Here is a 114,968-nt window from a genome sequence, read left to right as displayed (position 1 = left end):
CTGGCCAACAGCAAAGCAATAGTCTGCGGCCAATGCCATGCGGTGGTGGACATCTCGCAGGGCGTGGGCGCCGACCTGGCACATTATGCGCAAGCGAATGGGCGCGAGCCGCAGATTGCCCTGGGCTCCGTCGGCCGCTTGGCGGTCAGCGGCGGCGCCGCCCTGCCCTGGCAGGTGGTCGGCTATCAGGAACGTTGCGACCTGCCCGTGGCGGGCAGCGACGACGAGCAGACCTTCTGGCGCGAATACCTGCTCTTCAACAAGACCGAGGGCTTCGCCTTCCTGGTTGACACCGAGGAAGGCTGGAGTTTGGTGCGGCCGCTGACCGGTGCGCCGCAAGGCAGCGGAGACAAGGTCGAATGGCAGGGCAAGAGCTTCAAGAAACGCTGGAGCTATCGAGCCAAGGTTACTTATGTGCTGGGCGAGTTTTACTGGCAGGTCGACCGCGAGCAGCAGGCCTTGGTGAGCGACTACGAAGGAGCGCAGGGCAACTCCGGCGCCCTGCTCAGCCGCGAACAAACCGCGGACGAAGTGACATGGAGTTTCGGGCGCAAGCTCGATGCCAGTGAAGTTGCCAAGGCCTTCAAGTTGGACGGCGCCCCTGGCGAAGCGCTGACGCGCGATGTTGCCAGCCTGAGCGGCAGCAACCCGCGCTTTGTTCGCAATTTCATCCTCGGTCTGTTCGCTCTGTTTTTCCTCTTCATGCTGGTGAAGTCCTGCAGCAGCCAGAGCGATGACTGCCAAGCCTATAAAGACAATTTCGGAGAAGCCAGCAGCGAGTACGCGCAGTGCAAGCGCAGCGGCGGCCCGCGCATCTACCCCGGTGGCGGCAGTTACAGCGGCGGCTCTTACGGCGGCTCGGGCAGTGGCGGCGGAGGCCACAAATGAACGCTGCAAACGAATTTATGCATTCAAGGAGATCGTTATGAATGGATTTGAATGGCTGCGCCCGGCCGTCGTGCTGGGTTCGATCTTGTATGCCGTCATCGGCGTGCTAGTGTTCTGGATCAGCTTTGTCATCATCGACAAATTGACGCCCTACAAACTCTGGGAAGAAATCGTCGAGCAGAAGAACTTGGCACTGGCCATCGTGGTGGCGTCCATGTGCATCTCGATCGGGCTGATCGTGGCCGCCGCGATTCACGGCTGAAGGCGAATGCGTGCGACGAGTGAAGTGGGGCTGGACGCGAAAAAGGATGCCGGCTCGCCGTTTGGAGCCCTCAATCGACCATTCAAGGACAGATTCCGAGCGGCGGGGCGAGGCGCAATAGGCAGATCAAGGCCCAGCACCTAAAGTGCCAACGACTCTTGTTGTATTTTTTGTTCTGCAAGATCTCGGCCACCGCGCGAAGCGGTCTTCTTCAGGAATAGCGCGGCATGTCTCACCTTACTACCGCCAACACTCGGCCGACGCCCAAGACCTGGCAGGGTCTGCTGCGCCTGACCCTGGGCTCGGCCTTGTTCTGGGCCTTGGCGGCCAGCGTGCTGTTCATCGCTGCGCCGGGCGTGGACAGTTGGGGCCGGCTGCTCGTATTCAGTGAATGTGTCGGCATGGGCATCGTGGGCACTGCGATGCTGCTCAGGACCTCGCGCTGGTTTCCAAACATCGGATCTACGTTGGGCTGGGCACTGACCGGCATCATCGCCATCCCGGCGGGCTATGTGGCCGGCCATGTGCTGGCACTCGTGATGCTTGGCGAGCCCTTTCGAGTCATGAGTCCGGGCCAGGACAGACTGCTGCCCATCGTCTTCACGCTGCTGATTGCCGGCTTCGGCCTGCACTACTTTGCCAGCCGCGAGCGCCTCGCGAACGAGGCCGCAGCGCGCTCCGAAGCCCAGCGTCTGGCGACCGAGTTCGAGCTGCGCCTGCTGCGCGCCCAGTTGGAGCCGCATATGCTGTTCAACACGCTGGCCAACCTGCGCTCCCTGGTCAGCGAAGATTCGCGGCAGGCCGAGTTCATGATCGACCAACTGATTACTTACCTGCGCAGCGCGCTGGCGGCCTCCCGAACGGAACTCAGCAGCTTGCGGGATGAATTCGCGCAATTGCGCGCCTACCTGGACATCATGTCGGTGCGCATGGGGCCGCGCCTGAGCTACCGGCTCGATCTGCCCAGCGGTCTCGAGCAGATGGCCTTGCCGCCAATGCTGCTGCAACCCTTGGTCGAGAACGCCATCAAGCATGGGCTCGAACCCAAGGTCGGCGCGGGGTGCATCGAGGTGCGCGCGCGGCGTGTCGACCTTGGGCTGGAAGCGGGGGTTGTGGCGGGGGTCGAGATTTCGGTGACCGACACCGGCCTGGGCCTATCAGCCGAAGGCGCGGCCAGGGCGCTGGCGCAGGGGCCCAACGCCAGCTATGGCTTGCAGCATGTGCGGGAACGCCTGCTTGCCGCCTACGGGCCACGCGCCAGCTTGACACTGATGCCTCAAACACCGACCGGCCTTTGTGCCAGCGTAAGGATTCCCCAATGAATACAGAAGCTAGGCCAAGTGCCCTCATCGCCGAAGATGAGCCGGTACTCGCCAGAACCTTGTCGCGTTTACTGGCCGAGGTCTGGCCCGAACTGCGAGTGATCGCCGTTGCCGAGGATGGGCTCTCCGCCATTGAGCTGGCACTCGAACAAGCGCCCGACATCATGTTTCTCGACATCAAGATGCCCGGCAAGACCGGTCTGGAAGTGGCGGAGGTGGTCGCCGACGATTGGCCGGGCGACAAGGCGGAACCGCTGTTTGTCTTCGTCACGGCCTATGACGAATTTGCCATCGCCGCGTTCGAGCACTCGGCGGTCGACTATTTGCTCAAGCCGGTCACCGCCGAGCGCTTGAGGTCTAGCGTTGAGCGACTCAAACGCCGGCTCGGTGAGCGTGCCGAGTCGCCCGCTACGGGTGAAATGGGCGCTTTGATGCAAAAGGTACAGACACTGTCCGCGTCCGCAGAGGAAATGGAAGAGAAAGAAGCACCGGAGCGGATCAAGGTTATTCGAGCGGGCGTCGGCAACACCGTCCGGATGATTCCGGTCGCCGAGGTCATTTGTTTCGAGGCCACCGAAAAATATGTGAATGTCGTCACCGCGACCGGCGAGGCGCTGGTGCGCATGAGCCTGCGTGAGCTCACGGCCAGAATAGACACCAGCGATTTCAAGCAAGTGCACCGCAGCGTGCTCGTCAACTTCAACTGCATCCTCAGCGCGACGCGCGACGAAATCGGGCATTACAGCTTGACGCTGCGCGGGCTGCAGCGCCCCATCAAGGTCAGCCGCGCGTTTAGCTACCTGTTCCGGCCGATGTAGAGCCGCTGCTCGCGCCAGAAATGACCCAGCTTGGGCCCCACTCGAATGGCGCTACTCGTCAAAAGGTGCTTGCTGAATCAGAGTTAGGAAACCCAGGCGACGCACATACAAGCCCATGCGCGAGTTCGGCGTTGCCTGCGCCTGCATCTGCATGCAGGCGCAAAACGATTGCTTGAAACCCAGGCGTGGGTGCCGGCCCAGCACACCCGCCTGCAGCGCTGCCGGCAGCTCATGGCTGCGCTGCCCGACCACATCGAAGGCAGCACCGGCCTGCAAGAGATGCGCCTCCACACCTTGCTCGATGCCGACCTCAAGATTGGGATGCAGGGTGATCGCTTGCGCCACGCAATCCAGCTGCGCCGGGGACGCGCCGGCACGCTGAAGAATGCTGCGAGCCGCAAGAGCGCTGCGCAGCGTAAAGCATTGATCGGCCGGCTGGGCAGCATGGGGAGTCAGACCAAGGTCGTGCAACATGCAAGCCGCAAAGAAGAGGTTTTTGTCGTATTCCAGATTACCATCAAGCGCCAGCAAGGTGCCCCAGGCATAGGTCCGCCAGCCATGGTTGCTCAACCACTGCGGCTGCAGCTCTTGTGCGGCGGTTGAGGCGGCAAAGGCGAGCGCATCCCAAGGCTGCTCGATGTAATCGAGGGCGCCCAAGCCCAGCCGGTCGAGCAGCTTGAGCGCAGCGGGAGTCTCGCCTGCCCGCGCCGCTTTATGCAGGCGCGCCCGCTTGCCGATTGCCGCCAGGGTCAGTCGCCAGCGCTCATTGAGCGTCAACATACCGCCGCGCCGGGTCCAGTCCAGAGTACCGATGCCCATCAGATTTCTTCAGTTTTTGGGGCAGGCGCAAGCCGGGCCACATGGGCATTGCGGACCGCAGGCGCAGGTCTGTGGCGCGGTGCTGGGCTGCTGGCAACCGCAGCGGCAGGCAGAGCCAGGGCAAGTCGCACAGCGGCAAGGGCTTTGATTTGTATCGTTCATGATTTGCTTCCTTTGGGTGAATCGAAGACGGGATGTCTTCGATGACTGGACTTTCGCTGCGATGGCTCCATGCCAACAGCTATTTGAGACGGGCTGTTGGCGGCAATGCCGGAACGGTTGCGCTTGGCGACCGAATGGTTTTGGCAAGCAAGCCCCGCAGCGGGCCAAGCCATATTGGCACCGGGCGGTCGGGCGCCTTGACCACTCAAGCGCCAATCAGCACCAGTCAGGGACGGCGCGGAACGGCTGATCACAAGTCGCTATCGCCAGCCAGCGGCACCGACGAAAGTCCAGCTCGGTGCCAGGCATTTCGCCTTCGCCGCTTGCCCTCACACCTTTTGGAGACCTCACCATGTACCGCATCATTTCCAAGCTCTCGCTGCTCGCTGCCTTCGGCATCGCCGCTTGCGCGGCTCCCCCGGACGATCTGAATCTCGCACTGACTCGCCCAACGGCCGAAGGCAAATTCATCGTCGCGCTGCAGCCGCCCGCCAAGGCGGCAGCGATCAATCAGATCCATACCTGGCAAATCAAACTGACAACAGCAGACGGCCGGCCAATCACGCATGCGGAGATTGCGGTGGACGGCGGCATGCCGCAGCATGGCCACGGTCTGCCCACTCGCCCGCAGGTCACGCGAGAGTTGGCTGACGGTATCTATTTGCTGGAAGGCATGAAGTTCAGCATGAGCGGCTGGTGGGAAATCAAGCTGGCCATCCACAGTGAAGGAGGCGGCGCCGACCAGGTGAGCTTCAACACCATCGTCGCGACGCCCGCGGCAGCGCGCTAACTGACGCTCTTCAAGCACCGAGGAAGCCTCATGCGCAAAGCCATTTCAACAAGCCTCGTACTCGGCCCGCTGCTTCTCGTCGCAGCCTCGCTGCTGAGCGGATTCAGTGCCGGACCCCAGCATCAAGCCCTCAGCGTGCGGGCACCGTGGAGCCCAGCGGAGCTCGACCTGTTGGCCTCTCTGCAGCTCAAAAATTTGCCACCCACGCCGGCAGATTCGTCGAATGCGGTGGAGGGTTCGCCCGCAGCCATTGAGCTGGGCCGGCGCCTCTTCAATGATGTTCGCTTCAGCCAGAACCAGGCGGTGTCATGCGCCAGCTGCCACGACGCGAACAAGCAATTCCAGGACGGACTGCCACTTGGGCGCGGTGTCGGCCTCGGCGCAAGGCGGGCGATGCCAATTGTCGGCAGCGCGCACAGCCCCTGGTTGTTCTGGGACGGCCGCAAAGACAGCCTCTGGTCGCAGGCGCTGGGCCCGCTGGAAGACGCCGTCGAACATGGCGGTAACCGCAGCCGCTACGCCCATCTGCTGCAAGCCCATTACCGCGCCGACTATGAGGCGATCTTCAAGCCCATGCCCGATCTGAGCGCCTTGCCGCAAGACGCCGGGCCGCTGGGAATGCCGGCCGAACAAGCCGCCTGGCGGCGGATGGACGGCAAAGCGCAAGCCGAGGTCAGCCGCGTTTTCGCCAATATGGGCAAGGCGATTGCGGCCTACGAAAAGACGCTGATCCACGGCGAATCGCGCTTTGATCGCTACGTTGTCGGCAACTTGCTGGGGGACGCAAGCGCCCAGCAAGACCTGACAGCGCAAGAGATCCAGGGCCTGCGCATATTCATCGGCAAGGGGCAATGCGTGAGCTGCCACAACGGCCCGCTATTCACCGACCAGCATTTCCACAACACGGCGGTGCCACAACGCGACCCCAGCCGGCCCGACCATGGCCGCGCAAGTGCGCTGGCCAAGGTGCAGCAAGATGAGTTCAATTGCCTCGGCCGCTTCAGTGACGCCGCGCCGGAGCAATGCCAGGAGCTGCGTTTCATGGTCAGCACCGACCCGGCCTTGGACGGCGCGTTCAAGACACCGAGCTTGCGCAATGTGAGCTTGCGGCCTCCCTATATGCATGCAGGCCAATTCAAGACCATCGCGGAGGTCATCAATCACTATGTGAAGGCGCCGGCCGCCGTCATCGGGCGGTCGGAACTGAGCAGCGCCGCCAAGGGCCGCGCCGGAACACCAAGCGAGCGCCAGCCGATCCAGCTGAACGAGCAAGAGATCAAGGACTTGGCGGACTTTCTCGCGACGCTGTCGGGCCCGATTCTTGACGCCCCAAAAAGATAAGTGCCCGCAAGCTCATTGGCTACCAACTGGAGAACAAGCTATGGAATTTTTCGTGGGCATCGCCCTTGCGCTAGCTGTCTGCGGCGGCGCCCATCTGCTGGCCATGGACCGAGACCGAGTGTTCTACCCGGCGATGATGATCGTCATCGCCACCTATTACGTCTTGTTCGCGGTGATTGATGGCGACAAGCAAGTGCTGCTGTCCGAGCTCGCCATTTCGGCCGTATTCACGGTCGTCGCCTTGCTCGGCTTCAAGCGCAATTTGTGGCTGCTTGTCGCCGCACTTGCCGGGCACGGCGTGATGGACTTCTTTCATCACAAGCTGGTTCACAACAGCGGTGTGCCGCAGGGCTGGCCAGGGTTCTGTCTGACCTTTGATGTGACAGCCGCGATATTCGTCGCTTGCATCTTGACGTCTCGTGCCGAAGGTCTTTTAGCGGCCGAGTCGGTTCCACTGACAAATCAAGCGCGGCCAACAAGCCCCGGTCACCGACCTTGAGTGCGGCGCAGGCAAGCAAAGCTCGCTGCACGACAAGCGCAGGGAAGAGGTCGACGAGCAGAAGAATGTAGCCAATCAGCAGCTTCGGCTAAGCTCGCCCTCATGTCACCTTCCGCCCCATCCAGCAACTCAGAAATCGACGCAAGCCGCATCTCCCTGCCCGAGTTGCTGCTGCTCGCCAGCGTCTTCGTCATCGCCGCCTGCGGTCTGGTCTATGAGCTGACGGCCGGTGCGCTGGCCAGTTACCTGCTCGGTGACTCGGTCCTGCAGTTCTCCACCATCATCGGCACTTATCTGTTTGCGATGGGGCTGGGCTCCTGGCTGAGCCGCTATCTGAGGCGCCAGTTGGTCGCGCAGTTTCTGAAAATCGAGTTGCTGGTGGGCTTGGTGGGCGGGTTGATGCCGGCCGCGCTTTTTCTTGCCCACAGTCTCTTGCCGCCGGGCCAGCTGGCGGCCTTTCGAGTGCTGCTTTACGGCCTGGTGCTGCTGGTCGGCGCCTTGGTCGGGCTGGAAATTCCGCTGGTCATGCGCATTCTCAAAAAGCAGTTCAGTAAGCGCTATGAGCTGGGCGATCTGGTCTCGCAGGTGCTGACATTTGACTACCTTGGCGCCCTGGTCGTGGCCTTGGCCTTCCCGCTGCTGCTGGTGCCCCATCTGGGTCTGGTGCGCACGGGCCTGTTCTTCGGGCTTTTGAATGTACTGGTGGCGATCTGGGCGCTGTGGCTATTTCGCTCACAACTGCGGGCCTGGCGCGGCCATGCCTTGGCCTGCGCCGCCAGCTTCGGCCTGCTATTGGCGGCGATGCTGGGCGCCGACCGACTGACGAGCTGGGCCGAGGACCGTTTCTACGGCGAGCACATCCTGCTGCGCGAGAGTTCGGACTATCAGCGCGTCGTCGTCACCCAGGGCAATGCGGGCGTGCGTCTGTTCCTGAACGGCAATCTGCAATTCCATTCCAAGGACGAATACCGCTATCACGAGGCCTTGGTGCATCCGGCGATGGCCGGCCATGGCGCGCCGAAAAATGTTTTGATCTTGGGCGGCGGCGACGGCATGGCGGTGCGGGAGGTATTGCGTTACCCGAGCGTGCAAAGCGTCACCCTGGTCGAGCTGGACCCGCATATGACGCGGCTGTTCTCGACCCTGCCCCTGCTGCGCCAGCTCAACGGCGACGCGCTGCTTTCGCCGAAGCTGAAGATCGTCAACGCCGATGCTTTCGGCTGGCTGGAGCAGCAGGCCGGGCATTTTGATGTGATCGTGATCGACTTCCCCGACCCCAGCAATTTCGCGCTGGGCAAGCTCTACACGACGAGCTTCTATCAGCTGATTGACCAGCATCTGACGGCCGGCGGCTACGCGGTGGTGCAGACCACCTCGCCCTTGATCGCCAGGCGCAGCTTCTGGACCGTGGTCAGCACGCTGGAGGCAGTCGGCCTGACGACGACCCCCTACCACGCCCATGTGCCCAGCTTTGGCGAATGGGGCTTTGTGCTGGCCGGCCGGCGCCCCTGGGCGCCGCCGCGCGCGCTGCCCGCCGGGCTGAAGTTTCTGGACCTGGCCGGCCTGCCCGCGCTGATGAATTTTCCGCCCGATATGGCGCGCCTGCCGACCGAGGTGAACCGCCTGTCGAACCAGCAACTGGTGCATGAGTTCGAGGCGGAATGGGGCAAGGTGCATTGAGTGCGGCGGCGTGAATTATTGATGGGCAGCGCTTCGCTGCTGCTGGCGGGCTGTGAGGCACCCCTTGCAGAAACGGCGGGCGGCTGGGTCGGTGGCGCCCATGCCGAACGCGGCCACCGCCTGCGCGCTGAGCCACCAAAGGCAGGCGATGGCCCGCTGCGACGAACCCAGGTGCTGATCATCGGGGCGGGGGTGTCAGGTCTTGCCTGCGCAAGAGGTTTGAGCCAGGCCGGCATAGCCGACTTCGCGCTCCTGGAGTTGGAGGACGAGGTCGGAGGCAATAGTCGCGCTCACAAAATGGGCGGCATGGTCTGCCCGACCGGCGCGCATTACCTCCCTCTGCCCGGCCCGCATTCGCACGAGGTGTACCAACTGCTTGAAGAGTTGGGGCTGGTGCGGCAGCGACTCGGCCGCCCGGTCTGGGACGAGCGCCACCTCTGCCACAGCCCGCAGGAGCGGCTGTTTTTTGACGCTGCCTGGCATGACGGTTTGCTGCCACCGGCGCAGACCGCCTCGGCACAAGCACAACAGCGCTTGTTCGAACGCGCCGTCGAGGCCGCGCAGGCGCAGTTGGGCTTCGCCATGCCGACGCGCCGCGCACCTTGGACGCCGGGCCATGCCGCCTTGGACGGCCAAAGCTTTGCCGCCTGGTTGACAAGTCAAGGGCTGAGCGACCCGCATCTGCGCTGGTATCTGGACTACTGCTGCCGGGATGACTATGGCGCCGGCCTACAAGATGTGTCGGCCTGGGCGGGGCTGCATTACTTTGCCAGCCGCCACGGCTTTCATCCGGCAGGCTCGAGCGCCGAGCGCGAAGCGGTGCTGACCTGGCCGCAGGGCAACGCGTTTTTGACCGACGCGATCGCGGCCCCGGTGACGGCGCAGATCCACCGCGGCCGCAGCGTCTTGAGGGTGGAGTCGGGCAAACATCAGGTTGAGCTCCTGGTCTGGAACGAAGCGAGGCAGAGCGCCGAGCGCTGGCAGGCCGAGCAGCTGGTGCTGGCCACACCGCTTTTCATCGCCAACAAGCTGCTGGGCCAAGGCCTCGCGCCACTGAAGGCCGCCGCCGAACAAATGCGTTATGCCCCCTGGCTGGTCGCCAATCTGCAGCTGAAAGGCCCGCTCTTGCAGCGCAGCGGCGCGCCGCCTGCCTGGGACAATGTGATCTACGCCAGCCAGGGCTTGGGCTATGTCGATGCGATGCACCAGAGCCTCAAACCGCAGGCCGGTGCGACCGTGCTGAGCGCCTACTGGGCGCTGCCTCAAGCACGGCGCGGCGAGCTGCTTCGACAAGACTGGCGGCATTGGCTGAGGCAGATATTGGCCGACTTGATGCCGGTTCACCCCGATCTGCTTGGCCAGATCGAGCGCGCCGATCTGGTGCGCTGGGGCCACGCGATGAGCATCCCTGTGCCGGGGCTGCGTGGCTCGGCGGCGCTCAGCGCGCTTCAGCAGCCACAAGGCCGGTTGCATTTCGCGCACAGCGATCTGGCCGGCTACTCGGTGTTTGAGGAGGCTTATACGCAGGGCTTCGACTTGGCCTCAAAGCTGGCGGCCCGCCTCGGCCGCCGTTAGAGATCACCCATTTCACCGCAAAGCCATCGCTGCGGCCTGCAAATACTGCGGATCACCATAGACCGCCATTTCTTCTCGGCAGGCATGCACCAGCTTGATGACATGGTCGTCTTCGGCTTGGGTTGCGGCGTCGGCGAGCTCGGCCCAGTTCAAGCCATTTTTGGGCTCCGGAGTGTCTCGCCATTGCACACGCCCGGCCATATAGGCGGCGACAAAGGCCTGAGTCAGAATGGCCTGCACCTGTATTTGAAAGTTCGGCTCGGCCGGTATCCAGGGTGCCAACACACGCACAGCGCGCAGGCCGGTGATCATGTGCAGCACGGTGAAATTGGCGCTGTGCAAGTAATAGTCCAAGGCCAGGCTCGCCAGCTCCGCCACGCGAGCCAGCAAGGTCGGCGCCGCGGCAGGCGCGGCCCACACTAACTCGGCATACACAGGCCTGGCGCTGGCCTCCATCATGCGCAGAAAAATCAAGGGCGCCTCACTGCGCCAGGTGGATGCGCCCGCCACCAAGCGCTCGGACCAAGCAGGCAAGTTCAAGGACTCAACACCGCTTTGCACGGCTGGCGCCGGCAACTGCTGCCAACGACTGGCCCAATAGGCCAAGGCCGCCACCAACTCGGGGCCGTGCCCACCCTCCACCGCATGGGCCAGCCGGATCGCGCCATGAAAAGCGACCGCCGATATGCCCGGCAACAAATCGGGCAAAACCCGGCGCAGCAATGCGTCACGCCCTTCAGCCGCCAAGGCCAACTCAAAGTAGCTGCGCAGGGCGCTGTAAGCCGACCAGTCGCCACGCAAGCTCAGCCAGTCCTCAGGGGCCGCTACCGCAGACGGTGCCACCATGCCTTCGAATCGACGGCTATAGCTATTGAAGAAGGCGGCCATGCGCGCCTCGTCGGCACCCAGGCTGTGCAAGGCATGCAAGGCCATGGGCAGATGGCTGCTGAGTTGGTCGCCGTACTCGAGCGGGAATTGCCGCAGATTGAGTTCCAGCCAAGGGGCCAATGCGGAGATGTTTGCTTGTGCGTGGGTCATGATGCGCTTGATTAAGGTAGCAAGGCCTCTATACTGAAAGTTCAAGTGAACTTGAAGTCAAGCGATTTTTTCGAACCATGTCCAACAAGCCAGACTCCACATCAAAAGCCACATCAAAGAGCGCATCAAAGACGGCAGCGGCCGAGACCCGGCTGACGATCGGCGACTTGGTCAAACGCAGTGGCGTGGCCGCCAGTGCGCTGCGCTTTTATGAAGAGCAGGGGCTGCTGAGCAGCCAGCGCAGCGCAAGTGAAAGCAAACAAGGCGGCCGGCGCCACTATGCGCGAGGCGACTTGCGCCGACTGGCTTTTATTCGCGCGGCGCAAACGGTCGGTTTGAGCCTGGAGCAGATTCGCGCCGCCTTGGCCGAATTGCCCGAGGGGCGCACGCCGACCCCGGCCGACTGGCAGCGCCTGTCGACGTCCTGGCGCCCAATCCTGGACCAGCGCATTGCAGAGTTGACTAGGCTGCGCGACACCTTGAGCTCATGCATTGGCTGCGGCTGCTTGTCGCTGAGCAAATGCGCGCTCTACAACCCCGCAGACGCGGCCGGCAAGGCCGGCGCGGGCGCGCGCTACTTGATCGGCGACAGCGCGGCGAAGGTGATGGCCGAGGCCGCTAAATCTGCGCCAGCCCGCCGCGCTGCAGCGCCTGCTGCTGCACCTGTTCGGGTGCGAAAGCGCTGATCAGGCGCGCCATCAAGGCCTGCGCACGGGAACTATTGTCCTGGCCCATATTGCAGACATAGACATCCAGCGTCACGCCACCCAGTTCGGGCCAGGTGTGAACGGCCAGATGCGACTCGGCCAAGAGCACGACGCCGGTGATGCCGGACTGCGTTTCGCCCGGCGCAGGAACGAAGCGGTGAAACAACTCGGCCACCGCGCCCAAGCCGGCCTGCGCCACCGCTGCCACGCAGATTGCTTGCAGCGCGGCGGGATCGAGCATCTCCGGCAGATCGGCGCGAACACCGCTCAAATCGGCGCACAGGTGCAGGCCTTGCATGGCGCGAGAACGGGCTCAGCCGCCAGTCACGGGTGGGAAGAAGGCCACCTCGGCGCCATCGCCAATGACGGCATCTTCGGCACATAACTGCTGATTCACCGCACAGCGAACCGCGCGGCCACGGGCCAGCAATTCCGCATGCGCGTCCGAGCGGGCCAGCAGCAAGTCACGCAGCCCGGCCACCGTCGTGCCGGCCGGCAAGGTCAAGGCCTCGTTGGCACCCAGGCGCTCGCGCAAGGACGCAAAGAATTTCAGACGAATGGTGATGGTGCTCATGTCAGCAATTCGCTCATCGGCAAGTAAGGCAGCATTTGCCCGCGCTGGAAGCAATGACCGGCCGGGACATCAAGCAAGCCGTCGGCCCACACGGCCGAGGTCAGCACGCCCGAGCTTTGGTTCGGGAACAGGTCCAGTCCGCCGGCCTCGTTCAAGCGCACGCGCAGAAATTCGCGCCGACGGTCGGCCTTGGGCCAGTCGAAATCGGCGCGCAACATGAAGCCGCGCGGCTGCAACTTGCTCGCCCCTTGCAGCCGCAAGATCACCGGCCGCACCAAGAGCGCAAAGGTCACGAAGCTGGACACCGGATTGCCGGGCAGGCCGATGAACCAGGCCTTGTCCGCCACACGGCCAAAGGCCAAAGGCTTGCCCGGCTTGATCGCGATCTGCCACAGATCCAAGCTGCCTTCGGCCTGCACGGCCGGGCGCAAATGGTCTTCTTCGCCGACCGAGACGCCGCCCGAGGTGATGATCAAATCTGCTTGAGCCGCCGCTTCGCGCAGCGCCGCCCGGGTGGCGTCGAGCTTGTCGGGCACGATGCCCAGATCGATCACCTCGCAGCCCAGGCCTTGCAGCATCGCCCGCAGCGTGAAGCGGTTCGAGTTGTAGATCGCTCCAGGCTTGAGCGGCTCGCCCGGCATCACCAACTCGTCGCCGGTCGAAAACAGCGCCACACGTGGCCGGCGCGCAACCGTCAGCTGCGCCGCGCCGACCGAGGCGGCCAGGCCCAAGGCCGCCGCATCCAGCCGGCAGCCCGCGGCCAGCACGGTGGCGCCCTGCTCCACATCCTCGCCACGGCGGCGAATCCATTGGCCCGCCTGCACCTCGGCATTGACGCGCACGCTGCCCAAACCCTCGCCGGCCACCGCCTCGCACTGCTCTTGCATGATGACCGCATCGGCGCCGATGGGAATCTGCGCGCCGGTAAAAATGCGTGCCGCCGTGCCCGCTTGGTGGACCGCGCCGACCACGCCGGCCGGCACCCGCTGAGCGACCGGCAGCACGCTGCCCGCCGCCTGCACGTCGGCCGCACGGAGCGCATAGCCGTCCATGCTGCTGTTGTCGGCCGGCGGCACATAGATCAGGGACACCACGGCCTCGGCCAGCACGCGGCCGAGCGCATCGGCGGTGGGCAAGGTCTCGCTCAAGCCCAGCGGCTGCACCGTGGACAGCAGGCGCTGCAGCGCTTCGTCAAGGCTCTGCAGGGCGGGCCGCTTCGTTGTCGCTTCAGACATGAGTTTCAATGAAGGCCTTGACCGCTTGGGCGTCCACCGGCAGCACCGACACGCGCTTGGGCAGCGACTCGATGTTTTCCAAACCGGCCGGACGCGGCGGGGTCAGGTTCAGCGCCTCCTCGATCGTCGCGGCGAACTTGACCGGCAGAGCGGTCTCCAGAACCAGCATGGTGACGCCGGGCTGACGGTTTTCGAGCGCAACCTTGAGGCCGTCGGCGGTATGGGTGTCGACCATCACGCCGTATTTTTCGAAGGTCGCGCGAATCGTCGCCAAACGGTCGGCATGCGTGCTGCTGCCGGAGACGAAGCCATAAGGCTGAATCTGCGCATGCTCGCTAGCACTGATCTCGAAACGCCCAGCGCTGGCGATGGCGTCATCGAATAGCGATTTGACACGCGCTCCATCACGCCCCAGCAGGTCAAACACAAAGCGCTCGAAATTGCTGGCCTTGGAAATATCCATCGAAGGGCTGGAGGTCTCATGCGTGTCGGCCGCGCCGCGCACGCGGTAGACGCCGGTGCGGAAGAACTCGTCCAGCACATCGTTCTCGTTCGTCGCGACGACCAGATTCGCAATCGGCAGCCCCATCATGCGCGCGACATGGCCGGCGCAGACATTGCCGAAATTGCCGGACGGGACGGTGAAGCTGACCTTCTCGTCGTTCGACTTCGTGGCTTGAAAATAGCCGGCGAAGTAATAGACAACCTGAGCGAGCAGACGCGCCCAGTTGATCGAGTTGACGGTGCCGATCTTGTATTTGCGTTTGAAGTCCAGATCGTTGGACACCGCCTTGACGATGTCCTGGCAATCATCGAACACGCCTTCGATGGCGATGTTGTGGATGTTGGCGTCTTGCAGGCTGAACATCTGCGCTTGCTGGAACGGGCTCATGCGGCCATGCGGGCTGAGCATGAAAACGTTCACGCCGGCCTTGCCGCGCATTGCATATTCGGCCGCGCTGCCGGTGTCACCGGAAGTGGCGCCCAAGATGTTGAGCGTCTCACCGCGGCGCTTCAGCTCATATTCGAACAGCTGGCCCAGCAACTGCATCGCCATGTCCTTGAAGGCCAGGGTCGGGCCATTGGACAAGGCCTGCAGCGCCAAGCCCGGCTCCAGGACCTTCAGCGGGGTGATTTCGGGCGTGCCGAAGACCTCGGCCGTGTAGGTGCGCTGCGCAATCGCACGCAGATCCTCGGCCGGGATGTCGTCGATATAGAGCGACAGGATCTCGAAGGCCAGATCGGCGTAGTTCAAGCCCCGCCACTTGCTCAGCGTCGCTGCGTCGATCTGCGGATAGCTGACGGGCAGATAGAGGCCACCGTCGGGCGCCAGGCCTTCGAGCAGGATTTCGCAAAAGGCCCGTTCGGTCCTGTCACCACGGGTACTGATATACCTCATGCCAACTCTTCCTTGCGCAGCCGCACGATGGGCGCCAACACCGTCGGCAGGCCTTGCATACGGGCCAGCGCGCGGTTCATCCGCCCTTCCACCGTCTCATGGGTCAGGATGATCAGATCGGTCTGACGCTCACCCTCAGCGGACTCGCGTTGCAGCACCGCATCGATCGAGATATCGCTTTCGGCCAGGATGGCGGTGATGCTGGACAGCACGCCGGCCTCATCGGCCACGCGCAGGCGCAGGTAGAAACTGGTCACCACCTCTTCCATCGCGAGCACCGGCGTGTCGCTCATCGCGTCGGGCTGGAAGGCCAGATGCGGCACGCGGTGGTCCGGGTCGGCGGTGTGCAAACGGGTGATGTCGACCAGATCGGCGATCACGGCGGAAGCGGTCGGCTCGGCGCCTGCGCCCTTGCCGTAGTAAAGCGTCGTGCCGACCGCGTCGCCCTGCACGACGACGGCGTTCATCGCGCCCTCGACATTGGCGATCAGGCGCGCCATCGGCACCAGGGTCGGATGCACGCGCAGCTCGATACCATTCTCGCGCCGGCGCGTCAGGCCCAGCAGCTTGATGCGGTAGCCGAGTTGCTCGGCGTACTTGATGTCGACCGCCTGCAACTGGGTGATGCCCTCGACATGGGCCTTGTCAAACTGCACCGGGCTGCCGAATGCGATCGCGCTCATCAGGCTGATCTTGTGCGCGGCGTCAACGCCTTCGATGTCAAAGGTCGGGTCGGCCTCGGCATAACCCAAACGCTGCGCTTCCTTCAGCACCACAGCAAAGTCCAGACCCTTGCTGCGCATTTCGGACAGGATGAAGTTGGTCGTGCCGTTGATGATGCCGGCGATCCACTCGATGCGATTGGCCGTCAGGCCTTCGCGCAAGGCCTTGATGATGGGAATGCCGCCGGCCACGGCCGCTTCAAAAGCCACCATCACGCCCTTGGCCCGCGCGGCCGCAAAAATCTCGGTGCCATGCACGGCCAGCAAGGCCTTGTTGGCGGTGACCACATGCTTGCCGGCGTCAATCGCCTCCAGCACCAGGGTTCTGGCGACACCGTAGCCGCCGATCAACTCGACGACGATATCGATCTCGGGGTTGGCAATGATGGCGCGCGCATCGCTGACGACGGTCACGTCGGGTCCGACGACGCAGCGGGCACGCTCGACGTCGAGGTCAGCAACCATCGTGATCTCGATGTCCCGGCCGGCGCGGCCGCGAATTTCTTGGCTGTTGCGGCGCAGCACATTGAAAGTGCCGCTGCCTACGGTGCCAATGCCCAGCAGGCCAACTTTGATCGCTTTCATGGGGATTCTTTCTGGTCTTCGCTAAAAAACAATCAGGGCCGGCGATTAACGCCCGGCCCGCTTGCGGTAATGCGTGAGGAAACGCTCGATCCGCCCGACCGCGTCCCGGAGGTCATCGGAGTTGGGCAAAAACACGAGCCGGAAATGATCGGGGGCTGTCCAGTTGAAGCCCGTCCCTTGCACGATCAATACCTTTTCCTCGGCCAGCAGTTCATAGGCGAACTGCCGGTCATCCTCGATCGGATAGATCTTCGGGTCCAGGCGGGGGAACATATACAAAGCCGCTTTCGGCTTGACCACGCTGACGCCAGGAATCTGCGTCAACAAGTCATAGGCCAAGTCACGCTGACGGCATAAGCGGCCGCTGGGCGCGACCAAATCATTGATGCTTTGGTAGCCGCCCAAGGCGGTCTGAATCGCCAACTGGCCCGGCGTATTGGCGCACAAGCGCATCGAGGCCAGCATATTCAAGCCGGTGATGTAGTCCTGCGCATGGCGCTTCTCGCCCGACACCACCATCCAGCCGGCGCGGTAACCGCAGGCCCGGTAATTTTTGGACAAGCCGTTGAAGGTCAGGCACAGCACATCGTCGGCGAGTGCCGCGATGCTGGTGTGGGTGTTGCCATCGAACAGCGTCTTGTCGTAGATCTCATCGGCCATGATGATCAGCTGATGCTGGCGGGCGACTTCAACGATTTGCTGCAAGACGCTGTCGGGATACAGCGCGCCGGTCGGGTTGTTCGGGTTGATGACGACGATGGCCCGCGTGTTGGGCGTGATCTTGCGCTTGATGTCCTCGATATCGGGCATCCAGTCGCTTTGTTCGTCGCAAACATAGTGCACCGGCGTGCCGCCGGACAAGGCCACGGCCGCCGTGTAGAGCGGGTAGTCGGGCGCGGGCAGCAAGACCTCATCGCCGGTATCCAGCAAGGCATTCAGCGCCATCACGATCAATTCGGAGGCGCCGTTGCCGAGATAGACGTCGTCAATGGTGACGCCGGCGATCTTCTTTTCCTGGCAGTAATGGACCACCGCCTTCCGCGGCGCGAACAAGCCTTTGGAGTCGGTGTAGCCGGCCGCAGCGGGCAGGTTGCGGATCATGTCCTGCACGATCTCGTCGGGCGGCTCGATGCCGAAGGCGGCGATATTGCCGATGTTCAGCTTGATGATCTTGTGCCCTTCTTCCTCCATCTGCCGGGCCTTGTCGAGCACGGGGCCGCGGATGTCATAGCAGACATTGGCCAACTTTCGGGACTTGAGCGTGGGCTTCAACAAGACGTGAACTCCTCAGAAATGGCGGCGAAACAAGGCATGGGCAGCTGGGTGAAGCGAGTCGGCGCGAGAAATGCTGCGCCGCAAAACATACAATTTAATCACAGGCTGGCAAGCCGGCAGCCAGCGGCGGCGCACGCCGCACCGAAACTCGCCGTAACTTGCCCTCCCTTCAACGCCCAGCCCAAGCTCTAGCAGTCAATATGAAATTTCAACTCGATGAACCGCAAGGCGGCAACAGCATTTCGAAGCACGATGGCCGGTCGGTCTGGGTGAACGGCGAGGCCTACGGTTCCAGCTTGCTGGTGCCCTGGCGAGGTGAGGTGCAAGCGTGGGCTTTGAGCCGCTTCGATGAGCTGAGCGGGTCACATTTCGAGCAAATACTGAGCTTGAAGCCCGAGCTGGTGATTTTCGGCAGCGGCGCGCGCATCAGGTTTGCCAAACCGGCGCTGTATCAAAGCCTGATACAGGCCAGAATTGGCGTCGAAACCATGGATCTGGCCGCAGCCTGCCGCACCTACAACGTGTTGGCGAGCGAAGGGCGCAACGTTTTGGCAGCCCTTTTGATCGAGGTTTGAAAGCCCGGCAGGCCTCGTTTCGCCCCTTGCGGCCCCTTGCGGCCTCTTGCGGCTCTAGAGCGCGCATCGACCTCGGAAGCGCTCCCCCTAGGGTACCAAAGCAGTCTCGCCCGACGGTCATGCCGAACAACGTATAATCAACGGCTATGCCTACTCGGGCGCATCATACATACAACGCCACATGACGCCAGCGCTCAACAAACCCCTCCCGGAAATTGAAGCCCTTGCCACGGGAGGCGTGAAGTTCACACCGCACACCTATTTGGGTCACGCCGTGGTGCTGTTCTTCTATCCCAAGGACAACACACCGGGTTGTACCACCGAGGCCATGCAATTCCGTGATCGCTACAAGGATTTCGTGAAATCCGGCACGGTAGTGCTGGGTGTGTCCCGCGACAACATGGCCTCGCATGACAAGTTCAAGCAGACCCTGGAGCTGCCTTTCGAGTTGATTGCCGACACCGAAGAGAAGCTTTGCCATATGTTCGGCGTGGTCAAGAACAAGATCATGTACGGCAAAAAGGTCAAGGGCATTGAGCGCTCTACCTTCTTGATCGACGCCAGCGGCGTGTTGCGAGCCGAATGGCGCGGCATCAAGGTGGCCGGCCATGTGGACGAAGTCCTCAAGGAAGTGGGCAACCTGAAGAAGGAAATTGCCTGAGCCTTTCGGCTCCAGCATCAGAACCAAGCCAAACCGGCCCGCGCTATTGAAGCCCGGCCGGTTTTTTTCTGCCCGCAAGCGATCTTTGATGTCACTGCAGTTTGTGCATAATGGGCTCATGCCCGAGAGCCGCAAAGCCAAACCCAAAAGCCGTACAGCTGTCTGTGCGGCTTTTGTTTTTTCGCATGCCAGGTTTTATACCCTCCCGACCACCGACTCCCTCAACGCAGACTGACAACCACCATGCCACTGCCCAAGCCCCCGACCAAACGAGCAAGCCGTCTAGAGTCTTCCGCCTTTGAGGCCAATTTGGCAGTCAGCAAGTCCGATGCGCCTCGCAAGCAGCCGCCATCCGCAGCCAAGCCTGCCTTGACGGCGGCCGCGATGCCGGCGGCGACCCAAGCCGCGCCGGCAGCTGTGACTGCAGCGTCCCCCGCCCCTAGCTCGAAGCCAAGCGGCAAAGGCTTGGCCGCCGTGCCCACAAGCCCGGACGTGCAAACGACTTTTGCCCCACCAAGGGCGACCGGCGCCAAGCCTCGCGCGACCGCAGATCAGGCGGCCAAGGCCGGCCCCGCCCTTGGCTCTCAGCCCAAAGCCGCCAAGTCGAAAAAGACCGCGGCCGCTGCGCCCAAGCTGTTTGTGCTGGACACCAATGTGCTGATGCATGACCCGATGTGCTTGTTCAGGTTTGAGGAACACGACATCTATCTGCCCATGATCACGCTGGAGGAAATGGACGGGCACAAAAAAGGCATGACCGAGGTGGCGCGCAATGTGCGCCAGGTCAGCCGCGAGCTCGACAACCTGGCCGGCGGACTCAAGAGCAGCGGCCTGGAGGAGATGGCCAAGGGCCTGCCGCTGAACCACACCGGCCACCGCGAGGCCGGCGGCAAGCTGTTCTTCCAGACTCAGCTGGTCGACGCCCCGCTGCCGCCGGGCCTGCCGCAAGGCAAGGCCGACAACCAGATCCTTGCCGTGGTGACGGCGCTGAAGCTGAAGGAGCCGGGCCGCGAGGTCGTGCTGGTGTCCAAAGACATCAATATGCGCATCAAGGCGCGCGCCTTGGGCCTGCCGACCGAGGACTACCGCAACGACAAGACGCTGGAAGATTCCGACCTGCTCTACACCGGTGTGCAGGCGCTGCCGGCCGACTTCTGGGAGCGCCACGGCAAGACGATGGAGAGCTGGAGCCAGGGCGGTATCACCTTCTACCGCATCAGCGGGCCGCTGGTGCCTTCGCTGCTGGTCAACGAGTTGGTCTATCTGGAGGCACCCGGTGCCGCCCCTCTGTATGCCAAGGTGCTGGAGATCACCGGCAAGACCGCCGTGCTGCGCACGCTGAAGGACTATGGCAACCAGAAGCACAAGGTCTGGGGCGTCACGGCGCGCAACCGCGAGCAGAACTTCGCGCTCAATCTGCTGATGGACCCCGATTGCGACTTCGTCACGCTGACCGGCACGGCCGGCACCGGCAAGACCTTGATGACCTTGGCGGCCGGCCTGTCCCAAGTGCTGGACGAGCGCCGCTATTCCGAGATCATAGTCACCCGCGTGACCGTGCCGGTGGGTGAAGACATCGGTTTCCTGCCCGGCACCGAGGAGGAGAAGATGAGCCCCTGGATGGGTGCGCTGGATGACAATATGGAGGTACTGGGCCGGGGCGACAACGCGGCCGGCGAGTGGGGCCGCGCCGCCACCAATGACTTGGTGCGCAGCAAGATCAAGATCAAGAGCATGAACTTCATGCGCGGCCGCACCTTCTTGAACAAATACGTGATCATCGATGAGGCGCAAAACCTGACCCCCAAGCAGATGAAGACGCTGATCACGCGGGCCGGCCCCGGCACCAAGATCGTCTGCCTGGGCAATTTGGCGCAGATCGACACGCCCTATCTGACCGAAGGCAGCTCGGGCCTGACCTATGCCGTTGACCGTTTCAAGGGCTGGGCCCACAGCGGTCATGTGACGCTGGCACGCGGCGAGCGCTCAAGACTGGCGGACTTCGCCTCCGAAGTGCTCTGACACAGGAGCCTGCTCGGACTAGTTCTCAAGGGCGACCCAGCGGTCGCCCTTCTTACTTTTCAGATTCGACAATGAGCTTCTATATCTCCGACCTTGACGGCACCTTGCTGGACCAGCAGGGTCGACTGGCGCCCAGTACCCGAACGGGCCTGCTGCAGCTTTTGGACGAAGGCCTGACCTTCACCGTGGCGAGTGCGCGCCATGTCTCATCGATCCGGCAAATCCTCGGCGACTTGCCGCTGCGCCTGCCCGTTATTTCATCGAATGGTGCCTACATCAGCGAGATGGCGACGGGCCGGCACGAACTGGTGCATTCGATCGACCCGGCCTTGGCACGGGCCGTTTTCGCGCTGATCCGCCAGCATGGTCTGATGCCCTTCATCTCGACCCATGGCCCCAAGGGCGATCAACTCTTCTACCAATCGGTGCACAACGAGGCGCAGCAGGCCTTTGTCGACGAGCGCCTGCGCAATGCCGACCCGCGCCTGCGACGCAGCACCCGCCTGCAAGACGAGTTGACCGATCCGGCCGTGACCTTTGTGGTGGTAGAGCGCGAGGCGCCGCTGGCGGCGCTGCAAGCGGCGATCGACGAGCTCTGCGGCGACGCGGTGGAAACTCATCTGGCCGAGGATCTCTACAAACCCGGCTGGCCCTGGCTGACCGTCCACGACCGGCGCGCCACCAAGGACCAGGCGATCAAGACGGTGGCCGAGCGCTATGGTCTGGCCGAGCGCGAGGTGGTGGTGTTCGGCGACCATGTCAACGACATCAAGATGCTGCGCGCCGCACACCGCGGCATCGCCGTAGCGAACGCTATTGCAGCGGTCAAAGACGAGGCCCATCAGGTGATCGGGCCCCATCACGAGGACGCGGTGCTGCGCTTTATCGACGCCGACTGGAAGCGCTGAGCGTCAAGCTCTGTTCAGCAGGCCACCCAACAAGCCGGCCAAGTCACCCAGACCACCCGCACCGGTCGCCGGCACTTCGCCATGCGGCGTCAGCATGTCGATGATCTGCGGCAGCATCTGGCTCAGTTGCGAGCCGGCCTCGGCATGCGAGACACCGGCCTGGCCAGCCAGTTGCGCCATCAAATCGCCGCCCAGGGCCGAGCTGAGTTGATCGCCGGAGACCGGCTGATTGGCGCCCTTGGACACCCAGGACTGCACTTGCTCACCCAGGCCCGCGCCTTCCAGTTGCTTCAACAAACCGCCCAAGCCCCCTTGTGCCGAGCCATTGGCCAACAGGCCCGAGACGATGCCGACCCAGTCCGGGCCACTGCCGCCGGCGCCACCATGGCCGGGGCCCGCCAAACCTTGAGTCACCGCACCGATCAAAGAATCCATCAAACCCATTTTTCGCTCCCAGATTCAAAACCACGATGCCATTCATCGCGCGCCGATTGTCTATGCAGATCCGTAGTCCCATGTGACAAAGAGTTAGCTTCTGACAAAGTTTTCCCCATGCTCACCAAAGCGCCGCGCATCTCACACGAATCCGGGATTACCCTGAGATTGCGGTAAAATGCCCGGCGCCACACCCGACTTAGCTCGGGCTTTCCCTTGTTTTTCATTGCTTACGCGCCCGACTGCTTGACACCCGCAACAGCCCCCGCCTAAGCTGCGCGCCGAACACCATGCTCGACGCCAGCCTCTGCCAAACCTCCCCGTCAAAGAAGAAATCGACCCTGTGCCGCCTGAGTGCCGGCGGGGTTGGCTTGGTCTTGTGCGTCGCTATGGCAGCTCAGGCGCAAAGCACCCCGCCACCGGGCATGGTCACCGGGGCCTGGGGCTTCAGCCAATTGCAAGCCAACGTCTTGCCTCAAACCGTTCAACTGCCGGTCATTGCGCCCGCTGTCGCGGCGGCTGCTTCGAGTGCTGCCGCGCCACCCCCAGCCAGCACTACGCCCCAGAACTCAGCGGCCGACCCGGTCAGTCGGTTTTTACAGGAACGGGGCTTCTTGGCGCCAGGCTCATCGGAGCCCGGGCGATTGCTGGACCAGGTGCGCGACGCCGCCTCTGGCCTAGTGATTGCTTCGATGAACTTCCTGGGCGTGCGCTACACGCGCGGCGGATCATCGGTGGAAAGCGGCTTTGATTGCAGCGGCTTCACCCGCCATATTTTCGAATCCAGCGTCGGCATGATCTTGCCGCGCCGCGCCGATGAGCAGGCCAAGATGTCCAATCTGCTGACCGTCAAGCGCGACGAACTCAAGCCCGGCGACCTGGTGTTCTTTAACACCATGAAGCGCACCTTCTCGCATGTCGGCATCTATGTCGGCGAAGGCAAATTCATTCATTCACCCCGTGTCGGCGGCGCCGTGCGGGTAGAAGACATGCGTGAAGCCTATTGGTCCAAGCGCTTCACTGGCGCGCGCCGGGCCGACCTCAAGGGCGGCGCCGACGGCTCGCGCTGACTAACTATTCAGTTCGTTGAGCGCATTTCTAAGGCCGTAGAAAATCCCGCTCCACCCAGGCTTGGGCGCTGCCCTCGGTCAGCTTGAAGCCGGCGCTGACCTTCACCTGTGCCAAGGCCTCGCCATCGGCATTTTTGGCAGTCAGCGTGGCATAAGGGTTATCTTCATCGGGCACGATGTCCAAGAGCACCGTCAAGCGGCCCTTCTCGCTGTCGATTTTGAGGCTTTTGTGCAGTTGCGCATGCAGCTGCTGCTCATGCCGGCGCAAGACCTCGGAGGCAGTTTTCACCAGCGTGTGAAAAGCCGGCGCCGACAAAGGCTTTGGGTTCTTTTTGTCACGCCCCATGGTCCAGGGCCCGACCAGCGCCGGCTCGGCCTCGCCGGCCAGGGTCATCGCCACCGCCCAGCCCTCATCGTCTTCGTTCTTGATGACCTGGGCGGTCCAGCGCTCATCGCGCCAGAGCAGATCGCCCTGGGTCCATGTGTCTTCGGCGTTCAGCGCCATCTCTACCAACTGTGTATTCATACAGCGACGATATCACGCCAGCTTCGCCACCAGGGTCAGGATGTCATAACTGGCCACCATTTCGCCGCGCTGGTTCATCACCTGCACATCCCAGGCGACCACGCCTTGTGGCGGCTGGTCCGGGCGATTGCCGCGGTCGATGCGGCGCTTGCAGGTCAGCCGCGCCTGGATGGTATCGCCGATTGCGACCGGGTTGACGAAGCGCAGCGTGTCGAGGCCGTAGTTGGCCAAGACCGGGCCCGGTGCCGGCGACACGAACAGGCCGGCCGCCGCCGACAGCACGAAATAGCCATGCGCAATGCGCTGGCCAAACTGCGTGTCCTTGGCGGCGATCGCGTCAAAGTGCATATAGAAATAGTCGCCCGAGACGCCGCCAAAGTTGACGATATCGGCCTCGCTGACGGTGCGCCGGTGGGTCAGCAGCGAGTCGCCAATCTGGATCTCTTCAAAGTGCTTGCGGAAGGGGTGAACCGCGTGTTCCTGCACCTTGCCGCCGCGCTGGTATTCGCCGGTGATGGCAGTCAGCATGGTCGGGCTGCCCTGCACCGCACAGCGCTGCAAATAATGCTTGATGGCGCGCGAACCGCCCAACTCCTCGCCGCCTCCGGCGCGGCCCGGCCCGCCGTGTTTGAGCTGCGGCATCGGCGAGCCGTGGCCGGTTGACTCCTTGGCCGAATCGCGGTCCAGCACCAGGATGCGGCCATGGAAGGCTCCGGCGAAATAGACCGTTTGGGCGGCGATGGCCGGCGTCTTGGTGACCACCGACGCCACCAGGCTGCCGCGTCCTTTGGCGGCCAGGCTCAGGGCCTGATCCAGCTCCTCGTAAGGCATCAAGGTCGAGACCGGACCAAACGCTTCCAGATTGTGGACCGCGTCATTGGCGAAACCGTCGCGGCAAAGCAGCAGCGTCGGTGCGAAGAAGCAGCCTTCGCTAACGCCCTCACCGATCGGCGCAAAGCCGTCACGCTCGCCGAAGATGATTTCATTGCCGGCGCTCAGCGCCGCCAGACGCTCGGCCACATCGGCCTGCTGTGCCTTCGAGGCCAGCGCGCCCATGCGCACCCCTTCGACCGCCGGGTCACCGACCTTGATCTTGGCCAGCCGTTCGCGCAAGCTTGATGCGACCGCATCGATATGGCGGGCCGGCACGATCGCACGCCGAATGGCCGTGCATTTCTGCCCCGCCTTGGCCGTCATCTCTTTTGCGACCTCCTTGACGAACAGATCGAACTCCGGATCACCGGCCTCGACATCGGGCGCCAGAATTGCGCAATTCAGGCTGTCGGCCTCGGCATTGAAGGGAATCGAGCGGCGCACCAGATTGGCGTTCACACGCAGCATGGCGGCGGTGTCTGCCGAGCCGGTGAAGGTGACCACATCGGTCTCCTCCAGGCGATCGAGCAGATCGCCGGAGCTGCCAATGATCAGCTGCAAAGCGCCGGCCGGCAGCAGGCCGCTGGCATGAATCAAGCGCACGCAAGCTTCGGCCACAAAAGAGGTCGCGGTGGCGGGCTTGACGATGCAAGGCATACCGGCCAGAAAACTCGGCGCGAATTTCTCCAACATGCCCCACATCGGGAAATTGAAGGCATTGATGTGCACGGCCACACCGCGCTTGGGCACCAGCACATGGGAGCCGATGAACTGCCCTTCCTTGCTCAAAGGAATCGCGGGACCTTCATGCAACACATTGCTGGACGGCAGCTCGCGCCGGCCGATGCTGGCATAGGCAAACAAGGTGCCGATGCCGCCCTCGATGTCGATCCAGTTGTCGCTGCGCGTGCCGCCGGTATGGGCCGACATCGCGTAAAGCGACTCCTTGTGCTCCATCAGATAAGTGGCCAAGGCCTTCAGGCAGGCGGCGCGCTGCTGGAAGTCGAACTTCAGCAGCGAGGGCAAGGCCTGCGTCCGGGCGAAGGCCAGGCTCTCGGCGAAGTCGATCTCGTCGGCATGGGTCGAGGCCACGGCGCGGCCGTTGATGGCGCTGTGCAGGCTGCGCGCCGCTTCGGTGCCGACCCAGCGGTTGGCGATCAGGCTTTGAAGAACAGGGGTTTGGGTGCTCATAATTGTCTCGATATATTTTGCAAATAGCGTCAAGCCTTGACGGCATTGATGCCGCCAAAGAACAGATCGGCGACCATAGGCGCCACCGCTTCATAACTCAAATCGCCATCTGGCTTGAGCCAGGTAAAGGTCCAGTTGATCATGCCGAACAAGAGCATGGTCAAGGGCTTGTGCAGCTTGGCCGCGCTCAACTCCGGCCGCATCGCCGCCACCGCGTCGGCAAAGGCGGCGACCACACGGCGCTCGATTTCCAGCAAGCGGGCGCGGTCATCGTCGTTCAAGAACTTGACGTCCTCGGTCAAGACCCGGTGTTCGTTTTGCGCCTCGCCATAGGCCTGCACAAAGCGCGCGATCAGGCTACGCAGCAAGGCCTCAGGGCTCAAGCTTTGCTCGCGCGCCTGCGCTTGCACCTCGGTGACCAGGGTCTCCAGCCATTGCACATGGGTCTCGCAGATCTGCATCAGCAGCTCATGCTTATCAAGCACATAGTGGTAGAGCGTCGGCTTGGAGACGGCGCAGGCCTCGGCCACCGCATTCATCGAGGTGCCGGGGTAGCCCTGGTTCGCAAACAGGCGCGCCGCGTTGCGCAAAATTTCATCGCGCTGATTCTCAAAACCGGGGGCGCGTCCACGAGCCATGGCTGCTCAGTCCTCAGCGTTCATCGAAGGAAATCACCAGGCGCGCCGTCTTGGCATGGGCTTGGCAGCTGAGGATGAATCCCGCTGCCACCTCGGCCTTGTCGAGCGCAAAGTTCTTGTCCATGCGCACCTCGCCCTCCAGCAGCTTGCAGCGGCAGGTCGAGCAGACCCCGCTCTTGCAGGAAAACGGCATATCCATGCCGGCGCGCGCGGCCGCGTCGAGCAGGCTGGCGTCGGTCTTGGCAAACTCGATCTCTCTGCTGATGCCGTCACGAATCACCGTCACGCGGGCGCTGTCGGCATCACCGGCCATGACCTTGTGCGGGGCCGGCCGGCCGGTTTGCATCTCAAGCGTGCCGAAGCGCTCGACGTGGATCCGCGCCTCGGGCAAGCCGGCCTCCTTCAGCGCGGCCTCGGCCGCTTCATTCATCTCGAAGGGGCCGCAAACAAAGACATGGTCGATGCTCTTGGCCGGCAGCAAGGCCTGCATGAAATCGCCCAACTTGGCGGCGTCGATGCGCCCGGCCTGCAGCGGCGAATCGACATGTTCGCGCGAGAACACATGGTGCAGCGAGAGCCGCGTCATATAGCGGTTCTTGAGATCCTCGATCTCCTCCTTGAACATCGTCGAGGCCTGCGAGCGGTTGCCATAGATCAGCGTGAAGCGGGCCTGCGGTTCACGCGCCAGCAGCGTCTTCATCAGGGACAGAATCGGCGTGATGCCCGAGCCGGCGGCAATGCCGACATAGTGGCGCGCTTCAGCCGGGGCCGTTGCGACATTGCCAAAGCGGCCCTGCGGCGGATAGCTTTCGATCACCGCGCCCGGCTGCAACTGCTGGTTGACCCAGGTCGAGAACGCACCGCCCTCAACCCGGCGCACCGCCACACGCAACTCGCCGTCATCGACCGCAGAGCAGATCGAATAGCTGCGGCGCAGATCCTGGCCATTGATCTGCTGGCGCAGGGTCAGGTATTGCCCGGCATTGAATTTGAAGGACTCGCGCAGCGCCGCCGGCACGTCAAACGAGACCACGACCGCTTCGTCGGTATCGGGCGTTATGGCGCGTACCGTCAGGGGATGAAAATGCAAGCTGCTCATGGCCGCGCTCTCTTCTAAATGGGTTTGAAATGTTCGAACGGCTCTTGGCAAGCCAGGCAGCGGTATAGCGCTTTGCAGGCGGTGGAGCCGAAGGCCGAAAGCTTCTCGGTGTGTTCACTGCCGCAACGCGGGCAGGCCAGCTTATTCAAGGACGCACGGTGCACCAGCCGAATCGGCTGAGCCTCGGCCGACAAGACCCGCCCGGGTGGGGCGATGCCATAGGCGCGCAGCTTCTCGCGGCCGGCCTCGCTGATCCAGTCGGTCGTCCAGGCCGGTGCGCGCTGCAGGGTGATTTGAATCTCGCCGAAGGCGGCCAGCGCGGCGCGCACATCGTCTTGAATCAGCTCGGTGGCCGGGCAGCCGGAATAGGTCGGCGTCAGCACCACCTCCAGCCCGCCCGCCGTTTCATGCAGGCCGCGCACGATGCCCAATTCGCAGAGCGAAATCACCGGCACCTCGGGGTCGGGGATCTGGCTGAGGACTTCCCAAGCGGCGGCCAAGCGCCCGCAGGGGCTGGGCTGCAAACTCACCATTTACCCCCGGGGTAGGCGCGTTGCAAATACTGCAATTCGGCCAGCAAATGGCCCATATGCTCGCTATGCACGCCGCGTCGGCCGGCCGACACATAGGCACTTGGCTTGGGGTGAGCCAAGCCGGCGTCGGTCAAGACCTCGTTCAGATGGGCGGTCCATTCGGGCCGCAACTCGGCCCAGGACGGGCCCAGGCCAGAGGCTACCGCAGCGGCATCGACCGCATCGGCATCGAACAGCTCATTGAACAGCGGCCAGCACAGGGCTAATGCGGCAGACGTACGGGATGCTGACTCTTCGGTGCCATCACCCAGGCGCACGAGCCAATCGGCCGCATGCTGCTGGTGGTAGGCGCTCTCTTTGACCGCCTTGGCGGCGATCGCGGCCAATTCCGGGTCGGTCGAGCTTTGCAGGCGCCTCCATAGCAGCAGCAGCCAAGTCGCCACCGCGAAGTTGCGCACCTGCGTGAAGGCAAAGTCGCCGCGCGGCAATTCCATCAGCACCGGGTTCAGGTACTGGCGCTCCTCGCGCAGAAACGCCAGCTGATCTTCGTCATGGCCCTGCCCGTCCAGATGAGCAGCATGGGTCAGCAAGGCGCGTGCTTGGCCAAGCAGGTCCAAGGCCATATTGGCCAGGGCCAGATCTTCTTCGAGGATGGGCGCATGGCCGCACCACTCGCCCAGGCGCTGGGCCAGGATCAGGCAGCTGTCGCCGATGCGCAGCAGGTATTGGACTTGCGGACTGGTGCCGACTTGAATGGAGGCTTGGCTCATGGTTTGGGCTCCCGCCGGGCCGCCCCAAGGGAGGCCAGCGCCCCCTCGGGGGGCAGAGAACGAAGTGAACGTGGGGGCTTCATGTCTTTACATATGGTTGATGGCATCGGGCAACTCATAGAAGGTTGGGTGGCGGTACACCTTGTCTTCCATCGGGTCGAAGTACATGCCCTTCTCGCCCGGGTCCGAGGCAACGATTTGGTTCGACAACACCACCCAGATGCTCGTGCCTTCTTGGCGCCTGGTGTAGACCTCGCGGGCCATCTGCACCGCCATCTTGGCGTCGGCCGCGTGCAGGCTGCCGCAATGCTTGTGGTCCAGCCCCGCCTTGCTGCGCACAAAGACTTCCCACAGCGGCCATTCGTTTTCGCTACTCATGCTGCTTGCTCCTTCTTGATCGTTTGTTTACGGGCATGGGCGAGTGCGGCTTCGCGCACCCAGGCACCGTCGTCCCAGGCCTTGACGCGGGCGGCTAAGCGCTCGCGGTTGCAAGGCCCGTCACCGCCGACGACGCGCCAGAACTCGGCCCAGTCGATGGCGCCAAAGTCGTATTCGCCGCGTGCTTCGTTCCACTTCAGATCGGGGTCGGGCAGCGTGATGCCGAGCAATTCGGCCTGCGGCACCGTCGCGTCGACAAACTTCTGGCGCAACTGATCATTGGTGATGCGCTTGATGCCCCAACGGATCGACTGCTCGGAGTTCGGCGAGTCCTTGTCGGCCGGGCCGAACATCATCAGCGACGGCCACCACCAACGGTTGACCGCGTCCTGCACCATCGATTTTTGCGCGGCATTGCCCTCGCGCATCATCACCAGCAGCGATTCATAACCCTGACGTTGGTGGAAGCTTTCTTCCCGGCAGACGCGGATCATCGCCCGCGCATAGGGCGCGTAGGAGCAGCGGCACAGCGGCACCTGGTTCATGATGGCCGCGCCGTCGACCAACCAGCCGACCACGCCGATATCGGCCCAGCTGGTGGTCGGGTAATTGAAGATCGAGCTGTACTTGGCCTTGCCCGAATGCAGCGCATCAAGCATCTGGTCGCGGCTGGTGCCCAGCGTTTCGGCGGCCGAATAGAGATAGAGGCCGTGGCCGCCTTCGTCTTGCACCTTGGCCAGCAGAATCGCCTTGCGCTTGAGCGTCGGCGCGCGGCTGATCCAGTTGCCCTCGGGCAGCATGCCGACGATTTCGGAATGCGCATGCTGGCTGATCTGGCGCACCAGCGTCTTGCGGTAATGCTCGGGCATCCAGTCCTTGGCCTCGATGAAATCGCCCGCATCGATGCGGGCCTCGAACGCCGCCTCGCGCGCAACATCTTCCGGGCTCTTGACCTTGGCGGCCGCGTCCTGCGGGCCGACACTCATTGCTTGGGTATACATACTTGCTTCCTTGATTAAGGCTCAGCCCTCGGGCTCGCTGGGGCCGTGCAGCGCCACCACCGGCTTGCCCTTGATGCGGTAGGAGCGCCCCCTGAACACGGCAATCAACTCATCCGCCTGATTGGTGATGGTGATGTCGTAAACGCCGGTGCGGCCGGCCAGCGAGGTTTCCTTGGCGACCGCCTTGAGCCGGTCACCCAGCCTTGAAGGTGCCACGATATCGATCGAAAAACCCGAGGCCACGGTCAGCTCGTTATAGGAGTTACAGGCAAAGGCGAAGGTCGAGTCGGCCAGCGCCGTCACCATGCCGCCATGGCAGATGTCGAAGCCGTTGAGCATGTGCTCAGTCACCGTCATCGCCAGCGTCGCCGAGCCGGGGCCGATGGCCAGCACATCCATGCCCAGCGCCTTGCTGGCTCGGTCATTGGCAAACATGCCGTCGCGCACGGCTTCGGCAATCTCTTGTGAGGTCATGAAAAAATCTCCCGGCTCAACGGTCGCTGAACTTGGGCGCGCGCTTTTGCAAAAAGGCCGCAGCGCCCTCTTGATAGTCGTCGGCAAAGCCGAGCCGGCTTTGCAGCGCCGCCTCCAGCTTCAAGGCATCTTCAAACTCCAGCCGGCCCGCCGCGTCAAAGGCGCCGCGCGTTTCGGCCATCGCCCGCACCGGCATCTGGCTCAATCGCTGCGCGAGCGCTTGTGCGGTGACGGCCAAATCCTCGTCCGGCACGCAGCGGTAAATCAAGCCCATCGCCTGCGCCTCGGCGGCCGGCAGCTTCTCGCCCAACAAGGCCAGTTGCATGGCACGGGCGCGACCCACCAAGCGCGGCAGCAGCCAGGTGCCACCGCAATCGGGGATCAAGCCGATCTTGGAGAAAGCCTGAATAAAGTTGGCCGACGCCCCGGCGATGACCAGATCACAGCCCAGCGCCAAATTCGCGCCGGCCCCCGCTGCCACGCCGTTGACGGCGGCGATGACGGGAATCGGCATGCTGCGCACACGCAGCGCCAGCGGGATGTAATAGGCATCAAGGAGATGGCCGATGTCCTTGGGCGCCTCGCCCGGCTGCAGATTCGGATTGACCAGCGGGTCGGACAAGTCCTGACCGGCACAAAAACCCCGCCCGGCGCCGGTAATGACCACGCAGCGCACGCCGGCATCCAGGGCGGCGGCATCCAGGCCGGCGCGCAACTGCGCCAGCATCGAAGACGTGAAGGCATTCAAAGCGGCCGGCCGGTTGAGGGTCAGCGTGCGCACCGCACCGTCTTGGCTAATCTCGATCAAAGCTTCATTCATGGCGGGCCTCAGCAGTCAAAGAAAGCAGGTTCTGGAGCGACGGAAATACCCGAAAACACTCTTGACCGACCGGTCGGTAGATCGTAAGGTGGACATTGATTTAGCGCAAGTCGGCCGAGCCTGGTAAAAACCCTAGCCCCCCGACCCCCAACCGATTCAAAAGGATTCATCCGATGCCCTGCTATGCCATCGACGGCGTGATCCCCGTCGTCCACCCGAGCGCCTATGTGCACCCGACCGCCGTGCTGATTGGCGATGTGATCGTCGGCCCGGGCTGCTATATCGGCCCCTTGGCCAGCTTGCGCGGCGACTTTGGCCGCATCGTCTTGCATGCCGGCGCGAATGTGCAGGACAGCTGTGTGATGCATGGCTTCCCGGCCTCGGAGACGGTCGTTGAGGCCAATGGCCATATCGGCCACGGCGCAGTGCTGCACGGCTGCGTGGTGCGCCACGACGCCTTGGTCGGCATGAATGCGGTGGTGATGGACGAGGCCGAGGTGGGCGCCTACAGCATCGTCGCCGCCTGCGCCTTTGTGCGCGCCGGCATGAAACTGCCCGAAAGATCCTTGATCGCCGGTCTGCCCGCCAAGGTCATGCGGCCCTTGAGCGAGGACGAGATCAAGTGGAAGCTGGCCGGCACGCAAACCTATCAAGACCTGACCCTGCGCTGCCTGGCTTCGTTGCAAGAGGTTCAACCCCTGGCCGAGCTTGAGCAAGGGCGACCAACTTTACCCAGCCAGAGCCACAAAACCTTGGCGGCCAGCAAATAGCATTGCCAATCGGCTCACGCCCCCGGCAGCACCCGCACCGCCGCCGCCAAGGTTGCCACCAAGGCCGGCGGCAAGGTCCAGGGCCGTGCGCGCGGCAAGGCGTAATCACTGGCTGCCGAGCAAGCCGCCGAGGCTGCGGCAACAGCCCACCGCAGATGCTGCTCGGGTGCGGCGTTCGGCTCGTGTATCAAGCTGAACAGCAGCCCCGCCGTCGACGCGTCGCCAAGTCCACGGGTGGGCCCGTCGATCAAGGACTCGAGCTGCGGTGGCGCCGCATGCCATTCACCGGCACCACAGTACAAGGTCGCACCGAGAGTCCCACGGGTCAGCAACAAGGTCGCACCCGGATTCCAGGCGCTGATTTGGGCCAGACCCGAGTGATAGTCGGCGCTGCGGAACAGGCCGAGGAGATCGTCGGTCGAAACCTTGATGACATCGGCCAGGCTGCACATGCGCTTCAAACTGTCGTCATAACGCGAATCCATGACGGAGCGAAAACCGGGGGCGTAACTGATCTTCTTGCCCTCGGCCTTGAGCCCTTCGGCCAAGGCCTCGAGCCGTTGCGCCAGCGGTGGGCGCACCAAACCGAGGCCGCCGAAATGAGCCCAACGCAGCGCCTTGACCCAACCGGCAGGCAAACTCTCGGGGCGAAAGTGCAAATCTGCACTGTCCGCGCCGATGAAGAAACCATCGGGCGCTTCTTCCTCATCGATGAAGTTCAGCAGTGGCGGCCTAGGCAGTTGCTGCAGAAAGCGCAGATCCAGATTCGCGTCGGTGCAGGCTCGCCAAATTTCCTGCCCGAAAAGATCCGAGCTGATGGCGCCCGCATAGGCACTGAGCTCGCCCAAACTGGACATCGCCATCGCCACCTGCCAGGGCGAACCCGCGCAAGCGCTGCGCCACGAGGAGTCCGCATCTCTGACGAGATCAATGCGCACTTCTCCGAAGGCTACGAATCGCGCTAGGTCGGGGTGGAGCATTTGCATCGCATGTGGCATGCCCGCATTCAAACAGCCTGTGTCATTTAGGGCAATCCCCCAGGGTGGTGAGATACCAATCGGGGTGATCACCGAGCCCGCAGAATTAGCCGGTATTCACCGTCCAGTTCCGGCGTTTGCTTTGATCCGCAGCGTCGAACGCCGCGCTCAAGGGCAAAGTGCGGCGCATTTCCGGCGACCAGATACAACCCGGCTTCTCTACAGTTATCGAACAAGATAAACAAAGCTTTAGCTGCATTTTCGGAATTTTCGGAACTTGCAAGGCTGACGGGATTTATCTTGATTTCGGAGTTAAAGATGTCGTTCATATCAAGCTTGCCGCCGGGGCAAATTGCCCTGCTGTCACCGCAGGCGATTGCTTCCCTCACCAGCAATGACTGGCGAGAGTTCAGCGCCAGCCAGATGGCCGCTTTGACGGCAATTCAGGTTTCGTCCATCTCGATGGGCGGTTGGATGAGCATTGCCCCCGAACAAATCATCTCCGTTAGTGTTGAAGCCGTGGCTGGCATCAATGGCCGTGCGATGCCCCTCGTACCGGTCAACTTGCTCGGTGCGCTGCATGACGATCAAATTGCTGCACTCAGCGCCAACGCACTGCACGCATTGACGAGCGCACAAGCGCCCGCCCTGAAGCCCGAATGGCTAGACGCCTTGGTTGCGCCCCAGATTCAAGCCATCTCGAATGTGGCTTTGACGGCCATCGGCACCGGTCAGATTGAGGGCCTGCACGCAGACACAGTGCGAGGCTTTTCTGAAGGTCAGATCCGCATCCTGAAGACCCAGCAGATTGCCGCCTTTGCCGACGAAGGCCTGGGCGCTCTCGCTTCGAATCAGCTGCGCGCATTGACCAGCACACAGGTGCAAGCACTGAGCACCACACAATTGGACGTACTCAGCAACGAACAACTCGATGGTCTAACCAGTAGTCAGTTCCGGGTGCTGAGTACACAGCAGTTCAATGCGCTGGAAGCCTCCGATCTACAAAGCCTGGAGACCGCACAGCTGCGAGGGCTAAGCAGCCGGCATATCTCGCAACTCGATGCGACTGAACTGGCCAGCCTCAGTGAGGCACAGATTTCCTCTTTCAGTTCGGCCCAGGCCGCCGGCTTGAATAGCTTGGCTCTGGCCGGTTTGGACGACTCACAACTGCATGCCCTTTCAAGCTCGGCCCTGGCCGGCTTTGGCAGCGCGTCCTTGCAAGCACTCAGCCCGGAACAAATCGCCGCACTCGATCCCGCTCAACTCAGAGGCCTCAGTAGCGCGGCCCTGCGGGGGTTGTCCGACCTTGCCCAGGCCGCCCTCAATACCGAACAAATTGCGGCCTTAAGCTCCAGCCAGCTGAACGCCTTCAGTGTGCATCAATTGCAGCATTTGAATGAGGAGCAAATTGCGGCCCTGAGCACCGCTGCCTTGCGCGGGCTGGCCGGCTCCGGCATCGCCGCCTTGACCGAACCGCAACTCGACGCTCTGTTGCCTGAACAAGTGCGGGCATTCAGCACCCAAGCCATACGTGCGCTGCAGACGACACAACTGAACCAGCTCGACTCGGACCAACTGAGCGCTCTAACGAGTGTGCAAATCGCCGCGCTGAGCAGCACGCAACTGGCGGGCTTGGATGCTGACATTGTTGGCGCATTGACAAGCAGCCAGCTGATAGCGCTGAGCTCTAGCCAGTTCGGCCGCCTGGGGGACGAGGCCATTGCCGAGCTAACGGCGGAGCAGGTCGGTCTGCTCAGCAGCAAACAGTTGCGAGGCCTGAACAGCGCGCAATTCAGTCTATTGAGCAGTAGCGACGTAGCGGCTTTATCGGTCAGCACTTTGCACAGCCTGAGCAGCAGACAACTGGCGGGAATGAGCTCGGATGACTTTGAAGCACTGAGCTCAAAGCAATTTCAATCCATCAGCGCAGGTCAACTGCAAGGCTTGGGCGAGAGTTTGATCCCCAAGCTTGGCCTTGAGCAGATCGGTGCCATCAGCTCCGCGCAACTGGGCGGACTCAGTGCCGCCCAGTTGCGCCAGCTCAGCATCGAGCAAATCATGGTGCTGAGCACCAGCGCCATCAGCGGTCTCGGCGCCGCCAGCGCCAGCGCCCTGAGCAGCAGCCAAGTGGCCGCTTTGGATGCAAATCAATTTCACGCTCTCTCCGGCGCGGCCATCAACGCACTGACCACTGGCTTGATCGTGGGGTTAACGCCGGCGCAATTAGCGACCCTTTCCCCGGCACAGATTGCATTGCTAGGTACGGCACAAATCGCTGCACTGGGATCTATTCAAATCGACGCGCTGAGTGCGTCTCAGGTCGCGGCATTGACGGCAAACCAGTTCAGCCGACTTAACGCCGAGGCCATTGCCTCGCTCAATGCTGATCAATTGGCCTCTATCGGCGCGCGCCAATTTGCCGGCGCTACACCGGCGCAAATCAGTTCACTGAGCGCAGAGCAATTTCGCTTCATCAGCTCAAGCGCCCTCGGCGCTCTGAACAATAGCCAGGTCGCTGCCTTGAGCACGGACGACATCGCTGCCCTGAGCGGCGGACAGCTCGCTGGCCTAGGCCCGGCCCAGTTGCGAGCCCTACCTGACGCCGTATTGGCTTCGCTGAGCATTGACCAGATGGGAGGTTTGAGCGCCACCCAGGCCGCCGGTCTACAGGCCCAACAGATCAAGGCCCTCCTCCCCGATCAGCTGGCCGCCCTTAGCAATGCGGCCCTGCGCGCCTTGGGCGCCGGTGCGGCAATGGCCTTGAGCGCCGAACAGATCAAGGCCCTTGAGCCCGAGCAAATTGCCTCCCTCTCAAAGCTCGCACTAAGCAGCCTTACCCCCAATCAGTTGCAGGTTCTGAATGTCGATCAATGGGCCGCTCTTGGGCCCGCCAATATAGCCTCGCTGACATTGACGCAAATCGCTTCGCTGGGCGCCACGCAGGCGTCGATGTTGACGACTGTCGAGTTGACTGCACTCAGCCCCAGCCAGTTCAATCGCCTCAGCACCGCCGCCATGCAGGGCATGAGCTCCGATCAGATTGAATCTCTGGGCAGCCGCCAACTGGTGGCCATGAGCGGGGCACAGCTACAAGCGCTTTCGCATCTACAGCTGCAAGCCTTGAGTCCCTCGGCCATAGGCAGCTTGTCGCTTGACGCGGTCAAGGTGCTCAGCCTGGATGCCTTGACCCCAAGCCAAATTGCCGGTCTCCGGGCGGTGCAAATCCAGTCGCTAGGCGATGCTGTCATCGCCACCCTCAGCGGCGCACAAGTGGGTGGATTTATCGGACAACAAGTGGCCGGGCTAACGGCCCATCAAATCGGCCTCCTTACGCCCGACCAAATCGCGGCCATTAGCACTGCAGCCCTAAGCTCGCTGTCGGCCAAGGCGGCAGAGGCGATGTCTGCGGCACAATTGGCTTCGTTGACGCCTGCGCAAATGCAAGTATTGGGCACCCAAGCGGCACATGCTTGGTCAAACGCCCAATGGGCTGGCATCGACAGCGCCCAGATGGGCTCGCTCAATACGGCGGCTATCGCCGTCCTTACCACCGCCCAATTCAATAGTTTGGCGCCAGACGCCGTACTGGCATTGGGCTCGCAGCAAGTGCTCAGCCTCTCAAGCGCAGCATTGCGCAGCCTGGGCACCAACCACCTCAACATGCTCAGCGATGAACAATGGGGCGAACTCGGTTCGCGCCAGCTGAGCACCCTGTCGACGGCCCAAGTTACCCACCTGAGCGTCGGCCAAGCCTCAGCATTGGATGCTGCCTCCTTGAGTGGTTTCAGCACCCAACAATGGCGTGCGATGGGTACGCAGCAGCTGCAAGGTCTGGAAACAGATGCGCTGCGCGCACTCAGCGGCAACGCTTTGATCAGCTTCTCGCAGACCCAGATTCAATCACTGTCCACGCTGCAAATTCAAGCGCTGTCGAACAAGGCGCTGCATCAACTCGACAGCGCCCAGATGCAGGAATTCAACAGCACGCAGATTCAAGCCTTGGGCAGCGGGCAGATTGGCGCTTTGGCCGCTACCGTCTGGCCATCGCTGAGCGCAGCCCTTCCCTTGCTCAGTACCGCTCAAATAGCCGGCCTGACAAGCAGTCAGATTCAGGCCTTCAGCAGCTCTGACATTCTGGCGCTCAGCACGGCACAAGTAGCGGCCCTCAATGCCGCAACCATCCCTGCCCTGTCGACCTCGTCCATCAAACTGCTGAGCGCGGCCCACCTCGGCGCGCTGGCGACGGAGCAGGTGCAAGCCCTGACCAGCTCGGAACTGGGTGTGATGAACACCACCCAGCTGGATGCCTTCTCAAGCCAGCAGGTCTATGCGCTGCAGCCCACGGCCATTGCCGCATTGAACAGTGATCAATTGACGGCGCTGGTGATGTATGACCTTGCCGCCGTCAGCACGGCCACATTCGCCAGCCTGAGCAGCAGCGCCATCGCCCAGATCACCGCGCAAGCAAGACCCGAAATCAGCACCGCGCAATTGGCGGTCTTGACCGCCACTCAAGCCCCCGGACTCAGCACCGCCGAGTTGGCCAGCCTGAACACGGGCCAGATGGAAGCGCTGTCGGTCGCGGCCCTGCAAAACCTCAGCGGCGCCCAATTCGCGGCCTTCAGCAGTACGCAATTGCTGGCCATGACGAGCGCGCAGGTCGGCACATTGAACAAGAACGAGTTGCCGCTGCTGGGCCTGGACACCATGCAGGCGCTCAATCCCGGCCAGGTCCAAGCGCTAAGCGCCGCACAGCTTGTTCTGCTGAGCAGCAGTCAACTGCAAGCGATCAACCCCGATAGCCTTCGCGCCTTGAGCACCGCGGCCTTGGATGCGATCAGCGCCGACAACTTCGGCGCCTTGCGGCCGACTCAAATCGCCGCCCTGAGTGACGGCCAAATCGGCGCGCTCGATGCCGCCCAGTTGCACGCGATGTCGGCGCAGGCCTTGCAGGCATTCAACGTGGGTCAACTCAACCTGCTGACTACCCAGCAACTGCAAGGTCTGAGCGGCACTCAGGTCAATGCCTTTAGCCCGCAGCAATTGGTGGCCTTGAGTCCCGCCGCGATTGGCTCGTTGAGCCTGGAACAGCTGCAAGGGCTAGGCGCGACTCATATGGGCGAATTGACGCCGGCACAGTTAGGGGCCATCGCCCCATTCAGACTGAGTGAGCTCTCCACCACATCGATTGCGGCCTTGAGCGCCGAGCAGTTGGGCGGCCTGAGCGCGACCCAAGTGCTGTCGCTCAAGCACGCGCAGCTCGATACGCTGACCGCGGCCCAAATGTCAGGGCTCAGTACGGCTGCGCTGCACGCGATGGCCCCCAGCCAGATCGCCGAGTTCCGTCCGGAGCAGCTGGCCGCCTTGACGGCGCCACAGTTCATCAGCCTGAGCCCGGCCGATGTGGCGCAGCTCAGCAGCCAACATATCGCCGCGCTGGAGCCGCTGCAATGGAAGGCCATGTTGCCGGCCCAGGTGTCGGCCTTGAGTGCCGGCCACATCGAGGCGCTTGGGGCCAATCACTTGGCGCTCTTCGTGCCCGCACAAATCGCCGCGCTCGGCACGGCGGCCGTGGCGGCGCTCTCCGGTGCGCAGCTGAATGCCTTGCCAACCCTGGATGTGGCGGCATTCACCAAGACCCAAATTGCCGCCATGAGCACGCAAGAGCTCGCCACCATGGACATGGCCCATGTGGCCGCCTTCACCGGTACGCAGCGCGAAGCGATGACGCCGGCCCAGTTGGCCGTGTTGGCCGCCGCCTCGCCGCTGATGCTGGATCTGAGCGGCATCGGCGTTGGTGAAGCGGCCGGTGTCCATACGCTGGGTGTTGAAAACGGCGTAACTTTTGATATCAACGCCACCGGCCACGCCTCGCAGATCGGCTGGGCCGCTGCCGGCAACGGCATGCTGGCGCTGGACCGCAATGGCAATGGCCAGATCGACAACGGCGCAGAACTGTTCGGCACGGCGACCAAGCTGAACAATGGCCATCTGGCCGACAACGGCTTTCACGCGCTGGCGCAGCTCGACAGCAATCACGACGGCAAGATTTCGGCCGCCGACGCGGAGTTCGATCATTTGCAGGTCTGGACCGGCGCCAGCAACAGCGCCAAGGGCCAGCTGCACAGTCTGGCCGAGCTGGGCATCGTTGAGCTGGACCTGAACGCCAATCATCAAGAAGTGATTCAAAACGGCAATTTGATCGGCATGGCCTCCAATTTCAAAACCGCCGACGGCGCCAAACATGAATTGGTTGATGTCTGGTTTGCGCAAGGCTCCAAGGAAAGCAGCACGGCAGATCAGGGGCCGTCGCTGCACGACTTGCTGCAAGGCCCGTCGGGCAGCCTGCTGGCCGAGAAGTCTGCTGCCGCCGAACCAAGCATTGCGGAGCAATCTCAGCAGGCCGTGGCGCATCACGCGATGTTCCGCACCGAGCAATTCCTAGACGAACTCGAGCGCAACAAAGCGCAGTTGCTCATCTGACCCGCCGTGCTGTCGGCGGCCAAGGCGGCCTGAAGCGGGCACAATGCAGCGCTATGTCAGACAAGGTCATTCCCCTCCTCGACCAACGCCGAGCCCCTTCTGTTCCAGCGCTTCCGGCACAGCTTGCGCCCCCGACGGGCTTGCTTGCCGACGCGCTCGGGCGCCCATTGCGCGATCTGCGCATCTCGGTCACCGATCGCTGCAACTTCCGCTGCAGCTACTGCATGCCCAAGCAGGTGTTTGACAAGCAGTACGAGTTCTTGCCGCACAGCGATTTGCTCAGCTTCGAAGAAATCACCCGGATGGCTCGGGTCTTTGTCGCACATGGCGTGCAAAAACTTCGCCTGACCGGTGGCGAGCCGCTGCTGCGCCGCCATATCGAGGCGCTGATCGAGATGCTCAGCGAGATCCGCACGCCCGAGGGTCTGCCGCTGGACCTGACCCTGACGACCAATGGTTCGCTGCTGGCCCGCAAGGCCGCATCGTTGAAGGCCGCCGGCCTGCAACGCGTGACGGTCAGCCTTGACGGGCTCGATGACGCGGTATTCCAGCGCATGAATGATGTCGGCTTCCCGGTTGCCGATGTTCTGGCCGGCATCGAGGCGGCGGCTCAAGCCGGCCTGGGGCCGATCAAGGTCAATATGGTGGTCAAGCGCGGCAGCAATGAGCAGGAAATCTTGCCGATGGCGCGGCATTTCCGTGGCAGCGGCGTCACGCTGCGCTTCATCGAATACATGGATGTCGGCGCCAGCAATGGCTGGCGTATGGACGAGGTCCTGCCGTCCAGCGAGGTGCTGGCGCGGCTGCGCCAGGAGTTTGAGCTGCAGCCTCTGTCGGCCAGCGTCAGCGGCGAAACCGCCGAGCGTTGGTCATATGCCGACGGCCAGGGCGAAATCGGCCTGATCTCCAGCGTCACGCAAGCTTTTTGCGGCGACTGCAACCGCGCCCGGCTGTCCACCGAGGGCAAGCTTTACACCTGCTTGTTCGCCCACCGCGGCCATGATCTGCGCGCACTGCTGCGCGGCGGGGCCAGTGACGCCGAACTCAGCGGCGCCATTGGACTGCTGTGGGGGGCTCGCAGCGACCGCTATTCGCAACTGCGCGCCAGCGGCGCTGCCGAACTTGGCAACGGCGAGCGCAGGGTCGAAATGCATTACATCGGAGGCTGAATCCGCATGCCCGCACAAACCCAGGGGCCCTTGATCAAACTGCTGCGTCAGGCCGATTTGGCGGACTATAAAAAGCTGCGCGACGGCATGTTGGCGGCCCACCCGCAGGCCTTCACCTCCGACGCGGCAACCGAATTGAAGCGCGACGCGGACAGCTATCGCAGCCGCTTGAGCGGCGGCAGTGACGGGGCCAATCTATTTACGCTGGCAGCCTGGGACGGGCCGCAAATGGTGGGCGCCATCAGCTGCGAACATGAGGCACGCGTCAAGGTGCGCCATGTCGCGCACATCGTCGGCATGATGGTCAGCAATGATTTGCATGGCCGGGGTGTCGGCCGCCAGCTACTGGAACGTGCCTTGGCGCTGCTGCAAGGCGAGCCGGTGCTGGAGCTGGTGACCTTGAGCGTCACCAGCAGCAACGAGCGCGCCGTGCGCCTCTATGAGCGCTGCGGTTTTCAGCGTTATGGGCGGCTGGAAGGTGCGATCAAATTGCCGGATGGGCAATTGGTCGACAAGGACCTGATGTGTCGCCGCCTGCGTTGAACCTGCCCCGAATCGAGAACAAGCCATGACAAGAAAAGTCGCTCCAAGCAAAGAGCAGACCACGCTACTGCCTGCATTTGAATGCCTGGGCCTGGAGCAGATCCTGGTACCCAACACGGCAACTCAATTTGAGGCCGCCGCCGCAGACATCAGCCGGGCCGGCATCGTCGGCTTCGACACCGAATCCAAGCCGACGTTTCTGAAGGACGAGGTCAGCGAAGGCCCTCACATCGTTCAATTCGCGACCACGCAAAAGGCCTATATTTTCCAGCTGCACCACGAAGATTGCCGGCATTTTTTGGCCGATCTGCTCTGTTCCAGCGCGGTCTTGAAGGTCGGCTTCGGGCTCGAGTCCGACCATGAGCAGATTCAGCACAAGCTCGGCCTTCGCCTCGCCGCCGTGCTGGATCTGAATACGATTTTCCGCAAGGAAGGCTATGCCAACTCGACCGGCGCGCGCGCCGCGGTGGCCATCATGTTCCAGCAGAAATTTCACAAGTCCAAAAAAGTCACCACCTCCAACTGGGCCGAGCGTCAGCTGACGCCCCGGCAATTGCTTTATGCGGCCAATGATGCCTATGTGGCGCTGCGGGTTCATGCGGCCTTGAATGACCGGGCTTTGCCCTAAGTCAAACTAAACCAAGCTCCGGCGTCACTCTTGCCGCCAGAATGCACCCCATGAACTTAGCTCTTGCCGACATTGCCGCCCAACTGGACGGTTACGACCCACAAGCCTTGCCGGTCGACGTGGCCCAGAAATTCATCTCTAAGCTACTGCCCTTGCCGCAGCAAGCGGAGCGCGTGGGCCTGCGCGCTGCGCTGGGCCGGGTTTTGGCCGCCGACATCATCTCGCCGCTGCAAGTGCCCGCCGCCGACAACTCGGCGATGGACGGCTATGCACTGCGTGCCAGCGACTTGGCGGTCGAAGGCGAGACCCGCTTGCGACTGGCCGGAACCAGCCTCGCCGGCAGCGCACCCAGCGCGACCTTGGCGCCCGGCCATTGCCAGCGCATCATGACCGGCGCCTTGATGCCGCCGGGCCTGGACACCGTCGTACCCCAGGAACTGACTCGCGTGGCTGGTGACTCGGGTGAGTTCATCGTGATTTCGCCGGGTATTTTGCGTGCCGGCGACAACCGCCGCCTGGCCGGTGAAGACCTCGCACTGGGCAGTGTGGCGCTCGCTGCGGGCCGCATATTGAAGCCCGCCGACCTGGGGCTTTTGGCCTCGCTGGGTCTGGCCGAAGTGCCGGTCTGGCGGCGCCTGAAGGTCGCCATCATGTCGACCGGCGACGAACTGCGAGGCGTGGGGGCGCCCCTACCTGCGGGCTGCGTCTACGACAGCAACAGATACACGATGTGGGCAATGCTGGAGCGCTTGGGGCTGGAGGTGATCGACCTGGGCATCGTGCGTGACCAGCCCGCGGCCTTGCGCGATGCGTTTACCCGTGCCGCAGCCGAGGCCGATGCCGTCATCAGCTCCGGCGGGGTCAGCGTCGGCGAGGCCGACCACACCAAACAGGTGATGGCCGAACTCGGCGAGGTGCTGTTCTGGAAGATCGCAATGCGGCCAGGCCGGCCGATGGCGATCGGGCGGATCAATTCGGGTGAACATCAAGCGCTGCTGTTCGGCCTGCCCGGCAATCCGGTCGCGGTGATGGTGACCTTTTACGCTTTTGTACGCGAAGCACTTTTGCGCATGAGCGGGGCAAGCCCTGACCCCTTGCCGATGCTGCGAGCCAGCAGCAGCAAGGCCTTGCGCAAAAAAGCCGGTCGCACCGAATATCAGCGCGGCATCGTCGGCCGCGGCCAAGATGGGCAATGGCAGGTCGACATCACCGGCAATCAAGGCTCGGGCATTCTGTCCAGCATGAGCCAGGCCAATGGTCTGGTCGTGCTGGGCCACGCGCAGGGCGATGTAGCGGCGGGTGACTGGGTGGATGTGTTGCCGTTTGATGGTTTGATCTAGCAATTTTCAATCGGGGGTCGGGGTGCTGTATAAACCTCGCCTTCAACAAAGGAGACTCGAAGATGGGCGCGCAATGGAAAGCTAAACACAAAGACCTGGCGGCCAATGCCCGTGGTCGGGCCTTCGGCAAGTTGTCAAAAGACCTGATGGTGGCGGCCCGCAATGGCGCCGACCCCGATATGAACTCGCGCCTGCGCCTGGTGGTCGAGCAGGCCAAAAAAGTCTCGATGCCGCGCGACACGATCGAGCGGGCGATCAAAAAAGGCGCCGGTCTGCTGGGTGATCCGGTGCATTTCGAGCGTGTCACCTACGAAGGTTTTGCACCGCACCGGGTACCGGTGATCGTGGAATGCCTGACCGACAACCTCAACCGCACCGTGTCCGAGATTCGCGTCTGTTTCCGCAAGGGCCAACTCGGCGCCGCCGGCTCGGTGGCTTGGGACTTTGACCATCTGGGCATGATCGAAGCCGCCCCGAACCCGGGTGCCGACCCCGAGTTGGCGGCGATCGAAGCCGGCGCGCAGGACTTTGAGCCTGGCGAAGACGGGGCCACGTTGTTCTTGACCGACCCGACCGATCTGGACCTGGTCTGCCGCGCGCTACCTAACTTCGGATTCACCGTGCTGTCGGCCAAGATCGGCTACAAGTCCAAGAGCCCGGTCAGCCTGAACGAGGCCGAAATGGCCGAGGTCGAGCATTTCCTCGACGCCATTGACGGCCAAGATGATGTGCAGAACGTTTATGTAGGACTTGCTGGCTGAGTCCACTCGGAAAGGGCTTGCTCGACGCCGCCCTTTCTCGATGGGCCGGCCGCGCGCCGCAGCGGCGTTCCCAGCGCGATCCAGCCCAACAGCGTTTCGCCGGGGCCACAAAACGCCGCCATGACGTTCGCATCGCGCACCTTGGCGCCGGACAGCATCTTGCCGCCATAACCCAATAAGTGCGCGGCATTGAGAAAATTACTCAAGGCCCCGCCGACGCAAGCCCATTGCTCATGCGCCGGCACCAAGGGGTGGCCCAGATCGATGCGCGCCAGCACGGCCACCGTGACCGGCGCACGCAAGGCCCGCTCGGCATCCATCGCGGCACCGGCCTCGTCCTTGCCCGCCGCCCTTGCGGCGGCGGCAAACAGGTCGGCCATCTGCGCACGCGCCGCGCCGCGCACGACCTTGAAGCGAAATGGCAGCAGCTCAGCGTGGTCGGGTGCGCGCAAGGCCGCCTCCACCATCAGGCTCAGCTCCGCCTGATCGGGGCCAGGCTCGCTGAGATGTTTGGGGCCGACCGAATAGCGGCTCAGCAAGGCTTGCAAGGCTTCTCTCTCAATCGTCATGATGCCTCCGAGCTCACGCGGGCCGGCTCTGGTTCGGCATCGAACCGATCAAAGCCGCTGTAGCAAATGAAATGTTTACCTTTGGCGCGACCAATCAGGGTCAGGCCGAGTTGCTGACCCAAAGCATGGCCCATCTGCGTGATGCCATTGCGTGAAACGATGATGGGCACGCCCATCTGGGCCGACTTCATCACCATCTCGCTGGTCAGCCGACCGGTGGTGTAAAAGCATTTGTCGGCGCCGCTAACGGGAGATTCACCCGGCTGCATCCACATCCAGCCGGCAATGCTGTCGATCGCGTTGTGACGCCCCACATCCTCCATATGCACCAGCATCTGCTCGCCGCAAAAAAGCGCGCAGCCATGCACCGAGCCGGCCTTTTTGTAGACGCTGTCGAGCTTGCGGGCGGTCTCCAGCATCGCGTACAGGCTGCTTTGGCACAGGCGCGCGCTGGCCGCGCTGGGCAGCTTGATGCTGTTCACATCGGCCATCAAAGCGCCGAACACCGTGCCCTGGCCGCAGCCGGTGGTCACCACGCGCTGCGCCGTCTTCTCCTCGATATCGGCAATACCGGCGCGCGTGCGCACGGCCGCTGCGCCAACCTCCCAGTCGACCGTGATCGATTCGATGTCGCTGACGTCCTTGATCAGCCTTTGATTGCGCAAATAGCCCAGCACCAGCAACTCGGGCGCCAGGCCCAGCGTCATCAAGGTGACCAGCTCGCGCTTGTCGACAAACACCGTCAAGGGCCGCTCGGCCGGAATACTCATCTGCCGCCTGAGCCCGAACTCGTCCAGCACCGTCACCTCATGGGTCAGCGTGGCGCTGCATTGGGTCAGCCTGGGCAATATCCTCATACCTTCTCAGCGCCGCACGGGCAAACACTGCAAGTCTTCCAATGTATTCGCGTTAGCGAAGGCCCCGGCATCCTCGAACAAGACCCGTGCGCAGCGATGCTGGGCGGCCCATTTGCCGATCTTCGCTTCGCCGGCCTGGGTGAAACGAACAAGGCTTTCCAGCAACTCGGTCTTCAGCAGACAAAACACCGGTTGGGGCTGGCGCACCGGTGGCTCGCCCTCCAAGGTGACAGCCATGGCCATCTCCGCCCCTTCCGCCTCCAACGCCGCCGCCAGCCGCGCCACCAAGTCGGCGGGAAAAAGTGGCGAGTCGCAAGGCACGGTCACCATATAAGGCGTCTCGCAATGTTCCAGCCCGGCCATGAAGCCGGCCAGCGGGCCGGCAAAGTCGGGCAGGCTGTCGGGCCAGACCGCCGCGCCCATGGACTCATAGGCGCTTAAGTTCCGGTTGGCGTTGATGATGACTTCGCCGACCTGGGGCCCCAGCCGCAGCAGCGCATGCAGCGCCAAGGCCGTGCCCTGATAGGGCTGCAAGCCTTTGTCGACGCCGCCCATGCGGCTGCCGCGGCCGCCGGCCAGAATCAGGCCGGTGATATCTGCTGGATCAATCACGTCTTGCTTCTTTCCACTCGTCAATTTTTAGCGTTAGGGAAGAACAGCTGCTCGCCGCCGATTTTGTAGGCAGCAATGCTGGCCTGCCCCTGCGGCGACACCACCCAGTCGGCGAAAGCCTGGGCCTGCGCGGTCTTGGTATGCGGGTGCTTGGCCGGGTTGATGACGATCACGCCGTATTGATTGAACAAGCGCTTGTCCCCTTCCACCAGCACGGCCAAATTGCCCCGATTCTTGAAAGACAACCAGGTGCCGCGGTCGGTCAAGGCGTAGCCATCAAGGCTGGAGGCAATATTGAGTGCCGGGCCCATGCCGCATCCGCAGGCGCGGTAATCGATCAAACGCTGGGCATCGGTCTTGGCGGCGGGATCGTCGATGCCGGCTGCCTTCCAAAAGCGCAGCTCGGCCGCATGGGTGCCGCTCTTGTCGCCGCGCGAGATGAACGGCGCTTTGGCGGTCGCGAGCTTCTTCAAGGCGGCGACGATATCTTGCCCACGCACATCGGCGGGGTCGCTGGCCGGGCCGACCAACACAAAGTCGTTGAACATCACCGCCCTGCGAGCCAAGCCGTAGCCCTCGGCAACGAATTTTTCCTCGGCTGCTTGGTCGTGCACAAACAGCACATCGGCATCACCCCGGCGCCCCATATCAAGCGCTTGGCCCGTGCCCAGCGCGACCACGCGCACCTCGATGCCGCTGACTTGTTTGAAGGCCGGCAGCAGATGGGCGAACAGGCCAGACTGCTCGGTACTGGTGGTCGAGGCCATCACGATCGCGCGCTCCTGCGCATGGCCGCTAACGCTCAAGCCGATGGCAAGCAAGAAACCGCAGACGGTTTTCACAACAAATCCCATGTCAACTCCCCTTTGAGAAACAGATCGAGCCTTGCATCGAGTGCATGCTCTTTGAAAAAAACCGCACTGGGCAGGTCGGCCCGAATCTTGCCACGATCCAGATAGATGACCCGACTCGCCAGCCGTTTGGCCTGACCCAGATTGTGCGTACTCATGATCAGCGTCATGCCCTCGGCCATGAAGCCGGCCAGCATGGCCTCGATTTCATTTTTGGCCGAGGGGTCCAAATTGGCCGTCGGCTCATCCAGAAAGAGCACGCCCGGCCTAACGGCCCAAGCACGGGCCAAGGCCAGGCGCTGCTGCTGGCCGCCCGACAAGGCGCGCGCGGGTCTGTCACGCAAGCTGCTCAAGCCGGCGCGCTGCAAGGCCTCGCTCGCACGTGCGGCTCGCAAGGGGCGCGGCACACCGGCCAGCCAAAGTGCTAACAGCAAGTTCCGCCAGACCGACAGGCGCAGCATGAAGGGACGCTGAAACACCATCACCTGGCGCCCGCAATCCGCCGCCACCAAACGCCGCCCGCTCAGTGGCAACAAGCCATGCAGCGCCTGCAGCAAGCTGGTCTTGCCCGAGCCATTGGCGCCGATCAGGGCAATGAATTCGCCTTGCCGCACCTGCATCGTCACATCGCTCAAGGCCTGCACATTGCCGAAGCGCAGGCCGGCGCCCTCCAGACTCAGCAGCATGGCCGGTGATTGTTTTTCTTCAGCGATCACCGCGCATACTCCGACTGCCCGCCCTGCGCGCGCTGCCAGGCCTGAGTGACCGCGATGATCAGATTGATCAGGCCCACCAAGGCCAGCAAGACCAGGCCGAGCGCCAAGGCCTGCGGCAAATCGCCCTTGCTGGTTTCGAGTGCAATTGCCGTCGTGATGACCCGGGTTACGCCGTCGATATTGCCGCCCACAATCATCACCGCACCGACCTCGGAAACAGCGCGCCCAAAGGCCGTCAACAAAATCGTCAAGACCGCCCAGCGCTCATGCACCAGCATCAGGCAGGCGGCGGTGAAGGGCCCGGCCCCCATCGAGCGAAGCTGAGCGCCGCCCTCGCGCAAGCCGTCGCGCACCAATTGCTGCGCGAGCGCCGCAATCACCGGCAAGACCAGCAGGGTCTGCGCCAACACCATCGCCGCCGGCGTGAACAAAATCCCCCAAGAACCGAGCGGCCCGCTTCGTGACAAGAGCAGATAGACCACCAGCCCCACCACCACCGAAGGCAGCGCCAACAGCGTCGACAGCAGGCCCTGCAAAACGCGGTGACCGGGGAAGCGCGTGACCGCCACCCAAGCACCGAGGGCCAAGCCAAACGCAGCGGCAAACAGGCAAGCCGAGCCGCTGACGAGCAAGGACAAGCGCAGTATGTGCAGCAACACCGCGTCGGCGTTCACGATCAGATCAAACGCTGCACCCAAGCTTTCGGAAAATGCACTCAAACGGCGATCACCCCAACAAGGCCAACTCGGCCGGCAGATTGAGCAAGAGGTTCTGCGGCTTGAGTTTCAAGCGCGACTCGGCCGTCATCGCCAGCCCCAGATAGATAGGCTTGGGGTAGCGGCCCGGTAGATCGAGCCTGAACAAGCTGATCAACTGCGCCAGCCGCGCGCTATCGACCGGTCGGTCTTCATACAAATCGTTCAACAAGCGCATCGCCTGCACATCCAGGCCGATATGCCAACTCCAAGCCGGATCGTCGACCTTTTGCAAGGGCGTGATCTTGACCGGCTTGCCCAAGAAATGCGTCAGCCATTGCGCTAACACCTGGGCCAGCGCCTTCAAACCCGAATGCTTGAGCGTCAGATTGAAAATCAAGCCGTGACCCAGTTGATTGGAAACCTCGTGGGTCAGGTCGAGCGCGAACAAGCGCTCGGGATCACCCGCGAAAAAATCGACGGCATTGGCCGGACTCAGCACATCCAGCAAGCCCGCACTGGACTGACGCTGCTCCAAAGACTCAAGATCGGCACATAGCAAGCGGCCCTCGGTGAGGGTCAGGCCTTGCGTACGGAACAGCAACTCCGCCGCGCGGACTTGAAACGCATCGCCACAGCCGGCCTGCAAATGGCCGACGATGGTGGCCACCAGACAGTCCAGAAACAAAGGTGGCACCGTCACTTGCGGGCCGCGCAGCTCACTCAGGTAATAGGCTTCCAAGCTGCCGGCGGCCAGCAATTCGTCTCGGAAGCGCACAAAGAGTTGGAAGTTGGAGCGGGCATCGCCGTCCTCGATCGCATTCAATTGCTCCGCCGACACGGCCGCCGATGGGCTCGCCATCAAGGCTTGATGAAGGGAAATTTCGGCCGGGCAGGACTCGGCCACCAAGCTCAACTCGGGTCGGCGCAAGCACAGCCGTAAAAAATCATCGTCAGCCTGCAGCCAGCCTCGGGCGTCTGTTGCCAGCCTGGCCCGCGCACCGGCCAGCCAGAATTCGTGCAAGGGCTTGAGCGTCGCGGTCGAATCGATGGCGATCACTTCTTGGGCGGCGTCGGCGCCGAAGCCGGCGCAGCGACTGCAAGAACCTCCGGCGCCACAAAGGGCCCAGGGTCGGCACAGGCCGGCGTGTCGACCGCCGGCTGCACTTCGCGGCCGGCCGCCTTGGCGTTCTTGCGATAGCCATCGGCAACGCGGTTCATCGCTTGGCAGAGTTGAAAGGCCGCGAGTTTGTCGGACCAGGCCGTCTTGGCGGCGGTCGCCGCCGCCTTGGCCTTGGCCTCATCACTGGGCGCGGGCAACTTGGCCGACACGCCGCTCATCGCTAGGCAAATCAGGGCAGCCAAGCTCAGCTTGAAGGGGAAATTTGTGCAGCGAACCATGATCGGATTCCTTGTCTAGAACTGGGGCTCAATGCTGAGCTGCGACAGCCCCGGCAGGCGCGGCCCCCGTCGAGCGTTGCGCCGGGATCTTGCCGGCGCGAATGTCATCGAACCACAACTCATGATGTTCCTTCGCCCAGCCTTCATCAACCATGCCGGTTTTCATGGCGGAAAGCGCATCCTTCATGCCCATCGTGCCCATATAAATGTGGCCCAGGAACAGCGTCATCATCAGCACCGAAGCACTCGCATGAATCATGTGGGCGATCTGCATGTCGCCGCGCAAATAGGCCAGACCGGGAATCAATTGGTCGAGGACCAGGCCCGAGGCGACGACGGTGAATCCAAGCACAAAGACGCCGGCCCAGAACACCACTTTCTCACCCGCGTTGAAGCGTGCCGACGGCACCTCATGTTCGCCAAACAAGCCACCGCCTTTGAGCAGCCATTTCAGATCATTGGCGGTGGGCAGGTTATCGCGCACAAAGGTCACGAACACCACAAACAAGGAGACCGCGAACAGTGGGCCGGCGAAGTTATGTGCCGTCTTCAAGGCATAGGCCAGCCAACCGAACAGCGTACCGCCCAAGACCGGCAGCAAGAAAAACTTGCCGAAGGCCATCACCAGACCCGAAACAGCAAGCAGGCTGAAGGCGGCGGCATTGCTCCAATGCGCTGCCCGCTCGAAATAGGTGAAACGCTCGATCAAGCGCCCGGTATAGGGGACATGGCCACCCATCGTGCCCTTGGAAAAATAGAACAGCGCCAGCGCCAGCACCGTGATCAGCAGCAGCGAGCCACCGTAAGGGATGATCCACTGATTGCGTACCTGCCGCCAGGCTTCCCCGGCCGTGGTCAGCTTGGAGCCGGGGTACTGAACCATCGACTGAATCAACACACCCTTCTCGGCGCCGGGCAGATTGCTGATGCCGGCTTGGTCACCCGAGCCATGCACGGCCCGCCAAAAAGGCGCGTTATTGCCGGGCTGCGACTTGGCCCGCTGCGCATTGCTTTCATCCATCTTGGGCAAGGCCGGGGCCACAAAACCCGCCGGCGCCGAAGCCACTTGCTCCAGCGCTTGCGGCGGCGCAGCTTGCGCGCAGGCAAGCGAGATCGCAAACATATTCAGCAGACCAACAATGAGCTTGCGCATGGAAGCCTCCCGTTTCAGCGTGAATAGTCGTTCTGCGCTTGGTTGCGCCGCCGGATCTGCGCCTCCCAAGACGCCCGATCACCGGGCGCCCATCCCGCCGCCTTGAAGCCCGGATTGGCGGCCTCGCTGACGCTCCACATCGACGCATCGGAGCCCGCCTTCTTGAGCAGCTTTTGCTCGCGCTCGGCGCAGCCGGGCAGATTCAGCAAGGCGATTGCGGCCAGCAGCAAGAGCCTGACTTTCACGACTTCACCTCATCGGGCTTGCCGGCTGCCGGTTGGCCATCCCTTGGCTTTCCGTAAGCCGTCCCCCAACCCCAGACCTCGCTGCCCTTGCCGCGTACCAAGACCCGGTTGCGCAGGATGTCGGCCACCACATCGCCGTCGCCGGCCAGCAAGGCCTTGGTCGAGCACATCTCGGCGCAAGCCGGCAGCTTGCCTTCGGACAGGCGATTGCGGCCGTATTTTTCAAACTCGGCCTGGCTGCCGTTCTCCTCCGGGCCACCGGCACAGAAGGTGCACTTGTCCATCTTGCCGCGCAGACCAAAGGCGCCCGTACTGGGGAACTGCGGCGCGCCAAAGGGGCAGGCGTAAGAGCAGTAGCCGCAACCGATGCAGATGTCCTTGTCATGCAGGACCACGCCTTCGTCGGTGCGGTAAAAGCAGTTGACCGGGCAGACCGCCATGCAAGGCGCGTCCGAGCAATGCATGCAGGCGACCGAGATGCTTTTCTCGCCCGCCACGCCGTCGTTCATAGTGACAACGCGGCGCCGATTGACACCCCAGGGAATGTCATGCTCGGCCTTGCAGGCGGTGACGCAGCCATTGCACTCGATGCAACGCTCGGCGTCGCAGATGAATTTCATTCTTGCCATGTCGGTACTCCCCTTAGACGGTGGCTCTAGTGACTTGGCAGACCGTCGTCTTAGTCTCTTGCATCATCGTCACACTGTCATAACCATAGGTTGTGGCGGTATTGATCGCCTCGCCGCGCACAATCGGCGCCGCGCCCTCGGGGTAATGCTGGAGCAGATCAGCGCCTTGCCAGCGGCCCGAGAAGTGGAAGGGCAGCCAGACGGTGTCGCGGTCGACCCGCTCGGTCACCAGCGCGCGCACGGTCAGCTTGGCGCCGGTCGGCGTGGTCACCCAGACATCTTCGCCGTCACGGATGCCGCGGTCGTTCGCCGTGGCCGGATTGATCTCGACAAACATATGCTGCTGCAACTCGGCCAGCCAGCGGTTCGAGCGGGTCTCCTCACCGCCGCCCTCGTACTCGACCAGGCGACCCGAGCTCATGATCAGCGGGAAGGTCTTGACGATGTCGACGTTCTTGTCCTGCACGCTCTTGTACAGCGTCGGCAGGCGCCAGAAGCTCTTCTTGTCATCATGGGTCGGGTACTTCGCGATCAGGTCGGGCCGGGTCGAGAACAGCGCCTCGCGGTGCTGCGGAATCGGATCCGGGAAGTTCCAGACCACCGCCCGCGCCTTGGCATTTCCGAACGGGTGGCAACCATGCGCCATAGCGACGCGCTGGATGCCGCCGGACAGATCGGTCTTCCAGTTCTTGCCCTCCGCCAGCTTCATCTCGGCCTCGGTCAGGTCGTTCCACCAGCCCAGCTTCTTGAGCAGCAGATGGTCAAACTCCGGGTAGCCGGTGGTGATGGCCGAGCCCTTGGAATGCGAGCCGTCCTCGGCCAGCAGGCTGACGCCGTCCCGCTCGACGCCGAAGTTAGCGCGGAAGTTGCCGCCGCCCTCCATCACATGCTTGGAGGTGTCGTAGAGATTGGGCGAGCCGGGGTGCTTGAGCTCGGGCGTGCCGTAGCAGGGCCAAGGCAGGCCGAAGTAGTCGCCGTCGAGCTTGTAGCCGGTTTCCTTGTCGATGCCGCCCTTGGCACGCAAGGTCTTCACATCGAACACATTCATATTGCGCATATGCGCTTTGAGCCGCTCCGGGCTCTGGCCGGTGTAGCCAATCGTCCACAGGCCCCGGTTGATCTCGCGCAGCAGCGATTCGGTCTCCGGCTCCGGCATGCCGCCCTTGCCCGGCACCAATTTGCCACTCTTCATCAGTTCCTTGTCGAAGCCGAGTTTTTGCGCCAGCTGATACATGATCATGTGATCGGTGCGCGACTCCCACAGCGGCTCGATCACCTTCTCGCGCCATTGAATCGAGCGGTTCGATGCGGTGCAAGAGCCGCTGGTTTCGAATTGCGTGCAGGCAGGCAGCAGATACACCGCGCGGTTCGGATTCAGCTCATCCGCTTTGCCCGGCATGGCCGCCATCGCGGCGGTAGCGGACGGAAACGGATCGACGACGACCAGCAGGTCCAGTTTGTCCATTGCCTTCTTCATCTCGAGGCCGCGGGTCTGAGAGTTGGGCGCATGGCCCCAGAAGAACAGGCCGCGCAGATTGCTTTCCTGGTCGATCAGCTCGTTCTTCTCCAGCACACCGTCGATCCAGCGCGAGACGGTCATGCCGGGTTTGGTCAACATGCCCGGTGCGTACTGCTTCTTGATCCACTCGAAGTCAACATCCCAGATCTTGGCGAAATGCTTCCAGGCGCCTTCGGCCAGGCCGTAGTAGCCGGGCAGCGAATCGGGATTCGGGCCCACATCGGTGGCGCCCTGGACGTTGTCATGGCCGCGGAAAATATTGGTGCCGCCGCCGCTAACGCCCACATTGCCCAGCACCAATTGCAGGATGCAAGACGCTCGCACCACCGCATTACCAATGCTGTGCTGGGTCTGGCCCATGCACCAGACGATGGTGCTGGGGCGGTTGTCGGCCAGCGTCTTGGCGACCTTGTAGCAGGTGGCCTCGTCGACGCCGCAGGCTTCGAGCACCTTGTCGGGCGTCCACTTGGCCATGATGTCTTCGCGCACCTTGTCCATGCCGTAGACACGGTCGTGGATGTAGTTCTTGTCTTCCCAGCCGTTTTTGAAGATGTGATAAACGAGGCCAAAGACGAAGGGAATGTCGGAGCCGGAGCGGATGCGCACATAGTCATCGGCCTTGGCCGCCGTGCGCGTGAAGCGTGGATCGACGACGATCATCTTGCAGCCATTCTCTTTGGCATGCAGCATGTGCAGCATCGAGACCGGGTGCGCCTCGGCCGCGTTGGAGCCGATGTACATCGCAGCGCGGGAGTTGCGCATATCGTTGTACGAGTTGGTCATCGCGCCGTAGCCCCAGGTGTTGGCCACCCCGGCCACCGTGGTCGAGTGGCAAATCCGCGCCTGGTGATCGCAGTTATTGCTGCCCCAAAAGCTGACCCATTTGCGCAGCAGATAGGCCTGCTCGTTATTGTGTTTGGAGGAGCCGACGATGAAGACCGAGTCCGGGCCGCTTTGCTTTTTCAACTCCAGCATCTTGGCGCTGATTTCGGTCAAGGCCACATCCCAGCTGATCTTCTGGTACTTGCCGTTCACCAGCTTCATCGGCGTGCGCAGGCGGTGCTCGCCGGCACCATGCTCGCGCAAGGCGGCGCCCTTGGCGCAATGCGCGCCGAGGTTGATCGGCGAATCAAACACCGGCTCCTGGCGCACCCAGACGCCGTTCTCGACCACCGCATCCACCGCACAGCCGACCGAGCAATGGCCGCAGACGGTGCGTTTGACTTCCACCTTGGCCTTGGCGCCGGCGGCCGGCGCCGCGGTGTCGGCAGCATGGGCCTTTCTTTGCACCAGGCTCAGCTGCGTCGCGGCCAGTCCGGCGCCCAGACCCAGGCCGGAGCGACGCAAAAACAAGCGCCGGTCCATGGTCGGAATCGTGCGACGGCTTTGTCCGTCAAGCCCACGGCTCAGGCTATTGACCAGACCAGCAGATGCCTGGGCTTGAGTCGTGGCGGAAGAAGATTTGCGGGTCAGCAACATAGGATCTCCAGCGGGCTTGCGCTTGGCAACACCCATTCAATTCGGCAGCGAATCTTTGACAGCAATCAGGAGCGGGCGGTTTCGTAATAACGCAAGACATGCGGGCTCAGCTGGTAGCCGCCTGCATCCGGCGTCACGACCGCGGCCACCGCCACTTCGGCCTCGGCCACCGCCGCCACCGGCAGGGCCTTCGCCACCACCGCTGCGGCGCCCGCCGCGCCAAGGCCCAAGAGCCAGCCACGCCTTTTGATTGCGGGGTCGGGCAGGACCGGCTCTGCTTTGTCCATCTTTTCGCTGACGGGGCTCTTGCTCGTGATCATGGTCATCAACTCCGGAAACGGTTGCGATAGCAATATAGCCTTGTTGGGCGCTTGATGCATCGGGCTACACCCATGCAGCGCACATCAATTGCTGAAATTCCTAACCGTCAGGATCCTGCAAGGCTTTCAGGTCTCGACCAGATCAAAGCCCTGTGCTTCAACCGCAAAGAAGTCCCGTGCAAAGTCGGCCAACGCGCGATAGAAATCCGCCTGCATCTGCGCGCCTATGGCCTCGCACAGCCCGTCGGCCCAAACGCGCAAATAGGTGTTGAAAAAGCGCTGCTGCGTAGCCAGATTGCTGACGCCCAGATCCTCGCCTGCGATCAGGTAACGCATCACTTCGCAGAGGCCGGCGATATGGTCCTCGGTTTCCAACACGCCCGGCGGCCGCTCCAGCCCAAGCGCCTCCAGCGCCTGACGCAGCTCCACCAAAGGCTGCTGATTCAGCGCGCCGGCCAAGTACCAAGAAGAAAACAGGCAAACCGCCGGCTTGCCGACGCCGCCAAACAGGGCCACATACTCGGCCTCGATCTCGGGGAGCTCCAGGCGCCTCGAGGCGCCCACCAATTCGCCCCAACTGCCCTCCAAAAACGCGCCGGCCCTCGGCGCCTGGGTGACCGCTACCCGCAGCTGCTCGAACAAACCCTGGGACGGTGGCGCGAAAAAGAGTTCGGCCAGCAGGCCGTAAACCTCGGCCCGCGCCAGCTCCTCGCCGCTGTCCTGGCTCTGAAATACGACGGATGCGCTGCTGTTCATATCTGATCAATCCTGACTTCATTCGGGTTGCTGTGCATGGCAATGACGCGGCAGTCGCCGCACATCTGCAGGCGCTCTCGCGCAGCACCTTGAAACATCGGGTGCGCGCCCAGCTTGGCGAGCATCAGCTCGATCGCCTTCGGCGTCGCAAAGGGTTTGGCACAGCGGACACAGCAAAAGGGCTCGACCTCGTTCAAGACCCGCATTTGCTTGCGCACGCGCCCACCATCGGCCAGCAGCAGCCGGGGCTGCAGGGTGATGGCGCTTTCCGGGCAGGTGCTCGCGCACAGGCCGCATTGCACGCAGTTCTTCTCGATGAAGCGCAGCTGCAGCTTGTCCGGGTTATCGGCCAGGGCACCCGCCGGGCAGGCGCTGACGCAGCTCAAACACATGCTGCAGCGATCCGGATCGACCTGCAACGTCCCGAAGGGGCTGGCCAGCGCCGGCAAGGCAATCTCGTCGGGCACGGCTTGGGCCTGGCCCATCAGATGCTCCAGGCACAACTCCAGCGTGGCGCGCTTGTCCGCCAGCACATGGTAGCCGGCGGCTTGCTGAACGCAGTCGGCCGGCGGCACTCGCAGCGCCCTATCCAATGCTGCCACATCCGACGCCTCAATCAGGGTCAGGTGTTGCCCCTTGAAGCCCAATCCACTCAGGATTGCCTGCGCCCCAGCCATTTGAGCCCGCACGGCGGCACGGTAATCGGGCGCTTCTTCCTCCGTCATCAAGACCCAGACCTGCGAGGCGCCATACGCGATGGCTGATAGCCAGAGTTCCATCCCCATCGAAGCGGTATGCCAGGCATCCAGCGGCAAGACCCGCGCCGGCACACCATGCACACCCGCCTGCGTACGGGCCGCGCGGCCAAGCTCGCCGATCAAGCGAACACCACCGGTCTGGCTGTGAATCAACAAGGCCGCGTCCTTGCCACCGGCGCGGGCATAGGTGCTCAGCAAGCTTCGTATGCGTTGGCCCTGGGCGTCAGGGCCGGGCGTCGCATAACTCAAGGCACCGCTGGGGCAGACGGTGGTGCAAGCACCGCAGCCCACGCACAGATGCGGCTCGACGATGATGCCGGCCAAGTTGGCCCCGCCGGCCTTGCCTTTTCTGGAAGCGTCGCTGCGGATCGCCTGCGCCGAGCACACATCGATGCAGGCCGTGCAGCCGATCTGTTCATTGCGGCTGTGCGCGCAGAGCTTTTGCTTGTAATTGAAAAACTTGGGCTTCTCGAATTCACCGACCGCCTCGCGCAGTTGCAAGACGGCGGCCATCAGCTGCGCATCATCCCGCGCATGGAAATAGCCCTGCGGCGGCTGGTGCAGGGCGATCAAAGGCTGCGTACTCAGGTCCAGCACCAAGTCAAAGGTTTCTCGCAGGGTTTGCGCCTGACGATCGAAATCAATCGCCCCGGCGGCCGCGCAAACCTTGACGCATTCGCGGTGGCTGCTGCATTTGCTCAAGTCAATCTGGTAGCTGAAATCGATCGCCGCTTCGGGGCAAGCCTCGACGCAGGCATTGCAGCGGGTACACAGGTCCAGGTCAATCGGATTGTTTTGCGTCCATTTCACTTCAAACGCGCCCAGCCAGCCGCTGATCTGAACCTCTTCGCCGGCATACACCGGCAGCGCACGGGTCTGCGGCAAAGCGCCCTGCCCGGGCTGTATCAACAAGCTCAGGTCCAGCTTGTCGGCCAGCAGCTCGGCGGCGCGGCCTGCGCGCTCAGCATCGCCAATGATGAGCGCGCGGCCCTGGGAGCGGTAGCTGACCGTGGGCACCGGCGCCGCGTCGGGCAGCTGCGCCAGCGCCAGCATTGCGGCGATCTTTGGCGTGGCTTGGTCACCATCCTTGGACCAGCCGCCCGTCTCGCGAATATTGACGAAGCGAATCGGTCGCTCGCCGAGGGGCAGCGCACCCTCGGTCTGCTCGCTCAGCTGCAAGAACAGCCGACTTTCTTGAGTGCAGGCGACCAGCAAATCGTCGCCGGACTTGGCGGCGCGCTGAAACGAGCCGGCTTCGCGCCGGCACAACAAGGTATGAACCGTCTCAAGACCCGCGCCGGCCTCAGGCCCCAGCGCTGCCTTCAGTGCCGGGCCGTTCAGCGGCATCGTCTTGTTGCAATCGCAAATCAGCGTGGTCGTCGTCATGGGTCAGGCTCGGGGTTTCGGTGACAGCCAGGGCTGCGGGGGTCGGGTCTTGCGCGACTTTGGCGTCGTCAAGTTCAAACAGGCCCAAGGCCTTGGACTGGTTCAACTGCCGCAACATGCTCAGCGGTATCGGATCGGCCTGGCTGTAATCGTCAATATAGGTATCCAGCCCATCCATCAAATTGAAGTGAGGGTCGGAGAAGAATAGTTTTTTCATCGCCGCACGCTGCACACCGGCATCGACACCCTGACTCATGAAACGGGCGTAGTCGCTGCCCGGCGTCAGCAGTTCAACGTCGGCATAGCCGGGCACAGGCTCAGGGCTGACTTCTACAACCGCAGTTGCTTGAGGTTCCGGCGCAATCACCGGCGGCACAGCCGCTTGGGCGCGGGCCTCGGCCTTGCGCCGACCCCAGCGCGCCAGGAAACCGGCCGGCTCGTCCGCCGAGGCGTCCTTGTCCTTGGCCGCCATCAGCGCCTCTGCTCGGGTGGCAAGAAGGACTGCGGGCGGCGGCGCTCCTTCTTCACTTCCGGCCGGTAATGCGCATCGACATAGGCCTGCAACCAGGCCGCCAGATCGGCCGGCAGCGGCACGTTATCGACACGCTCCTGCGCATCCAGCCAGCGCCCGGCCTCGGTATAGCTCAAGCTGACCCGCTCGGCCCAGGCCAGCGACGGGTCTTCATCATCACTGCGCCAGACCACAAACCAGACCGGCGCACCCGAGTTCAGATTGAGGTGATAACCCTCGGCCTCATCGGCAAACAATTCCAGCTCGAAGCCGGGGAATAGCTTGCTCTGCCGCCGACCGTCGTCACGCAGCACACGCGGCTGAGCGCCGAATGCCGGTTCATCGGCAACCACATCGGCCAACGAAAATCGCCAGGCTTCCCATTGATTCGGGTTTGCCTCCCGCTCCATCACCACGGCCACGCGGACCGAGGGCCGAGCCTTGGGTCGATCAAGCAGAGAGTTTGTATCTACCAAATTCATGCGCGCCAGTCTAGAGCAAGGCGGCGCAGACTTGGCTACGGTTTTCCCTGGCGCGGCGTTCAGCGGCAGCCGCTCAAGTTCCCTTGGAGATAGAGATGGTCGGGAACTTGGCCGAATAGTCCTTGGACTGCGCGCTAATCTTGACCGCCACCTTGCGCGCCAAGGCCTTGTAGAGGCCGGCAATTTCGCCGTCAGGGTCGGCCACCACGGTCGGCTGGCCGGCATCGGCCTGCACGCGGATCGACATCGCCAGCGGCAATCCGCCCAAATAGTCGATGCCATATTGCTGTGCCATCTTTTGCCCGCCGTCGGCGCCGAAGATGTGCTCGGCATGGCCACAGTTGGTGCAGATGTGAACGGCCATGTTCTCGACCAAACCCAGAATCGGCACGCCGACCTTTTCGAACATCTTCAGACCCTTCTTGGCGTCGATCAGCGCGATATCTTGCGGTGTGGTCACGATCACCGCACCGGTCACCGGCACCCGCTGCGACAGCGTCAGCTGGATATCGCCGGTGCCGGGCGGCATGTCGACGATCAGATAGTCCAGCTCTTGCCAACGCGTCTGGCGCAGCAATTGCTCCAGCGCTTGCGTCGCCATCGGGCCGCGCCAGATCATTGCCTGGTCTTCCTCGACCAGGAAGCCGATCGACATGATCTGCAGACCATAGGCCTCCATCGGCTCCATCAGCTTGCCATCTTCGCTCTCGGGCCGGCCGCTAACACCCAACATGGTCGGCTGGCTGGGGCCGTAAATATCGGCGTCCAAGATGCCGACGCGCGCACCCTCGGCCGCCAGCGCCAGCGCCAGATTCGCGGCGGTGGTGCTCTTGCCCACGCCGCCCTTGCCCGAGGCCACGGCGATGATGTTCTTCACGCCCGGCAGTAATTGCACGCCGCGCTGCACCGCGTGGGCCGCTATTTTGCTGTGGATCTGCACGCTGACATTGGCCACGCCCTCAACCGTACGGGCAGCCGCCACCAGTTGGCGCCGCAACTCAGGGAACTGACTGGCGCCTGGATAGCCCAGCTCGACCTCGAAGGAGACATCGGCGCCGTCCAGGCGCAGATTTTTCAGCTGCTTGGCGCTGACAAAGTCTTGGCCGGTATTGGGGTCGACAACGGTTTGCAGGGCTTGCAGCAGCGTGGATTCTTGTGGCTTGGACATATCGGCGGTCGGTTAATGGGCGCTGGCCCACCGGGCCTGGCTCGGCCGGCAGTCTAGCCCAGACCCCAAAGCCCTTGCTGGAGCCGCCGTTCAGCTGACCTGCTTGAACGCCATCACCGCTTGATTGCGCAGCGTGCGCAGCAATTGCAGCTCTTTTTCACCCAGGTCGATGCCACCGGCCTTGGCCTTGTCGGCATAGATCAGCGCAAATGGCGCGCCCTTCAGCGTCATCGGGAGCAACAAAAAGCTCGGCGCACGCACCGCCCCCCGGTACCAGACCGGCAAGCGCTCGGCAATCTTGGAAACGGTGGCGTCGGCAATCAGGGTGTCGGCACCCTTGTGGCAGACCGCGGCGAACAGATCGGCATTGCCGCCGTCGGCCAGTCGCAGCGGCACCCTGAACGCGGGCACGATGGACTCGACCCCCTCGCCAAGGCCGAAGCGGCCGGTCAAGGTTTCGGTCTTGGCATCACGCAGGCAGAACACTACCCGGCTAAAACCCAGCGCCCGGAAGATGGTCTCCAGAATCATCCTCAGAACCTCATTGAGCTTGAAATTCTCGACCATCACATTGGTGATGTCTTGAATCCCGGCTGCCATCATTTCGACCGCCTGCTCACGGGTCACCTGCTGCTGACTCAGGCTTTGTGTAGGCTCCAGAATCTGTGTAGCCTGCAGCTGATGGGCGGCCAGCGAATCATCGGCGGTCGGGGTCAGCGGCGCCAGCAAGCGACGGGCATGGGAGTTCTTGGGCAGCTGTATGCCCATCGCATCGGCCACCTGCGCCAGGCGCTGGCGGGCCTGATCGGCGGCCACATCAAAGGTCTCGGCCGTAACGCCAAGCACGCGCGCGTAGCGTTGCGCCATCGCATGCACACGCGCATGCGCCTCGGCCGGATCGGTATGCAAAATCACATCGGCCACATCATTGGCCGCATGCGCGAGCCAGCGCTGGCGTTCGTCCGTATGTTCGATCCGGCGCGTTGGCGGGTCGCCGTCGGGGCGCCGCATACTGTGCTGCAAGGATTCCGGCAAGCCCCATTGGCGAGCCACACCGAGGCCCAGTTGCTCGTAGCTCATGCCCAGCACCTCGGTCGACGCGGCCGCCTCGCTGAGCGGCGCGACAGCATGGCCGGTCGCCTGGCTAACCCGCTCGGTTCGCGTGATGCGGCGGATTTGCTGCGCTTCTTCGGGGAAATAGAACTCGCTCAGCGAGCGGCCCAGGTTGTGCAACATCGCGCATAAAAAAGCTTCCTCGGCCTCACGCGGGTTCAGACACAACTCACGCGCCAAGGAGGCAGCCATCAGCGAGCGCAAAAATTCCTCGCGCAACTGCTGGGCGTGCGCCTTGTTCTCCATCCGCTCCAGCAAAATCAGCGACAAGGCCAGATTGCGAATGCCCGAGAAGCCCACCAGCGCGACCGCTCTTGAAACGGTGCTGATGCTGCCGCCGCCGGCATGACTGAACTGCACGGTATTGACCAGGCGCAGCAGCTTATGCGTCAGCGCCACATCCTTGAGGATCTCGTTCGATAAGCTGGCCAGGCTGCCGTTCTCGGATGCGGTCAAGCGCTGAATGCGGCCAATCGCGTCCGACATCGCCGGGAAGTCACTCTTGTGGCGCATGCGGCGCAGCAAAAACTCCAGCGCCGCGCCCCCCTCCACCTCTGGGACCGCGACCTGGGCCGGATGCAGCCATTCGGTCAGGGCATCGTGCATCGCCTGCGCCGTTGGCCAGCGCTCGGCGGGCTTGCGCGCCAGCCCGCGCAGCACGATCGCCCGCAAGGCGTCATCGACATCCAGCCCCAAATCGGACGGCAGGGTCAGGTCTTGCTCCATCACTCGGCGCACCGAGACCCAAGGGTCGGGGTCGTAGTTGAGGCGCTGGCCACTGAGCATTTCGCCCAGCATCACCGCGGCCGCGAACACGTCCATCTGAGCACTAGGCGGCTCGCCTCGCGCCGCCTCCGGAGAGATATAGCCGGGTGTGCCGACCACGCGCTGCGGCGGCACCGACTCGACCCCGGGCGCTGCGGCCGACAAGCGCGCCGCAATGCCAAAGTCCATCACGCGCGCGCGCCCTTTGGCGTCGATCAAGATATTGCTGGGCTTCAGGTCGCGGTGCACCACGCCGGCCGCATGGGCGGCTTGCAGGCCATCCAGCAAACCGACAAACAGTTCAACCGCGGCGCGCACACCGAACTGGGCATTACGCCCCCCGCGCAGGCGATCCGCCAAGGTGCCGCCGGGCACATATTCAAACACCAGATAGGACTGCCCGGCCTGGCTATCGGCCTCAAACACCGGCACGATATTAGGATGCGTCAGTCGGCTGACCGCCCGCGCCTCGTGCAGCCACTCATCGACGCTGAGCGGGTCGGTGCCGGGCCGCAAGACCTTGAGCGCAACATTCCGGTCCAGCCTAGGGTCATGGGCCAGCCAGACGGTTGCTTGCGCGCCCTCGCCCAGGCTCTTGAGCAAATGGAAACGCCCCAAAGCCGGTAGACCAGGGGCGGCAGAGGAGTAAGTCAACGAGTCGTCGGGATTCATCACAAGAACGTTTTATCCTGACTTTTAGAAAGTGGCTGGAGACCTATCGAACCTCGGCATCAATGCGGCGAACCACCGTTGTGCCCACCATCGCTTGCCGACTTGGCAGCCAAGCGGGCGCGCAGGCTCGAGGGCTTGGGGGCATCCCCATCAAGCGCCATAAAGTTGGATCGACCATGATCGACAGGCGCAGCAGCCTCCGGGTTCAAGGCCTGTTGAATATCCTTCAGACCCAGGCCCAGGGTGCGGGCATAGCGCTTGGTCGCGACTTCGACACCGGCGGCCCGCTTGGCCTCCGGCAACATCAGGGCATCGACCAATTCGTTGGCCAGGCTGCAGGTCAGGCGCAGCACTTCGTTGTCGTTTTCCTTGGCGTGCCCACTGGCTCGCAAGGCGGCCGTCGGCGACTGACGCCGCATCATGTGCAGCAACTCGTCGCCCAGGCTCCAATGTTTGGCCACCGCCGTACCAAGAGAATCAAGATCACAACCCATGACGGCAAAGGCGGCCGCTTGCTCACTCATGCTGGCGGGATGCGGCTGATCGGCGGTCGGCTCCGGCGGCTGCATCAATTGCCGAATCTGTTGCGCGTCATCAGGGAAGTGGTACTGCAAGAGCAATCGACCCAAGTTCTGCATCACGGTGATCAGGTAAACCACCTCGGCGTCATAACCTGCCGGACGCAGCGCCTGGGCGATCTGCCCGGCCCGGTGGACGCGCTTCATCAAGCTTTGCAGCATCCCCGCTTGCATTTCGTTGAGCGGCCCCGGCCAGGGCTTGAGCGCTCGCGCCGCCTGGCTCACCCCCTCCAGGCCCAGCATCGCGATCGCGCGCTGCATGTTCAGGACCGTCCCGTCAACCGCCGCACCGCTTTGCTTCAAAGCGTTATTGACCCGCCTCAAAAGTTCCAAGGCCAAGGCCATGTCCTGCATCACCAAGGTGGCCAACGCACTGGTGTGCTGCCTGTCCATCGACGAGGATTGGCCCACCCTTTGCAAGGCCGACGAAGTGCTTGGAAGGTGCCCAATGCGCTGCAGCTTGTCGATCAACAGCGCGATTGGCCCTTCTTCATCATGACCGGCCGAGGTGCGCCAGCCATCCAAGGCGCGCAGGAAGCTGCGGGCGATGTGATAGCGCTGGCGCTCTTGGCGGTCGGTGGCGCGATTGCAAATGGCACGCAAAGGCTCCGGGATCGGATGCGGCGTCTCCCAGCCCATCCGCACCAACTCATGGCCGGTCGGCTGCATCAACTGCACCACCGCCTGCAAGTCGGGTTGATCCAACACGGGGCGCCCACTCAAGACGCGGTGCAGCATCAAGCCAACGCACAAAATATCTTCGGCGGCCGATTCACGCACCGCTCGCCGGCTGACCGAGTTGTAATCGGCATTGGCAGGAAATATCTCCTGCGCCGCCTCCAGCCCCAAGACGCGCACCTGGTTGGTGGGGCTGATGATCAGCGTCGCACATTGCACATCGCGATGCGCATGGCCGGCCTCATGGGCAAAGGCCAAACCCTCCAGATATTGGCAAACCCAGTCGGCGGCCTCCAGAGGCAGGGGCGTGGCCTGGCGCGCCAGACGCTCATCCAAGGTCTCGCCCAAGGCCCGGTCATAGGCCATATATGGCCATTTCTCGACCTGGCCAACCTCGACCACATGGGCCAAATTGGGGTGCACAACGCGCGCGCCGGCGGTGGCGGTCTTGATCCAATGCTCGGTGGCGCTGGCGCTGTTCGGGGCTACCCTTGGCATGCACAGCATCAACTCCTGGTCAAGCTTCGCATCAAAAACCAGCCAAAGCATGCTGCGCGTGCTTTTGTTGAGCAACTGGCGTAGCTCAAAACGGCCGAAGCGGCGCATCGGCGCGGCGGGCTTGGTCGCTGCGGCCGTCGCGGCTGCAGCGTTGGCTGAGTTGGGTTTGGAGTCGGGCACGAGGGAAGGCTGGCGGGAAAAAACCAGAGTTAGGCCAGAGAATCTGCTTAAGCCCTATTTAACCCAATCCTGGGCCTTCTTGATAGGCCGAGCTGAACAACATTCGCATCGCTATTCCCAAATCAATGCGCCCTCACTGCCCCATTTGCGCCCAAACCTTTTCCAAGCGCTTGACGCTGACCGGCTGCGGCGTGCGCAGCTCCTGCGCAAACAGGCTGACCCGCAGCTCCTCCAATTGCCAGCGGAAGTCGGTCATGCGCGGGTCGGGCGAGCCCTTCATCTCGACCACCCGACGCAGATAGCGCTGCTCCAAGGGGCGCAGCTCGCTGAGCAGCTTGGCGTCGCGGGCCGGGTCGGCTCGCAGCTTCTCCAGCCGGCCGCTGATGGCCTTCAGGTAACGCGGTAGATGCTGCAACTGCGCCCAGGGCGTGCTGGCGACAAACTGCTTGGGCATCAGACGCTGCAACTGCGCGGTGATGTCCTCGGCCGCTTCCTTGGGCGCACGCGCATCCTTCAACTTACGCATGGCAGCGGCATATTCCAGCAGCACGACGCCGGCCTGACGTGCTACTTCCTGCGCGATCAGATTCAAGCGGGAGCGCCCTTCTTCGATGCGCCGCTTGAAACTGAATTCGTCGGTCGGCAGCGGCTCGGCCAGAAAGGCCCGGTCCAGCGCCACGCCGATGATCTGATCGCGCAGCTCTTCGGCCGTGCCCAAGCTCATGAACAGCACCGACATCTTCTGCAGGTCGGGGATGTTCTTTTCCAGGAACTTCAGCGGCTCTTTCAGCTGCAAGGCGAGCAGGCGGCGCAGACCCAGGCGGTGGCGGGCCGCCGCGACATCGGGCTCGTCAAAAACCTCGATCTCGACATGCGTGCCACGGTCCAGCAGCGCCGGGAAGCCGATCAGCGTCTGTGCGCCGCGTGACACCTCCATCAACTCCGGCAACTCGCCGAAGGTCCAGGCCGTGTAAGTTTTGCTGACTTCGCGTGCCGATTTGGGCGCCACCTTGACCTCGGCACGGATGCCGCCGGCCTTGACCGGCGCAGGCTCGGCGACGGCAGGCGCAGAGGCTGGCAAACGCAGCGCCGCCAGCGCCTGAAACGCCGACCGCGCCTGCCCGCCCAACTCGGCCTTCAGCGCCGCCAGATTGCGGCCGATGCCGAGCTGCCGGCCATGCTCGTCGATGACGCGGAAGTTCATGAACAGATGCGGCTGCAACTGCTCCAGCTTGAAGTCATTGCGCTGGATCGCCAGTTGCGTGCGCTCCTTGACGGCCTTCAGCAAGACCTCGATCAAAGCGCCCTGCCCAAACGGGTTGGCGGCAATGAATTCGGCCACAAAGTCGGGCAGCGGCACCAAGCGCGAGCGCGGGCGCTGATGCAAGCTCTTCAGCAAAACCAAGACCTTGGCCGCCAACATGCCCGGCACCAGCCATTCGCAGCGCTCCTCGCTGACCTGGTTCAAGGCATAGATCGGCACATCGACCGTCAGGCCGTCGCGCGCATCACCGGGTTCGTGCAAGTAACTCGCCAGGCAATCGACACCGCCCATGCGAATCGTCTTCGGAAACGCATTGCTGGTGATGCCGGCCGCCTCGTGCCTCATCAGCTCGTCGCGGCTCAGCTGCAGCAGTTTGGGCTCGGCCTTGGACGCATGGCGATACCAGCGCTCCAGCGTCGCGCCGGAGCAGACCTCGGCCGGCAAATGCTCGTCGTAATAGGCGTAGATCAGCTCATCGTCGACCAGCACATCCTGGCGGCGCGACTTGTGTTCCAACTCCTCGACCTGGGCGATTTGGCGCTTGTTGTGCGCAAGAAACGGCAGCCTGGATTCCCACTCGCCGTTGACCAAGGCCTCGCGAATAAAAATCGCCCGCGCGGCCGCTGCATCCACATTGCCAAAGTTCACGCGCCGGTTGGCGTAGATGACGATGCCGTACAGCGTCGCTCGCTCCAAGGCGATCACCTCGGCCGCCTTCTTCTCCCAATGCGGCTCCAGCAACTGGGTCTTGATCAGGTGGCCGGCGATGCCCGGCAACCATTGCGGCTCGATCGCGGCGATGCCGCGACCGAACAGCCGCGTGGTGTCGACCAACTCGGCGGTGACGATCCAGCGGCCCGGCTTCTTGCTCAGATGCGCGCCGGGGTGGCGCCAGAACTTGATGCCGCGAGCGCCCAGATACCACTCGTCCTCGTCGCTCTTGAGCCCCAGATTGCCGAGCAAGCCGGCCAGCATCGACAAATGCACCTGCTCATAGGTGGCCGGCGCGGTGTTCATGCGCCAACCATGTTCGGCGACGACGGTGTGCAGCTGCGAATAGACATCGCGCCACTCACGCACACGGCGCGGGCTGACGAAGTTTTCGCGCAGCAGCGCCTCGTAGCGGCGGTGGCTGAGCTTGTGCTCGCCCGCCCCGCCCTTGCTCTCCTCCAGCCATTTCCACAGCTTCAGATAGCCCAAAAATTCGGACTTGTCGTCATCGAACTTCTTGTGGCGCTCGTCCGCCGCTTGTTGCTGCTCCATCGGCCGGTCGCGCACATCCTGGCCGGACAAGGCGCTGGCGATGATCAAAATCTCGGCCAAGGCTTCGCGACTGCGCGCCTCCAGAATCATCCGGCCGACGCGCGGGTCGAGCGGCAGCTTGCCCAGCTCTTTGCCCATGCGAGTCAGCTCATTGGCGTCGTCAACCGCACCTAACTCGTTGAGCAACTGGTAGCCGTCGGCGATCGCCTTGCGCGGGGGCGGCTCGATGAAGGGGAAGTCATCGACCTGGCCCAGGCCCAAGGTCTTCATGCGCAGAATCACCCCGGCCAGCGAGCTGCGCAGAATTTCGGGGTCGGTGAAGCGCGGCCTTGCGAGGTAGTCTTTCTCGTCGTACAGCCGGATGCAAATGCCATTGGCGACCCGACCGCAACGGCCGGCGCGCTGATTGGCCGAGGACTGGCTGACCGGCTCGATTTGAAGTTGCTCGACCTTGTTGCGGTAGCTGTAGCGCTTGACGCGGGCGATACCGGGGTCGATCACATAACGTATGCCCGGCACGGTCAGCGAGGTCTCGGCCACATTGGTCGCCAAGACGATGCGGCGCTGACCATGCGGCTCGAAAACCTTGTCTTGTTCCTGTTGAGACAAGCGCGCAAACAGTGGCAAGACCTCGACACCGGGCGGATGGTGTTTGCGCAGCGCCTCGGCCGCCTCGCGGATCTCGCGCTCACCGGGCAGGAAGATCAAGACATCGCCGCCACCCTCGCGCCAGAGTTCATCCACCGCATCGCAGATCGCGTTATTGAGGTCGTACTCGCGTGACTCCTCAAACGGACGGTAGCGCTGCTCGACCGGGAACAGCCGGCCGGACACCGTCAACACCGGCGCGGGACCCTTGGCGGACTCGAAATGCTTGGCGAAGCGGTCGGCGTCGATCGTGGCCGAGGTGACGATCACCTTCAGATCGGGTCGTTTTTTCAGCACCTCGCGCAGGTAGCCGAGCAGGAAGTCGATGTTCAGCGAGCGCTCATGCGCCTCGTCGATGATCAAGGTGTCGTAAGCGCGCAGCAGCGGGTCGGTCTGCGTTTCGGCCAGCAAAATGCCGTCCGTCATCAGCTTGACCGAGGCGCCCGGCGACAGCCGGTCCTGGAAGCGCACCTTGAAACCGACCACCTCGCCCAGCGGCGTCTTGAGCTCCTCGGCGATGCGCTTGGCCACGCTGCTGGCGGCAATCCGGCGCGGCTGGGTGTGGCCGATCAGCTTGCCGGTGTTGGCACGGCCCCGCCCCAGAGCCAGCGCGATCTTGGGCAGCTGCGTGGTCTTGCCGGAACCGGTCTCACCGCAAACGATGATGACCTGATGCTCTTGCAGCGCCTGCGCAATATCCTCGCGCCGGCTCGACACCGGCAGCGATTCGGGAAAAGTGATGGGCGGCAGCGGATTGGCCGGCGGGCCTGGGCGGCGGGCCGCGGGCGCCTTGGCCGATGAAGGCAAGGCAGGCGCGGCGGCTTTTGTGGGGGGGCTAGTTTCTTTCACGAGGCGCGGATTATCCGTGCCCAGGAAAGATTCAGGTTTTTGGCGCGTAAGCAATGATGTTGATGGCCGCGCCTTGCGGGTCGCGGATGCAGGCCATGCGGCCCACCGTCGGCACATCCATGGCCGGCATCAGCACGGCGCCGCCGAGTTCGCAACACTTGGCGACCGTCTCGTCGACATTGTTGACGGTGACATAGCAACTCCAGTACGGCGGCATCTTCACGCTGGGGTCGGGGTAGGCCATCATGCCGGCCATCGGCGTGCCATCGACCTTGATCACATGGTAGGGGCCGGTCGGCACTTCAATTTTCTCGACCACCCAACCGAACAGCGAGCCATAGAACTCCGCCGCCTTGGCCGGCTCGGCCGTCATCAGCTCCGACCAACTGAAGGCACCATGGGTTTTGTAAGCATCCATTTCTTATCTCCTTGAGTTTAAAAGGCAGGGCAATCGTCTGGTCAGATGGGCGCCGCTTCAATCCCCAGAATCACAGGCGGCCCACGGCCTGCGGCACAATTGAGGCCATGAGTCTTGTATTTCCCCACACCTTTGTGCCCTGGTTCCGTTCGGTCGCGCCCTATATCCACGCCTATCGGGGTGAAACCTTTGTCGTCGGCATGCCGGGCGAGCTGGTTGCCGCCGGGAAATTGAACGCCTTTGTGCAGGATTTATCCATCTTGCACGCGATGGGCATCAAGATCGTTTTGGTTCATGGTTTTCGGCCCCAGGTCAACGAGCAACTCGCCGCCAAAGGCCAAACGCCGCAGTACAGCCACGGCCAGCGCGTCACCGATGCGCTGGCCCTCGACTGCGCGCAAGAAGCCGCCGGCCAGTTGCGCTTCGAGATCGAAGCGTCCTTCTCCCAGGGCCTGCCCAATACGCCGATGGCCAACGCCACGGTGCGGGTGGTGTCGGGCAACTTTTTGACCGCGCGCCCGGTCGGCATCGTCGACGGGGTTGATTTTCAGCACAGCGGCGTGGTCCGCAAGGTGGACGCCGCCGCGATTCAGCGTGCCATCGACAGCGGCGCGGTGGTTTTGCTGTCGCCGTTTGGCTTCTCGCCAACCGGCGAGGCCTTCAATCTGAATATGGAGGATGTGGCGACCAGCGCGGCGATCGCGCTGCAAGCCGACAAACTGCTGTTCGTTTGCGAGATCGACGGCGTGCATGAGCAGCCCGGTGACAGCAGCAGCGCGGTCGACACCGAACTGGCCTTGGCCGATGCGGTGCGCCTGCTGGCCAGCCTGCCCGCGCCGACCGAGCCGACCGATGTGGCCTTTTATTTGCGCCATTGCGTGCGGGCCTGCCAGGCCGGCGTCGAGCGCTCGCACATCGTGCCCTTCGCGGTGGACGGGGCGCTGCTGCAAGAGGTCTACACCCACGATGGCATCGGCACCATGGTGGTCGACGAGAAGCTGGAAAGCCTGCGCGAAGCCGGCTCCGACGACATCGGCGGCATCATCGCGCTGATCGAACCGCTGGAGCGCGACGGCACCCTGGTCAAGCGCGACCGCACCGAAATCGAGCGCGATATTGACCTCTACACCGTCATCGAGCATGACGGTGTGATCTTCGGCTGCGCGGCGCTCTACCCCTATGTGGAAGCGCGCACCGGCGAGATGGCGGCTTTGACGGTGTCGCCGGCTGTGCAAGGCCAGGGCGACGGTGACCGCATTCTGAAGCGGGTCGAGCAGCAAGCCAAGTCGCAGGGCTTGGCCAGCATCTTTGTGCTGACCACGCGCACCATGCATTGGTTCATCAAGCGCGGCTTCCAACCGGTCGACCCGGAATGGCTGCCCGAAGAGCGCAAGCGCAAATACAACTGGGACCGGCGCTCGCAGGTCTTGGTCAAGAAACTCAGCTGAATTCAAACCCCAAAGGCCAGGCACATCGTGCCGCCTTGTTTTTCCAATTAACCAATCTAAGAGGTTTTATGGCTCGCACCGTGCAATGTATTTACATGAAAAAAGAAGGCGAAGGCATGGACTTCTCGCCCTACCCAGGGGAATTGGGCAAGCGCATTTACCAGAACGTCTGCAAAGAAGGTTGGGCGGCCTGGATGAAGCATCAGACCATGTTGGTGAATGAAAACCGGCTGAACCTCGCCGACCTGCGCGCCCGCCAATATCTCGCCAGGCAGATGGAGCAATTCTTCTTCGGCGATGGCGCCGAAGCGGTGGCGGGATACGTCCCGCCAACGGCCTGAGCGGAGCTCGGGCCAAGAATTGCGGGGCGGGATCATTTGCGCATCGCGCAAGTGAGACCGCAGCAACAGTTGTTCTTCGGCGACGGCGTTTGAGCGGTGGCAGCCATGTCCCGCCAACGGCCTGAGCAGACGCAATGACAAACAGGAATCATTCTTGTTAAGATGGACTCCAGATCAACATTTATCTGATTTGGAGTTCTATGCAATTCGCCCCCCTCGCAAAATCTCTGCTACTTATTGGCCTGCTCGCTGGTATTTCTGTCGCGGCACAGGCGCAAGAGCAGGTGCTGAATCTATATTCGGCTCGCCACTATCAGACCGACGAGGCGCTCTACGCCAATTTCACTAAAACCACCGGCATTCGCATCAATCGGGTAGATACCGATGATGCTGGGCTATTGGCCAGATTGAAGAGCGAAGGGGCAGCCAGTCCGGCCGACGTCATTTTGCTGGTGGATGCCGCGCGACTCTGGCAGGCCGAAGAAGACGGCCTTTTCCAGCCCTTCAAGTCCAATCGCTTGGATGAGCGCATACCTGCCCAATTACGTGCCAAAGCGACCGATAAAGGAACGACTTGGTTTGGCCTCTCAACGCGGGCACGCGTCATCGTCTACAACAAACAAAACGTGAATAAAGAAGACGTTTTGAACTATCAAGACCTCGGTAATTCAAAGATCAAAGGCAAACTTTGCACCCGCTCGGGCTCCCATCCATACAACCTTTCTTTGTTCGGAGCGGTTTATGAGCATTTGGGCGCCGTCGAAACCGAAAACTGGCTCAAAGGCATGGTGGCAAATATGGCCCGGCCGCCCAAAGGTGGAGACACCGATCAGATCAAGGCGGTTGCCAGCGGCGAATGCGGCGTGGCGATTACCAATAGTTACTATCTGGCTCGGATGATGCGCTCCGACAAGCCGGAAGATCGTGCGGCGATGGAAAAGATTGGCACAGTGTTCCCCAATCAGCAAGGCTGGGGCACCCACATCAATATCGCAGGCGGTGCGATTGCCAAATATGCAAAAAACCGCGACAGCGCCATCAAGTTTCTAGAGTATTTGAGCGGCGACGAGGCGCAAGCCTACTTTGCCAACGGCAACAATGAATGGCCCGCCGTGCCGGGCTTGCGCATCAGCAACCCCGCGCTTGAGTCAATGGGAAAATTCAAGACTGAAACTATCCCGGTAGCGGTGATTGGCAGCCATCTACCCAAGATCCAACAGATGCTGGACCGCGTCGGCTATAAGTGAGCGAATGGCTCGGTCAATACCCTGAAAATTGACCGGGTCTATCGGACGAGTTTCGCCCGATACGTTGGTTCTGCCAAACAAGTGCAATTAGCTATTTTGATTTTCATTCCTGCTGTGTTTATAATTAACTCGTTCGCAGTTGGCTGAACTCTAAAACTTCGCGAGGATTTGCACTAATGGCATCGCTAAAAGAACTTCTGGCCCAACGGGCTGCACTTGACGAACAAATTTCGAGCACCAAAGATCGCGAGCGGGCCGATGCGATCGCCAAGGTTAAGTCCTTGATGGATGACTACGGCTTGACCGTGGCAGACCTGAATAGCCGCACGACCAAAGCAGCCAAGACTTCCAAAGTTGCCGCCAAGTATCGCAACCAAGCCACCGGGGAAACTTGGAGCGGCCGGGGTTTGCAGCCAAAATGGCTGAAGGCGGCCATTAATGGCGGAGCAAGCCTTGCAGATTTTCACGTTTGAGCAAGTAACTGCATCGGTTTGATAGACCGGTACCGATTGGAAAAGCCACCTTTTTGGGTGGCTTTTTTCTTGGCAAAACTATAAGTACCCATCACGCCTTGGCACCCCCACCCGAATCAAGGGGGTTTGGCAAGCCTATTCTGGCGAAACAACTGCTAGCATCGCGCCGCCTGCAATCTATATGTGGGACTTGACCTAAATCGAGTTGCCAGAATTTACTGGCAATCAATGTCACCACACGCCCATACCCCGCCGCCGCAGGCTCACTGCCAGCCCCATCTAGACCGTGGATGATTTCGCATTGAAAGTAGACACAATGCCGGCCGGCCAAGCCCGCCGCGCTGGGCAATGGCCCGAGCCACTGCGTCTGCTAGGCCTTGTATTTGCGTGCCTGATCGGCGGCGCAGTGGCTGAAGTTTCAATCATCTTGCCACCCTATATCGCGCTGTTTTGGCCGACCGCAGGGATTGCTCTGGCAGCATTGGCCTGCTGGGGTTGGCGAATGGCCGGCGGACTGGTGTTGAGCGGACTGGTATTTGCCATGCTGCAAGGGGCGCCAATTGGCTTGGCCGCCATGCTGACCTTTAGTCTGCTGGCCGGCCCGACCTTGGCCTTGCTGCTCATGCGCCGCTTGGGGTTTAGCTCGCAGTTCAATCGTCGCTTTGACTGGCTGCTCTTTTTGAGCTTGGGAGTGGTCGGAGGCCCCTTGCTGAGTGCTACGGCCGGGGTAAGTTCGATGCAGTTGATGGGCCAAGCAGTTGCCGGCAGTTGGCTTGATGCCTTGCTCTGCTGGCTAGGCGCTCAAGCATTGGGCGTATTGACCGTGGCGCCCCTGTTGATGAGTTGGCATTGGGCGCGGCTGACGGAGCGCCAAGACCATGACAAGTTCACCAAGGTGCCGGCCAAGATGTCGGCCAAGAAAATCCTGTCGGTCGGCCTGCTGCTGGCCTGCGCAATCAGTGCTTGGCTCATTCTTCTTGGTCCGCAAACAGCCCTGACCGCCCCTAGCCCCTGGTTGTTTCTTCCTCATCTATTGCTCTGTGGCTTGGCCTTATCCGGGTCATTTGCGCTGGCCACAAGCGCGGCTTTGTTAGTCGTTTCGGCCGCAGCAACGGCGACCGCCCAAGCAATTGGCCCCTTCTCGGTGCTGGCCTTGCCGCAAAGTCTGGCGCTGTTTTGGGGCTACGCAGGCAGTGCGGCAGCCCTGCCCTTGTTGATTCACAGCCTCGCCAAGGAATTGCACAATGACAGGCGGCAATGGCGTAAGGCACTCGAATCAAGCGGCATGAGCTTGGCCGAATGGCGGATCGGGCCCGCCGGAGGCATCCAAACCTACGCGTCTGCCGAATGGCTGAACCGGGTCGGCGCATACTCGGAACATGCTGGCCGCCCTGTCGAGTGGCTGGCCGCCGCCCACCCACTCGACAAGGACCGGGTCAGCGGCGCCGTCGAAGCGCTGCTGCGGCCAAATGCGCTCGATGATTGTGACGAAGCGATTCGTCTGGCTGGTCCCGCCGCCGATTGGGCTTGGTTTGAACTCAAAGCCCATGTGCTGCAGCGTAACGCGCAAGGCATGGCCACAGCATTGCTAACGACCATCACCGACGTGAGTTGGCGCCACACCGCAATGGAACGCCAACGCATGAGCGTGAGCCTGTTCCAGCATCTGCATGAAGGCCTGCTGGTCACCGACTCCGAGCATTTGGTGCTTGACGCCAACCCGAGCTATTGCCGCATGCTCGGACTTGGCCGTGAGGAGTTGATTGGCAGGCCCGCAGCGCCATTGCAGACGTTGTGCCTGCATCGCTCAGGGCTGACGCCCGCGCAAGTGCAACAGAGCTTGCTGGCGCAGGGCTTTTGGCAGGGACAGGTGCAAACCGAGCGAGCCGACGGCTCGCCCTGCCATTTGCAGCTGACCGTTTCCAGTATTCCCGAGCCCGACGGGCCATTGCGTTACCGAGTGGTCAGCGTGTCGGACTTGACCGAAAGCTTGAAACAGCGGGACTTGCTGCGGCGCCAGGCGCGCATCGATCCCTTGACGGGCCTGGCAAATTTCGACGCTTTCATGCAGATGTTGCGTGAAGGCCTGGTCAGCGCCGAACGCGAGGGCTTTCGCCTGAGCGTTTGCCGAGTCGACCTGGATCAATTCAAGCTCATCAACAGCCAATACGGCAGCACCAACGCCGACGCATTGCTGCAGCAGGTCGGCCAACGGTTGCAGGCGTCGCTGCGCAGCGCGCCGCAATGGTCGGACGGCGTCGCCCGGCTGGGAGGTGATGAATTCGGCCTGTTGCTGCGCAGCAATAGCCCGGAAGAAGCGCAGCTCGCCATGGAACGACTGCTGAAGGTGTTGGCCGAACCCTACCAATTAAGTGCCGGCACTTCGCCAACGGCAAAACCGCTGCTCATCGACATCAGCGCCAGCATAGGGGCCACCTTGTTTCCGCAAGACAACTCCGACGCCGAAACCCTGCTGCGCCATGCCGGCCATGCGCTTTATCGGGTGAAACATTCGGGTCGGCATGGTTATCAACTGTTCGATACGGCTAAGCGGCTGCGCGACGAAGCTAGTTTGATCGCGCTGGCTCGTGTGCAGCAGGCCTTGGACGCGGGTGAGTTGCGTCTGCATTACCAGCCCAAGATCGATATGAGCAGCGCCCAGGTGCTGGGCATGGAGGCTTTGCTGCGATGGCAGCATCCCGATCGTGGTCTGCTCGCGCCCGCACATTTTCTGCCCTTGATCGAATCCACCGGCCTAGGGCTGCAAGTCGGCGACTGGGTGCTGGAGCAAGCTCTGCGACAAAGCGCGCAATGGTTGGGCGCGGGCTTGAGCTTGAACATCAGCGTCAATGTGACCGCCCGACAGTTGCAAATGCCCGATTTCGCTCAACGCTTGCAAGAATTGATCAATCGCCACCAAGAACCGGTGGCCGCACATCTGTGCCTGGAGGTACTGGAATCGGCCGCTTTGGCCGACATCGCCGCGACCGATTTGCTGATTCAGCATTGCCGGGCCTTCGGCGTCAGCTTCGCCCTGGACGATTTCGGCACCGGCTATTCGACTCTCACCTATCTGAAGCGCCTACCCGTTGATGTGCTGAAGATTGACCGATCGTTTGTGCAAAACATGTTGATCGACGAGCAAGACAGCACGCTGGTCGAAGGCGTGATCCGTCTGGCCGGGAATTTTGGCTGCACGGTGGTGGCCGAAGGCGTGGAGTCGGCCGCCCATGCAAGAGCGCTGCTGCGACTCGGCTGCCAGCAAGGCCAGGGCAATGGCATTGCGCCGGCGATGCCGGCCGCCGAAGTGAATGAGTGGGTCACGGCGTTCAGTAACTCCAACTGGCTCAGCCAGCTCGGCGGACGAACGCTGACCTTGCCTTAGACTCGCCGGGTGATTCCACCCGGCTTTATTCAAGACCTACTCTCACGCGTCGACATCGTCGAGGTGGTGGGGCGCCATGTCGAGCTCAAAAAGGCCGGCATCAACCACAAGGGCCTTTGCCCTTTCCACGGCGAAAAGTCGCCCAGCTTCATCGTCAGTCCGACGCGCCAGACCTATCACTGCTTCGGCTGTGGCGTGCATGGCAATGCGGTCGGCTTCTTGATGGAGCACAGCGGACTGGGTTTCGTTGAGGCCGTGCAAGACCTGGCGCAGCAAACCGGCATGCAAGTGCCCGAGGACGAGCGCTCGAGCGAAGAGCGCGAGCGTGCCGCTCAGCAGAGGCAAAGACAAGCAACGCTGTCCGAGGTTTTGCTGCGCGCCAGCGACCATTACCGTGCACAGTTGAAGAAGACCCCGCGCGCGATTGACTACTTGAAGAATCGCGGCCTGACCGGCCAGATTGCCGCGCAGTTTGCCCTCGGCTATGCCCCGGAAGGCTGGCGCAGCCTGGCCAGCGCCTTTGCGTCCTATGACGATCCTTTGCTGACCGAGTCCGGCATGGTGATCACTCAGGGCGAAGAAGGCGAGGAGCAAAAAAGGTACGACCGTTTTCGCGATCGCATCATGTTTCCGATTCGCAATGTGCAGGGCGAGACGATTGGTTTCGGCGGGCGCGTGCTCGACAAGGGTGAGCCGAAATATCTGAACTCCCCCGAGACGCCGGTCTTCAGCAAGGGACGCGAGTTGTATGGCCTGTACGAGGCGCGCCAAGGCCTGCGCCAACGCGGCTACGCCCTGGTGGTTGAAGGCTATATGGACGTGGTGGCGCTGGCCCAGCATGGCTTCAACAACGCGGTGGCGACCTTGGGCACCGCCTGTACGGCCGAGCATGTGCTGAAGCTATTCCGATTCACCGAGTCGGTGATCTTCAGCTTCGACGGTGACGCGGCCGGCCGCCGGGCTGCGGGTCGCGCGCTCGAAGCCGCGCTGCCGCATGCCACCGACGTGCGTTCGGTCAAGTTCCTATTTTTGCCGACCGAGCATGACCCCGACTCCTATGTCAGAGACCTGGGCGCCGATGCCTTCGAGCGCTGCATTGCCGAAGCGATTCCACTGTCCAGGCAGCTGATGGAAGTTGCCGGCGAAGGGTGCGACCTCAGCAGCGCCGAAGGTCGGGCGCGCATGTTGGCGACCGCCAGACCACTCTGGCAAACCTTGCCGCAAGGTCTGCTGAAGAGGCAACTGCTGGGCGACTTGGCGCGGCGCGCGCAACTGCCGGATCAGGAGTTGATGGGCTTGTGGCAGGTGGGCGGGCCGGCTGCGCAGCATCACGATGATGGCCGCGAACATCCGCCCGAAGATGGCCACGCCGGCGGACATGAACAGGGCCATGAGCACCAAGGTGAGGCGAGGCCAACGAAGAAGAAGGAGTGGAAAAAGGATTGGAAACCCAGCGGAAACTGGAAGCGCCGCGGTGAGCCAGAGGATGAAACGATAGGCACACCGCGCAGTGCGCCAAATGTGCCGGCAGACCATGCGCTGCGCATGTTGTTGCTGAATAGCGTTTGGTGGGAGAGGCTCAGCCCGGACGATCACCAATTGCTGCATGAGCTGCCGGGCATTCACGGTGACTTGATCAATTGGTTGGACCGTTACCTGCTCAATCACGGCGCCAGCGCTTGGTCGGTGCTGGAGGCGGCGCTGGCTGAAGACGGCCTGCTGGATCGCGCCAAGCGTCTGCTGGGCGGGCTGCACAGTGAAGACGAATCGGAGTTTGAGGGCCTGCAAAATCTGCTCAAAAAACTCTGGATCGTGCAACTGGAGGCCGAGACCACGCGCATCGCCGCCAGCAATCCGCAAGGCGAGGAGTTCGAGCGCTACAAACGCCTGCTCGCCCAAATCAAGACCCTGAAGATCCCCAATAGCACGCCGAGCTAGTGGGAATTTGTGCTTTGCGCCGTTCTGAGCGATAATTAAGGGTTTTCCGCGCGCGTCAAGAGTGACGGCAAAGCTTGCCGGACCCGGCCACCCAGCGAAACTGGGCACCCATAGCGGTATCAAGGCCACCTGTATCCGCACAAGTTTGCAAACTCAAACGTCCACGCTAGCTTGCACGCGCCGCGCTTAGAAAAGGGTTGTGAAAACAATTCGATTTGAAGCGTATGAATGCCACCTGAACCGGGCTTCGCCTTGAAAAGCGCAGCAACCAGCCTCAGGTGGCTGCTGCATTGCTAGCTAGAATTTTTTCAGATTTATTTTTACTGAATCACTCCCCGGCCCGCCCGCCAACATCCACCCGAGGATCTGCATGACTGCCAAGAAGACCGAGCCCACCGTCGCCGCCGCCGAAGAACTCAAGAAGCCCGCCGGCAAAGTCGTGAGAGTGGCCAAAGCGGTCAAAGCCGCCGCGCCAACAGATGCTGCGGCCCCGGCCGCTGCCGATGACAAGCCCAAGCGCGGCCGCAAGCCCAAGGCAGCTGCCGAGGTCAAGAAGGCCGGCCCCGCCAAGAAGGCTGCCGAGTCCGATGAAGAAGACTTCGCGGATCTGGAAGCCGACCTTGAAGGTGAGCCCGAAGCAGAGAGCGAAGTCGCCGAAGTAGGCGAGGTCGAGGCCGACAAGCCCAAGGCCAAGCCATTGCGGATGAAGGTCTCCAGAGCCAAGGAACGCGCGCTGATGCGCGAGTTCGGCCTGGAAGAAACCGCGCTGACCGAAGAAGAAGCCGCCAAGCGTCGCCATGAGCTGAAGACGCTGATCAAGATGGGCAAGACGCGTGGTTTCCTGACGCATCAGGAAATCAACGACCACTTGCCAGAAAAGCTGGTCAACGAGGAAATCCTCGAGGCCATCATTTCCATGTTGAACGACATGGGCATCGCGGTCTACGAGCAGGCGCCCGACGCGGCCACCTTGCTGATTCAAGGCAGCACCACCGCCACCGCGACCGAAGAAGAAGCCGAAGAAGCCGCCGAAGCCGCGCTGTCGACGGTGGACTCCGAATTCGGCCGCACCACCGACCCTGTTCGCATGTATATGCGCGAAATGGGCACGGTCGAGTTGCTGACCCGCGAAGGCGAAATCGAAATTGCCAAGCGCATCGAAGGCGGCTTGCAGGCGATGATGCTGGCCATCTCGGCCTCGCCGACCACAATCGCCCACATCATCGACCTCGGCGTGAAAATCCGCGCCGGCGAGAAGACAATTTCCGAAGTGGTCGACGGCTTTGTCGCCGCCGATGAGGCCGACGACTATGTGGCCGAAGAAGACTTCGACGAATTCGACGAAGAAGACGATGACGACGGCAACGGCGGCTCCAAGGCGCTGACCAAGAAGCTCGAAGAACTGAAGAACGCCGCCTTGGTCAAGCTCGATTCCTTGTCGATCAATTTCGACAAGATGCGCAAATCGTTCGAGAAGGACGGCTACAAGTCGGCCTCCTACAACAAGGCGCAACTGGCGATCAGTCAAGAGCTGATGACGATCCGCTTCACCGTCAAGACGATCGAGAAGCTCTGCGATCTGCTGCGCTCGCAGGTTGATGATGTGCGCCGCTACGAGCGCGAACTGCGCAAGATCGTGGTCGACAAATGCGGCATGCCGCAGGAGTACTTCATCAAGAGCTTCCCGCCCAATGCCTTGAACAAGCAATGGGCCGAGAAGGAAATCGCATCCGGCAAGCCTTTCGCCAATGTGCTGGCGCGCAATCTGCCGCCGGTGCAGGAACTGCAGCAAAAGTTGATGGACATCCAGTCCAAGGCCGTCGTGCCGATTGAGGACCTGAAGGACATCAACAAGAAGATGAACGAGGGCGAAAAGGCCTCGCGCGATGCCAAGAAGGAAATGATCGAGGCGAACTTGCGCTTGGTGATCTCGATCGCCAAGAAGTACACCAACCGCGGCCTGCAGTTCCTTGACTTGATCCAGGAAGGCAATATCGGTTTGATGAAGGCGGTCGACAAGTTCGAATACCGTCGCGGCTACAAGTTCTCGACCTATGCGACCTGGTGGATCCGTCAGGCCATCACCCGCTCGATCGCCGACCAGGCCCGCACCATCCGGATTCCGGTTCATATGATCGAAACGATCAACAAGATGAACCGCATCTCGCGTCAGCATTTGCAGGAATTCGGCTTCGAGCCGGATGCGCCGACGCTGGCCGAGAAGATGGAGATCCCCGAGGACAAGATCCGCAAAATCATGAAGATCGCCAAGGAGCCGATCTCGATGGAAACGCCGATCGGCGACGACGACGATTCGCATCTGGGCGACTTCATCGAGGACACCAACAACACCGCGCCTATCGAAGCCGCGATGCAAGCGGGTCTGCGCGATGTGGTGAAAGACATCCTCGACAGCCTGACGCCGCGCGAAGCCAAGGTCTTGCGCATGCGCTTCGGCATCGAGATGTCGACCGACCACACGCTGGAAGAAGTCGGCAAGCAGTTCGACGTGACGCGCGAGCGGATTCGTCAGATCGAAGCCAAGGCGATCCGCAAGCTCAAGCACCCAAGCCGCTCGGACAAGCTCAGGACATACTTGGACAACTTGTAATCAAGTTGCCTAGGTATATGCCGCCGACGGCGGTCGTGGCCGCACAGCGGACATGACTGAGCTTGCGCCGCAGGCACAAGCTCAGGACATACTTGGACAACTTGTAATCAAGTTGCCTGGGTATGTGCCGCCAACGGCGGTCGTGGCCGCGCAGCGGACATAACTGAACTTGCGCCGCAGGCACAAGCTCAGGACATAGCTGGATAAGCTCTGATCACTGCTTGATCGGATCAAAAAGGGGCTGGAGCAATCCAGCCCCTTTTTTTCGCTTAACCCTCTAAAACGACGGTGCCATCCAGCCCGGCTACACTGCGCATAATTTCACGCCTGACCATTTATTCTTTCATTCATCAACCATGACCCAAATCCGGGAACGCACTGTTTTGTTCGCCGATCTGCGTGGCAGCACGGGGCTTTTCGAGACGCTGGGCAATGCCGAAGCGACGTCCCTGGTGACGCAAACGGTGGGCTTGATTGCGCAGGCCGTCGATGAATGCAGAGGTCGCTTGGTCAAGACATTGGGCGACGGTTTGATGGCCGTCTTCGAGTCGCCCAACGACGGCGTGCTGTCGGCCATTCGCATGCATGAAATGCTGGAACGCGTGGTAGCTCGCGGCAGGCAGCAAGGCGCCTCGCCGAGCCTGCGGGCCTTGCGCATGCAGGTGGCCTTGGCGCGTGGTGAAGTGGTCGAAATGAATGGCGATTGCTTCGGCGACGCGGTCAACGTCGCCGCGCGTTTATTGAACCATGCCGGCGACAACGAAACCTTGATCACCACCGAGGTCTTGGCCGGTCTGCCGACGGCCAAGAAGTTGCGCTTTCGCAGCCTCGACCTGATCGCCATACGCGGCCGCGCCGAGCCGGTGCATGTCCATGTGCTGGACCAAGCCATACAGGGCGATGTGGCCGCCACGCAGTTTGGCGAGGTTCAGCATGCGGTCGAACCCGACGGCATCAGACTGGTCTGGCTGGATCTGGACCGGGTGTTTGACATCGACAATATGCCGATCATCTTGGGCCGCAGCGTGCAAGCCACCTATTGCATCACCGATGCTCGGGTGTCGCGCTCGCATGCCAGGATCGACTGGCATGCAGGCAGTTTCTCGATCACCGACCTCAGCTATAACGGCACGTTTGTGCGCTTCGGCAGCAGCGGCGATGTCGTCAGCTTGAAGCGCGGCAGTTGCACCCTGCATGGCAACGGTGTGATCGGCCTGGGCAGCCCGCCGGTCGATGCCACATCGCCCATCGTCAGCTTCGAAGTACTTCATTTCGCCGACACCGAGCCCCATAGCTTTGGCCATACACGCAGCCGCGGTTGAGCCAACCGCCATTTAGCAAAAGAGCAGTTTCCCGCATGACGACCCGCCCCGAAGCCGCCTACAGCCACGGCAGCCCAAACAAGACCGCCCTGCTCTATTGCAACCTCGGCACTCCCGATGCCCCCACCGCCCCGGCCTTGCGTCGCTACCTGGCGCAGTTTCTGAGCGACCCGCGGGTGGTGGAAATCCCCCGCCTTGTATGGCTGGCAATCCTGCACGGCATCATCTTGCGCGTGCGCCCGGCCAAGTCGGCCGCGAAATACGCCAGCGTCTGGACCTCGGAAGGCTCGCCGCTGAAGGTCTGGACCGAAAAGCAAGCCAAACTTTTACAAGGCTACCTGGGCGAACGCGGCCACGCGGTCACGGTGCGTTATGCGATGCGTTACGGCTCGCCGTCGATCTCCGACACTCTGAACGCCTTGCGTGCCGAGGGCGCGACCCGTATCTTGGTGCTGCCGGCTTACCCGCAGTATTCGGGCGCCACCACCGCCAGCGTGATTGACGATGTGGCGAGCTGGGCGCTCAAGACCCGCCATCTGCCGGAGCTTCGCTTCATCAACCGCTATCACGACGAGCCGCTCTACATTGCCGCACTGGCCGAAAGCGTGCGCGCGCATTGGGCCGCTAACGGCCGACCCGAGCGGCTGGTGATCAGTTTTCACGGCATGCCGGCCCGCACGCTGGCGCTGGGCGACCCCTACCACTGCGAATGCCTGAAGACCGGCAGGCTGCTGGCCGAGACGCTGGGTTTAAGCAAGGCCGACTACATCGTCACCTTCCAAAGCCGCTTCGGCAAGGCCAAATGGTTGGAGCCCTATACCGAACCCACCTTGAAGAAGCTGGCGGCCGAAGGCGTCAAAAATGTCGCCGTGATCTGCCCAGGCTTCAGCGCCGATTGCCTCGAAACGCTGGAAGAAATCAGCATGGAAGCGCGCGACGCCTTCCTCCAAGCCGGCGGCCAACGGTTCGACTACATCCCCTGCTTGAACGACAGCCCCGCCGGCATGCGGGCGCTGACCGCGCTGGCCGAGCGCCATCTGCAGGGCTGGCCGACCCAGCTCAAGCCCGATGCAGCCGTGCTGCAAATGCAGCGCGACCTCGCGCTCGCCGCCGGCGCCTCAAGCTAAGGCGCTCAATGAGACGCAGCGTTGCGCTGCGCCTTCAGCCTGACCTCGCGCCAGCGCATCACCCGCGGCCAGACGCGCGGCAGCAACAGCACCAGGGCCACGATGACGAGCAAGCCGACCGACATCGGCCGCTGCAAGAACACGCCCCAATGCCCTTCGCCGATGGACAGTGCATTGCGCAGCTGCGCCTCGGCAATCGGCCCCAGAATCATGCCGACGACCACCGGTGCGGTCGGGAAATCAAAGCGCCGCATCAGTACCCCCAGCAGGCCAATCACCAGCATCAGGAACAGATCAAACGAGCTTTGCCGCATGCCGTAGACCCCGACGGTGGCAAAGATCAGGATGCCGGCATACAGCTGCGGCTTGGGGATCTTCAGCAGCTTGACCCATAGGCCGACCATCGGCAGGTTCAGCACCAAGAGCATCACATTGCCGATATAGAGCGAGGCAATCAGCGCCCAGACCAAAGTTGATGAGGTCTGAAACAGCTGCGGGCCGGCCTGGATGCCGTAGTTCTGCAAGGCGCTCAACAGAATAGCGGCCGTCACCGAGGTCGGAATACCCAAGGTCAGCAGCGGCACCAGGGTGGCGGTGACTGCGGCGTTATTGGCCGCTTCCGGCCCCGCCACGCCCTCGATCGCACCCACAGTGCCAAACTCCTCTTTATGCTTGGACAGCTTGCGCTCCATCGCGTAGCTCAAGAAGGTAGGAATCTCCGAACCCCCGGCCGGAATGGTGCCGAAGGGGAAGCCCAAAAAGGTGCCGCGCAACCAAGCCGGCCAGGAGCGGCGCCATTCGGTCTTGGTCATATGGACCGAGCTGAGCTTGTTGATCTCCTGCTTGCAGCGGCCCTCATAGAGCGCGTTGTAAAGCGTCTCGCCGACGGCAAACAGACCCACCGCAACCAGCACGACCTCAATACCGTCCATGAACTCGGGGATGCCGGCCGTGTAGCGCACCTGCGCGGTGATTTGATCCAAGCCGACCAAGCCCATCGCCAGCCCGATGAAGAGCGCCGTCATGCCGCGCAAGGTGCTCTTGCCGAGCACCGCGCTGACGGTGGTGAAGGCCAGCAACATCAGGCAGAAATACTCGGGCGGCCCCAGGGTGACGGCGAACTCGGCCATCACAGGCGCGAACAAGGTGACCAGGATGGTGGCAATCGTGCCCGCCACAAAGGAGCCGATCGCCGAGGTAGCCAAGGCGGCACCGGCGCGGCCATTCTTGGCCATCTTGAAGCCCTCCAGCGCCGTCACCATGGTGCCGGTCTCGCCCGGCGTGTTGAGCAGAATCGAGGTGGTCGAGCCGCCATACATGGCACCGTAATAGATGCCGGCAAAGAAGATCATCGACGCGGTAGGCTCGACCTGCGAGGTGATGGGCAAGAGCATCGCCACCGTCACCGCCGGCCCCAAGCCCGGCAAGACGCCGATGCCGGTGCCGATCACGCAGCCCAGAAAGGCCCACATCAGATTGATCGGCGTGCCGGCCGTGGCGAAGCCACCCAGCAGTTGGTTCCAGAGTTCCATCTCAATCTTTCTTCAGAGCCAGCCGCTCGTGGTCAGTCCGGGCAAATTGATCGCCAGCACCTTGGTAAAGAGCCAAAAGACCGGCGCCGCAATGATCAGCCCGGTGAGGCCGTCGAGCAGGCTTTGGCGCGGGCCTCCGCCGGCCTTGCCCTCGGACATGCGCAAGCCGCGCACGGCCAGCGCAAAACACAACGAGCAGGCCAGGATGAAGCCGATCACCGTGATCAGGGCCGCATTGGCCACCACGCCGGCGATCACAAAGGCAGCAGCGCGCCAGTCACCTTCAGGGGCGCCCGAGGGCAACTCCATCTCCCGGTAACCGCCGCTGCGGGCCTCCCAGATCAGCCATAGCCCGCACAACATCAGCACGGTCGCCACCAGCCATGGCAAGGCGTTGGGGCCGATGCCCGCATAGCCGGCGTCGGCCGAGATGAAGGCGGCGCCGTAGGCCATCAGCCCCCCCGTCAAGAAGGCGCCGACCCCTACCCAGGTTTGATGACGCACCATGGCCGCCGCTGCAGACGCCGTCATCTCAGACCATCCCCGACTTCACCATGATGGCGCGCAGCATGGCGAATTCCTGGTCGACGAAGTCGGCAAAGGCCTTGCCGGTCAGCAAGGCGGGCGTCCAGTTGTTCGACTCCAGCGCGGCGATCCAGGCCTTGTTGCGGAATACCGCCGTGACCATGTCGGTCAAAGCCTTCTGCTGCTCCGGCGTGATGCCGGGTGGCGCGTAAACACCGCGCCAGTTGCCGATCACCACGTCAATGCCGAGCTCGCGCAAAGTCGGCACGTTGACACCCGGCAAACGCTGATCCGAGGTAACCGCGATCGGGCGCATCTTGCCACTCGCGATGTACTGCGCAAACTCCGAGTAGCCGCTGCCGCCGACAGTGACATTGCCACCCAGGATGGCCGCCGTGGCCTCGCCACCGCCGCGGAAGGGCACGTAATTGATCTTGGCGGCGTCGACGCCAACATTGCGAGCAATCATGGCCGCCGCGACATGCTCGGTCGAACCACGTGAGCCACCGCCCCACTTCACGCTACCGGGGTCCTTCTTCAATTGCTCGACCACATCCTTCATGTCCTTCAGCGGCGAGTTGGCCGGCAGCACAAAGACGTTGTATTCGGTCGTCAGACGGGCAATCGGCGTGGCCTGCGACAGGCTGACCGGCGGCTTGCCGGTGATGATGCCGCCCAGCATCACCGCCCCCATCACCAGCAAGGAATTCGGGTCGCCCTTGGATGCATTGACGAACTGCGCCAAGCCGATCGCACCCGCCGCGCCCCCTTTGTTCTCGAACTGCACCGAAGACACCAAGCCTGCATCCTGCAAGGCCTTGCCGAGCGCCCGCCCGGTGCTGTCCCAACCGCCGCCCGGGTTGGCCGGAATCATCATTTTCAGATTGGCTGCGGCCTGAGCCGACAATGGCAGGCCGGCACTGGCGACCAAGGCGGCCATGGATTTCAAGAAAGTATCGCGACGCATGATGGGTGTCTCCGGTTGTTTGTCTCGGTGTCCCTTATCCTCGCCGTCAAGCCTGTCAGTTCGCTGTCGGGCACATTAGGGCAAACCCGCCGAATTGACATTGATGAAGCTGCTACTGATTGAAGACGACCCTGCCATGCAACTCAGCTTGACCCGCAGTTTTGAGCGGCGCGGCCTGCAGGTCGCGGCCTGCAATGACGGCGCGCAGGCCATCGGGCGCTGGCAGGCCAGCGCCCCGGATGTGGTGATACTGGACCTGAGCCTGCCGGGGCTGGACGGCTTGGAGGTGCTGGCGCGAGCGCGCAAGGCCGGGCTGAGCACGCCGGTCCTGATTCTGACCGCGCGAGGCACCGTCGGTGACCGAATCCTGGGGCTCAATGTGGGCGCCGATGATTACCTGCCCAAACCCTTTGATCTGGATGAATTGATGGCCCGCGTGCAGGCCTTGGGCCGACGCGCCGGCGCCGGCAACGCCGTCAACAACGCGGATCCCCAGGGCAAAACCTTCTGCGGCATGCGCGTCGACGCCGAGAGCGGAGCCGTCTATCACGCCGGCACCTTGCTTGAGTTGACGCCGCGCGAGGGGGCCTTGCTGCGAGCCCTGCTGGCTCGCCCTGGCAGCGCCATCGCCAAGGAGCGCTTGTTCGACGCGGTATTCCCGGGTGCAGACGAGGTGCAACTTGAGGCCATTGAGGTCGTCGCCTACCGCTTGCGCAAGCGCATCGCCCATACCGGCGCACAGCTGGTGACGCTGCGCGGTTTGGGCTACCTGTTGAAGGCTCAGGCATGAGCGGGTCCGCGATGGGCGCAAGCTCTTTGCGGCGTCAATTGATGGTCGGTATCTTGCTGCCCGTCGTGCTCTTGATCGCTTTCAATACCGTCGGCCTGTACCGGCAGGCCTTGCTCGCGGCCGATACCGCCTATGACCGTACCCTGCTGGCGACAGCCAAGTCGATCGGCGAGTTGCTGGAAGTCAGCAGCAACGAGCCCGGTGTACCCAAGCTGCACGCCAAGCTGAGCTACTCGGCATTGGAGGCATTCGAGGCCGATAACCGCAGCCGGCTCTATTACCGTGTCAGTGGCTTCGCGGATGAGCTGGTGTCGGGCTTTGACGACCTGCCAGCCTGGAAGGGCGAGATGCCCACCCAAGGCCCCTATGCGGCCTTGGTGACTTTCTACGATGACAGTTTTCGCGGCGAGGCGGTGCGCATGGCCGTGCTTTTGCAGCCGGTTGCAGGTGCGGCCGGCCAGGGTATGGCCACCATCCAGGTGGCGGAAACCCTGGAGCTGCGGCGCACCCTGGCACGCCAGATTCTGGTCGAAACTGTCTGGCGGCAAGTCTTGCTGGTGCTGGTGATTGGCCTCGTGGTGGTGGTGGTGGTGCAGCGTGTCACCGCGCCGGTGCGGCGCCTGAGTCAGCAATTGCGTGATCGCTCGGAGGGCGATCTTTCACCGGTGCAGGCGCCGGACGCGCCGCGCGAATGGCTGCCGCTGGTTGAGGCCACCAACCAAGTGGTCGAGCGGCTGAGGCAACTGCTCGAATATCAAAAGCGCTTCATTCGCGATGCCTCTCATCAATTGAAAACGCCGCTCGCCGTGCTGAAGGTGCAAGTGCAATCGGCATTGCATGGGGACGTTGAACCGATGCAGGCCTTGGCCGAGATCGACCAGACGGTCAGCCGCGCCACCCAGGTCGCCAACCAGATGCTCGCGCTGGCAAAGGTGGAACAGCTGCGCCAGGGGCTGGAGCCATTGCCCACGCAAGACTGGGCCGCGCTGACAAGGGTCGTCGCCCTGGATCTGGCGCCGCTGATCGCCGAGCAACATCTGGACTTTGACATCGAGACCGAATCCGCCGGAGTCGACAGCCATGCCTGGGCCTTGCGCGAATTGACCCGCAATTTGCTGCACAACGCGCTGCTGCACACCCCCGCTGGCGGGCGACTGAGCATCAAGCTGGAGCGGCTGCCGGGTCACGCGAGGCTGACCATTGCCGATTCGGGACCGGGTCTCTCGCCGGAACAGCAGAGTCAGCTATTTCTGCCCTTTGCCGCGGGCCACTCGGGCAAAGGCTCGGGTCTGGGTCTGGCGATCTGCCAAGGCATCGCGCAGTCGTTGGGGGGCAGCATCGCGCTGCAAAACCGGGTCAGGCATGGGCAGATCGAAGGCCTGGACGCCGTCGCGGAATTGCCGCTGAGCGGCAGCATGCCGAGTTAGGCGAAAATCCCGGCATGAAATCAGCCCAGCCCGCCTTTGACAAAATCACAACCGGCGTCCGACTGGACAAATGGTTATGGGCTGCTCGCTTCTTCAAGACCCGCTCGCTGGCGGCCGAAGACATCGGCCGCGGCCGCGTACAGGTCAACGGCCAAATCGCCAAAGCCTCACGCGAGCTCAAGCCGGGCGACCTGCTGAAGTTCCGCCAAGGGGTGGTGGAACGCGAGGTTTGGGTGCGCGGCTTGAGCCATGTGCGGGGGCCGGCCCCGCAGGCTCAAGCCTTGTACGAAGAAACACCAGAAAGCGTGTCGCTGCGTGAAAAACTCGGTGAAGCTCGCCGCTTGGCGCCGGAGCCCGCCCAAAGCATCACGCAAGGGCGTCCGACCAAGCAGGACCGCCGCCGGTTGGCAGACTGGGACCGTTGGTCTGCCTCCGCTGACCGGGACTGATGCGCGAATTTCCGCATCAACTGTCCCAATTAGCCCTCTTGAAATCCCTGGAAAGGCGTCCATATAGGCGCCATTGCTTATTTCTGCATCATGACGACATCCAATACTCCCCCCCAAGAGCCCCTCAGCCCGGACGAACTGATTGCCGCTGTCAACAGCGCCGATGACAGCAAAGTGGCCGAACTGGAAGCCCGTTTGGCCGAAATGTCGGACGCCTACCTGCGCGCCAAGGCCGAGGTGGAGAACATCCGCCGCCGCGCCGATGACGATATGAGCAAGGCGCGCAAGTTTGCGGTCGAGTCCTTCGCCGAATCGATGCTGCCGGTGATGGACAGCATGGAAGCCGCAATCGCCCTGCCCGACGCCAAGGTCGAGACCGTGCTGGAAGGCGTGCACGCCACCAAGCGCCAGTTAGCTGCAGCGCTAGAGCGCAACAAGGTGATCGAGTTGAACCCGCCCGCCGGCACCAAGTTCGACCCGCATCAACACCAGGCGATTTCGGTCGTACCGGCCGAACAAGAGCCCAACACCGTGGTGATGGTGTTGCAAAAAGGCTATTCCATCGCCGATCGCACACTGCGCCCGGCACTGGTGACGGTGACGGCACCGAAATAAATATAGCTTGCGGGGCTTGAAAGCCCGCAAGTTATCCACAGCTTATAAGCATCAGTTTTAGACAATTTCCATGGCGAGCAGCCATGGTGATATTCAACAAATCTTCAGGAGAAAAGAACATGGGAAAGATCATCGGTATTGACTTGGGCACCACGAACTCGTGCGTGGCCGTCATGGAAGGCAACACGACGCGCGTGATCGAGAACGCTGAAGGCGCTCGCACCACTCCGTCCATCATTGCCTACCAAGAAGATGGCGAAATCCTGGTCGGCGCCTCGGCCAAGCGCCAAGCCGTCACCAACCCCAAGAACACGCTGTACGCGGTGAAGCGACTGATCGGCCGCAAGTTCACCGAAAAAGAAGTGCAAAAAGACATCGACCTGATGCCTTACACGATTGCTGCCGCCGACAACGGCGACGCCTGGGTTGAAGTGCGCGGCAAGAAGCTGGCGCCTCCTCAAGTGTCGGCCGAAATCCTGCGCAAGATGAAGAAGACCGCCGAGGACTACCTCGGTGAAGAAGTCACCGAAGCCGTCATCACGGTGCCGGCCTACTTCAACGACGCCCAGCGTCAGGCGACCAAGGACGCTGGCCGCATCGCCGGTCTGGACGTCAAGCGCATCATCAACGAGCCTACCGCTGCAGCGCTGGCTTTTGGTCTGGACAAGCATGGCAAGGGCGACCGCAAGATCGCCGTTTATGACCTGGGCGGCGGCACCTTCGACGTCTCCATCATCGAAATCGCCGACGTCGACGGCGAAATGCAATTCGAAGTGCTGTCGACCAATGGCGACACCTTCCTGGGCGGTGAAGACTTCGACCAGCGCGTGATCGATTACATCGTTGCCGAGTTCAAGAAGGACCAAGGCGTTGACCTGACCAAGGATGTGCTGGCTCTGCAGCGCCTGAAGGAATCGGCCGAGAAGGCCAAGATCGAGTTGTCGAACTCGGCCCAGACCGACGTCAATCTGCCTTACATCACCGCTGACGCGACCGGCCCCAAGCACTTGAACGTCAAGCTGACCCGCGCCAAGCTGGAGTCGCTGGTGGACGAGTTGATCGAGCGCACGATCGCCCCTTGCCGCATCGCGATGAAGGATGCCGGCATCGCCATCAGCGCGATCGACGACGTGATCCTGGTCGGCGGCATGACCCGCATGCCCAAGGTGCAGGACAAGGTCAAGGAGTTCTTCGGCAAGGAGCCACGCCGTGACGTGAACCCGGACGAAGCCGTGGCCGTGGGCGCTGCGATTCAAGGTCAGGTTTTGGGCGGCGAGCGCAAGGACGTGCTGCTGCTGGACGTCACACCGCTGAGCCTGGGTATCGAGACCTTGGGTGGCGTGATGACCAAGATGATCACCAAGAACACCACCATCCCGACCAAGTTTGCACAGACCTTCTCGACCGCCGACGACAACCAGCCGGCCGTGACGATCAAGGTCTACCAAGGCGAGCGCGAGCTGGCCGTGGGCAACAAGAGCCTGGGCGAGTTCAATCTGGAAGGCATCCCGCCGGCACCACGCGGCACACCGCAGATCGAAGTCTCGTTTGACATTGACGCCAACGGCATCTTGCATGTCGGCGCCAAGGACAAGGGCACCGGCAAGGAAAACAAGATCACCATCAAGGCCAACTCCGGCCTGACCGAGGCAGAGATCGAGAAGATGGTCAAGGACGCCGAGGCCAACGCCGGCGAGGACAAGAAGAAGGTCGAGCTGGTGCAGGCCCGCAACCAGGCCGACGGCATGGTGCACTCGGTCAAGAAGTCGCTGAGCGAGCATGGCGACAAGCTCGAAGCGGCCGAGAAAGAGAAGATCGAGGCTGCACTGAAGGATGCCGAGGAAGCCATCAAGGGCGAGGACAAGGCCGATATCGAAGCCAAGACCGAAGCCTTGATGACCGCCAGCCAGAAGTTGGGCGAAAAGGTCTATGCCGAATCGCAAGCGGCACAGGCGGCTGCGGCCGGTGGCGCTGCCGAAGGCGCTTCCGAGCAACCTCAGGCACAGGCCTCCAGCAAGCCGGCCGACGACAATGTCGTCGACGCCGAGTTCAAGGAAGTCAAAGACTCGAAGTGATGTTTCTGGCGCGCTAAACCCTTTGCCATCGCTTGGGGTTTAGCCGTCACCGCCGCCGCGTCGCAGCCCTGGGGTCAGACCCCGAAAGCTCGTCGCGGCGCTGTTGTTTGATATGCACGATGCACGGACCAGGCTCATGGCAAAGCGTGACTATTACGAAGCTCTCGGCGTCGCAAAAAATGCGACCGAGGACGAAATCAAAAAGGCCTACCGCAAGCTGGCCATGAAGTACCACCCCGACCGCAATCAAGGCGACGGGGCGAAGAAGGCCGAGGAGCAATTCAAGGAAGGCAAGGAAGCCTACGAGATGCTCTCCAACCCGCAAAAGCGGGCGGCTTACGACCAGCATGGCCATGCCGGCGTGGACCCCAATATGGGCGCTCGCGGCGGCCCGGGCGGTGAAGGTTTCGGCGGTTTTGCCGAGGCCTTTGGCGACATTTTCGGCGACATCTTCAATGGCGGAGCGGGCGGCGCAGGCCGGCGCGGCGGCGGTGGCCAACAGGTCTATCGCGGCAGCGATCTGTCCTATGCGATGGAAATCACGCTGGAAGAAGCCGCGCGCGGCAAGGAATCCCAGATCCGCATCCCGAGCTGGGAAGGCTGCGAAACCTGCAGCGGCACAGGCGCCAAACCCGGCACCAGCGCCAAGACCTGCGGCTCCTGCAACGGCGCGGGTACCGTGCACATGCGCCAGGGCTTCTTCTCGGTGCAGCAGACCTGCCCACATTGCCACGGCACCGGCAAGATCATTCCTGACCCCTGCACAGCCTGCAACGGCCAAGGCAAGGTCAAAAAGAGCAAGACCCTGGAGGTCAAGATCCCGGCCGGCATCAACGAAGGCATGCGCATCCGTTCGGCAGGCAACGGCGAGCCCGGCGTCAACGGGGGCCCGGCCGGCGACCTCTACATTGAAATCCGCATCAAGCAGCACGAAATCTTCGAACGCGATGGCGATGACCTGCACTGCACGATGCCGATCCCGCTGACCACCGCCACCTTGGGCGGCAGCATCGAAGTACCGACCCTGGGTGGCAAGGCCGAAATCGACCTGCCCGAGGGCACGCAGCATGGCAAGACCTTCCGCCTGCGCGGCAAGGGCATCAAGGGTGTGCGTTCGAGCTATCCGGGTGATCTGTACTGCCACATCAGCGTCGAGACACCGGTCAAGCTGACCGAGCATCAACGCAAGCTGATGAAGGAGCTGGACAAGTCCTTCCGCGAAGGGGGTGAGCGCCATTCACCCAATACCAAGAGCTGGACGGACCGAGTCAAGGACATCTTCAAGTAAATAGTCCACGCCCCCGGACCCGCCAAGCGCCCTCTGCCCGATCCGGCAAGGGCGCTTTTTTGTGCCGTTCTACACAGCCAGGCCGAGATTGATTCATGTTCTCAAAAGTTCGGCCGATAAGCTCGGTGTGAGAAGCCTTGCACCCAAACCGAACTTGAAGCCCTTGATGTCGCTCGTCGCGCAGAGGAGTCCTGCATGGCGATGATGGACAGTGAAATCCAGAACGCCTGCGCGCTGATCATCGACAGCAATGCGACCTCCCGCAGCTTGATGGCCTCGCAGCTCCGGGACTTGGGTGTTGCTCAAGTGCGCCAAGCCACGCGCATCAACGATGCCCGCGTGATTCTGGAGCACAAGGCCTATGACATCGTGCTCTGCGACTACCATTTTGATGGCAGCGAGATGTCGGGCCAGGACCTGCTGGACGAGCTCCGCCGCGAGCATTTGCTGCCCTATTCGACCGTGTTCGTGATGGTCACCGGCGAGGCCTCATACAGCAAAGTGGCGGAGGCCGCAGAGGCCGCGCTTGACGCCTATTTAGTCAAGCCTTACACGATGGCCTCCTTGTCCGACCGTTTGGCCAACGCACGCCACCGCAAGCGCGTCTTGAAGGACATCTTTGAGGCCATCGAGCGGCAAGATTTTGAAGCGGCGGCCGGCCATTGTTTGAAGCGTTTCGAGTCGCGCGGCCAATTCTGGCTCTACGCCGCACGCATCGGCGCCGAACTGCTGTTGCGGCTCAACCGCTTCGACGATGCGCGCAAGCTCTATGACGCCATCATTGAAGCCAAAACGGTCCCCTGGGCAAGGCTGGGCGTGGCGCGCACCGAACTCGGCTCGGGCAATATGGCAGCCGCCCGCCGCACATTGGAAACCTTGATCGGCGACATCCCCGATCATGCCGACTCCCATGATGTGATGGGCCGGGTGCAAATGGATTTGGGCGAAATCGAAGGTGCCTTGGCCACCTATCGAACCGCGGCAAAGCTGACCCCGGGTTGCCTGCTGAGAGCCCAGCGCTGCGGCTGTCTGGCCTTCTACGCGGGCCAGCGCCCCGAAGCCTTGAAGCAGCTTGAGCAAACAATGGCCCAAGGGCTGCGCTCCAAGCTATTCGACATGCTGACCCTGGTGTTGATCGGCCTGATGCGCTTTGACAACAAAGACAGCAAGGGCCTCAAGTACGCCTACGACGCCATGACCAGCGAGCTAGAACGCCACCCTAACTCCAAGCGGCTACAGCGCTTCGATGTGCTCTTTCAATGCCTGCGCTTCATGTTGGACAAGCGAGTCGCCGACGCCTTGGAGTTGGCGAGGGATCTAACCCGTCGGGCCAATGAACAAGAAGATTTCGACCTCGAAGCCGCGAGTCTGTTGCTGGCCTTGTGGGTGCGTCTGGCCGCCATGATTGAACTGGAAGAAATGGCCCAGTTGGTGACTTTGTTGGGCTTGCGCTTTTGCACAGCAAAAGCCGCCACCGAGGTTCTTGTCGCCATGACCGAAGGCAATCAAGCCGTGGCGGAAGAATTGCGCAACAGCCACGCGAAAATTTTCAGCATCGCCGAAACCGCCATGCGCCACTCCATGCGAGGCTCGGCCCGTGCGGGCGTGGAGTTATTGATCCAGCAAGGTGAAAGCACACGCAACGCCAAGCTGATCGATATGGCCAGCCTGGTACTCAAGCGACATGCCGAAAAAATCGATGACGCCGAACAACTGGACGAAAAAATTCAGCAACTGCAAGACCGCTACGTGAAGCCGCTGGGGGCGGTAAATCGGCAAAAACGAGCCGCAGGCGGTGTTGCCTTGCGGGTCTAGGGCAAACCAGTTTACCGGGCCGAGTCGACTCAATACTCGTCGCCGCCCACACCCACATAGCCGGGGGCGAGGTTCTCGAATTTCGTGTGCATGCGCTGGAAGAACAGCTTGACCGTGCCGACCGGGCCGTTACGCTGCTTGGCGATGATGATCTCGGCCACGCCGGGCTCTTTGGATTCTTCCTTCATATAGTAGTCATCCCGGTAGATGAACATGATGATGTCGGCGTCCTGCTCGATGGCGCCGGACTCACGCAAGTCACTCATCATCGGCCGCTTGTCAGGGCGTTGCTCAACGCTTCGATTCAACTGCGAGAGCGCAATCACCGGGCACTGCAACTCCTTGGCCAAGGCCTTCAAGCCGCGCGAAATCTCACCGATCACGGTGGCTCGGTTTTCCTCATTGCCGCCGTTGCCGCTCATCAGTTGCAAGTAGTCAACGATGATCAAACCTAACTTGCCGCATATACGGGCCTGGCGGCGTGCGCGTGCACGCACCTCGGACGGCGACAGGCCAGGGCTTTCGTCGATGAAGATGCTGGCCTTGCCGAGCTTGTCGACAGCCTCGGACAAGCGCCCCCATTCATCATCGGCCAAGCGGCCGGTACGCAGATGACCTTGGTCAATGCGGCCGATCGAGCCCACCATACGCATGGCGAGCTGAGCGGCACCCATTTCCATCGAATAGATAACGACCGGCAGGCCTTCATTGATGGCCACGTTTTCGCCGATATTGATCGCGAATGCCGTTTTTCCCATCGACGGACGGGCCGCCAGAATGATCAAATCACCGGGCTGGAAACCAGCCGTCATGCGGTCCAAATCAAAGAAACCGGTGCGCACGCCGGTGACGTCCTCGGCACCGTTCTCGGCCAACTCATTGACCCGGTCGATCAGCGCCACGACCAGATTGTCCATGCTCTGGAAGCCCTGCTGGCTGCGCGAGCCCTCCTCGCCGATGCGGAAGATCTTGCCCTCGGCCTCGTCGAGAATTTGGGCCACAGCGCGGCCTTGAGGTGCCAGAGCAGCGGTGGCGATCTCATCGCTGGCGGTGACCAATTTGCGGAGAATGCCGCGCTCGCGGACGATCTCGGCATAACGGCGAATATTGGCGGCGCTCGGCACACTCTGGGCTAAGGCATTCAGATAGGCCAGCCCACCACATTCCTCCGCCTTGCCGTGCGAGGTCAACTCCTCGAACACCGTCACCACATCGGCCGGCTTGCCACCGTTGATCAGCTTGCCGATGGCGACAAAGATCTGCTTGTGCTCAAAACGATAGAAGTCGGACTCGGTCAGCAGGTCGCCGGCACGGTCCCAGGCCGAGTTGTCGATCAACAAGCCACCCAGCACACTTTGCTCCGCCTCGATCGAATGCGGCGGCGTGCGCAGGCGCGCCACTTCATCGTCGCGGCGGTCGGCGCCGCCGGGCGAACCGGACGAACCCGACGAACCTGGCAGGGGCGTTGAAGAAAAGGTCGCACTCATGGTGATGGGACTCGCTGAGACTTGCTGACTGCCAAACAGCCCTGCCCTGTGGACAAGTCTGTGGAAATGCGGGGGACGACCCTGTATAAATCAGCCCCCAGAAAACGCAAAAAGCCGACGGCTTTGACAGCTGTCGGCTCTTTTTTCAACTGACCGGTCAGGGTCAGCAGTTCAAGACCTTAGTCGGCCTGACGAACCACCTGAACGCTGACTTCCACCAACACATCGGTGTGCAGAGCAACGTTGACGGAGAACTCGCCGACGGCCTTCAGCGCGCCCAAAGGCATGCGGACTTGCGTCTTGGTAATGGTGGCAAAGCCCAACTTGACCAGTGCTTCGGCCACGTCGGCATTGGTCACCGAGCCGAACAAGCGGCCGTCCACGCCAGCCTTTTGGCTGATGCGCACGGTCTTGCCTGTCAGGCTTTCGCCCAGAGCTTGAGCGGTTGCCAGCTTTTCAGCAGCAACTTTCTCGAGCTCAGCGCGCTTGACTTCGAATTCCTTGATCGCTGCCTCGGTGGCACGACGTGCCTGGCGAGTTGGGATCAGAAAGTTGCGGGCGTAACCGTTCTTGACCGTGACGACATCGCCCAGGTTGCCGAGGTTGGCTACTTTTTCAAGCAGAATAATTTGCATGTTGTCCTACTCCTCAGACCTTGTGCTGATCGCTGTACGGCAGCATGGCGAGGAAACGCGCACGCTTGATCGCAACAGTCAGCTGACGCTGGAAGAATGCGCGCGTGCCGGTCAGGCGAGCGGGCGTGATCTTGCCGTTTTCGCCGACGAAATCGCGCAGCGTGTCGATGTCCTTGTAGTCGATCTGCTCAACACCGGTGACGGTGAAGCGGCAGAAGCGCTTACGACGGAACAGCAAGGATTGGGTATTGCGCTTGGGCTTCTTGTCTTTCGAGAAGCGACCTTTACCGCGTGGAGGAGCCATTTGATGACCTCATTAATTTCTATCCGGATTCGAACAATTTGGCGTCGTGACGATATCGAGTGCAGTGATGTGGAAAATTGTTCCACGACCATTGCGTTGGGCACTCAGGAAACCCGTAAATTGGGCCATTCCACCAAGTCCCAAACTCTGTAAGCGCTTGGTCAGATCACCGATTACCACCGCTTTGATTTCCAGAGAAATCTTGCGTGGCCTGCCGGCTTCTTGGACCTGGGACTCATGCTTCAAGCAACAGTCCAGGGCCATCAAACCGGCCGGTGTGTACCTGACCAAACCCAACTCCAGCAACTGCGCTTGCAAGATCAGGTGATTCAAGAAAGAACCCACCGACCGTTTTGCTGCGCGCTAGAGCCAAGCTCACTCACTACCGTTTCAAACACCAAGCTAAAGCCAATTCAAAGAATTAGGCAGACGCGACTTGAGGAGCCTTGCGGGCTTCTTCGCGATCCACAGACTTCATCATGACTGAAGGTGTGGTTTCGGCCTTGGACTTCAGCACCGTCAGGTGGCGAAGCACGGCGTCATTGAAGCGGAAGCCGGTCTCGAGCTCAACCAAGGTTTCCTTGCTGCACTCGATGTTCACGCACAGATAGTGGGCCTTGGCCAACTTCTGGATCAGGTAAGCCATTTGACGGCGGCCCCAATCTTCAACGCGGTGGACAACGCCGCCACCAGTGGTGATCAGGCCTTTGTAGCGCTCCAGCATGGCTGGGACTTGTTCGCTTTGATCCGGATGGATCAGCAGAACGATTTCATAGTGACGCATAAATACTCCTTGTGGATTCCAGGCAAGGGACTCGGTCGAACCTTTTCGGCCAAGCCTTGCCTGAGGAAGCCGAGCCACAGCGTCAGTCACGTGGTCACGGCAAGGTGGAACCCGCTATTCTAGCGTAAATTCATGAATCCGACAAGGCAGGCGGCTTGGCGCAGCGTGCGTCAGCGCCCATCTGTGGCGGCTGGGGTGCGCATTTGATCAAGCATATGGAGCTGCGCCGGGCTCGGTGCCGGCGTCAAATAACTGACCAACAGCATGGTGGCGAAACCCGCAGGCACACCGAACAAGCCGGCCGAAATGGGTTGAATCCCCCACCACAACTGCGCCGGCCCCGGCACGCCCAAAGCCGCGCGCAGTCCGGGCATCGCGTGAATCATGTAGTAGCAGGTGAGCCCCAAGCCTACCAACATGCCGGCCACAGCGCCCCAGCCATTGGCGCGACGCCAAAAGATACCCAGCACCAAGGCAGGAAAGAAAGCCGCCCCGGCAACCGAAAATGCCGCCGCCACCAAATACAGAATGTCCGCAGGTCGGTGTGCCGCGACCGCAGCAGCCGCCAAGGCCGTGGCCAGCAGCAATGCCTTTGACAGCGTCACCCGGCGCGTCATTGAGGCAGTCGGGTTGAGCACGCGGAAATAGACATCGTGGGACAAGGCCGACGAGATGGTCAGCAGCAAGCCGTCGGCGGTAGACAGTGCCGCCGCCAGACCGCCCGCCGCCACCATACCCGACACCACATAAGGCAGGCCAGCAAGCTCCGGCGTCATCAGCATGATGATGTCGCTGCTGATGCGTAATTCACCCAACTGCAATATCCCGTCACCGTTCACATCGCTGACCGACAGCAGACCGGCATCAACCCTCGTCCACTGGGCGATCCAGGACGGCAAACTGGCTATCGGCGTGCCGACCAAACCGGTGAAAACCTCGTACTTGACCATCACCGCCAGCGCCGGAGCGGTCAGGTACAGCAATGCGATGAAGAACAGTGACCAAGCCACCGACTCACGCGCTTCTCGCACGGAGGGTGTCGTGTAGTAGCGCGTCAAGATATGCGGCAGGCCGGCGGTCCCCACCATCAGACAGAACACCAAGGCCATGAAGTTCCGGCGAGACTCGTCGAACTGCAACCGTTCTTGCGGCGTACCGTTCGGGTCCCCAGCAAACTGCTGAGCGTGTGGCGGCATGCCTGCCAGCGGCTGCGCCCGCGCTTCATTGGTGGTTTGGGCACGCTGCCATTGCTCGCGCGCCTCGGCCGGCGTACGCGGCAAGGCCGCTTGACTCTTCTCGGCCGCCTGCACCAGGGCCAGCGGCGTATCTTCCTGCCGCTTCAGATCCGCCACGCGCTGAGCGGCTTGCGCCCGTTCCTGAGCCAGCGACGCCGGCACATTCTGCAGCTTGTGCTCGAAGCCGTCTGCGCGCGCCTGAAACACCGCGCGCACTTGCAGCTCGGCCGGATCAACCAGTAGTTGCTGCTCACGCTCGGATAATTTTGCCAACTGGTAGCCATAGGCGACTTGCGGCAGCGGCAGGCCAGTTTGCTTGGCACTCAGCCAAATCACCGGCACCAGATAGGCAATCACCAACACAATGTACTGAGCCACCTGCGTCCAGGTCACCGCGCGCATGCCACCCAAAAACGAGCACACCAAGACGCCGCCCAGGCCGACAAAGACACCCACCTCAAACGCCAAGCCGGTCAAGCGGGAGGTGATCAAACCAACGCCATAGATCTGCGCCACGACATAAATGAAAGACACCAGAATGGCAGCAGCAGCGCCTATCAAGCGCGGCGCGGTGCCGCCATAACGGGCGCCCAAAAAATCCGGGATGGTGAACTGCCCGAATTTGCGCAGGTAGGGAGCCAAGCAAAGCGCCACCAAAACGAAACCGCCCGTCCAGCCCAAGACAAAAGCCAGGCCGCCGTAACCCGACAAGTACAGCGTGCCGGCCAAACCGATAAAAGAGGCGGCACTCATCCAATCGGCCCCGGCCGCCATACCGTTGAAGATCGCGGGTACGCGCCGACCGGCCACGTAATATTCATCGGCGTCGGTGGTGCGGCTCAATAGCCCAATGCAGGCGTAGATACCAACGGTGGCCGCCATAAAGCTGAAACCTATCCAGCTCTTGGCCAGGCCCCATTGCTCCAACACCGCCAACACGAGTACGAACAGCACGAAGCCGAGCGTGTACCAGGCATAGATGCGCCTGAGTTTGGGGCTCAGGTCGGCGCTCGAGCCGGTGTCGGTCCGGCGCTTGAGGGCGTCTGCTTGGGGCGAAGTCATTTTTCTATCTGTGGCTTAGGCCCGGCATCATGCAAGCCAGCACGACCGCTGTCGATAGTCAAGAACCCGAAGCTCAAGGCTGCAACGCCACAAAAAAACGGCCCCGCAGGACCGTTTTCGACTTGCTACCCTGCGGCCGCTTGGGGCCGCCGGTCATCAACGCTTGGCCAAACGCTGCCAGGTCTCGATCACCGAGTCCGGGTTGAGCGAAATCGACGTGATGCCTTCACCGGCCAACCAGTCGGCGAAATCGGGATGATCGCTCGGGCCTTGGCCGCAGATACCGATGTACTTGCCGGTAGCACGGCAGGCGGCGATGGCGCGCGAAATCAAGGCCTTGACGGCCGGATCACGCTCATCGAAGTCACCCGCCAATTGCTCCAGCCCCGAGTCCCGGTCCAAGCCCAGCGTCAGCTGAGTCAGATCGTTAGAGCCGATCGACATGCCGTCGAAATGCTCCAGGAATTGCTCGGCCAGGATCGCGTTGCTGGGCACCTCGCACATCATGATGACGCGCAGACCATCTTGCCCGCCCGCCACAGCGCGCTTCAAGCCACGCTCCGCCAGCATCGCCACAACCCGCTCGGCCTGGCGCACGGTGCGCACGAAAGGCACCATGATCTCGATATTGGTCAGGCCCATCTCGTTGCGAGCCCGCTTGAGCGCCTCGCATTCCATCGCGAATGCGTCCGAAAACTCGCCGCTGATGTAGCGTGAAGCACCGCGGAAACCCAGCATCGGATTCTCTTCATCGGGCTCGTAGCGCGAGCCGCCAATCAGCTTGCGATACTCGTTACTCTTGAAGTCGGACAAGCGCACGATCACCGGACGAGGGAAGAAGGCCGCAGCAATCGTGGCGATGCCTTCGACCAATTTATCGACATAAAAAGCGCGTGGCGAGGCGTGACCGCGAGCCACCGACTCAACCGCTTTTTTCAGATCGGCGTCGATGTTCGGGTAGTCAAGAATCGCCTTCGGGTGCACGCCGATATTGTTGTTGATGATGAACTCCAACCGAGCCAAACCGACGCCTGCGCTGGGCAGTTGCGCAAAGTTGAAAGCCAGTTGCGGGTTGCCCACATTCATCATCATCTTGATCGGGCAATAGGGCAACTCGCCCCGGTGCACCTCGGAGACCTCGGTCTCGAGCAGGCCGTCGTAGATGAAGCCAGTATCGCCCTCGGAGCACACCACCGTCACCAACTGACCTTCTTTGAGCTTTTCGGTCGCGTCGCCGCAACCCACCACGGCCGGGATGCCAAGTTCGCGCGCGATGATGGCGGCGTGGCAGGTACGGCCGCCTCGGTTCGTCACGATCGCCGAAGCCCGCTTCATCACCGGCTCCCAGTTCGGGTCGGTCATGTCGGTCACCAACACATCGCCCGGCTGAACGCGATCCATCTCGCTGATATGGGTGACCAGACGGACCGGGCCGGTGCCGATCTTCTGCCCGATCGCGCGGCCCTCAACCAGTACCGCACTGTGGCCCTTGAGCTTGTAGCGATGCTCAATCTGGCCCTCAGCCTGGCTCTTCACCGTCTCTGGGCGGGCCTGCAAAATGTAGATCTGGCCATCGATGCCGTCACGACCCCATTCGATGTCCATCGCGCGGCCGTAATGCTTCTCGATGATCAAGGCATAACGCGCCAACTCGATGACCTCGGCATCATTGAGCGAATAGCGATTGCGAGCCTCGGGCAGCGTGTCCACGGTTTTGACCAACTTGCCGGTCGCAGCCTTCTCGGCGGCCGAGGTGAACTCCATCCGGATCAGCTTGGATCCCAAGTTACGTCGAATGATCGGCAGCTTGCCTTTTTGCAGCGCCGGCTTGTGGACATAGAACTCGTCCGGGTTGACGGCGCCCTGCACCACCGTCTCACCGAGGCCGTAGCTGGACGTGATGAAGACCACATCCTTGAAACCGGACTCGGTGTCGATGGTGAACACCACGCCCGCCGAACCCAGGTCGGAGCGCACCATGCGCTGCACGCCGGCCGACAAGGCCACATCGGCATGGGCAAAGCCCTTGTGCACGCGGTAGCTGATCGCGCGGTCGTTGTACAGCGAGGCGAACACCTCCTTCATCTTGTGCAGCACCTCTTCGATGCCGATCACGTTGAGGAAGGTTTCCTGCTGGCCGGCGAAGGACGCGTCCGGCAAATCCTCGGCCGTGGCCGAAGAGCGCACCGCGAAAGACACATCGGGGTGATCCAGCGTCAATTGCGCGAAGGAGGCACGGATCTGCGCCTCCAGATCGGCCGGAAAGGGCTGCGCCTCCAGCCAGCCACGGATCTCGGCGCCGGCCTCGGCCAGCGCGCGCACATCATCGGTATTGAGCGTAGACAAACGCGCTTCGATGCGCTTGTCCAAGCCCTGATGCTTGAGGAACTCGCGAAAGGCGTGGGCGGTAGTCGCGAAGCCGCCGGGGACGCGAACGCCCGAGGAAGACAGCTCCGAGATCATCTCGCCGAGGCTGGCGTTCTTACCGCCAACGACCTCGACGTCGCTCATTCTCAGATTCTCAAATGGAACGACCAGGGCGGTCGGCTCATAGCGTGTGGACATGGGAAAACTCCGTAAGGTTGAAAATTCGGGCTTCCCGCCGAGGCGCAATGAGCGGCACCTAAGGCGGCACCTCCCACGCCAATAGCGCAGTGACTCAGCCCAAGAATTCTGGATTCTTGTTCTGTCTCGGGCTTGAGTCGATGAAAACTGCGCATGGCTGTTGGGTGCTGGCGGCTAATTGCTCGGGATTCTACGGGTTACATGCTCGTATGATTCACAAACACTCTAGAGCAACACCACCATGCCCCATCGCACTGTGTATTTTGTCTCGGACGGCACCGGCATCACCGCTGAAACCTTCGGTAACTCGATCCTGGCCCAGTTTCCAACCAAGCCGCGCCATGTACGGCGGCCTTTTATCGACAGCGCCGAAAAGGCCTATGCCGTCGTGCGCGAGATCAATGAAACCGGCGAGCGCGAAGGCAAGCGCGCCATCGTCTTTGCCACCCTGGTCGACCGCGATGTACTGAAGATCGTCCGCGACCATTGCCTCGGCCGGGTGCTGGACATGTTCGGCACCTTTATCGAACCGCTCGAAGAAGAATTCGAGGTCAAGTCGAACCACCGGGTCGGGCGCTTTTCGGACGTGGCGCGCAGTCAGGAATACCACGACCGCATCGAGGCGATCAACTACTCGCTCGCCCATGACGACGGGCAATCTTCGAAGAACCTGGATATTGCCGACGTCATCCTCGTCGGCGTCTCGCGCAGCGGCAAAACGCCGACCTCGCTCTACTTGGCGCTGCAGCATGGCATCAAGGCCGCCAACTATCCGCTTATCCCCGAAGACTTCGAGCGCGGCAAACTGCCCGCCTCGCTGGCGCCCTACAAACGCAAATGCTTCGGCTTGACGATCGACCCCGAGCGCCTGTGCCAGATCCGCAACGAGCGCCGCCCGGGCTCCAAATATGCGGACCTGATGAACTGCCGCTACGAGGTCAATGAGGCCGAGATGATGATGAAGCGCGACGGCATCGCCTGGCTCTCATCGACGCACAAATCAATCGAGGAAATAGCCACGACGATACTGCGTGACCTGCGCCCGGACCGTCTGATCTATTGATTGACCAAGCGTTGGCGGGCGGATTCGTACAAGCAAATCGCCGCCGCACTGCCGACGTTCAAGGACTCCTCGCCGCCGGGCTGAGGGATGCCCACCGTCAACTGACAACGTTGCATCAAGTCGGGCTGCACGCCCTGCCCTTCATGGCCCATCACCCAGGCACAGGGGCTGGGCAACACCAGTTGGTGCAGTTGCTGCTTCGCGTAGGAACTGGTGGCCACCATGGGCAGGCCCAAGGCATCCAGATCGGCAGGAGCCAAGCCTTCGATCAGACGCAGGCCAAAATGTGCGCCCATGCCGGCGCGCAAGACCTTGGGACTCCACAGCGCCGCCGTGCCCTTGATCGCCAAGACTTGGTGAAAACCCATCGCCGCCGCATTGCGCAAAATAGTGCCGACATTGCCGGCATCTTGCAGGCGGTCCAGCACCACCGTATTCACACCGCGAGTCAGCGACTGCCCCGCATCGTGCACGACCTCAAAGCCAATCTGCGCCGGTGACTCCAGGCCGCTGATGGTCTTGAACAAGTCCGTCGGCACGATCAACTGACGCGGCGCCGCATCGCCAAGCAAGCGCAGCACCGGATCGGCGGCTGCCGCCTCGGTCAGCACCGCCAGGCTAACCGGGTACTTGCGCTGCAAGCAGGCGCGCACCAAATGGTCGCCCTCCAACCAGATCGAACCCAGCTTGCGATAGGCGCCGCCGTCTTGGCTGAGCTTGCGCAGGCGCTGCAAGGCGGGGTTGTCACGCGAGGTGATGTGTAGCACTTGACTCATTGGGCCTCCAGCACAGCACGCACCGGACCGAAGCTGCGCCGGTGCCAAGGCGTCACGCCGAGCGCCCGCAAGGCCGCTAAATGTTCGGCCGTCGGGTAGCCCTTGTGCTGGGCAAAACCATAGTCGGGGTAGCTTTCGGCCATCAACAGGCATTGACGGTCCCGCGTGACCTTGGCCAAGATCGACGCAGCGGAAATGGCCGGCACCTTGGCATCGCCCTTGACGATGGCTTCAGCCGCTATTTTCAGGATCGGCAAGCGATTGCCGTCGACCAGAACCATGGCCGGCTTCAGACGCAGGCCCTCGACGGCGCGGCGCATCGCCAGCATGGTGGCCTGCAGAATATTCAGGCGATCGATCTCGTCCACACTGGCCTCGGCGATGCAAAAGCACAGCGCCTTGGCGCGGATCTCGTCAAACAGACGCTCCCGCCTCTTCTCGGTCAGCACCTTGGAGTCGGCCAACCCCAGCACCGGGTCGGCATCATTGAGCATCACCGCGGCGGCCACCACCGGCCCGGCCAAAGGTCCGCGCCCGGCCTCGTCAACGCCGGCCATCAAGCCCTGCCCGTTCCAGTCCAGCCCAAGCTGCTCAAACTCCGATGACTTGCGCGATCGCATCGCTGGCCCTTAGCGCGGTATTGCAGCGCAGCATTTGGTGTTGCTCTTCAAAGCGGGCTTGCGCCCGCGCATAGCGGGCATGGTCGTCCAGCCAAGCCAAACCTTCGCGGGCCAAGGCCTGCGGTGTACAGGCATCCTGAATCAGCTCGGGCACCAAAAACTCCCGCGCCAATACATTTGGCAAACCAACCCAGGGCTGATAGTTGCGACCCTTCATGCGCCACCAATTCAGCGCGTGCATGCGATAGGCGATCACCATCGGCCGCTTGAACAGCGCCGCCTCCAGCGTCGCGGTACCGCTGGCCACCAGACTGACATCGCAGGCCGCCAAGGCCTCGTGCGAGCGGCCATCCAACAGCATCAAGTTCAAATTCGGCGCATGGGCTTTCACCATTGGCGCGATCAAGCCGCGCAGGCCCGGCGCCATCGGCATCACAAAGCGCAAGTCAGGCCTGGCTTGTTGCATCAAAACGGCGGCCTTCAGCAAGGGCTCGGCGATATAGCCGATCTCGCTGCGTCTGCTGCCAGGCAACAGCGCCACCACCACATCTTGCTCGGCCAAGCCGAGCGCCCCACGGGCTGCGGCCTTGGGCGGCTCCAGCGGAATCGCGTCTGCCAATGGGTGGCCGACATAGCTCGCGGCAATGCCATGCTGCTTGAGCAGCTCGGGCTCGAAAGGAAACAGGCAAAGCACATGATCGGCCGAACGCTTGATCTTCTCGACCCGCTCGGCCCGCCAGGCCCAGATCGAGGGGCAGACAAAATGAACCGTCTTGATGCCGCCCTCGCGCAGGCGCTGCTCCAGGCCAAAGTTGAAGTCCGGTGCGTCGATACCGATGAAGGCTGAGGGCCGCTGCCGTAGCGGAAGATTCAATAAACGGTCGCCCAACTGCTTGCGGATGCTCAGCAACTCGCGCAGATTCCACAAGGCGTCGACATAGCCGAACACCGACAGCTTATCGAGCGGCCACCAGGGCTCAAAGCCCTGCGCCACCATACGTGGCCCACCGATGCCTTGCGCCGTCAGCTCCGGCCAACGCGCGCGCAGACCGGCCAGCAGCAAACCGGCCAGCAAGTCGCCGGAGGCCTCGCCGGCGACCATGCCAAAGCGGGGCGCGTTATCGTTCATGGCCCGGCGGATTAGCGCACGATGCCGCGCGTTGCGGCTGCAAGAAAGCTCAACATCACCTCGATGTCGGAATCAGCGTTGCCGCCCTGTTGAGTACGCAAGTCGCCGATCGCCGCCACCGCTTGCTCCAGCGTCATCGATGAACGGTACAGCAGCTTGTGCATTTGCTTGATCACGCCGATTCGCTCGGCCGAATATTCACGTCGACGCAGCCCCACCACATTGACCGCACGCGCGCTCAAAGGGTTGCCGTCCACGGTGATGAAAGGCGGTACATCCTGGGCGACATGGGCCTGGAAGCCAATCATCGCGTGGGCACCGATCTTGACGAACTGATGCACGCCCGTCAATCCGCCCACAACAGCCCAGTCGCCCACATGCACATGGCCTGCAAGTGTCGCGTTATTCGCCAGCACCGCATGGCTGCCCATGCGCACATCATGGGCGATATGCACATAGGCCATGATCCAGTTGTCATTGCCAATCCGGGTGACGCCTTCGTCCTGCACCGTACCCAGATTGAAGGTACAAAACTCATGCACAGCATTGCGGTCACCGATCACCAACTCGGTCGGCTCGCCCGCATATTTCATATCCTGCGGCGCACCGCCGATTGAATTGAATTGAGCAATGCGATTGTCTTGCCCAATCGTCGTGCGACCGTCGATCACGCAATGCGGGCCAATCGTGCTACCCGCGCCGATGCGCACATGCGGGCCGATCACCGTGTAGGCGCCGACCTTGACCGAACTGTCCAGCTGAGCGGCAGGGTCAATGATGGCCGTGGGGTGGATCAGGCTCATGCTTGTACTCAGTCGGCAATTTTTCGCATCGTGCAAATCAACTGCGCCTCGGCGGCCAATTGATCGCCAACCATGACCTTGCCAGAGAACTTGAAGATGCCGGCCTTGGCGCGGTCCAAAGTCACATCCAGCAAGATCTGATCACCGGGTTCGACAGGCCGCTTGAAGCGGGCGTTATCGATGCCGGCAAAGTAGACCACCGTCGTGTCGTCGAGCACGATGTCGGTGCTGGCCAGCGCCAGCAGCGTTGCAGCCTGAGCCAATGCCTCCAGCATCAGCACGCCGGGCATCACCGGGCGATGCGGGAAATGGCCAACAAAATACGGCTCGTTGATGCTGACATTCTTGAGCGCAAGAATGCGTTTGCCCTTGTCTATCTCGAGCACACGGTCGACCAGCAGCAGCGGGTAACGGTGTGGCAATCTCTTCAGAATTTCGTGGATGTCCATCATGATGAATTCTTCTTCTCTAGCGCGAGTACGCGCTGCCGCAATGAATACAAGTTGCGCAGTGTGGCTGCGTTCTTTTCCCAGCTCGCATTGTCGTCGAACGGAAACACGCCGCTGTACAAACCCGGCTTGTGAATGCTGCGGCTGATCAAGGTGGCCGCCGACACATGCACATGGTCGGCGATGGTCAGGTGCCCGACGATATTGGCCGCGCCGGCAATCGTGCAATGCGCACCAATGGTGGTGCTGCCGGCAATCGCCGTGCAACCGGCAATCGCGCTGTGCTCACCAATCCGCACGTTATGCGCGATCTGGATCAGATTATCGAGTTTGACGCCATCGGCCAAGACCGTGTCGTCCAACGCACCCCGATCAATACAGGTGTTAGCGCCGATCTCCACATCGTTGCCGATGCGCACCGCACCGAGCTGCTCGATCTTTTCCCAGCGACCGGCATGCGGAGCGAAACCGAAGCCGTCGGCGCCGATCACCACGCCTGCATGCACGATGCAGCGCTCACCCAGGCTGCAATCAAAGCCCAAGGTGACATGGGCTGCCAAGCGCGTGCCCGCGCCTATCACCGCGCCGCGCTCGATCACGCAATGCGCGCCGATGATGGCGCCGGCACCGACCCGTACGTCAGCCTCGATGACCGCCAAGGCCCCCACATCCACGTCGGCGTCCAGACGCGCACTCGCATCGATCACCGCGCTCGGGTGGATGCGCGGCGCCGCACGCGAGCGCACGCGGCGCGCCCACCACTGCGTCAAACGGGCAAAGTACAAATAGGGATCGGGCGTCACGATGGCCGCGCCCCTTGCTGCGGCAGCATCCGCCAAAGCCGGCGCCACAATCACGCAGGCCGCCGCGGTGCTCGTCAACTGCGCTTGATAGCGTGGATTGGCCAAGAAGCACAGCGTCAGCGCATCGGCGCCAAGCAAGGTGCCGATACGCTCTATGCGGGTATTGGCCTCGCCATGAAGATCGCCGCCCAAGGCGGCGATAACTTCGGCCAGCGTGACTGCCGTGGCCATCCGCTACTTCTGAGCGTTCAGCGTGTCGATCACTTTCTTGGTGATGTCGACGCGGGCGCTGACATTCAAAGCGTCCTGCAAGATGATGTCATATTTTTCGGCATCAAAGATCTGCTTGATGACGCGGTTAGCACGCTCAACCACGGCACCCAGTTCTTCGTTCTTGCGCTGCGTCAGATCTTCTTGCCACTCGCGGCGCTTGCGCTGCAAGTCGCGATCGACTTCAACCAAATCGCGTTGACGGCGATTACGCTCGGCTTCGGCCAGAGTCGGCGCATCTTTTTCGAGCTTTTCTGCGGCACCGCGCAACTTCGTTTCCTGATCCTTCAACTCTTTCTCGCGCTTGCCGAACTCGGCTTCGAGCTTGAGTTGCGCCGTCTTGGCCAGATTGGCCTCACGCAGCACACGCTCGCTGTTGACATAGCCAATCTTTATTTCCTGTGCGACACAGAAGGCCGACACAGACATCATGGCGGCCAAGGCCACCGATTTCAACAGTTTGCTCTTCATCAGAATGCGTTCCCGATCTGGAATTGGAATGGCTCGATTCTATCCGTGCGCTGCTTGCTAATCGGCTTGCCATAGCTCAAGCGCAAAGGACCCATGGGCGAGACCCAACTCAAACCAATACCTGCCGACGAACGGATGGTGTCGAAACTGAGTTGCTCGAACGAGCCCCACACATTGCCGGCATCCACAAAAGTGTAGAGCCGGAAAGTTTTGTCATTGCCCGTACCTGGAACGGGCAAGTAGAGTTCGGCGTTGACGTTGGCGCGGCGATTACCACCAGTACGCGTACCCGTCACGTCGACCGGACCCAAGGAGCCGGCCTCAAACACTCGCACCGAGCCCAAGCCGCCGGCATAGAAATTCTTGAAAATCGGGAATGGACTACTACCCAATCCCTGGCCCCAACCCAACTCACTGTTCAGACCCAAGGTGATCTTGTTGGTGATCGGGATGTACTGCTGATATTGCAAATTGGCGCGCGCATAACGAGCATCCCCCATGGGGCTCAGCTCCAAATTGATGCGCGAATACTTGCCGACGGTCGGGGAAATGATGCTATCGCGGTTATCGCGTTGCCAACCGATCGTCAGCGGATAGGCAACGCTATCGCGCCCGAACTGGCGGCCGTAAAGCAAATAGCTGTTTGGCAGGCCCGAGTTGGTCGTCATCTTGGTGCGTTCGTAGCCGAAGCCAAAGAACACCGTATCCAACTCGGAGAAGGGAACCCCGAAACGAATCGATGAGCCGACCGTGACCAACTCGTACGGCTCGCCGAGCGAGTTGTACGGCTTCTGAGTCCGGTAGAAGACATCCAAGGCGCGCGACACACCGTCCACCGTGAAGTAGGGATTGACCGTGCTGACCACCAGGTTACGACCCGTAGACGCGGTCGCCACTTCGATGCCGAGGTAGTGACCCGATCCAAAGACGTTGTCTTGCTTGATGGCGCCGGTAAAGGAAAGCTTTTGCTGGCTGGAATAGCCCGCACCGACCTGAATATTGCCGGTCGGACGCTCGACCACGGTCAAGAGCACATCAACCTGATCCTGCGCACCCGGCACCTCAGATGTATCAATGGTGACTTCTTTGAAGTAACCCAAACGCTCCACCCGGTCACGCGAGGCCTTGATTTTTTGGCCGTCATACCAAGCCGATTCGAACTGCCTGAACTCGCGCCGAATCACTTCATCGCGGGTGCGCGTATTGCCGGAAATGATGACGTTGCGCACATAGACGCGGCGTTGCGGCTCGGCCACCAGCGTCACCACGACCTGGCCGGTGGCGCGGTCGATTTCAGGGCGCGAATCGACCCTCGCGAAAGCGTAGCCAAAGGTACCGTACAAATCGGAGAATGCCCGCGTCGTCTGCGCCACGGCCTCGCCTTGATAGGGCTGGCCTGGCTTGAAGAAGATCAGGCGCTTGAAATCTTCTTCTCGACCGAGAAATTCCCCCTCAAGCTTGACCGCCGTCACCGTGTATTGCTGGCCTTCACTGACGGTGATGGCGATGTCGATGCTTTGCTTATCGGGTGAGATGGTCACCTGGGTCGAGGTGACTGCAAACTCGAGGTAACCACGGTTGAGGTAATAGGAACGCAGCGTCTCAAGGTCGGCATTCAGCTTGGCACGTGAATATCGGTCGGTCTTGGTATACCAGGTCAACCAGCCGCTGCTGGTTTGCTCCAGCAGACCCACCAAGGTGCTTTCAGAAAACACCGAACTGCCTTGAATGCGGACCGCACCAATCTTGGCCGGCTCCCCCTCATTCACAGTGAAGCTTACGTTGACGCGGTTGCGCTCCAACGGCGTAATCGTCGTCGTCACCTCGGCGCCGTAAAGGCTGCGCGTCAGGTATTGGCGCTTCAATTCTTGTTCGGCACGATCGGCCAAGGCCTTGTCAAAGGGTTTACCTTCGCCGATACCAACTTCTTTCAGCGACTTGGTCAGAGCCTCGGTGTCGAATTCCTTCAGTCCCACAAAGCTGACGTTGGCAATGATCGGCCGTTCTTCGATCATCACCACCACGGCGTCGCCGTCGATATTGATGCGGACATCCTTGAACAAGCCGGTAGCGAACAAGGCGCGCAAGGCCGCCGCTCCTTTGTCCTCGCTATAGCTGTCGCCAATTCGAAACGGCAAGGAGGCGAAAACGGTACCTGGGTCGGTCCGTTTCAAGCCCTCAACACGAATGTCCTTGAGAACAAAGGGATCCACCGCCCAGGCGACGCCTGACTGCAGTGTGGCCAACAAGGCCAAGGTCAGGATTGAGGGGCGCATACGAGCGCCCGTTCTTAGAGATGAGGACATGCAAATAGAGTCAATGCAGGCCCGTCAAGCGGACCACGTCGTTAGAAAGGGCTAGGGCCATCATCAGCATCAGGATCAACGCACCTGCGCGCTGCAGTTGCGTTTGCCACCACTCCGAGACCGGGCGGCCGCTTAAACCCTCGAAAAGATAATACATCAGGTGTCCACCGTCCAACATTGGCAGCGGCAGCAAGTTCAGTACACCGAGGCTGACACTGACCAGCGCCAAGAAGCCAAGATACTGAGAGACGCCGGATCTAGCGGATTGGCCCGCGTAATCGGCAATCGTCAAAGGGCCGCTTAAATTTTTCAAAGAGGCTTCGCCGATCAGCATGCGGCCGAACACTTTCAAGGTCATCCATGACACGCTCCAGGTGCGCTGTGCGCCCAGTGCGAGCCCCTCGAAGAAGCCACGGCTAACCTTTACCATCACCGGGGCCGCACCCACCATCGCCTCGATTCGGCCGATGGTCTGACCACCATCATTGACGGCACGTGGGCTCACCTCCAGTTCCAAGCGCCGCCCTCCGCGCTCGATCAACCAGACCGACTTGACCGGGCCAAGGCCATCGACACGCACCGACTGGCGAATCAATTCGCGCAGGCCAGCGGCGTCTACGACCGCCACAGCGTCAACGGCAAGCACGCGGTCGCCCGCCTGCAAGCCTGCCAACTCTGCCGGGCCGCCCTCAGACACCATGCCCAAGACCGCCTCGCTGTAGAGCGTCAGGCCCAGCTTGCGCAAACTCGCCGAGTCAACGCTGGCCGCGTTCAGGCGAGCGGTGTCGAGCACCAAGCTACGACGCCCATGGCCACTGGCATCGGACACATCCAGATGAACGGCTTCACCGGTGGACGAGGCCTCCAGCACGGTCGACATCAGCTCGGTGTAGGAGGCCAGATCACGCCATTGCTGCCCGTCCGTGGAACTCGCCCGCACCCAGTCACCCGCCCGCAAGCCCGCCCGCGCGGCCACCGACTCGGCCGCCGGCGTGCCCAACAACGCCTTGGGTTCGCTGGTGCCTACCCACATGGCTGCAGCAAACAGCAGCACGGCCAGAGCCAAGTTTGCCAAGGGCCCGGCCGCCACCACCGCCACGCGCTGCCGCAAGGGCCGGTTGTTAAAAGCTTGTGAGCGCAGTGCCGGTTCGACCGGCCCCTCGCGCTCATCCAGCATGCGGACATAACCCCCCAAGGGCAGGGCACAGAGCGTGAACTCGGTTGCATCCGGGCTGCTTTGGCGCCGCCAGATGACCTTGCCAAAACCTACCGAGAAACGCAGAACCTTGACTCCACAGGCGCGTGCCACACGGTAGTGACCGTATTCATGCACGACCACCAGCACCGCCAGCGTCAGCAAGAATGCCAACAAGGTGCTCATGCCACCAACCCGGCAATCAGGCCTTGAGCGTGACGGCGTGCCCGCGCATCCAGGCCCAGCAGGCCAGCCACGGCGCCGCATTCACCCGCCTCCGGCTGGATCGCTTCGAGGCTCTCGCAATTGATTCGGTGAATCTGATCGAAGCGCAGGCGCCCCGTCAGAAACGCCTCGACGGCCTCCTCGTTGGCGGCATTCAAGACCGCCGTCGCACCTTCGGGGCCGCGCAGCGCTTGCCAGGAAAGATACAGGCCAGGGAAGCGGCGCTCGTCGGCATCTTCAAAACTCAATGAGGGCCCGCTGAGCAAATCCAGGCGGCTGGCGCCGGCCTCGATCCGCTCTGGGAAGGACAGGCCATAGGCAATCGGCACCCGCATATCTGGCGTACCGAGTTGAGCGAGCACCGATTTATCACGGCACACGACCATCGAATGAATGATGCTTTGCGGATGGATGATGACCTTGATCTGCTCGGGCGCCAGGCCAAACAACCAGCGCGCCTCTATCACCTCCAGCGCCTTGTTCATCATGGTGGCCGAGTCGACCGAGATTTTTCGGCCCATCACCCAGTTCGGATGCGCGCAAGCCTGTTCGGGCGTGATCTCGGCGAGCGTGGCCGGATCGCGTTGGCGAAACGGCCCACCGGACGCCGTCAGCACGATGTGATCGATGCGCTGGGGCCAGGTCTTGCGGTCCTCAGGCAGACATTGAAAAATCGCCGAATGCTCGCTGTCAATGGGCAGCAAGGTCGCGCCGCCCTGCTCCACCGCCTGCATAAAGAGCTTTCCGCCAACGACGATCGCCTCTTTATTGGCCAGCAGCAACCGCTTGCCGGCACGTGCAGCGGCCAAGCAAGGCGCCAAACCGGCCGCGCCGACGATGGCGCCCATCACCATGTCAACATCGGGGTGAGCGGCAATTTCGGACAAGCTCTCGGCGCCATCCAGCACCTCGGTCTTGCTGCCTTGCTCGCGCAACTTGAGGCGCAAATCTTGCGCCAATGCGCGAGCAGGCATTACCGCAAAGCGCGGCCGCCACTGCAAGCACTGGGCCAGCAAGGCATCGACGCGACTCATCGCACTGAGTGCGAAAACCTCGTAACGCTCGGGGTGGCGAGACAGCACATCCAGCGTATTGACGCCGATGGAGCCGGTCGAACCCAGCACCGTGATGCGCTGAGGACGCGAGTAACTGCTCATGGAAATGCACTCAAAGAACTCAGGGCCAAGGCAAGCGGAAACACCGGTAGCAAGGCGTCAACCCGGTCCAACACACCGCCGTGACCAGGCAGCAATTGACTGCTGTCCTTGGCTCCGACAGCCCGTTTCAACAAGGACTCGAACAAATCGCCGACCACACTCATGCCACCAAGAAAAACCAAGGCCAGCAAGCCAATCGGGAGGGGCTGACGCTTGAGCAGCAATTGATACAGGCTGGGCGAATCCACGGCCAAATGCGTGTCGATATAAAAAGCCCAGACCAAGGCCAAGGCAATCACGCCCAACATGCCGGACCAAACGCCCTCCCAACTTTTACCCGGGCTGATGGTCGGGGCCAGTTTGCGGCGGCCAAAGGCGCGTCCACCGAAATAGGCGGCGATGTCGGCCATCCAGACCAGGCAAAAAATCGACAGCAGGAAATTGATGCCGGTGGCCTTGGCCTGCACCATCGCGGCCCAAGCAGCCACCAAAACCAATGCGCCAAGAACCATGCGCAGCCATTTTGAGGCATGAGGCCAGCGGCTAGGACCCCCGCGCAGCGCATAAGCACCACCCAGCACCCAGACCAAACTTGCCACCCACCAGCACCAGGCGGGAACCGGCCGCATGCCCAGCGCCATATAACTGGCCCAGGCCAGCAGGGCCACGACCAAGCCGAAGCCCAAGGCGGACGCGCCCGCAACGCCGTTCAGGCGCGACCATTCCCAGCCGGCTGCGCCAATCATCAGCAAGGTCAGCAAGGCAAAGGGCAGCGACTGCGCCGCGAACAAAGCCGGCAGCAAGACGGCCAACAAGGCCACGGCCGTGATGATGCGAGTTTTAAGCATGAGGACTACGCACCGGCCACGGCCGGTGCCTCTTTGA

Annotated in this window: 104 protein-coding genes (2 of these 104 cut by a window edge); 39 read left to right on the top strand and 65 right to left on the bottom strand. The window is 62.1% G+C overall.

The window, feature by feature from the left end; translation table 11 throughout:
- The 4 genes from LNV07_RS02155 to LNV07_RS02140 form a co-directional block, all read left to right on the top strand.
- Positions 1-888, top strand: partial view of a DUF4178 domain-containing protein gene (locus tag LNV07_RS02155; RefSeq protein ID WP_263569512.1) — the 3' portion only. Its footprint begins 723 nt before the window's first position; 888 of the gene's 1,611 nt are visible here — the last part of the coding sequence; the start codon falls outside the window, past its left edge; it ends in the stop codon at positions 886-888.
- A gap of 37 nt (positions 889-925) precedes the next feature.
- Positions 926-1,150 (top strand): DUF350 domain-containing protein, encoded by a 225-nt coding sequence (locus LNV07_RS02150; RefSeq protein WP_263569511.1) that lies wholly within the window; start codon positions 926-928, stop codon positions 1,148-1,150.
- A 227-nt stretch (positions 1,151-1,377) separates the two neighbouring features.
- Positions 1,378-2,472 carry a sensor histidine kinase gene (locus LNV07_RS02145; protein ID WP_263569510.1) on the top strand — a complete coding sequence of 365 codons (1,095 nt, stop codon included), beginning with the start codon at positions 1,378-1,380 and terminating at the stop codon, positions 2,470-2,472.
- Positions 2,469-3,290 carry a LytR/AlgR family response regulator transcription factor gene (locus LNV07_RS02140; protein ID WP_263569509.1) on the top strand — a complete coding sequence of 274 codons (822 nt, stop codon included), beginning with the start codon at positions 2,469-2,471 and terminating at the stop codon, positions 3,288-3,290. The genes LNV07_RS02145 and LNV07_RS02140 overlap by 4 nt, the downstream gene beginning before the upstream one ends.
- Before the next feature lie 51 nt (positions 3,291-3,341).
- Here the strand turns inward: LNV07_RS02140 and LNV07_RS02135 are convergent, their stop codons facing one another.
- Positions 3,342-4,109 (bottom strand): HD domain-containing protein, encoded by a 768-nt coding sequence (locus LNV07_RS02135; RefSeq protein ID WP_263569508.1) that lies wholly within the window; start codon positions 4,107-4,109, stop codon positions 3,342-3,344.
- A gap of 514 nt (positions 4,110-4,623) precedes the next feature.
- On the opposite strand from LNV07_RS02135, the gene LNV07_RS02130 reads away from it, so the two are divergent.
- The 5 genes from LNV07_RS02130 (at position 4,624) to LNV07_RS02110 (ending at position 10,156) form a co-directional block, all read left to right on the top strand.
- On the top strand, positions 4,624-5,061 hold the full coding sequence (locus tag LNV07_RS02130; protein ID WP_263569507.1) for a FixH family protein: 438 nt from the start codon (positions 4,624-4,626) through the stop codon (positions 5,059-5,061).
- A gap of 30 nt (positions 5,062-5,091) precedes the next feature.
- Complete coding sequence (locus LNV07_RS02125) at positions 5,092-6,402, top strand: cytochrome-c peroxidase (RefSeq protein WP_263569506.1); 1,311 nt, start codon at positions 5,092-5,094, stop codon at positions 6,400-6,402.
- Complete coding sequence (locus LNV07_RS02120) at positions 6,383-6,901, top strand: hypothetical protein (protein WP_263569505.1); 519 nt, start codon at positions 6,383-6,385, stop codon at positions 6,899-6,901. Before LNV07_RS02125 ends, LNV07_RS02120 begins: the two co-directional genes overlap by 20 nt.
- Positions 6,902-7,003: 102 nt before the next feature.
- Positions 7,004-8,581, top strand: coding sequence for a polyamine aminopropyltransferase (locus LNV07_RS02115; protein WP_263569504.1), 1,578 nt, complete (start codon positions 7,004-7,006; stop codon positions 8,579-8,581).
- Positions 8,582-8,602: 21 nt separating this feature from the next.
- Positions 8,603-10,156: a flavin monoamine oxidase family protein gene (locus LNV07_RS02110; RefSeq protein ID WP_263569503.1), complete on the top strand. Its 1,554-nt coding sequence runs from the start codon at positions 8,603-8,605 to the stop codon at positions 10,154-10,156.
- Positions 10,157-10,168: 12 nt separating this feature from the next.
- Here LNV07_RS02110 and LNV07_RS02105 read toward each other — a convergent pair whose 3' ends face one another.
- Complete coding sequence (locus tag LNV07_RS02105; protein WP_263569502.1) at positions 10,169-11,194, bottom strand: questin oxidase family protein; 1,026 nt, start codon at positions 11,192-11,194, stop codon at positions 10,169-10,171.
- A 77-nt stretch (positions 11,195-11,271) separates the two neighbouring features.
- Here LNV07_RS02105 and soxR point away from each other — a divergent pair, with 77 nt between their 5' ends.
- A complete protein-coding gene (soxR, locus tag LNV07_RS02100) occupies positions 11,272-11,880 on the top strand; it encodes a redox-sensitive transcriptional activator SoxR (RefSeq protein WP_263569501.1) in 609 nt (202 codons plus the stop codon).
- Here soxR and speD read toward each other — a convergent pair.
- Genes speD through LNV07_RS02070 form a run of 6 tightly spaced genes read right to left on the bottom strand, consistent with a single transcriptional unit; the run spans position 11,813 to position 17,688 of the window.
- The gene (speD, locus tag LNV07_RS02095; protein ID WP_263569500.1) at positions 11,813-12,199 is read right to left on the bottom strand and encodes an adenosylmethionine decarboxylase; all 387 of its coding nucleotides are present in this window, start codon (positions 12,197-12,199) and stop codon (positions 11,813-11,815) included. The two genes, soxR and speD, sit on opposite strands and share 68 nt — an antisense overlap.
- Positions 12,200-12,214: 15 nt before the next feature.
- A complete protein-coding gene (moaD, locus tag LNV07_RS02090) occupies positions 12,215-12,466 on the bottom strand; it encodes a molybdopterin converting factor subunit 1 (RefSeq protein WP_263569753.1) in 252 nt (83 codons plus the stop codon).
- A gap of 5 nt (positions 12,467-12,471) precedes the next feature.
- Positions 12,472-13,710, bottom strand: a complete 1,239-nt coding sequence (locus LNV07_RS02085; protein WP_263569499.1) for a molybdopterin molybdotransferase MoeA — start codon at positions 13,708-13,710, stop codon at positions 12,472-12,474.
- The gene (thrC, locus tag LNV07_RS02080; protein ID WP_263569498.1) at positions 13,703-15,109 is read right to left on the bottom strand and encodes a threonine synthase; all 1,407 of its coding nucleotides are present in this window, start codon (positions 15,107-15,109) and stop codon (positions 13,703-13,705) included. Before thrC ends, LNV07_RS02085 begins: the two co-directional genes overlap by 8 nt.
- On the bottom strand, positions 15,106-16,416 hold the full coding sequence (locus tag LNV07_RS02075) for a homoserine dehydrogenase (protein ID WP_263569497.1): 1,311 nt from the start codon (positions 16,414-16,416) through the stop codon (positions 15,106-15,108). The genes thrC and LNV07_RS02075 overlap by 4 nt, the downstream gene beginning before the upstream one ends.
- Positions 16,417-16,461: 45 nt before the next feature.
- On the bottom strand, positions 16,462-17,688 hold the full coding sequence (locus tag LNV07_RS02070; RefSeq protein WP_263569752.1) for a pyridoxal phosphate-dependent aminotransferase: 1,227 nt from the start codon (positions 17,686-17,688) through the stop codon (positions 16,462-16,464).
- 203 nt (positions 17,689-17,891) lie between these two features.
- On the opposite strand from LNV07_RS02070, the gene LNV07_RS02065 reads away from it, so the two are divergent.
- The 4 genes from LNV07_RS02065 (at position 17,892) to LNV07_RS02050 (ending at position 21,857) form a co-directional block, all read left to right on the top strand.
- The gene (locus tag LNV07_RS02065) at positions 17,892-18,266 is read left to right on the top strand and encodes an Mth938-like domain-containing protein (protein ID WP_263569496.1); all 375 of its coding nucleotides are present in this window, start codon (positions 17,892-17,894) and stop codon (positions 18,264-18,266) included.
- 181 nt (positions 18,267-18,447) lie between these two features.
- The gene (locus tag LNV07_RS02060; RefSeq protein ID WP_263569495.1) at positions 18,448-18,927 is read left to right on the top strand and encodes a peroxiredoxin; all 480 of its coding nucleotides are present in this window, start codon (positions 18,448-18,450) and stop codon (positions 18,925-18,927) included.
- Between the two features lie 243 nt (positions 18,928-19,170).
- Positions 19,171-20,949, top strand: a complete 1,779-nt coding sequence (locus tag LNV07_RS02055; RefSeq protein WP_263569494.1) for a PhoH family protein — start codon at positions 19,171-19,173, stop codon at positions 20,947-20,949.
- Between the two features lie 71 nt (positions 20,950-21,020).
- Positions 21,021-21,857, top strand: coding sequence for an HAD family hydrolase (locus LNV07_RS02050; RefSeq protein ID WP_263569493.1), 837 nt, complete (start codon positions 21,021-21,023; stop codon positions 21,855-21,857).
- Between the two features lie 3 nt (positions 21,858-21,860).
- Here LNV07_RS02050 and LNV07_RS02045 read toward each other — a convergent pair whose 3' ends face one another.
- Positions 21,861-22,292: a YidB family protein gene (locus tag LNV07_RS02045; protein WP_263569492.1), complete on the bottom strand. Its 432-nt coding sequence runs from the start codon at positions 22,290-22,292 to the stop codon at positions 21,861-21,863.
- Between the two features lie 290 nt (positions 22,293-22,582).
- Between LNV07_RS02045 and LNV07_RS02040 the strand changes: the two genes are divergently transcribed.
- Complete coding sequence (locus tag LNV07_RS02040) at positions 22,583-23,362, top strand: C40 family peptidase (RefSeq protein ID WP_318013664.1); 780 nt, start codon at positions 22,583-22,585, stop codon at positions 23,360-23,362.
- 28 nt (positions 23,363-23,390) lie between these two features.
- On the opposite strand, the gene LNV07_RS02035 is transcribed toward LNV07_RS02040, so the two are convergent.
- From LNV07_RS02035 to LNV07_RS01990, 10 genes are all read right to left on the bottom strand, one after another.
- Complete coding sequence (locus LNV07_RS02035; RefSeq protein ID WP_397545513.1) at positions 23,391-23,888, bottom strand: hypothetical protein; 498 nt, start codon at positions 23,886-23,888, stop codon at positions 23,391-23,393.
- A gap of 12 nt (positions 23,889-23,900) precedes the next feature.
- Entirely contained in the window at positions 23,901-25,952 is a 2,052-nt protein-coding gene (paaZ, locus tag LNV07_RS02030) for a phenylacetic acid degradation bifunctional protein PaaZ (protein WP_263569491.1), read from the bottom strand.
- Positions 25,953-25,981: 29 nt separating this feature from the next.
- Positions 25,982-26,590 carry a TetR/AcrR family transcriptional regulator gene (locus LNV07_RS02025; protein ID WP_263569490.1) on the bottom strand — a complete coding sequence of 203 codons (609 nt, stop codon included), beginning with the start codon at positions 26,588-26,590 and terminating at the stop codon, positions 25,982-25,984.
- A 13-nt stretch (positions 26,591-26,603) separates the two neighbouring features.
- Positions 26,604-27,689 carry a 1,2-phenylacetyl-CoA epoxidase subunit PaaE gene (gene paaE / locus LNV07_RS02020; RefSeq protein WP_263569489.1) on the bottom strand — a complete coding sequence of 362 codons (1,086 nt, stop codon included), beginning with the start codon at positions 27,687-27,689 and terminating at the stop codon, positions 26,604-26,606.
- A 14-nt stretch (positions 27,690-27,703) separates the two neighbouring features.
- Complete coding sequence (gene paaD / locus LNV07_RS02015; protein ID WP_263569488.1) at positions 27,704-28,222, bottom strand: 1,2-phenylacetyl-CoA epoxidase subunit PaaD; 519 nt, start codon at positions 28,220-28,222, stop codon at positions 27,704-27,706.
- A complete protein-coding gene (gene paaC / locus LNV07_RS02010) occupies positions 28,216-28,992 on the bottom strand; it encodes a 1,2-phenylacetyl-CoA epoxidase subunit PaaC (protein ID WP_263569487.1) in 777 nt (258 codons plus the stop codon). Before paaC ends, paaD begins: the two co-directional genes overlap by 7 nt.
- A gap of 87 nt (positions 28,993-29,079) precedes the next feature.
- Complete coding sequence (gene paaB, locus LNV07_RS02005) at positions 29,080-29,370, bottom strand: 1,2-phenylacetyl-CoA epoxidase subunit PaaB (protein WP_263569486.1); 291 nt, start codon at positions 29,368-29,370, stop codon at positions 29,080-29,082.
- Positions 29,367-30,371, bottom strand: coding sequence for a 1,2-phenylacetyl-CoA epoxidase subunit PaaA (gene paaA / locus LNV07_RS02000; protein ID WP_263569485.1), 1,005 nt, complete (start codon positions 30,369-30,371; stop codon positions 29,367-29,369). Before paaA ends, paaB begins: the two co-directional genes overlap by 4 nt.
- Positions 30,372-30,392: 21 nt before the next feature.
- Positions 30,393-30,845, bottom strand: coding sequence for a hydroxyphenylacetyl-CoA thioesterase PaaI (paaI, locus tag LNV07_RS01995; protein ID WP_263569484.1), 453 nt, complete (start codon positions 30,843-30,845; stop codon positions 30,393-30,395).
- A 16-nt stretch (positions 30,846-30,861) separates the two neighbouring features.
- Positions 30,862-31,665, bottom strand: a complete 804-nt coding sequence (locus LNV07_RS01990; RefSeq protein ID WP_263569483.1) for an enoyl-CoA hydratase-related protein — start codon at positions 31,663-31,665, stop codon at positions 30,862-30,864.
- Between the two features lie 173 nt (positions 31,666-31,838).
- On the opposite strand from LNV07_RS01990, the gene LNV07_RS01985 reads away from it, so the two are divergent.
- Positions 31,839-32,435, top strand: a complete 597-nt coding sequence (locus LNV07_RS01985) for a phenylacetic acid degradation protein PaaY (protein WP_263569482.1) — start codon at positions 31,839-31,841, stop codon at positions 32,433-32,435.
- A gap of 14 nt (positions 32,436-32,449) precedes the next feature.
- On the opposite strand, the gene LNV07_RS01980 is transcribed toward LNV07_RS01985, so the two are convergent.
- Complete coding sequence (locus tag LNV07_RS01980) at positions 32,450-33,415, bottom strand: PfkB family carbohydrate kinase (protein ID WP_263569749.1); 966 nt, start codon at positions 33,413-33,415, stop codon at positions 32,450-32,452.
- A gap of 86 nt (positions 33,416-33,501) precedes the next feature.
- Positions 33,502-33,741 (bottom strand): hypothetical protein, encoded by a 240-nt coding sequence (locus LNV07_RS01975; protein WP_263569481.1) that lies wholly within the window; start codon positions 33,739-33,741, stop codon positions 33,502-33,504.
- Here LNV07_RS01975 and LNV07_RS01970 point away from each other — a divergent pair.
- The 6 genes from LNV07_RS01970 (at position 33,731) to LNV07_RS01945 (ending at position 44,336) form a co-directional block, all read left to right on the top strand.
- Positions 33,731-39,895, top strand: coding sequence for a hypothetical protein (locus tag LNV07_RS01970; protein ID WP_263569480.1), 6,165 nt, complete (start codon positions 33,731-33,733; stop codon positions 39,893-39,895). The genes LNV07_RS01975 and LNV07_RS01970 overlap by 11 nt on opposite strands.
- Before the next feature lie 53 nt (positions 39,896-39,948).
- Positions 39,949-41,064: a GTP 3',8-cyclase MoaA gene (moaA, locus tag LNV07_RS01965; RefSeq protein WP_263569479.1), complete on the top strand. Its 1,116-nt coding sequence runs from the start codon at positions 39,949-39,951 to the stop codon at positions 41,062-41,064.
- Between the two features lie 6 nt (positions 41,065-41,070).
- Positions 41,071-41,607: a GNAT family N-acetyltransferase gene (locus LNV07_RS01960; protein ID WP_263569478.1), complete on the top strand. Its 537-nt coding sequence runs from the start codon at positions 41,071-41,073 to the stop codon at positions 41,605-41,607.
- 25 nt (positions 41,608-41,632) lie between these two features.
- The gene (locus LNV07_RS01955; protein WP_263569477.1) at positions 41,633-42,235 is read left to right on the top strand and encodes a 3'-5' exonuclease; all 603 of its coding nucleotides are present in this window, start codon (positions 41,633-41,635) and stop codon (positions 42,233-42,235) included.
- A 41-nt stretch (positions 42,236-42,276) separates the two neighbouring features.
- Complete coding sequence (gene moeA, locus LNV07_RS01950; RefSeq protein WP_263569476.1) at positions 42,277-43,575, top strand: molybdopterin molybdotransferase MoeA; 1,299 nt, start codon at positions 42,277-42,279, stop codon at positions 43,573-43,575.
- Between the two features lie 62 nt (positions 43,576-43,637).
- Positions 43,638-44,336 (top strand): YebC/PmpR family DNA-binding transcriptional regulator, encoded by a 699-nt coding sequence (locus LNV07_RS01945; RefSeq protein ID WP_263569475.1) that lies wholly within the window; start codon positions 43,638-43,640, stop codon positions 44,334-44,336.
- Here LNV07_RS01945 and LNV07_RS01940 read toward each other — a convergent pair.
- The 22 genes from LNV07_RS01940 to LNV07_RS01835 all read right to left on the bottom strand — a co-directional run bounded on the left by LNV07_RS01940 (position 44,315) and on the right by LNV07_RS01835 (position 69,369).
- Complete coding sequence (locus tag LNV07_RS01940; RefSeq protein WP_263569474.1) at positions 44,315-44,905, bottom strand: nitroreductase family protein; 591 nt, start codon at positions 44,903-44,905, stop codon at positions 44,315-44,317. The two genes, LNV07_RS01945 and LNV07_RS01940, sit on opposite strands and share 22 nt — an antisense overlap.
- A complete protein-coding gene (locus LNV07_RS01935) occupies positions 44,902-45,762 on the bottom strand; it encodes a formate dehydrogenase accessory sulfurtransferase FdhD (protein WP_263569473.1) in 861 nt (286 codons plus the stop codon). Before LNV07_RS01935 ends, LNV07_RS01940 begins: the two co-directional genes overlap by 4 nt.
- Positions 45,763-45,768: 6 nt before the next feature.
- Complete coding sequence (gene mobA / locus LNV07_RS01930) at positions 45,769-46,374, bottom strand: molybdenum cofactor guanylyltransferase MobA (protein WP_263569472.1); 606 nt, start codon at positions 46,372-46,374, stop codon at positions 45,769-45,771.
- Positions 46,375-46,394: 20 nt separating this feature from the next.
- Positions 46,395-47,228, bottom strand: coding sequence for an ABC transporter substrate-binding protein (locus LNV07_RS01925; protein ID WP_263569471.1), 834 nt, complete (start codon positions 47,226-47,228; stop codon positions 46,395-46,397).
- Entirely contained in the window at positions 47,213-47,941 is a 729-nt protein-coding gene (locus tag LNV07_RS01920) for an ATP-binding cassette domain-containing protein (RefSeq protein ID WP_263569470.1), read from the bottom strand. The genes LNV07_RS01925 and LNV07_RS01920 overlap by 16 nt, the downstream gene beginning before the upstream one ends.
- The gene (locus LNV07_RS01915) at positions 47,938-48,660 is read right to left on the bottom strand and encodes an ABC transporter permease (protein ID WP_263569469.1); all 723 of its coding nucleotides are present in this window, start codon (positions 48,658-48,660) and stop codon (positions 47,938-47,940) included. The genes LNV07_RS01920 and LNV07_RS01915 overlap by 4 nt, the downstream gene beginning before the upstream one ends.
- A gap of 7 nt (positions 48,661-48,667) precedes the next feature.
- Complete coding sequence (locus LNV07_RS01910; protein WP_263569468.1) at positions 48,668-49,696, bottom strand: DUF6352 family protein; 1,029 nt, start codon at positions 49,694-49,696, stop codon at positions 48,668-48,670.
- Complete coding sequence (locus LNV07_RS01905) at positions 49,693-50,037, bottom strand: hypothetical protein (RefSeq protein WP_263569467.1); 345 nt, start codon at positions 50,035-50,037, stop codon at positions 49,693-49,695. The genes LNV07_RS01910 and LNV07_RS01905 overlap by 4 nt, the downstream gene beginning before the upstream one ends.
- Positions 50,038-50,065: 28 nt before the next feature.
- Complete coding sequence (locus LNV07_RS01900; RefSeq protein WP_263569466.1) at positions 50,066-51,190, bottom strand: formate dehydrogenase subunit gamma; 1,125 nt, start codon at positions 51,188-51,190, stop codon at positions 50,066-50,068.
- A gap of 14 nt (positions 51,191-51,204) precedes the next feature.
- On the bottom strand, positions 51,205-51,435 hold the full coding sequence (locus LNV07_RS01895) for a hypothetical protein (RefSeq protein ID WP_263569465.1): 231 nt from the start codon (positions 51,433-51,435) through the stop codon (positions 51,205-51,207).
- The gene (fdh3B, locus tag LNV07_RS01890; protein WP_263569464.1) at positions 51,432-52,064 is read right to left on the bottom strand and encodes a formate dehydrogenase FDH3 subunit beta; all 633 of its coding nucleotides are present in this window, start codon (positions 52,062-52,064) and stop codon (positions 51,432-51,434) included. Before fdh3B ends, LNV07_RS01895 begins: the two co-directional genes overlap by 4 nt.
- A gap of 13 nt (positions 52,065-52,077) precedes the next feature.
- Positions 52,078-55,062 (bottom strand): formate dehydrogenase subunit alpha, encoded by a 2,985-nt coding sequence (locus tag LNV07_RS01885; RefSeq protein ID WP_263569463.1) that lies wholly within the window; start codon positions 55,060-55,062, stop codon positions 52,078-52,080.
- 65 nt (positions 55,063-55,127) lie between these two features.
- Positions 55,128-55,382, bottom strand: a complete 255-nt coding sequence (locus tag LNV07_RS01880; protein ID WP_263569462.1) for a formate dehydrogenase — start codon at positions 55,380-55,382, stop codon at positions 55,128-55,130.
- Between the two features lie 126 nt (positions 55,383-55,508).
- A complete protein-coding gene (locus LNV07_RS01875; RefSeq protein ID WP_263569461.1) occupies positions 55,509-56,138 on the bottom strand; it encodes a TorD/DmsD family molecular chaperone in 630 nt (209 codons plus the stop codon).
- The gene (locus tag LNV07_RS01870) at positions 56,135-58,243 is read right to left on the bottom strand and encodes a 4Fe-4S binding protein (protein WP_263569748.1); all 2,109 of its coding nucleotides are present in this window, start codon (positions 58,241-58,243) and stop codon (positions 56,135-56,137) included. The genes LNV07_RS01875 and LNV07_RS01870 overlap by 4 nt, the downstream gene beginning before the upstream one ends.
- Entirely contained in the window at positions 58,200-58,754 is a 555-nt protein-coding gene (locus LNV07_RS01865; protein WP_263569460.1) for a DUF3306 domain-containing protein, read from the bottom strand. The genes LNV07_RS01870 and LNV07_RS01865 overlap by 44 nt, the downstream gene beginning before the upstream one ends.
- Positions 58,754-59,275 carry a DUF3305 domain-containing protein gene (locus tag LNV07_RS01860; RefSeq protein WP_263569459.1) on the bottom strand — a complete coding sequence of 174 codons (522 nt, stop codon included), beginning with the start codon at positions 59,273-59,275 and terminating at the stop codon, positions 58,754-58,756. The genes LNV07_RS01865 and LNV07_RS01860 overlap by 1 nt, the downstream gene beginning before the upstream one ends.
- A gap of 73 nt (positions 59,276-59,348) precedes the next feature.
- Positions 59,349-60,443, bottom strand: coding sequence for an iron-sulfur cluster carrier protein ApbC (gene apbC / locus LNV07_RS01855; RefSeq protein WP_263569458.1), 1,095 nt, complete (start codon positions 60,441-60,443; stop codon positions 59,349-59,351).
- Positions 60,444-60,533: 90 nt separating this feature from the next.
- Positions 60,534-62,993: a serine/threonine protein kinase gene (locus LNV07_RS01850; RefSeq protein WP_263569457.1), complete on the bottom strand. Its 2,460-nt coding sequence runs from the start codon at positions 62,991-62,993 to the stop codon at positions 60,534-60,536.
- Between the two features lie 59 nt (positions 62,994-63,052).
- Positions 63,053-64,927 (bottom strand): serine/threonine protein kinase, encoded by a 1,875-nt coding sequence (locus LNV07_RS01845; RefSeq protein WP_263569456.1) that lies wholly within the window; start codon positions 64,925-64,927, stop codon positions 63,053-63,055.
- Positions 64,928-65,060: 133 nt separating this feature from the next.
- Positions 65,061-69,068: an ATP-dependent RNA helicase HrpA gene (gene hrpA / locus LNV07_RS01840; protein ID WP_397545512.1), complete on the bottom strand. Its 4,008-nt coding sequence runs from the start codon at positions 69,066-69,068 to the stop codon at positions 65,061-65,063.
- On the bottom strand, positions 68,983-69,369 hold the full coding sequence (locus LNV07_RS01835) for a VOC family protein (RefSeq protein WP_263569455.1): 387 nt from the start codon (positions 69,367-69,369) through the stop codon (positions 68,983-68,985). The genes hrpA and LNV07_RS01835 overlap by 86 nt, the downstream gene beginning before the upstream one ends.
- A gap of 107 nt (positions 69,370-69,476) precedes the next feature.
- Here LNV07_RS01835 and argA point away from each other — a divergent pair, with 107 nt between their 5' ends.
- The 9 genes from argA to hemH all read left to right on the top strand — a co-directional run bounded on the left by argA (position 69,477) and on the right by hemH (position 83,261).
- Positions 69,477-70,817: an amino-acid N-acetyltransferase gene (gene argA, locus LNV07_RS01830; protein ID WP_263569454.1), complete on the top strand. Its 1,341-nt coding sequence runs from the start codon at positions 69,477-69,479 to the stop codon at positions 70,815-70,817.
- A 68-nt stretch (positions 70,818-70,885) separates the two neighbouring features.
- Positions 70,886-71,158, top strand: a complete 273-nt coding sequence (locus LNV07_RS01825) for an oxidative damage protection protein (protein ID WP_263569453.1) — start codon at positions 70,886-70,888, stop codon at positions 71,156-71,158.
- Between the two features lie 200 nt (positions 71,159-71,358).
- The gene (locus tag LNV07_RS01820) at positions 71,359-72,405 is read left to right on the top strand and encodes an extracellular solute-binding protein (RefSeq protein WP_263569452.1); all 1,047 of its coding nucleotides are present in this window, start codon (positions 71,359-71,361) and stop codon (positions 72,403-72,405) included.
- A gap of 176 nt (positions 72,406-72,581) precedes the next feature.
- Positions 72,582-72,878, top strand: coding sequence for an H-NS histone family protein (locus LNV07_RS01815; protein WP_263569451.1), 297 nt, complete (start codon positions 72,582-72,584; stop codon positions 72,876-72,878).
- Between the two features lie 316 nt (positions 72,879-73,194).
- Positions 73,195-76,263 (top strand): bifunctional diguanylate cyclase/phosphodiesterase, encoded by a 3,069-nt coding sequence (locus tag LNV07_RS01810; protein ID WP_263569450.1) that lies wholly within the window; start codon positions 73,195-73,197, stop codon positions 76,261-76,263.
- A 9-nt stretch (positions 76,264-76,272) separates the two neighbouring features.
- Positions 76,273-78,201, top strand: coding sequence for a DNA primase (gene dnaG / locus LNV07_RS01805; RefSeq protein ID WP_263569449.1), 1,929 nt, complete (start codon positions 76,273-76,275; stop codon positions 78,199-78,201).
- A 370-nt stretch (positions 78,202-78,571) separates the two neighbouring features.
- On the top strand, positions 78,572-80,812 hold the full coding sequence (gene rpoD, locus LNV07_RS01800) for an RNA polymerase sigma factor RpoD (RefSeq protein ID WP_263569448.1): 2,241 nt from the start codon (positions 78,572-78,574) through the stop codon (positions 80,810-80,812).
- A 356-nt stretch (positions 80,813-81,168) separates the two neighbouring features.
- Positions 81,169-82,134, top strand: coding sequence for an adenylate/guanylate cyclase domain-containing protein (locus LNV07_RS01795; protein ID WP_263569447.1), 966 nt, complete (start codon positions 81,169-81,171; stop codon positions 82,132-82,134).
- Between the two features lie 35 nt (positions 82,135-82,169).
- Positions 82,170-83,261, top strand: coding sequence for a ferrochelatase (hemH, locus tag LNV07_RS01790; RefSeq protein WP_263569446.1), 1,092 nt, complete (start codon positions 82,170-82,172; stop codon positions 83,259-83,261).
- Positions 83,262-83,266: 5 nt separating this feature from the next.
- On the opposite strand, the gene LNV07_RS01785 is transcribed toward hemH, so the two are convergent.
- The 3 genes from LNV07_RS01785 to LNV07_RS01775 are packed head-to-tail and all read right to left on the bottom strand — an operon-like array spanning position 83,267 to position 86,285.
- Entirely contained in the window at positions 83,267-84,793 is a 1,527-nt protein-coding gene (locus LNV07_RS01785) for a tripartite tricarboxylate transporter permease (protein WP_263569445.1), read from the bottom strand.
- 12 nt (positions 84,794-84,805) lie between these two features.
- A complete protein-coding gene (locus tag LNV07_RS01780; RefSeq protein ID WP_263569444.1) occupies positions 84,806-85,324 on the bottom strand; it encodes a tripartite tricarboxylate transporter TctB family protein in 519 nt (172 codons plus the stop codon).
- 1 nt (position 85,325) lies between these two features.
- Positions 85,326-86,285 carry a Bug family tripartite tricarboxylate transporter substrate binding protein gene (locus tag LNV07_RS01775; RefSeq protein ID WP_263569443.1) on the bottom strand — a complete coding sequence of 320 codons (960 nt, stop codon included), beginning with the start codon at positions 86,283-86,285 and terminating at the stop codon, positions 85,326-85,328.
- A 103-nt stretch (positions 86,286-86,388) separates the two neighbouring features.
- Between LNV07_RS01775 and LNV07_RS01770 the strand changes: the two genes are divergently transcribed.
- The 7 genes from LNV07_RS01770 (at position 86,389) to LNV07_RS01740 (ending at position 94,744) form a co-directional block, all read left to right on the top strand.
- On the top strand, positions 86,389-87,075 hold the full coding sequence (locus tag LNV07_RS01770) for a response regulator transcription factor (RefSeq protein WP_263569442.1): 687 nt from the start codon (positions 86,389-86,391) through the stop codon (positions 87,073-87,075).
- On the top strand, positions 87,072-88,502 hold the full coding sequence (locus tag LNV07_RS01765; protein WP_263569441.1) for a sensor histidine kinase: 1,431 nt from the start codon (positions 87,072-87,074) through the stop codon (positions 88,500-88,502). The genes LNV07_RS01770 and LNV07_RS01765 overlap by 4 nt, the downstream gene beginning before the upstream one ends.
- 14 nt (positions 88,503-88,516) lie before the next feature.
- Positions 88,517-88,951 carry an RNA-binding S4 domain-containing protein gene (locus LNV07_RS01760; protein ID WP_263569440.1) on the top strand — a complete coding sequence of 145 codons (435 nt, stop codon included), beginning with the start codon at positions 88,517-88,519 and terminating at the stop codon, positions 88,949-88,951.
- Between the two features lie 90 nt (positions 88,952-89,041).
- A complete protein-coding gene (gene grpE, locus LNV07_RS01755; protein ID WP_263569439.1) occupies positions 89,042-89,566 on the top strand; it encodes a nucleotide exchange factor GrpE in 525 nt (174 codons plus the stop codon).
- A gap of 83 nt (positions 89,567-89,649) precedes the next feature.
- Entirely contained in the window at positions 89,650-91,641 is a 1,992-nt protein-coding gene (gene dnaK, locus LNV07_RS01750; protein ID WP_263569438.1) for a molecular chaperone DnaK, read from the top strand.
- Positions 91,642-91,777: 136 nt separating this feature from the next.
- Positions 91,778-92,929 carry a molecular chaperone DnaJ gene (gene dnaJ, locus LNV07_RS01745; RefSeq protein WP_263569437.1) on the top strand — a complete coding sequence of 384 codons (1,152 nt, stop codon included), beginning with the start codon at positions 91,778-91,780 and terminating at the stop codon, positions 92,927-92,929.
- Between the two features lie 195 nt (positions 92,930-93,124).
- Positions 93,125-94,744 (top strand): response regulator, encoded by a 1,620-nt coding sequence (locus LNV07_RS01740; protein ID WP_263569436.1) that lies wholly within the window; start codon positions 93,125-93,127, stop codon positions 94,742-94,744.
- Positions 94,745-94,773: 29 nt separating this feature from the next.
- On the opposite strand, the gene dnaB is transcribed toward LNV07_RS01740, so the two are convergent.
- From dnaB to ppsA, 7 genes are all read right to left on the bottom strand, one after another.
- A complete protein-coding gene (dnaB, locus tag LNV07_RS01735; RefSeq protein ID WP_263569435.1) occupies positions 94,774-96,231 on the bottom strand; it encodes a replicative DNA helicase in 1,458 nt (485 codons plus the stop codon).
- 179 nt (positions 96,232-96,410) lie between these two features.
- Complete coding sequence (gene rplI / locus LNV07_RS01730; protein ID WP_263569434.1) at positions 96,411-96,866, bottom strand: 50S ribosomal protein L9; 456 nt, start codon at positions 96,864-96,866, stop codon at positions 96,411-96,413.
- A 13-nt stretch (positions 96,867-96,879) separates the two neighbouring features.
- Positions 96,880-97,170, bottom strand: coding sequence for a 30S ribosomal protein S18 (rpsR, locus tag LNV07_RS01725; RefSeq protein ID WP_263531959.1), 291 nt, complete (start codon positions 97,168-97,170; stop codon positions 96,880-96,882).
- Between the two features lie 12 nt (positions 97,171-97,182).
- Entirely contained in the window at positions 97,183-97,503 is a 321-nt protein-coding gene (gene priB / locus LNV07_RS01720; RefSeq protein ID WP_263569433.1) for a primosomal replication protein N, read from the bottom strand.
- A gap of 88 nt (positions 97,504-97,591) precedes the next feature.
- Entirely contained in the window at positions 97,592-97,954 is a 363-nt protein-coding gene (gene rpsF, locus LNV07_RS01715; RefSeq protein WP_263531957.1) for a 30S ribosomal protein S6, read from the bottom strand.
- A 170-nt stretch (positions 97,955-98,124) separates the two neighbouring features.
- Positions 98,125-100,251, bottom strand: coding sequence for a VC_2705 family sodium/solute symporter (locus tag LNV07_RS01710; protein ID WP_263569432.1), 2,127 nt, complete (start codon positions 100,249-100,251; stop codon positions 98,125-98,127).
- A gap of 156 nt (positions 100,252-100,407) precedes the next feature.
- A complete protein-coding gene (gene ppsA, locus LNV07_RS01705; RefSeq protein ID WP_263569431.1) occupies positions 100,408-102,816 on the bottom strand; it encodes a phosphoenolpyruvate synthase in 2,409 nt (802 codons plus the stop codon).
- 241 nt (positions 102,817-103,057) lie between these two features.
- Between ppsA and ppsR the strand changes: the two genes are divergently transcribed.
- Positions 103,058-103,879, top strand: a complete 822-nt coding sequence (gene ppsR, locus LNV07_RS01700; RefSeq protein ID WP_263569430.1) for a posphoenolpyruvate synthetase regulatory kinase/phosphorylase PpsR — start codon at positions 103,058-103,060, stop codon at positions 103,877-103,879.
- On the opposite strand, the gene LNV07_RS01695 is transcribed toward ppsR, so the two are convergent.
- The 12 genes in view from LNV07_RS01695 to uppS are tightly spaced (at most 40 nt apart) and all read right to left on the bottom strand, a layout consistent with a single transcriptional unit that may run on beyond the window.
- Positions 103,873-104,655 carry a TrmH family RNA methyltransferase gene (locus tag LNV07_RS01695; RefSeq protein WP_263569429.1) on the bottom strand — a complete coding sequence of 261 codons (783 nt, stop codon included), beginning with the start codon at positions 104,653-104,655 and terminating at the stop codon, positions 103,873-103,875. The genes ppsR and LNV07_RS01695 overlap by 7 nt on opposite strands.
- Positions 104,652-105,275 (bottom strand): ribonuclease HII, encoded by a 624-nt coding sequence (rnhB, locus tag LNV07_RS01690; protein ID WP_263569428.1) that lies wholly within the window; start codon positions 105,273-105,275, stop codon positions 104,652-104,654. The genes LNV07_RS01695 and rnhB overlap by 4 nt, the downstream gene beginning before the upstream one ends.
- Complete coding sequence (gene lpxB / locus LNV07_RS01685) at positions 105,247-106,404, bottom strand: lipid-A-disaccharide synthase (protein ID WP_263569427.1); 1,158 nt, start codon at positions 106,402-106,404, stop codon at positions 105,247-105,249. Before lpxB ends, rnhB begins: the two co-directional genes overlap by 29 nt.
- 11 nt (positions 106,405-106,415) lie before the next feature.
- Positions 106,416-107,207, bottom strand: a complete 792-nt coding sequence (lpxA, locus tag LNV07_RS01680) for an acyl-ACP--UDP-N-acetylglucosamine O-acyltransferase (protein WP_263569426.1) — start codon at positions 107,205-107,207, stop codon at positions 106,416-106,418.
- A gap of 8 nt (positions 107,208-107,215) precedes the next feature.
- Positions 107,216-107,659, bottom strand: coding sequence for a 3-hydroxyacyl-ACP dehydratase FabZ (gene fabZ, locus LNV07_RS01675; protein ID WP_263569425.1), 444 nt, complete (start codon positions 107,657-107,659; stop codon positions 107,216-107,218).
- Positions 107,656-108,690, bottom strand: coding sequence for a UDP-3-O-(3-hydroxymyristoyl)glucosamine N-acyltransferase (gene lpxD / locus LNV07_RS01670; protein WP_263569424.1), 1,035 nt, complete (start codon positions 108,688-108,690; stop codon positions 107,656-107,658). Before lpxD ends, fabZ begins: the two co-directional genes overlap by 4 nt.
- Before the next feature lie 3 nt (positions 108,691-108,693).
- Complete coding sequence (locus tag LNV07_RS01665) at positions 108,694-109,200, bottom strand: OmpH/Skp family outer membrane protein (protein WP_263531947.1); 507 nt, start codon at positions 109,198-109,200, stop codon at positions 108,694-108,696.
- Positions 109,200-111,476: an outer membrane protein assembly factor BamA gene (gene bamA / locus LNV07_RS01660; RefSeq protein WP_263569423.1), complete on the bottom strand. Its 2,277-nt coding sequence runs from the start codon at positions 111,474-111,476 to the stop codon at positions 109,200-109,202. Before bamA ends, LNV07_RS01665 begins: the two co-directional genes overlap by 1 nt.
- A gap of 40 nt (positions 111,477-111,516) precedes the next feature.
- The gene (gene rseP, locus LNV07_RS01655) at positions 111,517-112,887 is read right to left on the bottom strand and encodes an RIP metalloprotease RseP (protein ID WP_263569422.1); all 1,371 of its coding nucleotides are present in this window, start codon (positions 112,885-112,887) and stop codon (positions 111,517-111,519) included.
- Positions 112,884-114,083, bottom strand: coding sequence for a 1-deoxy-D-xylulose-5-phosphate reductoisomerase (locus LNV07_RS01650; protein WP_263569421.1), 1,200 nt, complete (start codon positions 114,081-114,083; stop codon positions 112,884-112,886). Before LNV07_RS01650 ends, rseP begins: the two co-directional genes overlap by 4 nt.
- Positions 114,080-114,931 carry a phosphatidate cytidylyltransferase gene (locus LNV07_RS01645; RefSeq protein WP_263569420.1) on the bottom strand — a complete coding sequence of 284 codons (852 nt, stop codon included), beginning with the start codon at positions 114,929-114,931 and terminating at the stop codon, positions 114,080-114,082. The genes LNV07_RS01650 and LNV07_RS01645 overlap by 4 nt, the downstream gene beginning before the upstream one ends.
- A gap of 5 nt (positions 114,932-114,936) precedes the next feature.
- Positions 114,937-114,968: the 3' portion of a polyprenyl diphosphate synthase gene (gene uppS / locus LNV07_RS01640; RefSeq protein WP_263569419.1), read on the bottom strand. Its footprint extends 718 nt past the window's final position; only the last 32 of its 750 coding nucleotides appear in the window; the start codon falls outside the window, past its right edge — the gene reads right to left on this strand; the stop codon is at positions 114,937-114,939.

Origin of the sequence: Roseateles oligotrophus, assembly GCF_025717515.1 — a bacterium.
Lineage (GTDB): Bacteria > Pseudomonadota > Gammaproteobacteria > Burkholderiales > Burkholderiaceae_C > Paucibacter_A > Paucibacter_A oligotrophus.
The sequence above is the reverse complement of the archived record's forward strand: the minus strand, read 5'-3'. Positions and strand labels throughout refer to the sequence as shown.

Excerpts from the sequence above, each read along its gene's own strand:
- LNV07_RS01645 (WP_263569420.1), bottom strand. The coding sequence starts at position 114,931 with ATGCTTAAAACTCGCATCATCACGGCCGTGGCCTTGTTGGCCGTCTTG.
- LNV07_RS01970 (WP_263569480.1), top strand. The coding sequence starts at position 33,731 with ATGTCGTTCATATCAAGCTTGCCGCCGGGGCAAATTGCCCTGCTGTCA.
- LNV07_RS01865 (WP_263569460.1), bottom strand. The coding sequence starts at position 58,754 with ATGGCGGCCAAGGACAAGGACGCCTCGGCGGACGAGCCGGCCGGTTTC.
- LNV07_RS02115 (WP_263569504.1), top strand. The coding sequence starts at position 7,004 with ATGTCACCTTCCGCCCCATCCAGCAACTCAGAAATCGACGCAAGCCGC.
- LNV07_RS02130 (WP_263569507.1), top strand. The coding sequence starts at position 4,624 with ATGTACCGCATCATTTCCAAGCTCTCGCTGCTCGCTGCCTTCGGCATC.
- LNV07_RS01825 (WP_263569453.1), top strand. The coding sequence starts at position 70,886 with ATGGCTCGCACCGTGCAATGTATTTACATGAAAAAAGAAGGCGAAGGC.
- LNV07_RS02105 (WP_263569502.1), bottom strand. The coding sequence starts at position 11,194 with ATGACCCACGCACAAGCAAACATCTCCGCATTGGCCCCTTGGCTGGAA.
- paaI (WP_263569484.1), bottom strand. The coding sequence starts at position 30,845 with ATGACCTCACAAGAGATTGCCGAAGCCGTGCGCGACGGCATGTTTGCC.
- LNV07_RS02140 (WP_263569509.1), top strand. The coding sequence starts at position 2,469 with ATGAATACAGAAGCTAGGCCAAGTGCCCTCATCGCCGAAGATGAGCCG.
- LNV07_RS01980 (WP_263569749.1), bottom strand. The coding sequence starts at position 33,415 with ATGCTCCACCCCGACCTAGCGCGATTCGTAGCCTTCGGAGAAGTGCGC.
- apbC (WP_263569458.1), bottom strand. The coding sequence starts at position 60,443 with ATGTCCAAGCCACAAGAATCCACGCTGCTGCAAGCCCTGCAAACCGTT.
- LNV07_RS01940 (WP_263569474.1), bottom strand. The coding sequence starts at position 44,905 with ATGACGATTGAGAGAGAAGCCTTGCAAGCCTTGCTGAGCCGCTATTCG.
- LNV07_RS01960 (WP_263569478.1), top strand. The coding sequence starts at position 41,071 with ATGCCCGCACAAACCCAGGGGCCCTTGATCAAACTGCTGCGTCAGGCC.
- fabZ (WP_263569425.1), bottom strand. The coding sequence starts at position 107,659 with ATGATGGACATCCACGAAATTCTGAAGAGATTGCCACACCGTTACCCG.
- lpxA (WP_263569426.1), bottom strand. The coding sequence starts at position 107,207 with ATGAGCCTGATCCACCCCACGGCCATCATTGACCCTGCCGCTCAGCTG.
- LNV07_RS01710 (WP_263569432.1), bottom strand. The coding sequence starts at position 100,251 with ATGACTTCGCCCCAAGCAGACGCCCTCAAGCGCCGGACCGACACCGGC.
- rnhB (WP_263569428.1), bottom strand. The coding sequence starts at position 105,275 with ATGCGATCGCGCAAGTCATCGGAGTTTGAGCAGCTTGGGCTGGACTGG.
- rpsF (WP_263531957.1), bottom strand. The coding sequence starts at position 97,954 with ATGCGTCACTATGAAATCGTTCTGCTGATCCATCCGGATCAAAGCGAA.
- LNV07_RS01765 (WP_263569441.1), top strand. The coding sequence starts at position 87,072 with ATGAGCGGGTCCGCGATGGGCGCAAGCTCTTTGCGGCGTCAATTGATG.
- LNV07_RS02065 (WP_263569496.1), top strand. The coding sequence starts at position 17,892 with ATGAAATTTCAACTCGATGAACCGCAAGGCGGCAACAGCATTTCGAAG.
- rseP (WP_263569422.1), bottom strand. The coding sequence starts at position 112,887 with ATGAGCACCTTGTTGGCATTCTTGCTGACGCTGGCGGTGCTGGTGGTC.
- LNV07_RS01815 (WP_263569451.1), top strand. The coding sequence starts at position 72,582 with ATGGCATCGCTAAAAGAACTTCTGGCCCAACGGGCTGCACTTGACGAA.
- thrC (WP_263569498.1), bottom strand. The coding sequence starts at position 15,109 with ATGAGGTATATCAGTACCCGTGGTGACAGGACCGAACGGGCCTTTTGC.
- LNV07_RS02145 (WP_263569510.1), top strand. The coding sequence starts at position 1,378 with ATGTCTCACCTTACTACCGCCAACACTCGGCCGACGCCCAAGACCTGG.
- LNV07_RS01985 (WP_263569482.1), top strand. The coding sequence starts at position 31,839 with ATGCCCTGCTATGCCATCGACGGCGTGATCCCCGTCGTCCACCCGAGC.
- fdh3B (WP_263569464.1), bottom strand. The coding sequence starts at position 52,064 with ATGGCAAGAATGAAATTCATCTGCGACGCCGAGCGTTGCATCGAGTGC.
- LNV07_RS01810 (WP_263569450.1), top strand. The coding sequence starts at position 73,195 with ATGCCGGCCGGCCAAGCCCGCCGCGCTGGGCAATGGCCCGAGCCACTG.
- LNV07_RS01870 (WP_263569748.1), bottom strand. The coding sequence starts at position 58,243 with ATGCCGCTGAACGGCCCGGCACTGAAGGCAGCGCTGGGGCCTGAGGCC.
- LNV07_RS01850 (WP_263569457.1), bottom strand. The coding sequence starts at position 62,993 with ATGAATCCCGACGACTCGTTGACTTACTCCTCTGCCGCCCCTGGTCTA.
- grpE (WP_263569439.1), top strand. The coding sequence starts at position 89,042 with ATGACGACATCCAATACTCCCCCCCAAGAGCCCCTCAGCCCGGACGAA.
- LNV07_RS01820 (WP_263569452.1), top strand. The coding sequence starts at position 71,359 with ATGCAATTCGCCCCCCTCGCAAAATCTCTGCTACTTATTGGCCTGCTC.
- paaD (WP_263569488.1), bottom strand. The coding sequence starts at position 28,222 with ATGGTGAGTTTGCAGCCCAGCCCCTGCGGGCGCTTGGCCGCCGCTTGG.
- LNV07_RS01860 (WP_263569459.1), bottom strand. The coding sequence starts at position 59,275 with ATGAATTTGGTAGATACAAACTCTCTGCTTGATCGACCCAAGGCTCGG.
- dnaB (WP_263569435.1), bottom strand. The coding sequence starts at position 96,231 with ATGAGTGCGACCTTTTCTTCAACGCCCCTGCCAGGTTCGTCGGGTTCG.
- hemH (WP_263569446.1), top strand. The coding sequence starts at position 82,170 with ATGACGACCCGCCCCGAAGCCGCCTACAGCCACGGCAGCCCAAACAAG.
- LNV07_RS02135 (WP_263569508.1), bottom strand. The coding sequence starts at position 4,109 with ATGGGCATCGGTACTCTGGACTGGACCCGGCGCGGCGGTATGTTGACG.
- LNV07_RS01795 (WP_263569447.1), top strand. The coding sequence starts at position 81,169 with ATGACCCAAATCCGGGAACGCACTGTTTTGTTCGCCGATCTGCGTGGC.
- LNV07_RS02040 (WP_318013664.1), top strand. The coding sequence starts at position 22,583 with ATGCTCGACGCCAGCCTCTGCCAAACCTCCCCGTCAAAGAAGAAATCG.
- LNV07_RS01770 (WP_263569442.1), top strand. The coding sequence starts at position 86,389 with ATGAAGCTGCTACTGATTGAAGACGACCCTGCCATGCAACTCAGCTTG.
- soxR (WP_263569501.1), top strand. The coding sequence starts at position 11,272 with ATGTCCAACAAGCCAGACTCCACATCAAAAGCCACATCAAAGAGCGCA.
- hrpA (WP_397545512.1), bottom strand. The coding sequence starts at position 69,068 with ATGTGCCGACGGTGGGCCGCATGGCCTGCATCCGCGACCCGCAAGGCG.
- LNV07_RS02045 (WP_263569492.1), bottom strand. The coding sequence starts at position 22,292 with ATGGATTCTTTGATCGGTGCGGTGACTCAAGGTTTGGCGGGCCCCGGC.
- LNV07_RS01885 (WP_263569463.1), bottom strand. The coding sequence starts at position 55,062 with ATGTTGCTGACCCGCAAATCTTCTTCCGCCACGACTCAAGCCCAGGCA.
- LNV07_RS02150 (WP_263569511.1), top strand. The coding sequence starts at position 926 with ATGAATGGATTTGAATGGCTGCGCCCGGCCGTCGTGCTGGGTTCGATC.
- LNV07_RS02110 (WP_263569503.1), top strand. The coding sequence starts at position 8,603 with ATGGGCAGCGCTTCGCTGCTGCTGGCGGGCTGTGAGGCACCCCTTGCA.
- LNV07_RS02025 (WP_263569490.1), bottom strand. The coding sequence starts at position 26,590 with ATGGCTCGTGGACGCGCCCCCGGTTTTGAGAATCAGCGCGATGAAATT.
- LNV07_RS01955 (WP_263569477.1), top strand. The coding sequence starts at position 41,633 with ATGACAAGAAAAGTCGCTCCAAGCAAAGAGCAGACCACGCTACTGCCT.
- LNV07_RS01740 (WP_263569436.1), top strand. The coding sequence starts at position 93,125 with ATGGCGATGATGGACAGTGAAATCCAGAACGCCTGCGCGCTGATCATC.
- paaC (WP_263569487.1), bottom strand. The coding sequence starts at position 28,992 with ATGAGCCAAGCCTCCATTCAAGTCGGCACCAGTCCGCAAGTCCAATAC.
- LNV07_RS02060 (WP_263569495.1), top strand. The coding sequence starts at position 18,448 with ATGACGCCAGCGCTCAACAAACCCCTCCCGGAAATTGAAGCCCTTGCC.
- LNV07_RS01650 (WP_263569421.1), bottom strand. The coding sequence starts at position 114,083 with ATGAGCAGTTACTCGCGTCCTCAGCGCATCACGGTGCTGGGTTCGACC.
- LNV07_RS01785 (WP_263569445.1), bottom strand. The coding sequence starts at position 84,793 with ATGGAACTCTGGAACCAACTGCTGGGTGGCTTCGCCACGGCCGGCACG.
- lpxD (WP_263569424.1), bottom strand. The coding sequence starts at position 108,690 with ATGGCCACGGCAGTCACGCTGGCCGAAGTTATCGCCGCCTTGGGCGGC.
- ppsA (WP_263569431.1), bottom strand. The coding sequence starts at position 102,816 with ATGTCCACACGCTATGAGCCGACCGCCCTGGTCGTTCCATTTGAGAAT.
- LNV07_RS01780 (WP_263569444.1), bottom strand. The coding sequence starts at position 85,324 with ATGACGGCGTCTGCAGCGGCGGCCATGGTGCGTCATCAAACCTGGGTA.
- paaB (WP_263569486.1), bottom strand. The coding sequence starts at position 29,370 with ATGAGTAGCGAAAACGAATGGCCGCTGTGGGAAGTCTTTGTGCGCAGC.
- paaZ (WP_263569491.1), bottom strand. The coding sequence starts at position 25,952 with ATGAGCACCCAAACCCCTGTTCTTCAAAGCCTGATCGCCAACCGCTGG.
- rplI (WP_263569434.1), bottom strand. The coding sequence starts at position 96,866 with ATGCAAATTATTCTGCTTGAAAAAGTAGCCAACCTCGGCAACCTGGGC.
- moaA (WP_263569479.1), top strand. The coding sequence starts at position 39,949 with ATGTCAGACAAGGTCATTCCCCTCCTCGACCAACGCCGAGCCCCTTCT.
- bamA (WP_263569423.1), bottom strand. The coding sequence starts at position 111,476 with ATGCGCCCCTCAATCCTGACCTTGGCCTTGTTGGCCACACTGCAGTCA.
- paaE (WP_263569489.1), bottom strand. The coding sequence starts at position 27,689 with ATGAGCAGCTTGCATTTTCATCCCCTGACGGTACGCGCCATAACGCCC.
- LNV07_RS01760 (WP_263569440.1), top strand. The coding sequence starts at position 88,517 with ATGAAATCAGCCCAGCCCGCCTTTGACAAAATCACAACCGGCGTCCGA.
- rpsR (WP_263531959.1), bottom strand. The coding sequence starts at position 97,170 with ATGGCTCCTCCACGCGGTAAAGGTCGCTTCTCGAAAGACAAGAAGCCC.
- argA (WP_263569454.1), top strand. The coding sequence starts at position 69,477 with ATGAGTCTTGTATTTCCCCACACCTTTGTGCCCTGGTTCCGTTCGGTC.
- LNV07_RS01695 (WP_263569429.1), bottom strand. The coding sequence starts at position 104,655 with ATGAGTCAAGTGCTACACATCACCTCGCGTGACAACCCCGCCTTGCAG.
- LNV07_RS01900 (WP_263569466.1), bottom strand. The coding sequence starts at position 51,190 with ATGCGCAAGCTCATTGTTGGTCTGCTGAATATGTTTGCGATCTCGCTT.
- LNV07_RS01990 (WP_263569483.1), bottom strand. The coding sequence starts at position 31,665 with ATGAATGAAGCTTTGATCGAGATTAGCCAAGACGGTGCGGTGCGCACG.
- speD (WP_263569500.1), bottom strand. The coding sequence starts at position 12,199 with ATGCAAGGCCTGCACCTGTGCGCCGATTTGAGCGGTGTTCGCGCCGAT.
- LNV07_RS01945 (WP_263569475.1), top strand. The coding sequence starts at position 43,638 with ATGGGCGCGCAATGGAAAGCTAAACACAAAGACCTGGCGGCCAATGCC.
- LNV07_RS02125 (WP_263569506.1), top strand. The coding sequence starts at position 5,092 with ATGCGCAAAGCCATTTCAACAAGCCTCGTACTCGGCCCGCTGCTTCTC.
- LNV07_RS01875 (WP_263569461.1), bottom strand. The coding sequence starts at position 56,138 with ATGAACAGCAGCGCATCCGTCGTATTTCAGAGCCAGGACAGCGGCGAG.
- LNV07_RS02035 (WP_397545513.1), bottom strand. The coding sequence starts at position 23,888 with ATGAATACACAGTTGGTAGAGATGGCGCTGAACGCCGAAGACACATGG.
- paaA (WP_263569485.1), bottom strand. The coding sequence starts at position 30,371 with ATGTATACCCAAGCAATGAGTGTCGGCCCGCAGGACGCGGCCGCCAAG.
- LNV07_RS01665 (WP_263531947.1), bottom strand. The coding sequence starts at position 109,200 with ATGAAGAGCAAACTGTTGAAATCGGTGGCCTTGGCCGCCATGATGTCT.
- LNV07_RS01975 (WP_263569481.1), bottom strand. The coding sequence starts at position 33,741 with ATGAACGACATCTTTAACTCCGAAATCAAGATAAATCCCGTCAGCCTT.
- LNV07_RS01935 (WP_263569473.1), bottom strand. The coding sequence starts at position 45,762 with ATGAGGATATTGCCCAGGCTGACCCAATGCAGCGCCACGCTGACCCAT.
- LNV07_RS02050 (WP_263569493.1), top strand. The coding sequence starts at position 21,021 with ATGAGCTTCTATATCTCCGACCTTGACGGCACCTTGCTGGACCAGCAG.
- LNV07_RS01880 (WP_263569462.1), bottom strand. The coding sequence starts at position 55,382 with ATGATCACGAGCAAGAGCCCCGTCAGCGAAAAGATGGACAAAGCAGAG.
- LNV07_RS01775 (WP_263569443.1), bottom strand. The coding sequence starts at position 86,285 with ATGCGTCGCGATACTTTCTTGAAATCCATGGCCGCCTTGGTCGCCAGT.
- rpoD (WP_263569448.1), top strand. The coding sequence starts at position 78,572 with ATGACTGCCAAGAAGACCGAGCCCACCGTCGCCGCCGCCGAAGAACTC.
- LNV07_RS02075 (WP_263569497.1), bottom strand. The coding sequence starts at position 16,416 with ATGAAAGCGATCAAAGTTGGCCTGCTGGGCATTGGCACCGTAGGCAGC.
- ppsR (WP_263569430.1), top strand. The coding sequence starts at position 103,058 with ATGCCCCATCGCACTGTGTATTTTGTCTCGGACGGCACCGGCATCACC.
- LNV07_RS01835 (WP_263569455.1), bottom strand. The coding sequence starts at position 69,369 with ATGGATGCTTACAAAACCCATGGTGCCTTCAGTTGGTCGGAGCTGATG.
- LNV07_RS02055 (WP_263569494.1), top strand. The coding sequence starts at position 19,171 with ATGCCACTGCCCAAGCCCCCGACCAAACGAGCAAGCCGTCTAGAGTCT.
- dnaK (WP_263569438.1), top strand. The coding sequence starts at position 89,650 with ATGGTGATATTCAACAAATCTTCAGGAGAAAAGAACATGGGAAAGATC.
- lpxB (WP_263569427.1), bottom strand. The coding sequence starts at position 106,404 with ATGAACGATAACGCGCCCCGCTTTGGCATGGTCGCCGGCGAGGCCTCC.
- dnaJ (WP_263569437.1), top strand. The coding sequence starts at position 91,778 with ATGGCAAAGCGTGACTATTACGAAGCTCTCGGCGTCGCAAAAAATGCG.
- moeA (WP_263569476.1), top strand. The coding sequence starts at position 42,277 with ATGCACCCCATGAACTTAGCTCTTGCCGACATTGCCGCCCAACTGGAC.
- LNV07_RS02085 (WP_263569499.1), bottom strand. The coding sequence starts at position 13,710 with ATGTCTGAAGCGACAACGAAGCGGCCCGCCCTGCAGAGCCTTGACGAA.
- LNV07_RS01905 (WP_263569467.1), bottom strand. The coding sequence starts at position 50,037 with ATGGTTCGCTGCACAAATTTCCCCTTCAAGCTGAGCTTGGCTGCCCTG.
- LNV07_RS01925 (WP_263569471.1), bottom strand. The coding sequence starts at position 47,228 with ATGGGATTTGTTGTGAAAACCGTCTGCGGTTTCTTGCTTGCCATCGGC.